Source organism: Variovorax sp. 10L426 (assembly GCF_056395305.1).
In genome coordinates this window covers 225,173-338,040 of sequence record NZ_JBFTJF010000003.1, presented here as the reverse complement: position 1 = coordinate 338,040, position 112,868 = coordinate 225,173, and the positions used below count along the sequence as shown (strand labels likewise).

General features: G+C 64.9%; 99 protein-coding genes, 6 tRNA genes and 1 riboswitch (2 of these 106 running past the window's edge). Of the genes, 36 read left to right on the top strand and 69 right to left on the bottom strand.

The window, feature by feature from the left end; genetic code table 11:
* From lpxA to rpsB, 13 genes are all read right to left on the bottom strand, one after another.
* Positions 1-350: the 5' portion of an acyl-ACP--UDP-N-acetylglucosamine O-acyltransferase gene (gene lpxA, locus AC1DHL_RS06210; protein WP_478101259.1), read on the bottom strand. 439 nt of this gene lie to the left of the window's left edge; 350 of the gene's 789 nt are visible here — the first part of the coding sequence; it begins with the start codon at positions 348-350; the stop codon falls past the left edge of the window.
* Between the two features lie 13 nt (positions 351-363).
* On the bottom strand, positions 364-807 hold the full coding sequence (gene fabZ / locus AC1DHL_RS06205; RefSeq protein ID WP_478101261.1) for a 3-hydroxyacyl-ACP dehydratase FabZ: 444 nt from the start codon (positions 805-807) through the stop codon (positions 364-366).
* The gene (gene lpxD, locus AC1DHL_RS06200; protein WP_478101262.1) at positions 804-1,790 is read right to left on the bottom strand and encodes a UDP-3-O-(3-hydroxymyristoyl)glucosamine N-acyltransferase; all 987 of its coding nucleotides are present in this window, start codon (positions 1,788-1,790) and stop codon (positions 804-806) included. Before lpxD ends, fabZ begins: the two co-directional genes overlap by 4 nt.
* 14 nt (positions 1,791-1,804) lie before the next feature.
* Positions 1,805-2,335, bottom strand: a complete 531-nt coding sequence (locus tag AC1DHL_RS06195; RefSeq protein ID WP_478101264.1) for an OmpH/Skp family outer membrane protein — start codon at positions 2,333-2,335, stop codon at positions 1,805-1,807.
* Positions 2,335-4,740, bottom strand: a complete 2,406-nt coding sequence (gene bamA / locus AC1DHL_RS06190; RefSeq protein WP_478161331.1) for an outer membrane protein assembly factor BamA — start codon at positions 4,738-4,740, stop codon at positions 2,335-2,337. The genes AC1DHL_RS06195 and bamA overlap by 1 nt, the downstream gene beginning before the upstream one ends.
* A 39-nt stretch (positions 4,741-4,779) precedes the next feature.
* On the bottom strand, positions 4,780-6,150 hold the full coding sequence (gene rseP / locus AC1DHL_RS06185; protein ID WP_478101268.1) for an RIP metalloprotease RseP: 1,371 nt from the start codon (positions 6,148-6,150) through the stop codon (positions 4,780-4,782).
* Positions 6,151-6,171: 21 nt separating this feature from the next.
* Complete coding sequence (ispC, locus tag AC1DHL_RS06180) at positions 6,172-7,350, bottom strand: 1-deoxy-D-xylulose-5-phosphate reductoisomerase (protein ID WP_478101415.1); 1,179 nt, start codon at positions 7,348-7,350, stop codon at positions 6,172-6,174.
* 5 nt (positions 7,351-7,355) lie between these two features.
* Positions 7,356-8,201 carry a phosphatidate cytidylyltransferase gene (locus tag AC1DHL_RS06175; RefSeq protein WP_478101270.1) on the bottom strand — a complete coding sequence of 282 codons (846 nt, stop codon included), beginning with the start codon at positions 8,199-8,201 and terminating at the stop codon, positions 7,356-7,358.
* A 4-nt stretch (positions 8,202-8,205) separates the two neighbouring features.
* On the bottom strand, positions 8,206-8,940 hold the full coding sequence (gene uppS, locus AC1DHL_RS06170) for a polyprenyl diphosphate synthase (protein ID WP_478101272.1): 735 nt from the start codon (positions 8,938-8,940) through the stop codon (positions 8,206-8,208).
* A gap of 1 nt (position 8,941) precedes the next feature.
* The gene (gene frr, locus AC1DHL_RS06165; RefSeq protein WP_478101274.1) at positions 8,942-9,502 is read right to left on the bottom strand and encodes a ribosome recycling factor; all 561 of its coding nucleotides are present in this window, start codon (positions 9,500-9,502) and stop codon (positions 8,942-8,944) included.
* A gap of 15 nt (positions 9,503-9,517) precedes the next feature.
* Positions 9,518-10,240, bottom strand: coding sequence for a UMP kinase (gene pyrH, locus AC1DHL_RS06160; RefSeq protein WP_435516945.1), 723 nt, complete (start codon positions 10,238-10,240; stop codon positions 9,518-9,520).
* Positions 10,241-10,330: 90 nt separating this feature from the next.
* On the bottom strand, positions 10,331-11,254 hold the full coding sequence (gene tsf / locus AC1DHL_RS06155; protein WP_478101276.1) for a translation elongation factor Ts: 924 nt from the start codon (positions 11,252-11,254) through the stop codon (positions 10,331-10,333).
* A 112-nt stretch (positions 11,255-11,366) separates the two neighbouring features.
* Positions 11,367-12,122 (bottom strand): 30S ribosomal protein S2, encoded by a 756-nt coding sequence (gene rpsB, locus AC1DHL_RS06150; RefSeq protein WP_478101278.1) that lies wholly within the window; start codon positions 12,120-12,122, stop codon positions 11,367-11,369.
* Positions 12,123-12,324: 202 nt separating this feature from the next.
* Here rpsB and AC1DHL_RS06145 point away from each other — a divergent pair, with 202 nt between their 5' ends.
* From AC1DHL_RS06145 to AC1DHL_RS06135, 3 genes are read left to right on the top strand one after another with little or no spacing between them, the layout of a single operon-like run.
* Positions 12,325-13,653, top strand: a complete 1,329-nt coding sequence (locus AC1DHL_RS06145) for an amidase (RefSeq protein ID WP_478161329.1) — start codon at positions 12,325-12,327, stop codon at positions 13,651-13,653.
* Between the two features lie 36 nt (positions 13,654-13,689).
* Positions 13,690-14,946 carry a D-amino acid dehydrogenase gene (locus AC1DHL_RS06140; protein ID WP_478161327.1) on the top strand — a complete coding sequence of 419 codons (1,257 nt, stop codon included), beginning with the start codon at positions 13,690-13,692 and terminating at the stop codon, positions 14,944-14,946.
* Between the two features lie 18 nt (positions 14,947-14,964).
* A complete protein-coding gene (locus AC1DHL_RS06135; protein WP_478161325.1) occupies positions 14,965-16,446 on the top strand; it encodes an NAD(P)H-hydrate dehydratase in 1,482 nt (493 codons plus the stop codon).
* A gap of 7 nt (positions 16,447-16,453) precedes the next feature.
* On the opposite strand, the gene AC1DHL_RS06130 is transcribed toward AC1DHL_RS06135, so the two are convergent.
* Together AC1DHL_RS06130 and rnr are read right to left on the bottom strand one after the other, a co-directional pair.
* Positions 16,454-17,215, bottom strand: coding sequence for an SDR family oxidoreductase (locus tag AC1DHL_RS06130; RefSeq protein ID WP_478161323.1), 762 nt, complete (start codon positions 17,213-17,215; stop codon positions 16,454-16,456).
* 15 nt (positions 17,216-17,230) lie between these two features.
* Complete coding sequence (gene rnr, locus AC1DHL_RS06125) at positions 17,231-19,483, bottom strand: ribonuclease R (protein WP_478161321.1); 2,253 nt, start codon at positions 19,481-19,483, stop codon at positions 17,231-17,233.
* An 81-nt stretch (positions 19,484-19,564) separates the two neighbouring features.
* Here rnr and AC1DHL_RS06120 point away from each other — a divergent pair.
* Positions 19,565-19,649, top strand: a tRNA-Leu gene (locus AC1DHL_RS06120).
* 78 nt (positions 19,650-19,727) lie between these two features.
* Here the strand turns inward: AC1DHL_RS06120 and rimO are convergent.
* From rimO to AC1DHL_RS06095, 5 genes are all read right to left on the bottom strand, one after another.
* The gene (gene rimO / locus AC1DHL_RS06115; protein ID WP_478101290.1) at positions 19,728-21,134 is read right to left on the bottom strand and encodes a 30S ribosomal protein S12 methylthiotransferase RimO; all 1,407 of its coding nucleotides are present in this window, start codon (positions 21,132-21,134) and stop codon (positions 19,728-19,730) included.
* A gap of 39 nt (positions 21,135-21,173) precedes the next feature.
* A complete protein-coding gene (gene phaR / locus AC1DHL_RS06110; protein WP_478101292.1) occupies positions 21,174-21,707 on the bottom strand; it encodes a polyhydroxyalkanoate synthesis repressor PhaR in 534 nt (177 codons plus the stop codon).
* A 111-nt stretch (positions 21,708-21,818) separates the two neighbouring features.
* The gene (locus AC1DHL_RS06105; protein WP_478101294.1) at positions 21,819-22,184 is read right to left on the bottom strand and encodes a hypothetical protein; all 366 of its coding nucleotides are present in this window, start codon (positions 22,182-22,184) and stop codon (positions 21,819-21,821) included.
* 184 nt (positions 22,185-22,368) lie between these two features.
* A tRNA-Val gene (locus AC1DHL_RS06100) sits at positions 22,369-22,445 on the bottom strand.
* Between the two features lie 48 nt (positions 22,446-22,493).
* Positions 22,494-24,635 carry a RelA/SpoT family protein gene (locus AC1DHL_RS06095; protein WP_478161430.1) on the bottom strand — a complete coding sequence of 714 codons (2,142 nt, stop codon included), beginning with the start codon at positions 24,633-24,635 and terminating at the stop codon, positions 22,494-22,496.
* 246 nt (positions 24,636-24,881) lie between these two features.
* Between AC1DHL_RS06095 and AC1DHL_RS06090 the strand changes: the two genes are divergently transcribed.
* Positions 24,882-25,652 carry a 3-hydroxybutyrate dehydrogenase gene (locus tag AC1DHL_RS06090; protein WP_478161318.1) on the top strand — a complete coding sequence of 257 codons (771 nt, stop codon included), beginning with the start codon at positions 24,882-24,884 and terminating at the stop codon, positions 25,650-25,652.
* Between the two features lie 30 nt (positions 25,653-25,682).
* Here the strand turns inward: AC1DHL_RS06090 and AC1DHL_RS06085 are convergent, their stop codons facing one another.
* Together AC1DHL_RS06085 and AC1DHL_RS06080 are read right to left on the bottom strand one after the other, a co-directional pair.
* Positions 25,683-26,393 (bottom strand): SIMPL domain-containing protein, encoded by a 711-nt coding sequence (locus AC1DHL_RS06085; protein WP_478161316.1) that lies wholly within the window; start codon positions 26,391-26,393, stop codon positions 25,683-25,685.
* A gap of 52 nt (positions 26,394-26,445) precedes the next feature.
* On the bottom strand, positions 26,446-26,784 hold the full coding sequence (locus tag AC1DHL_RS06080; protein ID WP_478161314.1) for a hypothetical protein: 339 nt from the start codon (positions 26,782-26,784) through the stop codon (positions 26,446-26,448).
* Positions 26,785-26,954: 170 nt separating this feature from the next.
* Between AC1DHL_RS06080 and ompR the strand changes: the two genes are divergently transcribed.
* Together ompR and AC1DHL_RS06070 are read left to right on the top strand one after the other, a co-directional pair.
* Complete coding sequence (gene ompR / locus AC1DHL_RS06075; RefSeq protein WP_028250078.1) at positions 26,955-27,686, top strand: osmolarity response regulator transcription factor OmpR; 732 nt, start codon at positions 26,955-26,957, stop codon at positions 27,684-27,686.
* 83 nt (positions 27,687-27,769) lie between these two features.
* Positions 27,770-29,212, top strand: a complete 1,443-nt coding sequence (locus AC1DHL_RS06070) for a sensor histidine kinase (RefSeq protein ID WP_478101421.1) — start codon at positions 27,770-27,772, stop codon at positions 29,210-29,212.
* A 4-nt stretch (positions 29,213-29,216) separates the two neighbouring features.
* On the opposite strand, the gene ispF is transcribed toward AC1DHL_RS06070, so the two are convergent.
* Positions 29,217-29,702 (bottom strand): 2-C-methyl-D-erythritol 2,4-cyclodiphosphate synthase, encoded by a 486-nt coding sequence (gene ispF, locus AC1DHL_RS06065; RefSeq protein WP_478161312.1) that lies wholly within the window; start codon positions 29,700-29,702, stop codon positions 29,217-29,219.
* Complete coding sequence (ispD, locus tag AC1DHL_RS06060; RefSeq protein ID WP_478101423.1) at positions 29,695-30,408, bottom strand: 2-C-methyl-D-erythritol 4-phosphate cytidylyltransferase; 714 nt, start codon at positions 30,406-30,408, stop codon at positions 29,695-29,697. Before ispD ends, ispF begins: the two co-directional genes overlap by 8 nt.
* A gap of 101 nt (positions 30,409-30,509) precedes the next feature.
* On the opposite strand from ispD, the gene mfd reads away from it, so the two are divergent.
* The 3 genes from mfd to AC1DHL_RS06045 are packed head-to-tail and all read left to right on the top strand — an operon-like array spanning position 30,510 to position 35,960.
* Positions 30,510-33,992, top strand: a complete 3,483-nt coding sequence (mfd, locus tag AC1DHL_RS06055) for a transcription-repair coupling factor (protein WP_478161310.1) — start codon at positions 30,510-30,512, stop codon at positions 33,990-33,992.
* A complete protein-coding gene (serB, locus tag AC1DHL_RS06050; RefSeq protein ID WP_478161308.1) occupies positions 33,989-34,699 on the top strand; it encodes a phosphoserine phosphatase SerB in 711 nt (236 codons plus the stop codon). Before mfd ends, serB begins: the two co-directional genes overlap by 4 nt.
* 4 nt (positions 34,700-34,703) lie before the next feature.
* The gene (locus AC1DHL_RS06045; protein ID WP_478161306.1) at positions 34,704-35,960 is read left to right on the top strand and encodes a cystathionine gamma-synthase family protein; all 1,257 of its coding nucleotides are present in this window, start codon (positions 34,704-34,706) and stop codon (positions 35,958-35,960) included.
* Positions 35,961-36,047: 87 nt separating this feature from the next.
* On the opposite strand, the gene AC1DHL_RS06040 is transcribed toward AC1DHL_RS06045, so the two are convergent.
* Positions 36,048-37,199, bottom strand: coding sequence for a serine hydrolase domain-containing protein (locus AC1DHL_RS06040; RefSeq protein WP_478161304.1), 1,152 nt, complete (start codon positions 37,197-37,199; stop codon positions 36,048-36,050).
* A gap of 142 nt (positions 37,200-37,341) precedes the next feature.
* Here AC1DHL_RS06040 and blaOXA point away from each other — a divergent pair, with 142 nt between their 5' ends.
* Entirely contained in the window at positions 37,342-38,127 is a 786-nt protein-coding gene (gene blaOXA / locus AC1DHL_RS06035; protein ID WP_478161428.1) for a class D beta-lactamase, read from the top strand.
* A gap of 14 nt (positions 38,128-38,141) precedes the next feature.
* On the opposite strand, the gene AC1DHL_RS06030 is transcribed toward blaOXA, so the two are convergent.
* Positions 38,142-39,329, bottom strand: a complete 1,188-nt coding sequence (locus tag AC1DHL_RS06030; RefSeq protein WP_478161302.1) for an aminotransferase-like domain-containing protein — start codon at positions 39,327-39,329, stop codon at positions 38,142-38,144.
* 66 nt (positions 39,330-39,395) lie between these two features.
* On the opposite strand from AC1DHL_RS06030, the gene nth reads away from it, so the two are divergent.
* Together nth and AC1DHL_RS06020 are read left to right on the top strand one after the other, a co-directional pair.
* Positions 39,396-40,034 (top strand): endonuclease III, encoded by a 639-nt coding sequence (gene nth / locus AC1DHL_RS06025; protein ID WP_478101310.1) that lies wholly within the window; start codon positions 39,396-39,398, stop codon positions 40,032-40,034.
* Positions 40,035-40,088: 54 nt separating this feature from the next.
* Positions 40,089-40,943, top strand: a complete 855-nt coding sequence (locus AC1DHL_RS06020; protein WP_478161300.1) for an Ivy family c-type lysozyme inhibitor — start codon at positions 40,089-40,091, stop codon at positions 40,941-40,943.
* 7 nt (positions 40,944-40,950) lie between these two features.
* On the opposite strand, the gene AC1DHL_RS06015 is transcribed toward AC1DHL_RS06020, so the two are convergent.
* The 4 genes from AC1DHL_RS06015 to AC1DHL_RS06000 are packed head-to-tail and all read right to left on the bottom strand — an operon-like array spanning position 40,951 to position 44,799.
* Positions 40,951-41,499 carry a histidine phosphatase family protein gene (locus AC1DHL_RS06015; protein ID WP_478161298.1) on the bottom strand — a complete coding sequence of 183 codons (549 nt, stop codon included), beginning with the start codon at positions 41,497-41,499 and terminating at the stop codon, positions 40,951-40,953.
* Positions 41,496-42,293 (bottom strand): adenosylcobinamide-GDP ribazoletransferase, encoded by a 798-nt coding sequence (locus AC1DHL_RS06010; protein ID WP_478161296.1) that lies wholly within the window; start codon positions 42,291-42,293, stop codon positions 41,496-41,498. Before AC1DHL_RS06010 ends, AC1DHL_RS06015 begins: the two co-directional genes overlap by 4 nt.
* Positions 42,290-43,333 (bottom strand): nicotinate-nucleotide--dimethylbenzimidazole phosphoribosyltransferase, encoded by a 1,044-nt coding sequence (gene cobT, locus AC1DHL_RS06005; RefSeq protein WP_478161295.1) that lies wholly within the window; start codon positions 43,331-43,333, stop codon positions 42,290-42,292. The genes AC1DHL_RS06010 and cobT overlap by 4 nt, the downstream gene beginning before the upstream one ends.
* On the bottom strand, positions 43,330-44,799 hold the full coding sequence (locus AC1DHL_RS06000) for a cobyric acid synthase (protein WP_478161293.1): 1,470 nt from the start codon (positions 44,797-44,799) through the stop codon (positions 43,330-43,332). Before AC1DHL_RS06000 ends, cobT begins: the two co-directional genes overlap by 4 nt.
* A gap of 129 nt (positions 44,800-44,928) precedes the next feature.
* On the opposite strand from AC1DHL_RS06000, the gene AC1DHL_RS05995 reads away from it, so the two are divergent.
* The 5 genes from AC1DHL_RS05995 to AC1DHL_RS05975 all read left to right on the top strand — a co-directional run bounded on the left by AC1DHL_RS05995 (position 44,929) and on the right by AC1DHL_RS05975 (position 49,512).
* Complete coding sequence (locus AC1DHL_RS05995) at positions 44,929-45,132, top strand: hypothetical protein (protein ID WP_478101320.1); 204 nt, start codon at positions 44,929-44,931, stop codon at positions 45,130-45,132.
* Positions 45,133-45,258: 126 nt separating this feature from the next.
* A complete protein-coding gene (locus AC1DHL_RS05990; protein WP_478161291.1) occupies positions 45,259-46,386 on the top strand; it encodes a polyamine ABC transporter substrate-binding protein in 1,128 nt (375 codons plus the stop codon).
* Between the two features lie 269 nt (positions 46,387-46,655).
* Positions 46,656-47,729, top strand: coding sequence for an ABC transporter ATP-binding protein (locus tag AC1DHL_RS05985; RefSeq protein WP_478161289.1), 1,074 nt, complete (start codon positions 46,656-46,658; stop codon positions 47,727-47,729).
* Positions 47,726-48,655 (top strand): ABC transporter permease, encoded by a 930-nt coding sequence (locus AC1DHL_RS05980; protein WP_478101323.1) that lies wholly within the window; start codon positions 47,726-47,728, stop codon positions 48,653-48,655. The genes AC1DHL_RS05985 and AC1DHL_RS05980 overlap by 4 nt, the downstream gene beginning before the upstream one ends.
* A complete protein-coding gene (locus tag AC1DHL_RS05975; protein WP_478101324.1) occupies positions 48,652-49,512 on the top strand; it encodes an ABC transporter permease subunit in 861 nt (286 codons plus the stop codon). The genes AC1DHL_RS05980 and AC1DHL_RS05975 overlap by 4 nt, the downstream gene beginning before the upstream one ends.
* Before the next feature lie 6 nt (positions 49,513-49,518).
* Here the strand turns inward: AC1DHL_RS05975 and AC1DHL_RS05970 are convergent, their stop codons facing one another.
* From AC1DHL_RS05970 to AC1DHL_RS05955, 4 genes are all read right to left on the bottom strand, one after another.
* Entirely contained in the window at positions 49,519-50,994 is a 1,476-nt protein-coding gene (locus AC1DHL_RS05970) for an efflux transporter outer membrane subunit (protein ID WP_478161287.1), read from the bottom strand.
* Between the two features lie 2 nt (positions 50,995-50,996).
* A complete protein-coding gene (locus AC1DHL_RS05965; protein WP_478161285.1) occupies positions 50,997-54,269 on the bottom strand; it encodes an efflux RND transporter permease subunit in 3,273 nt (1,090 codons plus the stop codon).
* 25 nt (positions 54,270-54,294) lie between these two features.
* Positions 54,295-55,536, bottom strand: a complete 1,242-nt coding sequence (locus AC1DHL_RS05960) for an efflux RND transporter periplasmic adaptor subunit (protein ID WP_478101329.1) — start codon at positions 55,534-55,536, stop codon at positions 54,295-54,297.
* Positions 55,537-55,777: 241 nt separating this feature from the next.
* A complete protein-coding gene (locus AC1DHL_RS05955; RefSeq protein WP_478161283.1) occupies positions 55,778-56,638 on the bottom strand; it encodes an alpha/beta hydrolase in 861 nt (286 codons plus the stop codon).
* Between the two features lie 166 nt (positions 56,639-56,804).
* Between AC1DHL_RS05955 and AC1DHL_RS05950 the strand changes: the two genes are divergently transcribed.
* On the top strand, positions 56,805-57,719 hold the full coding sequence (locus tag AC1DHL_RS05950; protein ID WP_478101333.1) for a LysR family transcriptional regulator: 915 nt from the start codon (positions 56,805-56,807) through the stop codon (positions 57,717-57,719).
* Between the two features lie 43 nt (positions 57,720-57,762).
* Here AC1DHL_RS05950 and AC1DHL_RS05945 read toward each other — a convergent pair whose 3' ends face one another.
* The 8 genes from AC1DHL_RS05945 to AC1DHL_RS05910 are packed head-to-tail and all read right to left on the bottom strand — an operon-like array spanning position 57,763 to position 65,331.
* Positions 57,763-58,752: an aminotransferase class I/II-fold pyridoxal phosphate-dependent enzyme gene (locus AC1DHL_RS05945; protein ID WP_478161281.1), complete on the bottom strand. Its 990-nt coding sequence runs from the start codon at positions 58,750-58,752 to the stop codon at positions 57,763-57,765.
* Entirely contained in the window at positions 58,749-59,711 is a 963-nt protein-coding gene (cbiB, locus tag AC1DHL_RS05940) for an adenosylcobinamide-phosphate synthase CbiB (protein ID WP_478161279.1), read from the bottom strand. The genes AC1DHL_RS05945 and cbiB overlap by 4 nt, the downstream gene beginning before the upstream one ends.
* A gap of 16 nt (positions 59,712-59,727) precedes the next feature.
* Complete coding sequence (cobO, locus tag AC1DHL_RS05935; protein WP_478101339.1) at positions 59,728-60,297, bottom strand: cob(I)yrinic acid a,c-diamide adenosyltransferase; 570 nt, start codon at positions 60,295-60,297, stop codon at positions 59,728-59,730.
* 17 nt (positions 60,298-60,314) lie between these two features.
* A complete protein-coding gene (locus AC1DHL_RS05930) occupies positions 60,315-61,103 on the bottom strand; it encodes an ABC transporter ATP-binding protein (RefSeq protein WP_478161277.1) in 789 nt (262 codons plus the stop codon).
* Positions 61,103-62,107 (bottom strand): FecCD family ABC transporter permease, encoded by a 1,005-nt coding sequence (locus AC1DHL_RS05925; RefSeq protein WP_478161275.1) that lies wholly within the window; start codon positions 62,105-62,107, stop codon positions 61,103-61,105. The genes AC1DHL_RS05930 and AC1DHL_RS05925 overlap by 1 nt, the downstream gene beginning before the upstream one ends.
* Before the next feature lie 16 nt (positions 62,108-62,123).
* Positions 62,124-62,987 (bottom strand): ABC transporter substrate-binding protein, encoded by an 864-nt coding sequence (locus tag AC1DHL_RS05920; RefSeq protein ID WP_478161273.1) that lies wholly within the window; start codon positions 62,985-62,987, stop codon positions 62,124-62,126.
* A complete protein-coding gene (gene cobU, locus AC1DHL_RS05915; RefSeq protein WP_478161271.1) occupies positions 62,984-63,553 on the bottom strand; it encodes a bifunctional adenosylcobinamide kinase/adenosylcobinamide-phosphate guanylyltransferase in 570 nt (189 codons plus the stop codon). Before cobU ends, AC1DHL_RS05920 begins: the two co-directional genes overlap by 4 nt.
* Positions 63,550-65,331, bottom strand: coding sequence for a TonB-dependent receptor domain-containing protein (locus AC1DHL_RS05910; protein WP_478161269.1), 1,782 nt, complete (start codon positions 65,329-65,331; stop codon positions 63,550-63,552). Before AC1DHL_RS05910 ends, cobU begins: the two co-directional genes overlap by 4 nt.
* A 182-nt stretch (positions 65,332-65,513) precedes the next feature.
* Positions 65,514-65,751, bottom strand: a riboswitch (cobalamin riboswitch).
* Positions 65,752-65,828: 77 nt separating this feature from the next.
* Here AC1DHL_RS05910 and AC1DHL_RS05905 point away from each other — a divergent pair.
* The 4 genes from AC1DHL_RS05905 to AC1DHL_RS05890 all read left to right on the top strand — a co-directional run bounded on the left by AC1DHL_RS05905 (position 65,829) and on the right by AC1DHL_RS05890 (position 67,618).
* Positions 65,829-66,053, top strand: coding sequence for a DUF904 domain-containing protein (locus AC1DHL_RS05905; RefSeq protein ID WP_478101347.1), 225 nt, complete (start codon positions 65,829-65,831; stop codon positions 66,051-66,053).
* Entirely contained in the window at positions 66,053-66,382 is a 330-nt protein-coding gene (locus AC1DHL_RS05900) for a cell division protein ZapA (RefSeq protein WP_478101349.1), read from the top strand. Before AC1DHL_RS05905 ends, AC1DHL_RS05900 begins: the two co-directional genes overlap by 1 nt.
* Positions 66,383-66,732: 350 nt before the next feature.
* Complete coding sequence (locus tag AC1DHL_RS05895; RefSeq protein ID WP_478101350.1) at positions 66,733-67,176, top strand: universal stress protein; 444 nt, start codon at positions 66,733-66,735, stop codon at positions 67,174-67,176.
* A gap of 16 nt (positions 67,177-67,192) precedes the next feature.
* A complete protein-coding gene (locus tag AC1DHL_RS05890; RefSeq protein WP_478161267.1) occupies positions 67,193-67,618 on the top strand; it encodes a universal stress protein in 426 nt (141 codons plus the stop codon).
* Positions 67,619-67,620: 2 nt separating this feature from the next.
* On the opposite strand, the gene AC1DHL_RS05885 is transcribed toward AC1DHL_RS05890, so the two are convergent.
* From AC1DHL_RS05885 to AC1DHL_RS05855, 7 genes are all read right to left on the bottom strand, one after another.
* Complete coding sequence (locus AC1DHL_RS05885; RefSeq protein WP_478161265.1) at positions 67,621-69,171, bottom strand: malonate--CoA ligase; 1,551 nt, start codon at positions 69,169-69,171, stop codon at positions 67,621-67,623.
* 7 nt (positions 69,172-69,178) lie between these two features.
* On the bottom strand, positions 69,179-69,964 hold the full coding sequence (locus tag AC1DHL_RS05880; RefSeq protein ID WP_478101356.1) for an enoyl-CoA hydratase/isomerase family protein: 786 nt from the start codon (positions 69,962-69,964) through the stop codon (positions 69,179-69,181).
* A gap of 39 nt (positions 69,965-70,003) precedes the next feature.
* Positions 70,004-71,434 (bottom strand): malonyl-CoA decarboxylase, encoded by a 1,431-nt coding sequence (locus AC1DHL_RS05875; protein ID WP_478161263.1) that lies wholly within the window; start codon positions 71,432-71,434, stop codon positions 70,004-70,006.
* Between the two features lie 193 nt (positions 71,435-71,627).
* Positions 71,628-72,815 carry an OmpA family protein gene (locus tag AC1DHL_RS05870; RefSeq protein ID WP_478161261.1) on the bottom strand — a complete coding sequence of 396 codons (1,188 nt, stop codon included), beginning with the start codon at positions 72,813-72,815 and terminating at the stop codon, positions 71,628-71,630.
* Entirely contained in the window at positions 72,812-74,749 is a 1,938-nt protein-coding gene (locus AC1DHL_RS05865) for a serine/threonine protein kinase (protein WP_478161260.1), read from the bottom strand. Before AC1DHL_RS05865 ends, AC1DHL_RS05870 begins: the two co-directional genes overlap by 4 nt.
* A 238-nt stretch (positions 74,750-74,987) precedes the next feature.
* Positions 74,988-75,815, bottom strand: coding sequence for a prolipoprotein diacylglyceryl transferase (gene lgt, locus AC1DHL_RS05860; RefSeq protein WP_478101364.1), 828 nt, complete (start codon positions 75,813-75,815; stop codon positions 74,988-74,990).
* A 16-nt stretch (positions 75,816-75,831) separates the two neighbouring features.
* Positions 75,832-76,776: a LysR family transcriptional regulator gene (locus tag AC1DHL_RS05855; RefSeq protein ID WP_478101366.1), complete on the bottom strand. Its 945-nt coding sequence runs from the start codon at positions 76,774-76,776 to the stop codon at positions 75,832-75,834.
* Positions 76,777-76,873: 97 nt separating this feature from the next.
* On the opposite strand from AC1DHL_RS05855, the gene ilvD reads away from it, so the two are divergent.
* On the top strand, positions 76,874-78,568 hold the full coding sequence (gene ilvD / locus AC1DHL_RS05850) for a dihydroxy-acid dehydratase (protein ID WP_478101367.1): 1,695 nt from the start codon (positions 76,874-76,876) through the stop codon (positions 78,566-78,568).
* A 139-nt stretch (positions 78,569-78,707) separates the two neighbouring features.
* On the opposite strand, the gene AC1DHL_RS05845 is transcribed toward ilvD, so the two are convergent.
* The gene (locus AC1DHL_RS05845) at positions 78,708-78,968 is read right to left on the bottom strand and encodes a TIGR04438 family Trp-rich protein (protein WP_478161426.1); all 261 of its coding nucleotides are present in this window, start codon (positions 78,966-78,968) and stop codon (positions 78,708-78,710) included.
* Between the two features lie 104 nt (positions 78,969-79,072).
* Here AC1DHL_RS05845 and AC1DHL_RS05840 point away from each other — a divergent pair, with 104 nt between their 5' ends.
* Positions 79,073-79,378 (top strand): c-type cytochrome, encoded by a 306-nt coding sequence (locus AC1DHL_RS05840; RefSeq protein ID WP_478161258.1) that lies wholly within the window; start codon positions 79,073-79,075, stop codon positions 79,376-79,378.
* Positions 79,379-79,385: 7 nt separating this feature from the next.
* Here AC1DHL_RS05840 and AC1DHL_RS05835 read toward each other — a convergent pair whose 3' ends face one another.
* On the bottom strand, positions 79,386-79,892 hold the full coding sequence (locus AC1DHL_RS05835; protein WP_478101370.1) for a LapA family protein: 507 nt from the start codon (positions 79,890-79,892) through the stop codon (positions 79,386-79,388).
* Between the two features lie 57 nt (positions 79,893-79,949).
* Positions 79,950-81,944 (bottom strand): acetate--CoA ligase, encoded by a 1,995-nt coding sequence (gene acs / locus AC1DHL_RS05830; RefSeq protein ID WP_478161256.1) that lies wholly within the window; start codon positions 81,942-81,944, stop codon positions 79,950-79,952.
* Positions 81,945-82,139: 195 nt separating this feature from the next.
* Between acs and AC1DHL_RS05825 the strand changes: the two genes are divergently transcribed.
* Positions 82,140-82,760, top strand: a complete 621-nt coding sequence (locus AC1DHL_RS05825; protein ID WP_478101373.1) for a YqhA family protein — start codon at positions 82,140-82,142, stop codon at positions 82,758-82,760.
* Positions 82,761-82,781: 21 nt separating this feature from the next.
* Here AC1DHL_RS05825 and fumC read toward each other — a convergent pair whose 3' ends face one another.
* Positions 82,782-84,179 carry a class II fumarate hydratase gene (fumC, locus tag AC1DHL_RS05820; protein WP_478101374.1) on the bottom strand — a complete coding sequence of 466 codons (1,398 nt, stop codon included), beginning with the start codon at positions 84,177-84,179 and terminating at the stop codon, positions 82,782-82,784.
* A 130-nt stretch (positions 84,180-84,309) separates the two neighbouring features.
* Between fumC and AC1DHL_RS05815 the strand changes: the two genes are divergently transcribed.
* From AC1DHL_RS05815 to AC1DHL_RS05805, 3 genes are read left to right on the top strand one after another with little or no spacing between them, the layout of a single operon-like run.
* A complete protein-coding gene (locus AC1DHL_RS05815; protein ID WP_478101376.1) occupies positions 84,310-85,860 on the top strand; it encodes a fumarate hydratase in 1,551 nt (516 codons plus the stop codon).
* On the top strand, positions 85,857-86,711 hold the full coding sequence (gene murI, locus AC1DHL_RS05810; RefSeq protein WP_478161254.1) for a glutamate racemase: 855 nt from the start codon (positions 85,857-85,859) through the stop codon (positions 86,709-86,711). The genes AC1DHL_RS05815 and murI overlap by 4 nt, the downstream gene beginning before the upstream one ends.
* 12 nt (positions 86,712-86,723) lie before the next feature.
* Positions 86,724-87,485 (top strand): PA3715 family protein, encoded by a 762-nt coding sequence (locus AC1DHL_RS05805; protein WP_478161252.1) that lies wholly within the window; start codon positions 86,724-86,726, stop codon positions 87,483-87,485.
* A 9-nt stretch (positions 87,486-87,494) separates the two neighbouring features.
* Here the strand turns inward: AC1DHL_RS05805 and AC1DHL_RS05800 are convergent, their stop codons facing one another.
* From AC1DHL_RS05800 to AC1DHL_RS05740, 13 genes are all read right to left on the bottom strand, one after another.
* The gene (locus tag AC1DHL_RS05800) at positions 87,495-88,793 is read right to left on the bottom strand and encodes an MFS transporter (RefSeq protein WP_478161250.1); all 1,299 of its coding nucleotides are present in this window, start codon (positions 88,791-88,793) and stop codon (positions 87,495-87,497) included.
* A gap of 74 nt (positions 88,794-88,867) precedes the next feature.
* Positions 88,868-89,500, bottom strand: a complete 633-nt coding sequence (locus tag AC1DHL_RS05795; protein ID WP_478101384.1) for a DUF6806 family protein — start codon at positions 89,498-89,500, stop codon at positions 88,868-88,870.
* 22 nt (positions 89,501-89,522) lie between these two features.
* Positions 89,523-89,615: transfer RNA gene (locus AC1DHL_RS05790), tRNA-Leu, on the bottom strand.
* A gap of 86 nt (positions 89,616-89,701) precedes the next feature.
* Positions 89,702-89,775: transfer RNA gene (locus tag AC1DHL_RS05785), tRNA-Cys, on the bottom strand.
* A gap of 77 nt (positions 89,776-89,852) precedes the next feature.
* Positions 89,853-89,928 (bottom strand) — tRNA-Gly (locus tag AC1DHL_RS05780).
* A 54-nt stretch (positions 89,929-89,982) separates the two neighbouring features.
* Positions 89,983-92,424, bottom strand: coding sequence for an endopeptidase La (gene lon, locus AC1DHL_RS05775; protein ID WP_478101386.1), 2,442 nt, complete (start codon positions 92,422-92,424; stop codon positions 89,983-89,985).
* A gap of 118 nt (positions 92,425-92,542) precedes the next feature.
* Entirely contained in the window at positions 92,543-93,808 is a 1,266-nt protein-coding gene (gene clpX, locus AC1DHL_RS05770) for an ATP-dependent Clp protease ATP-binding subunit ClpX (protein WP_478101388.1), read from the bottom strand.
* A 104-nt stretch (positions 93,809-93,912) separates the two neighbouring features.
* Positions 93,913-94,521, bottom strand: a complete 609-nt coding sequence (gene clpP, locus AC1DHL_RS05765; protein ID WP_478101390.1) for an ATP-dependent Clp endopeptidase proteolytic subunit ClpP — start codon at positions 94,519-94,521, stop codon at positions 93,913-93,915.
* 97 nt (positions 94,522-94,618) lie between these two features.
* Positions 94,619-95,932 carry a trigger factor gene (tig, locus tag AC1DHL_RS05760; protein ID WP_478101392.1) on the bottom strand — a complete coding sequence of 438 codons (1,314 nt, stop codon included), beginning with the start codon at positions 95,930-95,932 and terminating at the stop codon, positions 94,619-94,621.
* 33 nt (positions 95,933-95,965) lie between these two features.
* A tRNA-Leu gene (locus tag AC1DHL_RS05755) sits at positions 95,966-96,052 on the bottom strand.
* 112 nt (positions 96,053-96,164) lie between these two features.
* Positions 96,165-99,347 (bottom strand): efflux RND transporter permease subunit, encoded by a 3,183-nt coding sequence (locus tag AC1DHL_RS05750; protein WP_478101394.1) that lies wholly within the window; start codon positions 99,345-99,347, stop codon positions 96,165-96,167.
* A 10-nt stretch (positions 99,348-99,357) separates the two neighbouring features.
* Positions 99,358-100,521, bottom strand: a complete 1,164-nt coding sequence (locus tag AC1DHL_RS05745) for an efflux RND transporter periplasmic adaptor subunit (RefSeq protein WP_478161248.1) — start codon at positions 100,519-100,521, stop codon at positions 99,358-99,360.
* Positions 100,522-100,631: 110 nt separating this feature from the next.
* On the bottom strand, positions 100,632-102,476 hold the full coding sequence (locus AC1DHL_RS05740; RefSeq protein ID WP_478161424.1) for a potassium transporter Kup: 1,845 nt from the start codon (positions 102,474-102,476) through the stop codon (positions 100,632-100,634).
* A gap of 129 nt (positions 102,477-102,605) precedes the next feature.
* Between AC1DHL_RS05740 and hpnC the strand changes: the two genes are divergently transcribed.
* Genes hpnC through hpnE form a run of 3 tightly spaced genes read left to right on the top strand, consistent with a single transcriptional unit; the run spans position 102,606 to position 105,643 of the window.
* Positions 102,606-103,502 (top strand): squalene synthase HpnC, encoded by an 897-nt coding sequence (gene hpnC, locus AC1DHL_RS05735; protein ID WP_478101397.1) that lies wholly within the window; start codon positions 102,606-102,608, stop codon positions 103,500-103,502.
* A 13-nt stretch (positions 103,503-103,515) separates the two neighbouring features.
* Positions 103,516-104,355 carry a presqualene diphosphate synthase HpnD gene (hpnD, locus tag AC1DHL_RS05730; protein WP_478101398.1) on the top strand — a complete coding sequence of 280 codons (840 nt, stop codon included), beginning with the start codon at positions 103,516-103,518 and terminating at the stop codon, positions 104,353-104,355.
* A gap of 10 nt (positions 104,356-104,365) precedes the next feature.
* Positions 104,366-105,643 carry a hydroxysqualene dehydroxylase HpnE gene (hpnE, locus tag AC1DHL_RS05725; protein WP_478161422.1) on the top strand — a complete coding sequence of 426 codons (1,278 nt, stop codon included), beginning with the start codon at positions 104,366-104,368 and terminating at the stop codon, positions 105,641-105,643.
* Between the two features lie 7 nt (positions 105,644-105,650).
* Here the strand turns inward: hpnE and AC1DHL_RS05720 are convergent, their stop codons facing one another.
* Together AC1DHL_RS05720 and AC1DHL_RS05715 are read right to left on the bottom strand one after the other, a co-directional pair.
* Positions 105,651-107,150: a sigma-54 interaction domain-containing protein gene (locus AC1DHL_RS05720; RefSeq protein ID WP_478161246.1), complete on the bottom strand. Its 1,500-nt coding sequence runs from the start codon at positions 107,148-107,150 to the stop codon at positions 105,651-105,653.
* Between the two features lie 22 nt (positions 107,151-107,172).
* A complete protein-coding gene (locus AC1DHL_RS05715) occupies positions 107,173-108,555 on the bottom strand; it encodes a coiled-coil domain-containing protein (protein ID WP_478161244.1) in 1,383 nt (460 codons plus the stop codon).
* 566 nt (positions 108,556-109,121) lie between these two features.
* On the opposite strand from AC1DHL_RS05715, the gene AC1DHL_RS05710 reads away from it, so the two are divergent.
* The 4 genes from AC1DHL_RS05710 to AC1DHL_RS05695 all read left to right on the top strand — a co-directional run bounded on the left by AC1DHL_RS05710 (position 109,122) and on the right by AC1DHL_RS05695 (position 112,219).
* Positions 109,122-110,525, top strand: a complete 1,404-nt coding sequence (locus tag AC1DHL_RS05710) for a hypothetical protein (RefSeq protein WP_478161242.1) — start codon at positions 109,122-109,124, stop codon at positions 110,523-110,525.
* Between the two features lie 98 nt (positions 110,526-110,623).
* Positions 110,624-110,992 carry a hypothetical protein gene (locus tag AC1DHL_RS05705; RefSeq protein ID WP_478161240.1) on the top strand — a complete coding sequence of 123 codons (369 nt, stop codon included), beginning with the start codon at positions 110,624-110,626 and terminating at the stop codon, positions 110,990-110,992.
* Between the two features lie 10 nt (positions 110,993-111,002).
* On the top strand, positions 111,003-111,683 hold the full coding sequence (locus tag AC1DHL_RS05700) for a C39 family peptidase (RefSeq protein ID WP_478101744.1): 681 nt from the start codon (positions 111,003-111,005) through the stop codon (positions 111,681-111,683).
* Positions 111,683-112,219 (top strand): hypothetical protein, encoded by a 537-nt coding sequence (locus AC1DHL_RS05695; RefSeq protein WP_478161238.1) that lies wholly within the window; start codon positions 111,683-111,685, stop codon positions 112,217-112,219. The genes AC1DHL_RS05700 and AC1DHL_RS05695 overlap by 1 nt, the downstream gene beginning before the upstream one ends.
* 1 nt (position 112,220) lies before the next feature.
* On the opposite strand, the gene AC1DHL_RS05690 is transcribed toward AC1DHL_RS05695, so the two are convergent.
* Positions 112,221-112,868 carry the 3' portion of an HAD family hydrolase gene (locus AC1DHL_RS05690; RefSeq protein ID WP_478101741.1) on the bottom strand. It continues 84 nt past the right edge of the window, so 648 of the gene's 732 nt are visible here — the last part of the coding sequence; the start codon falls outside the window, past its right edge — the gene reads right to left on this strand; the stop codon is at positions 112,221-112,223.

Below are 112,868 nucleotides of genomic sequence, written 5' to 3'. Positions count from 1 at the left end.
ACGTACGCCATGATCCAGTTGTCATCCCCGACCCGCGTGGTGCCGACGTCCTGCGTGGTACCCAGGTTGAACGTGCAGAACTCGCGAATCGTATTGCGATCGCCGATCACCAGTTCCGTCGGCTCACCCGCATATTTCTTGTCCTGCGGCACCGCGCCGAGCGAGGCGAACTGGAAGATGCGGTTGTCGCGTCCGATAGTGGTCCGACCTTCGATCACGCAATGCGCGCCGATCGTGGTCCCGGCCCCCACCCGGACGTGCGGTCCGATCACGGCATAGGGCCCGACACTCACTGTCGGATCGAGCTCAGCCTTGGGGTCGACGATGGCCGTCGGATGAATCAGCGTCATGCCCACCGCAGGTTCAATTGATCTGGCGCATTGCGCACATCAGCGTGGCCTCGCATGCCAGTTCGGCCCCGACCAACGCACGCCCCTTGAATTTCGAGATGCCCGCCTTCATGCGCTCGATCTCGACTTCCAGCGTCAATTGATCGCCCGGCTCCACCGGCCGCTTGAAACGCGCGCCATCGATGGCCGCGAAGTAGTAGACGGTGTTGTCATCCGGAATGATGTCCAGCGAATGGAACGAGAGCAACGCGGCCGCTTGCGCCATCGCCTCGAGCATCAATACGCCGGGCATCACGGGTCGATGCGGAAAGTGGCCATTGAAGAACGGCTCGTTCATGGTCACGTTCTTGAGCGCCTTGATGTGCTTGCCCTTTTCCATTTCGAGCACGCGATCCACAAGCAGAAAGGGATAGCGGTGAGGTAACAGCTTGAGGATTTGATGGATATCGAGCGTCATGATTTCTTGTCCTGCATCGTCATTTTTTCCAGCGCCTTCAGGCGCTCGCGCAGACTGTGCAGTTGCTTGAGCGTGGCTGCATTCTTCTCCCAGGCGGCATTGTCGTCGATGGGAAACACGCCGGTGTAATGGCCGGGCTTGTGAATGGATCGCGTCACCAACGAGTTGGATGAGATGTGCACGTGATCGGCGATCGTGAGATGCCCCAGGACCCCCGCCCGGCCACCGAGCGTGCAGTACGCGCCAATGGTCGCGCTGCCGGCGACTGCGGCGCAACCGGCCATGGCCGTGTGCTTGCCCACGCGAACGTTGTGGCCGATCTGGATGAGGTTGTCGAGCTTGACGCCGTCCTCGATCACAGTATCTTCGAGGGCACCTCGATCGATGCAAGTGTTGGCGCCGATCTCCACATCGTCCCCTATGCGCACAGCACCAAGTTGCTCGATCTTGATCCAGGCACCCTCTTGCGGGGCGAGGCCGAATCCATCCGCGCCGATCACGACGCCCGGATGCAGGAGACAGCGGTCCCCGATGACGCAATCCTCACTCACCGTGACTCGGGACTTCAGGACGGTGTCCGCGCCGATGCGCGCCCCTCGCTCGATGACGCACAGCGCGCCAATGCGGGCGGTCGGGTCGATCGAAGCGTCTGGATCGATGACGGCACTCGGATGAATGCGCACCGCGTCGGGTCGTGCATGCGTTTTCTTCCAGAGCTGCGTCAGCCGGGCGAAATACAGGTATGGATCCGGCGTCGAAATGAATGCTCCGCGCTCGGCGGCGGCGTCCCGCATGGCAGGCGCCACGATCACACAGCCCGCCTTGGAGGCAGCTAGCTCCTTGCGATATTTGGGATTGCTCAGAAAGCTGATGGCGTCTGCTTGTGCCACCGAAAGCGGCGCCAGCCGCTCGATGGACAACGCCGGATCGCCCTCAAGCTCGCCCCCGAGGGCATCAACGATTGCACCTAGCCGTAGTGACACGCCGATTTGCGGCGCTACTTGCCGCCGTTCGAGGTCGACGCGTTCAGCGCCTTGATCACCTTTTCGGTGATGTCGTGCTTGGGGTTGATGTAGATCGCTTCCTGCAGGATCGCATCGTACTTTTCAGCTTCAGCCACCTGCTTGACCACGCGGTTGGCGCGCTCGTAGACCTGTTGCAGCTCTTCGTTCTTGCGAGCGTTCAGATCTTCCTGGAATTCGCGGCGACGTCGCTGGAAATCCCGGTCTTGATCGATCAGCGCACGCTGACGCGTCATGCGTTGCGTTTCGGAAAGCGTCGGAGCCTCTTTTTCGAACTTCTCGGAGGCGGCCTTGAGCGCTTCACCCTGTGCGGTCAAATCCTTCTCGCGCTTGAGAAACTCAGCCTCCAGCTTTGCCTGTGCTGCCTTGGCGGGCAAAGCCTCGCGCAAGACGCGATCAGGATTCACAAAACCGATGCGGAAGGTTTCCTGCGCGTGGGCAGGCATCCCCACCGCCATGAAGGCGGGGATCAGCAGCGCACCTGCGGCACGAAGCAATGGGGTCATTAGAAGGAAGTTCCGATCTGGAATTGCAGGCGTTGGATTCTATCCTCCGGGATACCATTCGCCGGGTCTGCCTTCTGGTAAACGACAGGAATGGCGTACGCCAGGCGAAGCGGGCCGAGCGGCGAAATCCAGCTGATCCCCAGGCCGACGGACGCACGGATCTTCGTGATGGCGTCCCACTGCGCGTTGGTGGAGAACGAGTCACGCTCTGCCCACACGTTGCCGGCATCGAAGAATCCGTAAAGACGCAGCGTCCGGTCGTTGCCAGCACCCGGGAACGGGGTGCTCAACTCGGCATTGAAGATGGCCTTCTTCGTGCCGCCCAGCGCCGCGCCCTCAGTCTGCCCAAGGATTGGCACGTCCTTCGGTCCCAGGGAGTTCTGTTCGAAGCCGCGAACCGACCCCAGGCCACCGGCATAGAAGTTCTTGAAAATCGGATAAGTATTGTCACCAAACGCCTTGCCATATCCCAACTCGCCGTTCAGCGCGAATGTGTACTGCTTGTTGAGCGGGAACCACTGCTGGTATTGGTAGCTGCCCTTGTAGTACTTCATGTCGCCACCGGAACCGACTTCGAGATTGGCCCGCTGCAGGCGGCCACGGGTCGGAACCAGCGCGCTGTCTCGATCATCACGAGCCCAGCCGACGGTCAGGGGAATACCCCAGACTGAATTGTTCTCGCAAAACAGAACAATGCCGTTCGGTCCTGTCGTACACCCGAAGTAGTCACGATACGACTGCGGGGTCAACGCAGAGATCGAACTGCCGGGGTCGAAACGGTAGCGCTCGAGACCCGCACCAAAGAAGACCGTGTCGACTTCGCTGAACGGGACACCAAAACGGATGTTGCCCCCCTCGTTCACCAGCTTGTAGTCGCCGTCGACGGTGTAGTACGGCCGGGTGGTCGTGCTGTAGAGGCTGAAGGTGCGCGAGATGCCGTCCTTTGTGAAGTAGGGATCGGTGGTGGTCAGCGAGATTGTGCGGTTGTACTTGCTCGTGTTGACCTGCACGCCCAGGTAGTTGCCAGACCCGAACACGTTTTCCTGGGAGATGCCAAAGGTCAGGGAAACCTTCTCTGCCGTGGAAAAGCCGGCACCCAACTGCAACGAGCCGGTCGGCTTTTCAGTCACGTTGATCGTCAGGTCGACCTGGTCGGGCGACCCGGGCACTTCCTGGGTGTCGACATTGACATCGGTGAAGAATCCCAGCCGGTCGACGCGATCGCGCGACAGCTTGATCTTGTCGCCGTCATACCAGGCAGCCTCGTACTGCCGGAACTCACGCCGGATGACTTCATCGCGCGTGCGGTTGTTGCCGCCAATGGAGACACGGCGCACGTACACCCGTCGACCTGGATCGGCGTTCAAGGTCAGCGCCACGCGATTGTTGACGCGGTCGATCTCAGGCTCGGCCTGAACGCGTGCAAACGCAAAGCCGAAGGAACCGAAATAGTCTGTGAACGCTTTGATCGTCTCGGTAAGCTGTTCGCCGTTGTAGGGTTCGCCGGGCCTGATCGTCACCAGCGACTTGAACTCGTCTTCACGCCCCAGGAAATTGCCGGTGAGCTTGACGCCGGAGACGACGAACTTCTCCCCTTCGGTGATGTTGACGGTCACGGCCAGGTCCTGGCGGTCCGGCGAGATGGCGACCTGCGTCGAGTCGATGTGGAACTCAAGGTAGCCGCGCGACAGGTAGTAAGAGCGCAGCGTCTCAAGGTCGGCATTGAGCTTGGCGCGCGAGTACTGGTTGGATTTGGTGTACCAGCTCAACCAGCCGCCGCTGTCCTGATCGAAGAGACTGAGCAGTGTGGATTCACTGAAATCCTTGTTGCCAACGATGTGCACTTCGCGAATACGCGCAGGCTCGCCTTCGGTCACGGTAAAGGTGAGATTGACCCGGTTGCGCTCAATCGGAGTGACCGTGGTCACAACCTGCGCGTTGTAAAGGCTCCGGCTCACGTATTGGCGCTTTAGTTCCTGCTCCGCGCGGTCAGCCAGTGCCTTGTCGAAGGGGCGCCCATCGGCGAGACCCACCTCACGCAGCGACTTCAGAAGCGCCGCCTTGTCGAATTCCTTCGTCCCGACAAAATCGACCTCGGCGATGGTCGGCCGCTCTTCGACGACCACAACAAGCACATTGCCGTTGACGTCGATTCGTACATCCTTGAACAACCCAAGATCAAACAATGCGCGGATCGCTGCCGATCCACGTTCGTCGTTGTACGTGTCGCCTACGCGAAAAGGCAGCGAGGCGAAAATCGTACCCGGCTCCACGCGCTGGAGTCCTTCGACGCGAATGTCGCGAACCGTGAAAGGTTCGACCGCCCAGGCCGCCGTAGCGGCAATCGCGCTGGCCACCACTGCGGCGACGCTGCGCAGGCGAAAGCGACTGAATGTTTTGTTCATCTGTGAAATTGCGCCAGCGCGGAACGGGCCGGCAGATAGTTAACCAAAGAGCCGCGTGACGTCGTTGAAGAGTGCAATGGACATCATGACGAGCAACAACGCAACACCGCCGCGTTGAAGCCTTTCCATCCAAGCATCCGAGACACTCCTGCCGGTCAGGCCCTCCCAAAGATAATACATCAGGTGCCCTCCATCGAGGACCGGCAGCGGCATGAGATTCAGCACACCCAGACTGACGCTGATCAGCGCCAGGAACACCAGGTACTGGGTGAAGCCGAGGCTCGCAGACTTCCCTGCATAGTCGGCGATCGTCAGTGGCCCGCTCAGGTTCCTGAGTGACGCTTCCCCGATGACCATCTTGGCCATCATGCGCACGGTGAGCGCAGACACCTCCCACGTGCGGACAAGACCATGCCAGAGCCCGTCTACCGCGCCTTGCCGCACAAGAACCATCTCTGGCGGAGTCCCCACGTAAGCGCCGATACGACCGACCTTGATGGCCCCTTCTTCACGCACCTCGGGCACGACGTCGATCTTGAGCACCTGATCGCCGCGTTCAACTTGCCAAGGTTGGACCCGGGGCTGGCCGCCATCGACCGAAGCGCGGATCACCTCGCGCAATTGCTGACCGTCAACGATCGGCGTGCCGCCCACCGTACGCACCACATCGCCGGAACGCAGCCCAGCATGCTCCGCTGCACTTCCCGGCATCACCTCGCCGATCTCAGGCCGCGTCAATGGAGCGACGACGCCGATCTTTCGGAACATCTGCGCATCGGCATCCTTGGCTTCGATGCGACTCAGCGGCAATACGAGTTCGCGAGACGGGCGCCCGCCCTCACCCGCGATTTCGAGGGTGAGGTCGCGCCCGTCGAGCGCGCCGCGCGTCATGCGCCACCGCAAGTCCTCGAAGGACTGCACCGGCTCCAGTGCGCCGTCAAACCCTGCCCGCGTGACGTGCTCGCCGCCACGCAGCCCCGCGGCTTCCGCCAGAGATGCGGCCACGGGGTGCGCAAGCTTCGCTGCCGGCTCCTGCACGCCGATCCAACTGACGAGCGTGTAGAGCAGTACCGCCAGAAGCAGATTTGCGATGGGACCTGCCGCGACGATGGCGGCGCGCGACCGCAAGGGCTGCGTATTGAACGCGCGATGCCGCTCCTCAGGGAGCACCGGGCCCTCGCGCTCATCGAGCATCTTCACGTACCCGCCGATCGGGAACATACCGATCACGAATTCAGTGGATTGCCCTGGATGCTGACGCTTCGGCTGCCAGCGATAGAGCGGCGCGCCGAAACCGACTGAGAAGCGCAGCACCTTCACGCCGCACGCTACCGCTACGCGGTAATGACCATACTCGTGGACTGCAATCAGCAAGCCGAGCGCGACAATGAAGGCAACGACTGTGAGCATGGAGTATCCGAAAGTTGGTGGTCAGACAGCGAAGCGCAATGCGGCTGCGTTGGCTGCGGCACGGGCGCTGGCGTCCAGGGCGAGCAAGTCCCCGAGTGATTGCGGCTTGGAGGGGCGCACTGCCTCCAAAGTTTCCATGTTCACCGCATGAATTCGGTCGAAGCGAAGTCGGCGATCCAGGAAGGCCTCGACGGCTACTTCGTTGGCAGCGTTCAGAATCGCCGTCGTACCGGGCGCGGCGCGCAGTGCGTGCCAAGCCAACTCGAGACCGGGGAATAGCGCCGAATCTGGCGGGTCGAAGGTCAACGCCGCCATCTGGCGGAAATCGAGTCTGCTGGCACCGCTCTCGATGCGTTCGGGCCACGCGAGACCCACGGCGATGGGGACCCGCATATCCGGCGTGCCGAGTTGCGCAATCACCGATGAGTCGGTGAACTGAACCATCGAATGCACCACGCTCTGCGGATGAATCACGACCTCTATCTGCTCCGGTCGCACGCCGAACAGGTGGCGGGCCTCGATCACTTCGAGAGCCTTGTTCATCATCGTCGCGGAGTCCACCGAGATCTTTCGGCCCATGACCCAGTTGGGATGGGCGCAGGCCTCCTCCGGGGTCACGCTGATCAGCGACGCTGGCTCGCGGGTGCGGAACGGCCCTCCGGATGCGGTCAGGATGATCTTGTCGATCCGCCGGGCCCACGTCGCCGGATCCTCCGGAAGTGATTGGAAAATTGCCGAGTGTTCGCTGTCAATCGGCAAAAGCGTCGCCCCACCCTGTCGCACGGCGCTCATGAAGAGTTCGCCGCCGACGACCAGCGCTTCCTTGTTGGCAAGCAAGAGACGTTTGCCCGCTCGGGCCGCGGCCAGACAGGGTCCCAGCCCTGCAGCGCCGACGATGGCAGCCATGACGGCATCGGTCTCCTCATGGGACGCGATGGTTTCGATGGCGTCTCTGCCTTTCAATACTCGCGTCGGCAATCCGTTCTGCTTCAGCTTGTCGGCGAGAAGATCCGCGTGCGGCGCACTGGCCATGGCGGCGAATTTCGGTGAGAAGCGCGCACATTGAGCAAGCATCTCATCGACCTTCGTTGCCGCCGACAAGGCAAAGACTTCAAAACGGTCGGGATGTCGAGCGATCACGTCGAGCGTGCTCACACCGACTGATCCCGTCGAGCCGAGCACAGTGACGCGCTGTCTGATTGTGTTCACAGGAAGGCCAACATCATTGCAATAGGCAGCGTCGGAAGCAACGCATCGACCCGATCAAGCACGCCGCCGTGACCCGGCAGCAAGGCACTGCTGTCCTTGGCGCCCGCACTACGCTTGATCAACGATTCGACCAGGTCGCCCACCACGCTCATCGCCGCGAGGAATATTACGCCGATCAGCAATAGCCACCACCCACGTTCCGCCAGTCGCGTGTAGAGGCTGCCGACACTGGCCTGCAACGCGGCATCGCACCACGTCCAGGCGAACGCCAGAATTACCACGCCGGCCATGCCGCCCCACACGCCCTCCCAGCTCTTGCCGGGGCTGATGGTGGGCGCAAGCTTGTTACGCGTGAATTTGAGGCCGAACGCCCGGCCCGCGAAATACGCGAACACGTCGGCGACCCATACCAGCACCAGGATGGACAGGAGGAAGTTGATTCCGATCATGCGTGCCTGCACTGCAGCGAGCCAAGCAACCCACAGTGCCAGCAATCCCCCGACCAGGCGCAAGCCCTTGGGAACACGTGGCCAGCCCGGCACCGCGACGCGGAGCAGCGCAGCGCCACCGAGCACCCATGAAGCACTGGCCACGATCCAGACAAGGAGCAGCGGTGCGCCGAGTAATCCCAGCCACCATGACAGCGCACAAAGCAAGACGATCTCAGCTCCAAGAAACAACGAGACCCGCTGGCCGTAGCCATTGAGACGACCCCACTCCCAGCCAGCGGCGCCGATCAACGCAAGCATCACGCAACCGAAGGGAACGTACGACGGATAGAAAAGCGCGGGAAGCAGGATCGCCAACAAGACGACCGCTGTAATGATGCGTTGTTTGAGCATGCGCTCAGGCTGCTTGCTGATCGGGCTGCGCAGGAGACCGAACTTGCGCCGAAGTCTGTCCATATCGGCGCTCGCGAAGCTGGTAGGCATCGATCGCCTCGTCCAGCGCTGCTTCGTCGAAGTCAGGCCACAGGCGATCGCTGAAGAACAGTTCGGCGTAGGCGCTCTGCCAGAGGAGGAAATTCGATAGACGTTGCTCGCCACCGGTACGGATGAACAAATCGGGGTCCGGAACGTGCGACAGAGCCATCGCGGCATCGAGGTTGGTCTCGGTCAAGGCCTCGCCTCGAGCGACCAGTTGCGCTGCGGCTCGCGCGATGTCCCACCGGCCGCCGTAGTTGAAACACACGTTCAGGACGAGCCGCGAATTGTGCGCCGTGGCAGACTCGGCCTGGATCAGACCGGCGGTAATTTTCTCGGAGAGACCACCGCGCTCACCGACGAAATGCAAACGAACTCCATCCTGGCTCAGCTTGGGTACTTCGCGGCCAAGTGCGCCGACCATCAAGTCCATCAAACCGGACACTTCTTCAACAGGCCGGTTCCAGTTTTCGGACGAGAACGCGAAGACCGTCAGGACAGCAACGCCGCGCGCCACACAGGCCTTCACGCATCGCCGCAAGGACTCGACGCCCTGCTTGTGCCCGGCAACTCTCGGCAGGAAGCGGCGCGTCGCCCAGCGTCCATTCCCGTCCATGACGATGGCAATGTGGTGAGGAATGGCGCGTGGGGTCTTCATCTCAGACTGCCATGATCTCGGCTTCCTTCGCGACCACGAGACGATCGATCTCGGCGATATGGCGATCGGTCACTTTCTGGATCTCGACCTCTGCGCGCTTCTGGTCGTCTTCGGATGCCAGTTTGTCCTTGACCAGCTTCTTGATCGCGTCATTGGCATCGCGGCGCAGATTTCGCGTCGCGATCTTCGCGCTTTCGCCTTCGTTGCGGACGAGCTTGGTCATTTCCTTGCGCCGCTCCTCGCTCATGGGAGGCATCGGAATGCGGATCAAGTCACCCATCGAAGCCGGATTGAGGCCCAGATCGCTTTCGCGAATTGCCTTCTCGATCTTGGCGCCCATGCCCTTTTCCCAAGGTTGGACGCTGATGGTCCGCGAATCAAGCAGCGCGACATTCGCCACCTGCGACAGCGGTACCGACGAGCCGTAGTACTCGACGTGGATGGAGTCCAGAAGTGCTGGATTGGCGCGGCCCGTGCGAATCTTGGTGAGGTTGCTCTGGAACGCCGCGAGCGATTGGTTCATCTTGGCGTCGGTTGCGTTTCGGATGTCTGCAATGGTCATAGATACTTTCTCCACTCAGGCATGCACCAGCGTGCCTTCGTCCTCGCCCATGACGACCCGCTTCAGCGCGCCGTTCTTGAAGATCGAGAACACCTTGATCGGCAGATTCTGGTCGCGGCACAGCGCGAAGGCCGTGGCGTCCATGATGCCGAGATTTTGGGCGATGGCTTCGTCGAAGCTCAACCTGGCATAGCGGGTCGCACTCAGGTCCTTCTTGGGGTCTGCGGTGTAGACGCCGTCAACCTTCGTAGCCTTGAGCACCAACTCGGCGCCGATCTCGGCACCGCGCAATGCGGCGGCGGTATCCGTCGTGAAGAACGGGTTGCCGGTACCGGCGGCGAAGATCACCACCTTGCCTTCCTCCAGATATTGGAGGGCCTTGGGGCGGACGTAGGGCTCGACGACCTGTTCGATCGCAATCGCGGACATGACGCGCGCAATCAAGCCTTGTTTGTTCATGGCATCGGCCAGGGCGAGAGCGTTCATGACGGTCGCCAGCATGCCCATGTAGTCGGCAGTGGCACGATCCATCCCGACGGAACCGCCGGCAACACCCCGAAAAATGTTCCCGCCGCCGATCACGACGGCGACTTCGACGCCCATGTTCACAACTTCCGCCACCTCGCCAACCATGCGGACGATCGTCGCGCGATTGATGCCGAAAGCGTCGTCGCCCATCAATGCCTCTCCCGACAGCTTCAACAAGATTCGCTTGTGGGCTGGGCGGGCTTCAGGCATGGATGGTTCCTTTGAGAGTTGGCGGGTGCGAGTGTATGACGTGATAGCGGGGAGGCAACGGTGCGATGCGCACCATTGCCTGGTAGCGACTTAGGTCGCAGCCTTGGCCGCTGCGACCTGGGCAGCCACTTCGGCCGCGAAGTCGTCAACCTTCTTCTCGATGCCTTCGCCCACGACGTACAGCGTGAAGGCCTTGATCGAAGTGCCGGCCGCCTTGAGCATCTGCTCCACGGTCTGCTTGTCGTTCTTCACGAAGGCCTGGTTGTGCAGCGAAACTTCCTTGAGGTACTTCTGCACACCACCCTCGATGCGCTTGGCAACGATGTCAGCCGGCTGGGGTTGCTTGCCGGCGGCCTCGGCTGCCTTGCGGTCTTCTTCGGCCTTGCCGGCAGCGACAGCACGCTCTTTTTCGATCAGCTCGGCCGGAACGTCCGCTGCCGAGATTGCTACCGGCTTCATGGCCGCGACATGCATCGCCACGTCCTTGGCGGCCGCGTCATCGCCTTCGAACTCGACCATGACGCCGATTCGCGTGCCATGCAGGTACGAGGCCAGCTTGCCGTTGCCGGCGAAACGCTTGAAACGACGGAAGCTCATGTTCTCGCCAATCTTGCCCACCAGACCCTTGCGCACGTCTTCGAGGGTGGGGCCGAAACCGTCCTGCTCGTACGGCAGAGCACCGAGGGCAGCCAGATCAGCCGGGTTGTGCTTTGCGACGAGCATCGCCGCTGCATTGGCCATCGCAAGGAAGCTGTCGTTCTTGGTGACGAAATCGGTTTCGCAGTTGATTTCGATCATCGCGCCGGCCTCGCCTTCGACAAAAGCAGTGACCACGCCTTCAGCGGTAATTCGACCCGACGCCTTGCCGGCCTTGTTGCCCAGCTTGATGCGAAGAAGCTCTTCGGCCTTTTCCATGTTGCCGTCGGCCTCGGTCAAGGCCTTCTTGCATTCCATCATCGGTGCGTCAGTCTTTGCGCGCAGTTCGCCGACCATGCTTGCGGTGATTGTTGCCATGTGTACTCTCCGTTCGGTTTGTCAATTGCGGTCGCCCATACCGGGCACCACGAAAATCAGATTAAAAAAAAGGGGCTTTAAGGCCCCTTCTTCAGGCTCGAACGAGCGTCAATCAGGCGGAAGCGCCCTCTTCGACCTCGACGAACTCATCGGCATTGCCCTCGGACACCGCCTTGACAACATCGCTGACGGCGCTTGCGCGACCTTCGATGATCGCGTCCGCAATACCGCGGGCATACAACGTGACAGCCTTCGACGAGTCGTCGTTGCCAGGAATCACGTAGTCAATGCCTTCGGGCGAATGGTTGGAATCGACCACACCGATCAGGGGGATGCCCAGCTTCTTGGCCTCGGCAACTGCGATCTTGTGGAAGCCCACGTCGATCACGAAGATGGCGTCGGGCAATGCAGTCATGTCCTGGATGCCGCCGATGTCCTTTTCGAGCTTTTCGATTTCGCGCGTGAAGGTGAGTTGTTCCTTCTTGCTCAGGCTTTCGAGGCCGGCTTCGAGTTGGGCCTTCATGTCCTTGAGACGCTTGATCGACGTCTTGACGGTCTTGAAGTTGGTCAGCATGCCGCCGAGCCAACGGGTGTCGACGAAGGGCACGCCGGCGCGGCGCGCCTCGGCGGCCACGATCTCGCGAGCCTGGCGCTTGGTACCCACCATCAGGATGGTGCCGCGGTTGGCAGTGAGCTGCTTGGCGTACTTCATCGCGTCCTGGAACATCGGAAGCGACTTTTCCAGGTTAATGATGTGAATCTTGTTGCGATGGCCGAAGATGTACGGGGCCATCTTGGGGTTCCAGAAGCGCGTTTGGTGACCGAAATGGACACCGGCTTCCAGCATTTCGCGCATGGTGATCGACATAGGAATAACTCCAAAGGTTGGGTCTAAAATCCAGCCCGTTTTGTGCGTCTTCTTCCGATGAAATTCGAAGACTCACAACACCTTGAGTGGGCTGGTTTGCGGATGTGCTTCGCCCTGGAAAAACACCCGGGAAAGTGAGTAAAAGTACCCGGAGCGAAACCCAACGAGTATAGCACCGCCCCATTTGGCCTCCCAATCCACCATGCGCCCTGACCTGCACGCTACCCGCATCGCCCTGATGACGGGCACCTCTGACGTGTGCACCGAAATGGAGCATTCCGTCGCCGTCGCGGAATCGCCCGCCTGCAATGACACTTTTACGCGCACGCTTTTTGACGAAGCACGCCGTGAAGCGGTCGCGGCCGCCATGCAAAAGCCGATGTCCGGCCTCGCTTTTTCGGTCAAGGACCTGTTCGACATTGCCGGCCAGCCAACGCCGGCCGGATCCGTCGTACTTGCCCATGCGCCTTCGGCCAAGGCTGATGCGGTTGCCGTTGCCCGGCTCCGCGCCGCGGGAGGCGTGTTGTTAGCCCGGACAAACATGACCGAGTTCGCCTTTTCGGGTGTGGGCATCAATCCGCACCATGGAACGCCGGCGAACCCAAGCGATCCCGCGACACCGCGAATTCCCGGAGGCTCGTCCTCTGGTGCGGCGGTCTCGGTCGCGACTGGCGCCGTCTTCGTGGGACTCGGCTCCGATACCGGTGGCTCGATCCGGATCCCGGCGGCGCTGAATGGCATCGTCGGCTTCAAGAACACGGCGCGGCTCGTCCCGACCGACGGCGCACTTCCGTTGTCGACGACGCTTGACACCGTTTGCGCCCTGACCCGATCGGTCCGCGATGCGATCACGGTCCACCAGATCCTGGCGGCCCGCCGGGTGACGGCCGGCAATGCGCCATTGGCGAACTACCGGTTCGCCGTGGCCCAGGATCTGTTCCTGGACGAACTCGACCCCGTCGTGGCCGGCGCCTTCGAGCGAACGCTCAGGACGCTGCGAGGCGCCGGCGCGCGCATCGAAGAGATCAGCCTGCCCGCACTGGCGGACCTTCCTGCAATCAACGCCACCGGCGGCTTTTCTGCCGCCGAGTCCTATGCCTGGCATCGCCTGCTGTTGGAACGCAGTGGTGCAGGCTATGACCCCCGCGTGGCGCAGCGCATTCTGAAGGGCGCGACGATGAAGGCCCACGAGTACATCGAACTCGGCAACGCCCGCCGAGCCTGGATCTCCCGCATGGAGCAGGCACTCGCACCATTCGACGCGGTTTTGTCACCCACGGTGCCGATCGTCGCGCCGACCATTGCCAGCGTTGCTCCCGGGGAAGAGCGCGACGCCGCCTTCTTCAAGACCAATGCGCTGCTGCTGCGCAATCCCTCGGTCGTCAACATGCTCGACGGCTGCGCGATCTCCATTCCCTGCCATGTCGCGGGCGAGTTGCCCGTCGGACTCATGCTCTGGCACGCCGCCCTGCGCGACGATGCGGTGCTGGCCGCAGCGCTGCAGGCCGAGCGCGCGCTCGAGGGACGATAGTCCTTCCCAACGAATCAAATCACCACAAAGTAACGAATGAAAGTAGCGATCGTGGGAGCCGGCATCATCGGCGTCACCACTGCATGGGAGTTGGCCTGCGACGGCCATGAAGTCGTCGTCTTCGAGCGTCGCGGCGCTGCGGCCGAGGAATCCAGTTTTGCCAACGCCGGTGTTGTCGCGCCAGGTTACGTGACCCCATGGGCCGGCCCGGGAATGCGTGGAAAGGTCCTCCGCTCGCTCCTGTCGACGCACGGCGCCATCAAGTTGCGCTGGCCCTTGTCCGCACGCGACGTGCGCTGGATGGGCCATTGGCAGCGCGCCTGCAAACTCGAAACCTACCTGGCCAACCGCGCACGCATGCAGCGCCTCGCGTTCTACAGTCGCGCCCGCCTGCACGCGATCACGGAGGCATGCGAGTTGGAGTATGAGCGCAGCGACGGCTATCTGGTGCTCTTGCGCTCCAAGCGCGAGAAGAAGCTGGTGCAAGCAGGTCTCGATGTCCTGCGCGCAGCGGGAACAACGTTTCGCGAGGTTGACGCCGACGAAGCACGAAAGATCGAACCCGCGCTCAGCAGCGATACGGCGCTCGCCGGCGCCATCCACCTGCCCGACGACGAGGTGGCCAATTGCAGGCAGTTCGCACTGCTGCTCAAGTGGGAAGCCGAGGCGCTGGGGGTGCAGTTCCATTTCAATTGCGATCTGGCACCCATGAAGCGTTCGGCTCCAACCGAACTGTCACTGGCGAGCGGCTCCGAGGGCCATCGCTTCGACGCGATAGTGGTATGCGCAGGAGTCGCCTCGGCAGACCTCCTGAGGCCGCTGGGACTGCGCGTTCCGCTGGCGCCGGTCTACGGCCACTCCATCAGTGCCAGCATCCGAGAACCGCTCAATGCCCCACGCAGCGCCGTGATGGACGAGCGCTACAAGGTCGCGATTTCCAGACTGGGGCTGCGCGTGCGCGTGGCGGGAAGCGCCGAGTTGGGCGGCTCGCTCGGAACGCTCAATCCCGCGTCGCTGCAGACGCTCTACAAAGTTCTGCAGGACTGGTTCCCAGGCGCGGTGACGCTCCGCTCAGGCGTCCAGCAATGGAAGGGTGCGCGGCCGATGCTGCCGGACGGACCTCCCATCATCGGCCCGAGCGGCGTGCCCGGCGTTTGGCTCAACCTGGGACATGGATCGAGCGGCTGGGCGCTCTCCTGCGGTAGCGCGCGCGTGCTGGCGGATCTCATGTCCGGCCGCGATGCCGGTATCGACCTCGAGGGGCTGGGCATCGAACGCTTGCTGCAACACTGACGCTCGGAGCGTCGACTCATGTATCGCATCACCTCCGCCACCGCTGCCGACCTCTTCGATATCTCGACGATTAGGCGGATCGAGCAGGCCGCCGCGGCCACGTTGCCGCCTCATGCATTGATGAGACGCGCAGGCCTCGCAGTGGCGCAGTTGGCGATGGCCATCGCGCCCCACGCGCGCGTCATCTGGATCGCTTGCGGCCCCGGCAACAACGGCGGCGACGGCTTCGAGGCGGCGTCCCAGTTGCAAAGGCGCGGCTTCACTGCGGTTGTCACGCGAATCGGCGACGACAGCCACCTGCCCGCGGATGCACAAGCCTCGCTTCAGCGCGCGCACGAGGCCGGCGTTGAGTTTGCCGAGATTCCCCCCTCGAACTACGACCTCGCCATTGACGCATTGCTGGGCATCGGCGCCGCGCGGCCGCCCGATGGATTGATGCTGGATTGGCTCCGGCGCATGAGCGGCGGTCACGCGCCGGTGCTCAGTGTGGACACGCCTTCCGGGCTGGATGCCGATACCGGAACCCTGTCGGCGAATTTCCTGACTTCTCCCGCGTTGGGCGCTACGGCCCCCCACCGCGCGTGCCTGAGCCTCCTCACGCTCAAGCCCGGTCTTTTCACCGCGCAAGGCCGCGATGCGACTGGCGAAGTGTGGCTTGACGACCTCGGCGTGTCCGCAGGCTCCGAACGGCCGACGGCCAGGTTGCCCGGCGTCCCGGCCGAGTCACCGCGCTGGCAGTCCTCGCACAAGGGAAGCTACGGCGACGTCGCAGTGATCGGCGGCGCGCCCGGCATGGCGGGAGCTGCCCTTCTCGCAGCGTCCGCCGCACTTGCCGCTGGCGCGGGGCGCGTGTTCATCGCTCCGCTGGACGCCGGCACCGTTCCGCTGGATGTTCTTCGACCGGAGCTGATGTTCCGCCGCCCGGACACTCTGGATCTCGCAGGCATGACCGTCGTCTGCGGATGCGGTGGCGGGACGGCCGTGGGAGACGTGTTGCAGCGCGTTCTGGAAACCGCCGCGGCATTGGTCCTCGACGCGGATGCACTCAATGTCATCGCGGGCGACAACGCATTGCAGGGTTTTCTGACCGTACGCACACAGTCCGAACGGCCAACCATCCTCACCCCGCACCCGCTCGAAGCGGCTCGTCTGTTGGGTGTGGCCACGGGTGACGTCCAGAGCGACCGCATCGCTGCCGCCAACCAGCTTGCCGCGCGCTTCGGGGCCACTGTCGTACTCAAGGGCTCGGGCACTGTGATCGCCGCCCCCAAAGAAGTGCCGGTGATCAATCCAAGCGGCAACGCACGATTGGCTACCGCCGGGACTGGCGACGTCCTCGCCGGGATGACCGGCGCGGCGCTGGCAGACGGCCGGCCCGCCATGGCCGCCGCCTGCGAAGCCGTCTGGCGTCACGGCGATCTGGCCGATCGCTGGCCTGCCGATATTCCGCTGACAGCGGGTGCGCTTGCCTGCGGCAGCCCTCCCGCCACGCCTCGCTGAACGCGCGTCAGCCGCGGCCGACGAAGGGCATCTTGGTCGCCATCACCGTGTGGAAAAGCACGTTCGCCTCCAGCGGCAGGTTGGCCATGTAGAGCACCGACGACCCGACGATGGACACATCCATCACCGCCTCGATCGCGATCTCGCCGTTGGCTTGAGGAACGCCCTTCGCCATGCGGGCAGCGAGTTCGGTCAGCGCATTGCCGACGTCGATCTGACCCACCGCAATGTCGTACTTGCGACCGTCCAGCGACGCCGTTTTCGTCAACCCTTCGACCGCGTGCTTGGTGGCGGTATAGGCGATCGAGTTCGGCCTGGGCGTGGTCGCGGAGATCGACCCGTTGTTGATGATGCGTCCACCCTGCGGCGTCTGCGACCTCATCGTGCGAAATGCCTGCTGAATGCAATAGAACATGCCGCTCAAATTGATATCGACCACGCCTCGCCATTGCTCAGGCGTCCAGTCCTCGAACGGTCCCGGCGGATTGCCCACGCCCGCATTGTTGAAGAGCAGGTCCACACGACCGAATTGCTTCACCGCCGCAGCGAACAACGCCTGCACCGATTCGGAGTTGGCAACGTCGGTCGGCACAGCAAAAGCCCGTGCGCCAGCGCCAGATTCCTGCACCACCTTCTCCAGGGGCTCAATGCGGCGACCGGCCAGCACGACGCTCCAACCGTCCCCCAGCAATGCCAGCGCAGCAGAGCGGCCGATGCCCGTGCCGGCCCCGGTGACGATTGCGATGCGGCTCTTTTTCTCAACGCTCATTCATTTCTCCTTGGATCAGCGGCGCGGCTTGCGCCCTTTCATCTTGTTCGCCGCCTTCTTGACTGCTGTCTTGAAGGCTTGCATCGCCGATTGTGACCCTCGGCCGGATGACCGATCGTCGCGCTCCGCAACGGCTTCAGGCTTCTTGCGCGCGCTGCGCTTGGCTGACGCCTTGACTGGCACGCCGCTCGGCGCGACGCCCTTGTCCTTCATGGCGCGGGCACTCAGTTCCTCGCCCTCCCGCACCAGCCTGAAGTCGATCTTGCGACCATCCAGGTCCACGCGGCTGACTTGCACCCGGACGCGCGTACCAATGGCATATCGAATGCCCGTACGTTCGCCGCGCAGTTCCTGTCGCTGCTCATCGAACTTGAAGTATTCGCCGCCGAGTTCGGTGATGTGCACCAGGCCCTCGACGTACATCGCATCGAGCGTGACGAAGATGCCGAACGTGGTGGCCGCCGTCACGACGCCGCCGTATTCCTCGCCGAGATGTTCGCGCATGTACTTGCACTTCAGCCACGCCTCGACGTCACGGCTGGCCTCGTCGGCACGGCGCTCGTTGGCGCTGCAATGCAGGCCGGCGGCTTCCCAGGCCTGCACTTCCTTGCTCGGCGCCACGGTGGCCTTCTGCGGCTTGGCCGTGGGCGACTTCACGCGCGAAGCCAACCGCTTGGCGAGCTTGGCATGCGCCTCGCCGGGCGTCGGCAACATCGGCAGCTGGTACTTGGTCTTCCCGAGGATCGCCTTGATGACGCGATGCACGAGCAAGTCGGGATAGCGCCGGATCGGACTCGTGAAGTGCGTGTAGGCCTCATAGGCCAGTCCGAAGTGCCCGCTGTTGATCGGCGTGTAGATCGCCTGTTGCATCGAGCGCAGCAGCATGGTGTGGATCTGCTGCGCGTCGGGGCGCTCTTTTGTCGCGTCGGCGATGGCCTGGAACTCGCCCGGCTTCGGATCGTCGGTGATCGAAAGACCGACGCCCATGGCCTTGAGATAGCCGCGCAGGATCTCCTTCTTCTCGGGCGTCGGGCCTTCGTGCACGCGATACAGGCCCGGGTGCTTGCCCTCGGCGATGAAGTCTGCGCTGCAGACGTTGGCCGCAAGCATCGCCTCTTCGATCAAGCGGTGCGCTTCATTGCGCGTGCGGGGCACGATCTTCTCGATGCGGCCGGCCTCGTCGCAAATGATCTGCGTCTCGGTCGTCTCGAAATCGACTGCACCGCGCTTCGAACGCTGCTTGAGCAGCGCGCGGTAAACGTCGTGCAGGTTCAGCAGATCCTTGACGCGCTCCTTGCGCTTCTGCGCTTCCGGTCCGCGCGTGTTGCCGAGGATGGCGGCCACTTCGGTGTACGTGAATCGGGCATGGCTGAACATGACGGCGGGATAGAACTGATAAGCGTAGATCTCGCCATCTGCCGCGACCAACATGTCGCAGACCATGCACAGTCGCTCGACCTCTGGGTTCAGCGAGCACAAGCCGTTGGACAGCTTTTCCGGCAGCATCGGAATCACGCGACGCGGAAAGTACACGCTCGTCGCCCGGTCGTAGGCATCGATATCGATGGCCGAGCCCGTCTGCACATAGGCACTCACGTCCGCGATCGCAACCAGCAGACGCCAGCCCTTGCCTCGGCCCACCTTGGCCGGCTCGCAGTACACCGCATCGTCGAAATCGCGCGCGTCTTCGCCATCGATGGTGACCAAGGGAATGTCGGTCAGGTCGATGCGCCCCTTCTTGTCGGCGGGGCGAACCTTGTCGGGCAACGCTTTCGCTTCTGCAAGACAGGCCTCGGAGAACTCGTGAGGCACGCCGTACTTGCGCACCGCGATCTCGATCTCCATGCCTGGGTCGTCGATCTCGCCGAGCACTTCCTTCACCCGGCCCACCGGTTGTCCGAAGAGCGCCGGCGGTTCGGTCAACTGAACGACGACGACCTGGCCGACCTTCGCTGTGCCCGTCGCGCCCTTGGGAATCAGGACGTCCTGTCCGTAGCGCTTGTCTTCCGGCGCTACGAGCCAGACTCCGCCCTCATGGAGCAGACGGCCGATGATGGGCTGTTCGGAGCGCTCGACGATCTCGACCACGCGCCCCTCGGGCCGACCGCGTCGATCCTGCCGCACGACGCGTGCCTTGACGCGGTCCTTGTGCAGCACGGCGCGCATCTCGTTCGGGGGCAAATAGATGTCGGCTTCACCGTCGTCGCGCTGCACGAACCCGTGCCCATCGCGATGTCCTTGGACCGTTCCTTCAACTTCATCCAGCAAGCCGCTGGGATGGCCAATATTTTTGATATGATCTCCTTCTTTCCTGAAATTCAAAACATAACTGCTTCGGCAGGTATGTGGGCCCAGATGGCGGAATTGGTAGACGCACTAGTTTCAGGTACTAGCGAGTAACATCGTGGAGGTTCGAGTCCTCTTCTGGGCACCAAGTTTAAGTACACCCTTTCCGGGTTTTTCGATTCAAGCCACCGGTCTCCGGTGGCTTTTTCGTTGGGGCTGCCCAACATCAGATGGGCAGCGCAATCAGGTCGTGTCCCTCAGCGCCGACGATGCGCGCGCGAGTGAATTCACCGACCTTCAGTGTCTTGCTGATTTTTTCCGGTGGCAGCAGTCGCACGATGCCATCGATCTCCGGCGCGTCCGCATAGCTTCGGCCGACGCCGCCCTTGCGCCCCATGCCCGGCGCGGAATCCACCAGCACCTGCATCGTCGCGCCGATGCGCTTGCGCAGCTTCGCAATCGAAACCGCCTCTGCGACTTCCATGAAGCGCGCGCGTCGTGTTTCGCGCTCTGCCTCGGGCAGCATGCCCGGAATATCGTTCGCAGCGGCGCCCGCCACCGGGCTGTAGGCAAAGCAACCGGCGCGGTCGATCTCGGCCTCGCGGATGAAGTCGAGCAAGTGCTCGAACTCTTCCTCTGTCTCGCCAGGAAAGCCGGCGATGAAGGTGCTGCGAATCACGAGTTCGGGGCACACCTCACGCCAACGCGCGATGCGCTCCAGATTCTTTTCACCGCTTGCGGGCCTCTTCATCCGGCGCAGTACGTCCGGATGACTGTGCTGCAAGGGCACGTCGAGGTACGGCAGCACCTGGCCACTCGCCATCAACGGAATGATCTCGTCGACACTGGGATACGGATACACGTAGTGCAAGCGCACCCAAGCACCGTAGGGTGCAGCGATTTCGCCGAGCGTGCGCACGAGTTCGAGCATTCGCGTCTTGACCGGCTTTCCGTCCCAGAAGCCCGTCCGGTACTTCACGTCCACGCCGTAGGCTGACGTGTCCTGGCTGATCACGAGCAGTTCCTTGACCCCGCCCTCGAACAAGGCCTTGGCTTCCGACAAAACATCGCCAACAGGCCGCGACACGAGATCGCCGCGCATCGACGGAATGATGCAGAAGGTGCAGCGGTGGTTGCATCCTTCGCTGATCTTCAGGTAGGCGTAGTGCCGCGGCGTGAGCTTCAGGCCTGCAATTCCGAAGGCTTGCGGCACCAGGTCAATGAACGGATCGTGTGGCTTGGGCAGGTTCGCGTGCACCGCATCCATCACTTCCTGGGTCGCATGGGGGCCGGTCACTGCCAGCACGCTCGGGTGCATCTGACGCACCAGATTGCCGCCCTCCTCGCCCGTCTTCGCGCCGAGACACCCGGTGACGATCACGCGGCCGTTTCCGGCCAAGGCTTCACCGATGGTGTCGAGACTCTCCTTGACGGCATCGTCAATGAAGCCGCAGGTGTTGACGATCACCAGGTCGGCGCCTTCGAACGTCTTCGAGGTCTGGTAGCCCTCGGCGCTCAACTGCGTGAGGATCAGCTCGGAATCAGTCAGGGCCTTGGGGCAGCCCAGGCTGACAAAACCGACTTTGGGGGTGGCCGGCGCGGCAATTCGTTCGGGGGAGGCAACTTCACTCATATGCCCCTATTGTCCCAGCTATCGGCCGGCCTGCCTCGTTCAGGGGCGCTTGATGCCAAAGGCGCCCAAAACCTGTTCAGTGTTCTTCTGCATCTGCTCCTGCATCTGCAGGAAGACATGCTTGGACTGTTCGACGTAATTGCCCATCAATCCCTGAAGCACCGGGGACTGCAGGGTCATGAACCTGGACCACATCTCCGGCGTCAGGCCTTCGGATTTTTCGGCGAGTTGTGCCTGCACCTCGGCCATTGCCTGGATATTTTTTTCGAGATACGGCCCCATGTAGCTTTGCATCGCCTGGCCATAGAACCGGATGATGCTGGCCAGAACCTGCTCCGTGAACATCGGCGCACCGCCGGCCTCTTCCTCGAGGATGACCTGCAGGAGGATGCTGCGCGTGAGGTCGTCACCGGTCTTGGCATCCCGCACCACGAAAGACGCCTGGTTCATGACGAGCTGCTTCACCTCGGCGAGGGTGATGTAGCTGGAGGTTTCCGTGTCGTAGAGCCTTCGGTTCGGATACTTCTTGATCACCCGCTGGACCGGCTTCACACCGGACTTCTTGCTCTGCACTAGGGACTCCTTCGGTTTCGCGATATTGGCGCGCGAACAATTCTAGGGAGCGCCCATATTGCACCGCGCCAAGGTTTACCCTGACCGGAGGAGAAGGCGAAGGCGAAGACTTCAGTCCAGCGAGGTCGCGTACTCGGCGCCGCAGGCCTTGCACGTTCCGGTCTCGGGGCGCGCGTCGGTTGCTTCGCGGTATTGCAGAGGGCTCTTGATGCCGTTGAAAACCCAGCAACGAGGACAGTGCTCCTGGCCCGCCACCGGCAGATAGCCGCGGGCGCGCTGCTCGGCGCGCTCACGCGTGACGGGAGATCCCTGCCGGACGGTTCGCGCGACATCTTCCGCCGCCATGGTTCCCGCGCGACCGTTGGCACGGTCGTTGAGGCCGTAGACCACGCGCGCGAATTCGAGCGGCGCCTGGCGCACCAGCGCCGCGATGCGGAGTTCTTCCAGCGATGGATCGATCTCGGCGGCAGTATTCATCGGTTCCTGGACCAGGTGCTTTGATGTGAATGCGGTCAAGGTACCACAACTGAGGCGGCAGCCGCCAGTCGCCCGAAGGCCATAGAACTATGGCTGAGCTATGCCGAAGATCCGAGGGAGGAGGAGAAGGAGGTTTTGATCAGCTGTGCATCTGGTGGTTAATCAGATGCTGTGACCAAAAAATTGGTAGGCGCGATTGGACTCGAACCAACGACCCCCACCATGTCAAGGTGGTGCTCTAACCAGCTGAGCTACGCGCCTAGGTTGTATTCGAGAGGCCGAATTGTAGCAGGCTCCGAAAGCACTTTTTCAGCGACGTCGCGCAGAACGCACACCGGTCACCGCGGACACCACGCCTAACACCTGTGTGAGTCGCGCAGCGTCTGCAATTTCGATGGTGAAAGTCATCCACGCAGTGCCCTTGACCGATTGCGTCTGCACGCCGATGACGTTCATCTTCTCGCGCGCGAAGACATCCGAGATATCCCGCAGAAGACCTTGCCTGTCCGCCGCTTCGACAGCGACGTCCACTGCGTAGACCGAGCCCGCCTCGCTCTTCTGCGCACCCCACTCGACGTCAATCACGCGTTCGGCGTTCTGGCTGGCCATCGTCCGGAAGTTGCTGCAGGTCGCGCGATGGATGCTCACGCCGTGGCCCTTCGTCACGAAGCCGCGAATCGCGTCGGGCGGCGCAGGCTTGCAGCACTTGGCGAGCTGCGTCATCAATGACGACACACCCACCACCAGCACACCACCGCGACCAGCCTGCTCGCTGCCGCGCGCCTTCTTGATGATGACGCCGTCGTCCGGTCCGGGCGCGGGCTCTGGCGGACGCAACAGTACCTCGATGTTCCGCAGCGAGAACTCGTCCTTGCCCACCACTTCGAAGAGGTTGTCCGCGGACTTGAAGCCCAACTGCGACGCAAGGTCGTCGAGCTTCAGCGCAGTCTTCCCTTCTCGTTGAAGAAGTCGCTCGACCGCTTCTCGGCCACGCGCCACGGTTTCGTGGGTGATCTGTGCGTTGAACCAGGCCCTGACCTTGGCACGCGCGCGATGGCTCGCCAGGTAGCCGAGCTCCGCGTTCAGCCAATCGCGCGAGGGACCGCCTTCCTTGGCGGCAATGATCTCGACGGTCTGCCCGTTCTGGAGCGGCGTGTTGAGCGGCACCATCGCGCCGTCGACACGCGCGCCGCGACAGCGATGCCCGAGGCTGGTATGGACCGTGTAGGCAAAGTCGACGGCGGTCGCGCCCTGGGGCAATTCGACGATCGCGGCATCGGGCGTCAGCACGTAGATGCGATCGTCGAAAAGGCCCTGCCCTTGCTGACCGCCGGACAGGTCCCGTTCCCACGCGAGCAGTTGCCTGAGCACCGCGATCTTCGCGTCGTATTCGCCGCTCGCCCAAACGCCCGCATAGCCCTTCTGCCCCGCTTCCTTGTAGGCCCAATGCGCAGCCACGCCGTGCTCGGCGTGATCGTGCATCTCCTCGGTCCGGATCTGGATCTCGATCGGCTTGCCCGCATGCCCATCGACCACTTCGCGCACCACCGTGTGCAGCGACTGGTAGCCGTTCGGTTTCGGGCGCGCGATGTAGTCGTCGAACTCCTCGTCGATCGGCTGGAAATGCGAGTGCACCCAGGCGAGCGCCGCATAGCAATCCTTGACGTCGGCGACGACCACGCGCAGCGCCATGATGTCGAAGACCTGCGCGAAGTCGAGCGACTTGCCGCGCATCTTCTTGACGATGCTGTAGATGTTCTTTGGCCGCCCCTGCACCTTGGCCTTGACGCCCTCGGCGGCCAGATCGCGTTCGAGGCGCGCCCTCAATTGCTCGACATAGCCTTCGCGCTCGACGCGCTTCTCATCGAGTAGGCGTGCGATGAGCTTGTAGGTCTCCGGCTCGAGGAAACGGAACGAAAGGTCCTCGATCTCCCACTTGACCTGCCAGATGCCCAGGCGGTTGGCCAGAGGCGCGAACACCTGGAGCGACTCGCGAGCGACGTTCTCCGGCGGCGGCCGCTTGCTGGCCGCTGCATAGCGCAAGGTCTGCAGTCGCGAGGCCAAGCGAAGCATCACCACACGCAGATCACGCGAGAACGCGAGCAGCATCTTGCGCACGTTCTCGGTCTGCGCGCCGACGCCATCCGCCAAGTGAGCACTGGCGGTGGCCGAACGCGCCTGCTTCTGCACATGCACGAGCTTGGTGGTCTCGACGGCCAACGCTGCGAAGTTGTCGCCGAACACCTTGGCGATCACTTCCCGCGGACGGTTCAGGTGCTGGCACGAGTAGACCAGGTAGCTGGCGGCCTGCATGGCTTCAGAGCCACCCATCGACGCGACGATGCCTGCAACGGCATCGGCGTGCGACAGCGTGTTCTCGCCGGTGTCCAGCGTTTCGTCGGCTATCAAGGGTTCGGCGAACGCCCGCGCTCGCGCGAGCATGTTCTCCATCACCGGCGTGCGCTCAGCAGTCGCTGCCGACAGCGGGTAGTCGACCACCAGCGATTCCGAAGCAGGCGGGACGTGCAGATTGGACTGTTCGCGCTTCACTATGCTGAATGCCGAAGTAGCGAACGCGGGGCCTGCCGGCAAGCCTCACGGACGACGTGACGAAGGGCGAGCACGGTCATGGAAGAAGCGAATTCGCGGTGAAGATAATGGTCTCGTTGCATCCTAATTCATTCGGAGATCGTCATCATGCTCAAAGGCAAAACCGCGCTTGTCACGGGGTCCACCAGTGGCATCGGCCTTGCTATTGCAAAGGCCCTTGCGCAACAAGGCGCGAACATCGTGCTCAATGGTTTCGGCGACGCGGAAGGCCCGCGCGCTGAGATCGCGGCTTTCGACGTCAAGGTCGAATACCACGGCGCCGACATGAGCAAGCCGGCAGAAATCGAGGACATGATGAAGTTCGCAGCCACCCACTTCGGCCGCGTCGATGTACTGGTCAACAACGCCGGCATCCAGCATGTAGCCAAGGTCGAAGACTTCCCGCCGGAACGTTGGGACGCAATCATCGCCATCAACCTTTCGAGCGCCTTTCACACGACGCGACTGGCAGTTCCGGCGATGCGCAAGGCCAACTGGGGCCGCATTATCAACGTCGCTTCAGCACATGGCCTCGTCGCGTCGGCGCAGAAGTCCGCCTACGTTGCAGCCAAGCACGGCATCGTCGGGTTCACCAAATCGGTGGCGCTCGAAACCGCCACGACCGGCGTCACCTGCAACGCGATCTGCCCGGGTTGGGTGCTGACGCCGCTGGTGCAAAAGCAGATCGATGATCGCTCCGCACGCGAAGGCATCTCGGTCGCACAGGCGCAAAACGATCTGCTCGGCGAAAAGCAGCCTTCGCTGCAGTTCACCACCGTCGATCAGTTGGGTGGACTCGCCGTGTTCCTGTGCTCGCCGGCGGCCGACCAGGTACGGGGCGTGGCCTGGCAGGTCGACGGCGGCTGGACCGCGCAATAAGCGCAGTGACCTCTGCGCCCACCGGGGCGCTTATTTCAGCTGCACCGAGCCCGAGACGTTGACGACGACGCTCGTCATGCCCGCTTCGATCGGCACCGGTGCGTCTGCGGTCGCCATCTTCGCCGAGGCCTCCATCGCCATCATGCGCGGGCGGATCGGCCCGCCCATGTGCGCATTGACCGACACCTCCCGCAGCGTGTAGCCGGTGAAGCCGAAGCGCTTGGCAAGTTCGTCGGCGCGCTTCTTGAAGTTGTCGATCGCCAGCGCCTGCGCTTCAGTCTCGGATTTGGCCTGCTGCTCACGGCTCAGGCTGAAGCCGACATTACTGACGGTCAGGGTCGAGATCTTGGCCGCCGTCTGCGCGATGCGCGGGAAATCCCTGCCTTCGAGCACCAGTTCGGCCGTGCCTTGCCAACCCGTCAGCTTGCCGTCACGGCTGCGCCGAGGAAAGAGGCTGAAGTTGCCGGTGTGGACATCGAGCTGGCCGGACTGTGCGTTCTTTCGCGCCTCTGTCAGCGCAGCATCCAGCGCTGTCTTGAGCTGCGTCTGCACGCTCGCCGCATCGGTGCCGTCGCGCGTCGTGGAAAGCGTCATGCTCAGTTGATCCTGCTGCACCTCGACCGTCGACATGGCCGAGAGCTGCAGAACATTCTGCGGTGACGGGAGTGTGACGGTCTGCGACCATGCCGCCGTGGCGCTCACCAAGACGGCACAGGCCGCGAACCATTTGGCTTTGTTCAATTCAGGAATCCCTCAGGTCAGGTAGTTGACAATGCGCCCGCGGGAGCGCCGCTCAGCGATGCGGCCGCCCCGGCGAGTCCAGCATCGCGCCCTTGGTAGCGGGTGCGGGGACGATACGCTCAGCCGGCTGGGATTCTGCCGACTTGGCGATCTCCTGCCGCGGTGCCCATTGCTGGCGCACCTGCTGCCTCAGTTCGGCCAACTCTGCCGCCGTCAACCGGCGTCCGCCAGCCACTTCGTTGCGCTTGACATCGGAACCTGTGGTTGGCCGTTGCCCGTCGACCGAATCGACCCGCCGGTCGTTGATCTTCAGGAAGTTGAAGCTCCCCGCCCAACCTGTCAGGCAGAAAATCGTGAGCAGGAAAGGCAACGCGAATTTGTTGGGTTTCATAACGATTGCAGGACATCCAACCCGACTTTGCCATCGCTGCGCAATGCGGGAACGTCCCGAAGGCTAGTGGCCGCAAGTTTTGTAACTTAGTGTCAAACCTTTGGATAAACCACTCAACGACTTCGCAACACCCTCAAAATTGGTGCTGTTACAAATTTGGCGTTGTAAAAATGAATCAAGCTCCAGCTCGCACAGACAAGATCGTGATCGTTGACGACGATGCACGCATCCGGGACCTGCTCCGCCGCTACCTCACCCAGGAGGGTTTCGAGGTGATCGTGGCGGAAGACGGCAAAGCGCTCAATCGCATCCTGCTTCGCGACACGGTCGACCTGATCGTGCTCGACCTGATGATGCCGGGCGAGGACGGCCTGTCGGTCTGCCGCCGCCTGAGGGCGGCCAACGACCGCACGCCCATCATCATGCTCACCGCCAAGGGCGAGGACGTGGACCGCATCGTCGGCCTCGAAGTCGGCGCTGACGACTACCTGGGCAAGCCCTTCAATCCGCGCGAACTGCTGGCCCGGGTGCACGCAGTGCTGCGCCGCCGTCCGCCGCTGGAAGCTCCGGGCGCCCCGTCGACGGACAACGAGACGGTCAATTTCGGTCCCTTCAGCTTCGACCTCGGCTCGCGCACGCTCAAGAAGGACGGCGAAGAGCTGTCCCTGACCACCGGCGAGTTCGCGATGCTGAAGGCGCTGGTGCGCCATCCCAGGCAGCCGCTGTCGCGAGAGAAGCTGGCTCAGCTGGCGCGCGGCCGCGAGTTCGAGCCTTTCGACCGCAGCCTGGACGTCCAGATCTCGCGCCTGCGCAAGCTGGTCGAATCCGATGCCGCGGCGCCGCGCTACATCCAGACCGTCTGGGGTGTCGGCTACGTGTTCGTGCCGGACGGCACGACCTGAAAGCGCTGAGACCCGTGGCCGCCACGATCGGCCCCCAGACCACCCAGCCGAGCCCGCTCGCCGAGGACAGCTCCCAGGGCACCCTGCCGAGCCCGCTGGATGCCCTCGGCCATCGCAGGCGCCGGACCCGGCTGCAGCTCGGCCTGAGTCTTTTCTGGCGGACCTTCTTCCTGCTCGTGCTGCTGCTGGTCGGCTGCACGGTCGCGTGGCTGCAGACTTTCCGCGCGCTCGAATATGAGCCGCGCGCCATCCAGACCGCGCACCAGATCGCCTCGCTCGTGAACCTCACCCGGGCAGCACTGGTGTATTCGGATGCGATCACCCGCGTCTCGCTGATCAAGACGCTGGCCGACCAGGAAGGCGTGCGCATCCTGCCGCGCGAGCCGGGCGACCGCTTCCTGCCCTACACCAGCGGCGCGCTGGACCAGCGCGTCACCGAGGAACTGATTGCCCGCCTCGGTGAAGGCACGACCGTGGCGAGCCGCGTCAATGATGAGCCGGGCCTCTGGATCGGCTTCACCATCGAGAGCGACACCTACTGGCTGCTGGTCGACCCGACCCGCTTCAGCAGGCTCGACCGGCGCACCTGGATGATCTGGCTGGCGACCACCATGGCGCTGTCGTTGGCGGGCGCGGCGCTCATCACCCGGCTGATCAACCGGCCGCTCAAGCAGTTGTCGCAGGCGACGATGCAGGTGCGCGAAGGAGAATACGAGGCGCACCGGCTCGACGAACGCGCCCGCACCAACGAAATCCGGGCGGTGAACGTCGGCTTCAACCGCATGGCCGACCAACTCGCCAAGATCGAGCAGGACCGCGCCGTGATGCTCGCCGGCATCTCGCACGACCTGCGCACACCACTGGCGCGGCTGCGGCTCGAAACCGAAATGAGCGTCGCCGACGAAGACGCGCGCGACCACATGGCCGCCGACATCGCGCAGCTCGACGCGATCATCGACAAGTTCCTCGACTACGCTCGACCCGACCATGTCGACTTCAAGCCGGTGCTGCTGCGCGACGTGATCGATGCCTGCACCTATGCCGTTCAGGATCACGAGGACATCAAGATCACCGTCGACGTGCCGACCGACCTGCGGGTCATGGCCGACGAGGTCGAGTTGCAGCGCGTGATTTCCAACCTCGTCGAGAACGCGCGCCGCTACGGCAAGACGCCCTCGACCGGCGTTGCCGACATCACGATCCAGGCGCAGGCCCACAACGACGCGGTGCTGATCAAGGTCCGCGACCACGGCGCGGGCGTCGCCCCGGCCCTGCTCTCCCAGTTGAGCAAGCCCTTCTTCCGCGGCGACGTGGCACGAACCTCGGCGGCGGGTGCCGGCCTGGGGCTCTCGATCGTCACCAAGAACATCGAGCGCATGGGCGGGACCTTTGCGCTCACCAGCACCCCGGGACGCGGGCTGGCGGCACACATCCGCATGCCGCGCGCCGCGTCGACCAGGCCCGATCCCTCCAAGGACAAAGACAAGGAGCGGGAAAAGGAGAGGGAAAAGGAAAAAGAGAAGTAGCCGCTCAGCGGTGAATCAGCGCGACGGCACGCGCTTCCATCGCGCGGCCCTCGCCCACCGGACCGAGTTGCTCGGCCGTCTTGGCCTTCACGTTGACTTGGCCGACTTCGATTTCGAGCGCGGCCGCGATGCGCTCGCACATTGCCGGAATGTGAGGCGCGAGTTTGGGCGCCTGGGCGATCACGGTGCTGTCGACGTTGCCGATCTGCCAACCCGCCGCACGCACCCGCCGAGCCGCCTCGGCCAAGAGCACGGTGGAATCCGCGCCACGAAACTGCGGATCGGTGTCGGGAAAATGCCGCCCGATGTCGCCGAGGCCCGCCGCGCCGAGCAAGGCATCGGTGATCGCGTGCAGCAGCACGTCGGCGTCGGAATGGCCGAGCAGCCCCGTGACATGCGGCACCTCGACGCCACCGAGCACCAGCTTGCGGCCCGCCACCAGTTGGTGAACATCCCAGCCCTCGCCAATGCGGAAGTTGAAATCAGTCATGGTGCATCCGTCGGCTGCGCAGAATCGCTTCCGCCAGGGCGAAATCCTCCGGGAAAGTGAGCTTGAAGTTCTGGCCGCTTCCCGGCACGAGCAGCGGCGCCAGGCCGACTGCCTCGATGGCGCTGGCTTCGTCGGTCACCGAATCGCCGGCGCGCTCCAGCGCGTCGAGCAGCATACCGATCCGAAACATCTGCGGCGTCTGGGCCAGCCACTTGTCGGCGCGGGTCGGCGTGCTGGCGACCCGCCCGTCGGGCGACGCGACCTTGAGCGTGTCGGCCAGACGATGCGCCAGCAGGCCGCCGACGGCGTCGTGCTCGCAGGCAGCGATCAGGGCTTCGATCTGGGTCGGCGTCACGAGGCAACGCGCCGCGTCATGCACCAGAACCCAGTCGTGCGGGCCCGCACCGGCCTGACGTAGCGCCCGAAGACCGTTGCGCACCGTGGCCGCGCGGGTCGCACCGCCGACGCGCAACAGATGCTCGCCCGCCGCCGGGAAGCGCGGCAGCACGATCCCCACGTCGGGGTCGTCCGGCGCAACCGCCAGGGCAATGCCCTCGAACAGCCCCTTGAGCGAACGGAAGACTTCCAACGTGTGCTCGACCATCGGGCGGCCTGCGATCCGGTGGTACTGCTTGGGTCCCTGTCCGCCTGCGCGGACGCCGGAGCCGGCGCAAGGAATCAGAACAAAAAATCTGGAAGCGGACATCGGTGCAACAGCGGCCTGCGACAAAGGGGCAGCCATTCTAGAATCGGCCTTCACACCCCTCGCCGGCCGGCGCGGGGTGTTCTGCATTTCCCAGGCATTTCATGGACCTCCCTCAACTCACGGCCGGCAAGCGTTTCACGCTGCCGCGCCCACCGCTGTCGGCCGATGCTCTGCTGCTGGCGCAATTGGCCGAGCGCGAAAAGTCGGCTGGGCGCGCCACCGCCGTGTTCACCGCGGATGCGTCCGATGCGCAACGGCTGATCGACGAAATCGCCTTTTTTGCGCCTGAGTTGCGCTGCGCGCTCTTTCCGGACTGGGAGACGCTTCCTTACGACAGTTTCTCCCCGCATCAGGACCTGATCAGCGAGCGCCTCGCCACCCTCTGGCGAATCAGCCAGAAGGAGGCCGATGTGGTGCTCGTCCCGGCGACCACGGCCCTCTACCGCCTGGCACCGCCCGCCTTCCTCGCCGGCTACACCTTCCACTTCAAGAGCGGCCAGAAGCTCCAGGAATCGAAACTCAAGGCTCAGCTCACGCTCGCGGGTTACAGCCATGTCACGCAAGTCGTGAGCCCCGGCGAGTACGCCGTGCGCGGCGGGCTGATCGACCTGTTTCCGATGGGCTCCCAAGTGCCCTTCCGCGTCGACCTGTTCGACGACGAGATCGACTCGATCCGCACCTTCGATCCGGACACGCAGCGCAGCCTCTATCCGGTGCCCGAGGTCCGCCTGCTGCCGGGCCGCGAGTTCCCGATGGACGACGATGCGCGAGTGCGCTTCCGCAGTCGGTGGCGCGAACTCCTCGAAGGCGATCCCACGCGCAGCCGCATCTACAAGGACATGGGCAATGGCGTCGCTACGGCGGGCATCGAGTACTACCTGCCGCTCTTCTTCGAAGAGACCGCGACCGTGTTCGACTACCTCGGCGCCGAAGCCACGGTCGTTCTGCACGGGGACCTCGAACCGGCTTTCCAGCATTTCTGGCAGGACACCGGCGAACGCTATCGCCTGGTGCGCGGCGACCCCGAGCGGCCTGCATTGCCGCCCGAAGCGCTTTTCCTGAACGCCGAGCAGTTCTATCAGCGCGCGAAGCCATATGCGCAACTCGCCATTCGCGGCGACCTGACAGCCGACGCGCCCTACGCCGAGTTCGACGTGCTTGCGCCCTTTGCCGTGGTCCGCGGCGCGGACGACCCGCTGGTCAAGGTCAAGGAGCACATCCGCGCGACGCCGCACCGGGTGCTCTTCATCGCCGAAAGCGACGGACGGCGCGAAAGCCTGCTGGACTTCCTGCGCGCCAGCGGCGTCGGCCCGCCGGCCTTCGATTCGCTCGCCGAGTTCGAGGCTTCGCCGGACGAGAAGATCGGCATCGCCACCGCCGCGTTGGTCGCAGGCTTCGCTTGGCGCGAACAGGGGATCGACTTCGTCACCGAAACCGAGCTCTTCGCCGCAGCGCCCACGACACGCCGCCGCAACCGCAAGCAGGAGCAGGTCAGCGACGTCGAAGCGCTGATCAAGGACCTGAGCGAACTGGCGATCGGCGATCCGGTCGTGCACTCGGCCCACGGCATCGGACGCTATCGCGGCCTGATCAATATGGATCTCGGCCAAGGCATCGGCCCTGACGGCAAACCCTTGATGCAAGAGATGCTGCATCTGGAATACGCCGACAAGGCCACGCTCTACGTGCCGGTCTCGCAGTTGCATCTGATCAGCCGGTACACCGGCGTCAGCGCCGATGAAGCGCCGCTGCACAAGCTCGGCTCCGGCCAGTGGGAAAAGGCCAAGCGCAAGGCGGCCGAGCAGGTGCGCGATTCCGCCGCGGAACTGCTGAACATCTACGCGCGTCGCGCAGCCCGCGAAGGCCACGCCTTCCGCTTCTCGGCCGCCGACTACGAGGTGTTCGCCAATGACTTCGGATTCGACGAGACAGCCGACCAGAAGGGCGCGATCCACGCAGTCATCCAGGACATGATCTCGCCGCAGCCGATGGACCGCCTGGTCTGCGGCGACGTCGGCTTCGGCAAGACCGAAGTGGCGCTGCGCGCCGCATTCATCGCGGTGACCGGCGGCAAGCAGGTCGCCTTCCTCGCACCCACCACGCTGCTGGCCGAACAGCACTATCAGACCTTGATGGACCGCTTCGGGAAGTGGCCGGTCAAGGTCGCCGAGATGAGCCGCTTCCGCTCGACCAAGGAGATCACAGCCGCCGCCAAGGGCCTCGCCGACGGCAGCGTGGACATCGTGGTCGGCACGCACAAGCTTCTTTCGCAGTCGGTCAAGTTCAAGAACCTGGGCCTGCTGATCATCGACGAGGAGCACCGCTTCGGCGTGCGTCACAAGGAGGCGATGAAGGCGCTTCGCGCCGAAGTCGACGTGCTGACGCTCACCGCCACGCCGATCCCGCGCACGCTGGGCATGGCGCTCGAAGGGCTGCGCGACCTGAGCGTGATCGCCACCGCGCCGCAGCGGCGCCTCGCGATCAAGACCTTCGTGCGCAACGAAGGCACCGGCGTCATCCGCGAGGCCGTGCTGCGCGAGCTCAAGCGCGGCGGGCAGGTCTACTTCCTGCACAACGAGGTCGAAACCATCGAGAACCGGCGCCAGAAGCTCCAGGAGATCCTGCCCGAGGCGCGCATCGCCGTGGCCCACGGCCAGATGCCCGAACGCGAGCTGGAGCGGGTGATGCGCGACTTCGTGGCCCAGCGCCACAACCTGCTGCTGTGCTCGACCATCATCGAGACCGGCATCGATGTGCCGAGCGCCAACACCATCGTGATGAGCCGCGCCGACAAGTTCGGCCTGGCGCAACTACACCAGTTGCGCGGTCGCGTCGGCCGCAGCCACCACCAGGCTTATGCCTACCTGATGGTGCCGGACATCGACGGCCTGACCAAGCAGGCGGCGCAACGGCTCGACGCCATCCAGCAGATGGAAGAACTGGGCTCCGGCTTCTATCTCGCGATGCACGACTTGGAGATTCGCGGCGCCGGCGAGGTGCTGGGCGAGAACCAGAGCGGCAACATGATGGAAATCGGCTTCCAGCTCTACAACGAGATGCTGGCCGAGGCCGTTCGCTCGCTCAAGGCAGGCAAGGAGCCGGATCTGCTGTCGCCGCTCAGCGTGACGACCGAGATCAACTTGCACGCCCCTGCCCTGCTGCCCGACGACTACTGCGGCGACGTGCATCTGCGCCTGTCGTTCTACAAGAAGCTGGCGACGGCGAAGACGCCCGACCAGATCGACACGCTGCTCGAAGAAATCGTCGACCGCTTCGGCAAGCTGCCGCCGCAGGCGCAGACTCTGATCGACGTGCACCGCCTGCGCGTTCTCGCGCGCCCCTACGGCGTGACCAAGGTCGATGCCGCGCCGGGCGTCATCCACATCACGTTCAAGAAGGACCCGCCGGTCGATTCGATGAACATCATCAACCTGATCCAGAAGAACAAGCACATCAAGCTCGCTGGCAACGAAAAGCTGCGCATCGAGCGCGAGCTGAAAGAGCCCAAGGACCGCGCACAAATGGTGCGCGACGTGCTTCGCAGCCTGGGCCAACCCAAAGTACAGGAAGCCGCACCGGCATGACCGCAAAAGAAATATCGCCCGGCCTCGTCGTCCAGCGCTTCACGCCACCGCTGGCGCTCGCCGATTTCAAGCTGATCGCGTTCGACATGGACTCGACGCTGATCAACATCGAATGCATCGATGAAATCGCCGATGCGGTGGGCAAGAAGGCCGAGGTGGCCGCGATCACCGAGGCCACGATGCGTGGCGAGATCAAGGACTTCAAGGAAAGCCTGCGCCGACGCGTCGCGCTGCTGAAGGGCGTGCCGGTCGATGCGCTTCAGAAAGTCTATGACGAGCGGCTGCGCCTCAATCCCGGTGCGGAGAAACTCGTGGCGGCCTGCAAGGCGGCCGGCATGAGGGTGCTGCTGGTCTCGGGCGGCTTCACCTATTTCGCCAATCGGGTGAAGGATCGCCTGGGCATCGATTTCGCGCGCTCGAACCTGCTCGACGAAGCCGACGGCCGGCTCACCGGCCAAGTCGTGCAACAGTCGTGGGGCGACATCTGCGACGGTGCCGAGAAGCGCCGGACCTTGCTGGAAGTGGCATCGCTGCTCGGCATCTCGCCGGGCGAGACCATCGCGGTCGGCGACGGCGCAAACGACCTGCCGATGATGGGCGAAGCCGGATTGTCCGTGGCCTATCACGCCAAGCCGAAGGTGCGCGAACAGGCGATGGTTGCCATCAACAAGGGCGGCCTCGACCGCCTGCTTGAAATCCTGAGGTGACACCATGAGCGAAGCCAGCGACGACAGGCGCACGCCTACCGCATCCGACATCGTGCATGCCGACCGGCGCTTCGGCACCGAACACGGCAGCATTCACAAGCCGATCCATACCGCGGTGCAGTTCAACTTCGACCGCGTGGAAGACCTCATCGGCGTCTTCCAGGGCACCCTCAAGGGAGCCTACAGCTATGCGCGGCAAGGCACGCCGACCACCGCCGCGCTCGAAGCCAAGATCAGCCTGCTGGAACAGGGCATCGGCACCGTCTGCTTCTCGACCGGCATGGCCGCGCTCAGCGCAATCTTCCTCACGCTGCTGCGCGCCGGCGATCACATGGTGTCGAGCCACTTCGTCTTCGGCAACACCAACAGCCTCTTCGGCACGCTGAATGACCTGGACGTCGGTGTCACCAAGGTCGATGCGGGCTCCGTGGACAACGTACGCGCGGCGCTACGGCCGGAAACGCGCCTGGTCTTCGTGGAGACTGTCGCCAACCCCGGCACACAGATTCCGGACCTCGAAGCGATCGGCGCGCTGTGCCGCGAGCGCGGCCTGCTCTACGTCGTGGACAACACGATCACCTCGCCCGCCCTCTTCCTGCCGAAAACGGTCGGCGCGGGGCTGGTCATCAATTCGCTGACCAAGACCATCGGCGGGCATGGCGCGGCGCTGGGCGGCGCGGTCACGGATACCGGTCTTTTCGACTGGGCGGCGTATCCCAACATCTCTGCGAGTTATCGAAACCTCGACGCACGGCAGCAGGGTTTGCAGCAGATCCGCAAGAAGGGGCTGCGGGACATGGGTGCATCCCTGTCGCCCGAGCAGGCCCACCGCATCAGCCTCGGCGCCGAAACGCTCGCACTGCGTGTGGCGCAGACCAGCGCCACGGCGTTGACGCTCGCGCGCTTCCTTCAAGCTCACCCCGCCGTCGGTGCGGTCCACTATCCGATGCTGGAGAGCCATCCGAAGCACGCGCTGGCGCAGCGGCATTTCAAGGCGGGCTCGTGGCTGCTTGCGTTCGAACTGCGCGAGGGCATCGACATGCTCGCTGCGCTCAATCGCCTGCGGCTGCCGATCAAGGCCACGGGACTGGGCGACAACCGGACGCTCGTGATTCCGGTTGCGCCAACGATCTACTGGGAGGCAGGCCCGAAGGTGCGCGCCGAGATGGGCATTGCCGACGGGCTCGTCCGTGTCTCGGTCGGCCTGGAGCCTGCGGACGAGTTGATCGCGGATTTCGATCAAGCCCTGCGTTCCGAATAGACAGTGAGACCTGTCCCGCGAGGCACGAGAATCGCGGGCATGACAAGCCTGCCTGACAGTATCTCGGTGTGGGACCTGCTCTTCCGGTCAAGCCGCAGGCACGGCCGCACCCACCTGTTGGTACACCGCCGTCTCGAAGCCCATAAGTGTCTCGATCACGGGCATGTCGAAGAATGGCAGCACCTGCGTCATCAGGACGCCGCCAATGCCCTTCGAACGGTCGATCCAGTAGTAGGAATTGAAAACACCCGCCCAGTCGCCGGTCCCGTTGCTGCGCATGCCGGGCAAATCGGCCAGCGTGAGATGAAAGCCCAGCCCCCAGGACTGCGGAACCGGAAGTGAAGGAACATCGTTCGACAGATCCGGCATCGCCGACTTCAAAAGCTCCGGCACCTTGATCTGGCCAAGGTGGTCTTGCAGTGCCATCTGCACCGTAGCGGGCTTGAGGATTCCGGCGCCGTCGTTCAGCCAGGCCTGCACGAAGCGGCCGTAGTCCTGCACCGTTCCGTAGGAGCCGTGACCGGCGGCGTCCCACTCCGAACTGGGCGGCAAGTCGTACGGCGATGGCGCGAGTGTGCCGTCGGCTTGGCGTTGCTTCACGGGCAGCAGCCGTTCGCGCTGCTCGGCGCTGGGCGTGAAGGTCGAGTCCTTCATTCCCAGCGGCCCATAGACGAATTGCTGCAGGTAGCTGCCGAGGCTCTGCCCCGATAGCTTCTCGACGATGAGCCCGAGCCAGTCGGTGTTGACGCCGTATTCCCACGCGGTGCCCGGATCGTTGACCATCGGCACCGACAGGCTGCGCTTCAAGCCCGACAGGGCGTGGGGCTCCCCCGTCACGGTGTGGTACTTGAGCAGCTTTTCGTTGAGGAAGAAGTACCCCAGGCCGGCCGAGTGCGTCATGAGCTGCCGCACCGTGGCCTTGCTGGCAGGCGGTCGAAGGCGCGGCTTGTCGCCGTCGAAGCCGTCCAGGACGGACAGCTTCCCGAACTCCGGCAGGATGGATTCCACGGTGGCATCGAGGCTCAGCCGTCCCTGCTCCATGAGTTGCAGCGCCGCGGTCGTGGCCACGGCCTTGGTCATCGATGCATTGCGGAACACCGTTCGTTCGCTCGCCTCGCCGGCCGCATGGTGAAACAACTGACCGTTGCGGTCGACCACCACGGCCGCAATGCCGTGCACAGCGCCCTTCGATACAACTCCGTCCAGTAACGCCGAGATAGCCGAACCGTCGAATGCCATGATCGTCTCCGTTGTGAGTGGGTGAATCTGTGCGCGGGACATTCTGCGCCGAAAGCAAATTGGGCCTTCGCGAGCGAGGATTTTTCATCCTTCATGCATGCGGACCTTCTTTAGACTTTCGGCCATGAATCGCCGAAACATCATCATCCTCGCCGCCCTTGCCGCAGGGTTTGCTCCAGTCGCGCTGGCCGTCCCGCAGTTCCAGGAAAAGGCCGAGTGGTCCCACGTCTTCACGGAAGCGGATGCACAAGGCAGCATCGTCGTGCTCGACGCCCGAGGCAAGTCTGAAAACGCCTATGTGTACAACTCGGCGCGTGCCGAGCGACGCTACTCGCCAGCTTCGACCTTCAAGATTCCGCACAGCCTCTTCGCGCTCGACGCCGGCGTGCTGCGCGATGAATTCCAGGTCATCCCTTGGGACGGCGTGAAGCGGTCCCAGCCGGCCTGGAACCAGGACCAGGATCTGCGTTCCGCCATGAGGAACTCCACCGTCTGGGTGTATGAGCGCTTCGCCAAGCAACTCGGCGATGCGCGCGAGACCGCCTACATGCGCAAGATTGGCTATGGCAATGCGGTCGCCACGGGCGAAAAGCCGTTTTGGGTCGAGGGCGACCTCGCCATCTCGGCCTTCGAGCAGATTGCATTCCTGCAGCGGCTTTACCGCAACCAACTGCCCTTCAAGGTCGAACACCAGAGGCTGGTGAAGGACGTGATGATCAATGAAGCGGGTCCGGACTGGATACTGCGCGCAAAGACGGGGTGGAGCGGAACCATCGGCTGGTGGGTCGGTTGGGTCGAGTGGCCCACCGGCCCCGTCTTCTTCGCCTTGAACATCGACACTCCGAACAGGCTCGGCGACCTTGCAAAGCGGCAGGGCATCACGCGGAGCGTTCTGCGCTCCATCGACGCCCTACCCAAGATGCAGTAACAGATGCAGTCGCTTCAGAGCGCCGACCCGAGCCGGGCAATCCCTTCCTGGATCTTCTCGACGTTGGCGGTCGCGAAGCTCAGGCGCAGCGTCGCGACGTCGGGCTTCTCGGCGAAGAACGGCGCACCCGGCACGAAGGCCACGAGCTTTTCGATGGCGCGCTTGGCGAACACGTTGGCGTCGGAGATCTTGCCATTGGCACCGGTCAGGCGAGTCCAGAAGAAGAGACCGCCACCAGGCTGCGTGAAGGTGATCGCATCGCCGAGTTCCTTCTGCAATGCCGCACCCATCGCCTGTGCACGCTCCCCGTAGACCTTGCGCACGTTGGCCAGCGTCGCCGGCATGCGGCCGCTCTTCAGGTACTGTGCCGCCGTGGCTTGCGCGAATGTGCTGGTGTGCGCATCGCTGAATTGCTTGCACATCGTTGCCTTCGCCAGCAGTTCGGGCGCGCCGATCATCCAGCCGATGCGCAGGCCCGGGCTCAGCACCTTGCTGAGGCTGCCGCAATGCACGACCAGCTCACGGCTGCCGGGGACATCCTTGGTCAACGACATGATCGACGGCGGCGGCGCCTTGTCGAAGTAGAGATCGCCATAGGGGTCGTCCTCGACGATCAGCGTCTGGTACTTCACCGCCATCTCCAGCACCTTCTTGCGCCGCTCCAGGCTCAGCATGGCGCCGCTCGGATTGCCGAAGGTCGGAATGAGATAGACGAATTTCGGCTTGTGCTCGGCGATCAGCTTTTCGAGCTCGTCGGTGCGCACGCCGTTGGCGTCGATCGGCGCGCTGATCAGCTGCGCGCCATAGAGACGGAAGCACTGGATGGTCGCCAGGAAAGTCGGGCCTTCGACGATCACCTTGTCGCCGGGAGAAATGAGCGTCTTGCCCAGCAGGTCGAGCGCCTGCTGGCTGCCGGTGGTCACGATGAGGCCGCTCGGGTCGACTTCGACGCCCTTGGTCTTCATGAATGCGCTGAGCTGGGTGCGGAGCGGCTCATAGCCTTCGGTCGCGCCGTATTGCAGGGCGCCGCCGGGTTCTTCCGCCAGGGCCTTCGAGCTGGCTTCCCTCAACCCTTCGACATCGAACATCGCGCTGTCCGGAAAGCCGCCCGCAAAGCTGATGATGCCGGGCGTCCCCAGCAGCTTGAAGAGTTCGCGGATGGCCGAGGTTTCAACATTGTCGAGGCGGGAAGCAAATTGCATGAGAGGGCCTTCAGTCGGAGAGTTGCAGCCGTCCATTGTCGCAGGCAGCCTAAACTCGCCGCCACGATGAAAAAAGCCGAGATCGAACCTTTCTTCGCGACACTCCAGGCCGCCAACCCCACGCCCGAAACCGAACTCGAATACAGCACGCCCTTCGAGCTCCTCGCGGCCGTGCTGCTGTCGGCGCAAGCGACCGACGTGGGGGTGAACAAGGCGACGCGCAAGCTGTACCCGGTCGCCAACACGCCACAGGCCATCCTCGACCTCGGCATCGAAGGGCTGGAGAGCTACATCAAGACCATCGGCCTCTACCGCAGCAAGGCGAAGCACCTGATCGAAGCCTGCCGAATGCTGATCGAGCGGCATGGCGGCGAAGTCCCGAAGACGCGAGCCGAACTCGAAGCGCTGCCGGGCGTCGGCCGCAAGACGGCCAACGTGGTGCTCAACGTCGCCTTCGGCGAACCCACCATGGCCGTCGACACGCACATCTTCCGCGTCAGCAACCGCACGGGGCTGGCGCCGGGCAAGACGCCGCTGGAGGTCGAACTCAAGCTGGAGAAGCGCGTACCTGCCGAATACCGGCTGCACGCCCACCATTGGCTGATCCTGCATGGCCGCTATGTCTGCGTCGCGCGCAAGCCCATGTGCTGGAAGTGCGCCGTGGCGCCCTATTGCGACTACAAGCCCAAGACGCCGGCGCCCTGAGGGTGCTGATCGCCGCTTGCGGTTCCGCACGGCAGCCGCGATGATGCCGCTGCCATGCACATCGCGACACGGCTCCTGCTGCTCTGCGTCCTCGCCGCGCCGGCATCGGGATGGTCGCGGGAGCGGCTCGACGCCGACACGATGGTCCGCTACGGCGGCACCTATTCCGTCGCGTGCGGCAATCCGTCGATGGCCAGGCTGCGCGTGCTGCCCGATGCGCTGCTGGTCGAACTCGGCAACCAGCGCATGACGGGGCTCGATCCGCAAGCGGTCTACAGCTACTTCGGCCAGTCGCCCCCCAAGGCATTCCAGGTCGCACTGCTGAGCCAGGTGCGCGGGATGTCCGAGCTGATCTTCATCGTGAATCGCGACCGCGTCGGCAACTATGTCGAGATCGACGGCTCGCAGAACGTGCGTGCGGCGCTGGGGCCGTCGCTCACGGGGCGAAGGTACCGCCAGTGCGAGGGCGCGGCGATCGCCGCTGCCGGGGGTGCGCCTCAGCCGGGCGTGGTTCGTCCGGCAGCACCGCCCCCACCTTCTCCAGCATCACCTCCACCGTCGGCCGCGGGCAGCGTCAATGCCGCGGTCCTGATTGCCGATCCGCGCTTCGGCAAGACCTGGCGCTCCATGCTCGGCGGGGCACGCGAACCCTGGCTCGCCGAAATGGACGGCCCCGCGCCCGAACCGCGCTGGGTCACCATCGGCGGTAACCGCTACGTGCTGAATGCCTTCTGCAAGGCGCACGACTGCTACGACAACAACGTCGTGCAGCTCTACAGCCCCGGCGAGCCACGCATCTATGCCTTCATCCACCGCGTGAACCGCGACACCCTGCTGGGCGATCCGCCGCCCGCCATGGCCGCCGAATTGCGCCGCCTGTGGCAAGGTGAATTCCGGAAGTCCCGCTGACAGAGCGTCAGAACTCGATGCTGACGCACTCGCCGAACGCGATCGGCCGGGCGGGCCACTGGTCGGAGCGCTCGACGCAACGCATGCCGTCGCTCAGCAACCATGCGGCACGAATCACGCCGGCGTGCGTGACCCAGACGGCATCGCGTCCCCCTGCGCGCCAGGCATCGAAGGCCTCCCCCACGCGCTGCATGAACTGGCGCGTGCTTTCGCCGCTTCCGCCTGCGCGCGTGTCCGCAAAGTCGCGGGTCCAGGTTTCGAACTCGTCAGCGTCGATGGCCGACCAGAGTTGCTCCTCCCAATCGCCGAGGTCCATCTCGGCAAGGCGGGGATCGTGAATCATGCGCAGGTCGGGCCGCAGCGCGACGATGGCTCGAGCGAGTTCGGCGCAACGCGACAGCGGCGAGCAGGTCAGCGCCACGCCGGTGGGCAATTGCGGCGCGACGCGCTCGGCTGCGGCGCGCGTCACCTCGGGCAAAACCGGAACGTCGGTGCGCCCGTAACACAGGCCATCGGCGGCGGTGGTTCGCGCGTGACGCACAAGCAGGAGCTTCATACCCGCCAGGCGAGCGTCAGATAGATTGCCAGTTCGCACACCTGCTGCGTGGCGCCCAGTCCATCGCCGGTGAAGCCCTGAAGTCTGCGTTGCAGCAGCCACGCCATGTACAGCGCAGCCAACGTGCAGAGAAGAATCGGCGCCAGGCCTCGTATCCATCCGAGCGCCGTCAGCAACCACGCAACCGCCGGCAGCGCCCACGCCACACCCGCCAGCAACGCGCCGCCGCCGATCGCGTCGGCCAGCGGCTTGGACTTGCTCGCCGCGTTCTCGTCGCCCACGTAGGGCAGCCAGCGGATCAGGAACAGCGGCGCAAGACGCGACAGCACATGAGAGCAGACAAGGGCCAGGACCACGGTAAGCATCCCCTGCCCTGCCAGCGTTGCCAGCAACGCGATCTTCATGCCGAGCGCGAGCACCAGTGCGATGGCGCCGAAGGCACCGATGCGCGAATCCTTCATGATTTCCAGCGCCCGGGCACGATCGGCCGAACCGCCCAGGCCGTCCGCGACATCGGCCAGTCCGTCTTCATGGAACGCCCCGGTCATCCACACCGTCGCCGCCGTGGAAAGCACCGCGGCGACCAGCGCGCCGGCCAAGCCCGGAAGCCCGATCTGTGCGACACAGAACACGCCCGCGCCAACCGCGCCGACGAGCCAGCCGACTCCGGGGAAGTGCGCGGCGCTGGCCCGCAACATCGCCGGGCTGAAACCCACCCATCCCGCCAACTGGCCCGTCACCGGGACGCGCGTGAAAAACTGCAGCGCCAACAGGAAGTGGCGCACGCCGTTCATGGCTCGTCCCGCCGCGAAACGCCCGCGGATTCAAAACTGGCCATCTCGCGCAGGATGCGGCAGGCGGATTCAAGCAAGGGCCACGCGAGGGCCGCGCCGGAGCCCTCGCCCAGCCGCAGGTCCAGTTCCAGCAAAGGCTGCAGCCCGAGGAAATGCAACAGCAGACGGTGGCCAGGTTCGGCCGATTCATGCGCGGCCACGCAGCGTTGCACGACGTTCGGGCGCAGCGCCTGGGCCACCAGCACCGCCGCGCTGGCGATGAACCCGTCGAGCACGATCACCCGTCGCTCATGCGCCGCCTGCAACACCGCGCCCACCAGCGTGGCGATCTCGAAGCCGCCGAAAGCCGCCAGTGCGGCGAGCGGATCGGTGGCGTCGGCATGCAGTTCGAGCACGCCGCGCAGCACCTGGCGCTTGTGGGCACGTCCGGCAGCGTCCAGTCCGGTGCCGGCGCCGGTGCAGGCATCGATGTCCTGGTCCGACAGGCGGGCCAGCAGCATCGCGGCAGCGGACGAGTTGCCGATGCCCATTTCGCCCAGCAGCACCGCATTGCCGGGGAGCTCGTGCATGAGGGCCATGCCGTTGGCAATGGCCTCCTCGCACTGCGCCACAGTCATCGCAGGCCCCACGGACGCATCCGCGGTGCCTGCGGCGATCTTGCGGATGAGCAGGCCATCGCGCGGCGCGAAATCGTGGCGCACGCCGCAGTCCACCACCGTCAGCGCCAGCCCGTGCTGCCGCGCGAGCACGCTCACGGCCGCGCCGCCGGCCAGGAAGTTCTCGACCATCTGCCAGGTCACATCGCTGGGATAGGCCGAAACGCCGCGCGCAGCCAAGCCGTGATCGCCGGCGCAGACCAGCATCTGCGGCGCATCGAGCACTGGGTCCGTGGTGCCGAGGATGGACCCCAGGCGCGCGGCCAGCGCCTCCAGCCTCCCCAGCGCGCCGACGGGCTTGGTCTTGCTGTCGAGCAGGTGTTGCAGGCGCGCGGCGAGCACGGTGTCGGCGATGTCGTCGACCGAGGGAAGTTGTAGCGTCATTCGATGAGGGAGCGGAGCACGCCCGGTTGAAAGTGGGAATCGATGTGGTCGGCGAGGCCGTCGAACACCGTGTCGAGGGTGCGCGCGGCGACGCCGAAGAGGGCCTGCAGCACGGCGGGATCCTCGAACAAGCCATGCAGATAGAGGCCCAGCACATTGCCGCCTGCATTCTGCCAAGCCAGTTCGTCAGGCATCACCGCAGTGGCGCGATCGCCAGCCGCGGCCATGGCGACATGCTCGGCCGTCTGCCCATGATGGATTTCGTAGCCGCGCACGGTGATCCCCGACAGCGCGGCCCAATCGCCCGACACCGTGGCGAATGTGGCTTCGCGATGGCGGACGGTCTTGTCGGCGGCGAACAACGTGACCACCGGCAGCAGCCCGAGACCGGGCCCGTTGCCGTCGACGCCATGCGGATCGATGAGCGCCTCGCCCAGCATCTGCAGCCCGCCGCACACGCCGAGCACGGCGCCGCCGCGCGCCGCGTGTGCAGTCACGGCGCGGTCCAGGCCCTGCTCGCGCATCCACGCAAGGTCGCCACTGGTGTTCTTCGAGCCGGGCAGGATGATCCAGTCCGCGCCGGCCACGTCGGCCGGACTGCGCGCCCACCGCAACCGCACACCGGCGATGTTCTTGAGGGGCTGGAATTCGTCGAGGTTGCTGATGCGCGGGTAGGCCACCACGGCGACGGTGCGGGTGACCTCGCCGCTGGCGACGCTGCGGTCGTCGAAGACGCCATCCTCTTCCGGCAATCCGTGCTGCCACCACATGGGCAGCGTCGCAACGGTCGCCACGCCGGTCAGCGCTTGCAACTGCTGCGGCGCCGGGGCGAGCAGCGAGGCGTCGCCTCGGAACTTGTTGAGCACGAAGCCGGCCAGCAATTCGCGATCGGCCGGCGGCATCAGCGCCCAGGTGCCGTAGAGATGCGCAAAAGCACCGCCGCGATCGATATCGGTCACGAGCAGGCAGCGCGCATCGGCATGCCGGGCGACGCGCAGGTTGACGATGTCGCTTGCCATCAAGTTGATCTCGGCCGGCGAGCCGGCGCCTTCGATGACCACGACGTCGTTGTCGACGCGAAGCGCGTCGAGCGCCCCGGCAATCTGCGGCCAGACGCGCTCGCTGCGGCCGCGCCAGGGCAGCGCCGTGAGCTCGCGGTTGACCTGCCCGAGCAGCACGACCTGGCTGTGCGTGTCGCGTTCGGGCTTGAGCAGCAACGGGTTCATGCGCACGTCGGGCTCGGCGCGGGCGGCAAGCGCCTGGAAGTACTGGGCACTGCCGATCTCACCGCCCAGCACGACGCGCGCGTTGTTGCTCATGTTCTGGGCCTTGAACGGCGCGACCTTGAGGCCCTGCCGCTCATACCAGCGACACAGCGCAGTCGCGATCCAGCTCTTGCCTGCGCCGCTGGTGGTGCCGAGCACCATCACGCAGCGGGCTCGGCCATCTACCACATTGGGAATCATGGGGCTGATTGTCCTTTACGTGAACTCCATCACGCTTCCGGAATCGCCATCAGATGAATACCAAAATATGCATTCGATTCGCCGGTAGCTTCAGGTCTGCATCAACAACAAGGAAGGGAGCCACGGCGAATGCCCGCACTACGCGATATCGCGCTCACGGTCGAGGAGCGCGAACCGAATCAATTCTTCTGGGTTCTTCTGGAAGCCCTGAGCAGCGACGCGACGGACGCGATTCACTACCAGCGCCTGCAGACCACCTTGACACCGCAGCCGGACTATTCCAGCGCGCTCGTGATGGGTGCCAACGCGCTGCGCAAGCTCATCGCCGCATAGGGCGCGAACTGGACGATCGGTCGACGGCGGCGTTCGGTGGCGCGCTACCATCTCCGCCGCGCCGGAACTTGGCGCCGGCCCCGGACTCTTTCGAGGCCCGATGTCGATTTGACGAGGATTTGAACGATGACGCTTTGCCCGTCCCGCCGGTCGCCGCTCCTCCACGCATTGCTGGCTTTCGCCACCTTGCTTTCGGCCGCCACAGCGCGGGCCGACGAGGAGAAGGTCCTCAACGTCTACAACTGGGGCGACTACATCGCTGACGACACCGTCGCGAACTTCGAGAAAGAGACGGGCATCAAGGTCCGCTACGACCTCTTCGACAGCAACGAGGCCCTCCACGCCAAGCTCGTCGCCGGCATGTCCGGCTACGACATCGTCGTTCCCGGCTCGCACTTTGCGAAGATGCAAATCCAGGCCGGACTGCTGCAGAAGCTGGACAAGTCGAAGATTCCCAACCTTGCCAATCTCGATCCGGCCATCCAGGCGCAACTCGCCAAGATGGACCCCGGCAACGAACACCTGGTCGACTGGCTCTGGGGCTACACCACCGTGGGCATCAACGCCGACAAGGTCCGCAAGGCGCTCGGCACCACGCCCATGCCCGAGAACGCCTGGGACCTCGTCTTCAAGCCCGAGTACATGGCGAAGCTGAAGGACTGCGGCGTCTCCTTCCTCGACACCCCTTCGGAGGTCCTCCCGATTGCGCTCAAGTACCTCGGCAAGGACCCGCGCAGCAAGAACCCTGACGACTACAAGGCCGCCGGCGAGATGCTGAAGGCCGTGCGGCCCTACGTGACGCGCTTCTCCGGCTCCGGCTCCGACTACATCGACCAGATGGCCAAGGGGCAGTTGTGCGCGGTGATCGGATGGTCCGGCGACATCATGATTGCCAAGGACAAGTCGGCCAAGGCCAGGAATCCACAGAACCTCGAGGTGGAGTTGCCCAAGATGGGCGGCCTGCTCTTCTTCGACACGATGGCGATACCCAAGGACGCCAAGCACCCAGAGAACGCCTACAAGTGGATCAACTACATCCTGCGGCCCGAGGTGCACGCCTCGCTGACGAACAAGGTGTTCTACGCCAACCCGAACAAGGCCGCCATGAAGTTCGTCAACCCGGCACTCGCCAAGGACAAGGCGGTATTCCCTGACGAGGCGGCCCTGTCGACCATGATCGCGCCGGACACACCCGACCAGGCCACGCTCAGGCTCATCACACGCACCTTCACGAATTTCAAAGCAAAAAGATGAAAGCCACCCCCGTTGCTTGCTCACTTCGTGTAGCCGCCTCCCCCCTCAAGGGGGCAACACCAGCGGCCTGGCAAAGCCAGTTCCGCGGTGTTTCACCAACAGGCCTGGCTGCGCCGCCCAGGGGAACCCAGCGCTGTGGTTGCTTGTCGGCTGCGCGCAGCGCGTCTGTTCGTGGGCTGCGGCGGAACCGGCTTTGCCGGGCCGCAGCGCGGCGCCCCCGGTAGGGGGTGGGCGGCTACACGCAGTGAGCCAACCTGGGGGCGAGCAACATGCTTCACATCGAATCGGTCACGAAGGATTTCGGCGAATACCGCGCCGTCGACCAGGTCAGCCTGGACATTGCGCGCGGCGAGATCTTCGCGCTGCTCGGTTCGTCCGGCTGCGGCAAGAGCACGCTGCTGCGGGTGCTGGCGGGCTTCGAGGCGCCGACGTCCGGCCGTGTCGTGCTCGACGGTGTCGACCTCGCCGGCCGGCCGCCCTACGAGCGGCCGATCAACATGATGTTCCAGTCGTATGCGCTGTTTCCGCACCTGACGGTCTGGGACAACGTCGCATTCGGTCTGCGGCGCGACAAGCGGCCGAAGGACGAAGTCGCATCGCGCGTGGAAGACATGCTGCGCCTGGTGCAGCTCACCCAGTTTGCCAAGCGCAAGCCGCACCAGCTCTCCGGCGGGCAGCAGCAGCGGGTGGCGCTTGCGCGAAGTCTCGCCAAGCGCCCGCAACTCCTGCTGCTCGACGAGCCCCTCGGCGCGCTGGACCGCAAGCTGCGCGAGGCGACGCAGATCGAACTCGTCAACATCATCCGGCAGGTCGGCGTGACCTGCGTGATGGTGACCCACGACCAGGAAGAAGCGATGACCATGGCCTCACGCATGGCCGTGATGAGCGAAGGCCGCTTCGTCCAGGTGGGCAGCCCGGCCGACATCTACGAGACGCCGACGACGCGCTTCGTCGCGGATTTCGTCGGCAACGTCAACCTCATGGAGGGCACCATCGTGGCGAGCGAGGCCGACCACGTGGAGGTCCGTTGCCCGGACGTCCTGCACCGCGTCGGCCACGGCATCACGGGCCATGAGGGCCAGTCCGTCACGGTCGCCATTCGCCCCGAGAAGATCCGCCTGAGCCTCGACAAGCCCGAAGGCGATTGCAATCAGGTGCGCGGCGTGATCACCGCCCATTCGTACTTCGGCGACTACACCATGTACCACCTGGGGCTGCCGAGCGGAGTGAGCATCAAGGCCCAGGTCGAGAACCGCATGCGCCATCACGACGGCACGCCGGCGCAAGGTGACGTCGTCTGGGCCCACTGGCTGCCGACCTCGCAGGTCGTGCTGACGCAGTGACGGCATCCCCTCGCCGCTGGCTCGGCGCCTTCAAGGCGCGCTCGCTCGTGATCGGCACGCCCTACGTGTGGTTGCTCGTCTTCTTCCTGCTGCCCTTCCTCATCGTCCTGCGCATCAGCTTCGCGGAAATGGATGGCGCGCGGATCAGCGACCTGTTCACCTTTGCCGACCAGTCGCTGGTCATGAAGCTCAACCTTCAAAGCTACGCGACCATCCTCCAGGATGAGATCTACCTGTCGACCTACGCCCATTCGCTGCTGTATGCCGGTGTCACGACGCTGATCTGCCTGCTGATCGGCTACCCCTTTGCCTACTTCATGGCGCGCGCCTCGGCTGCGGCGCAGCCGCTCTTGCTGATGGGCGTGATGCTGCCCTTCTGGACCAGCTTCCTGCTTCGCGTGTACGCGTGGAAAGGGCTGCTCGATGCGCAGACCGGGTGGGTCGGGCGCTTGCTGAGTGCCGTGCACGCCGACCATCTGCTGCTGCCGCTGGGCTTCATCTCGGCGCCGGGGCAGTTCATGTACACGCCCTTCTCGCTCGTGCTCGGGATGGTCTACACCTACCTGCCCTTCATGGTGCTGCCCCTGTACGGCACGCTGTCCAAGCTGGACCTGCAACTGCTCGAAGCCGCGCAGGACCTCGGCGCGACGCCGTGGCAGGCGTTCTGGCGCATCACGGTGCCCATGTCCAGGGCCGGCATCGTCGCGGGCGCGATGCTGGTGTTCATCCCTTGCGTGGGCGAGTACGTCATCCCCGAACTGCTGGGCGGCCCCGAGACCCTCATGATCGGCCGCGTGCTGTGGGACGAGTTCTTCTCGAACAATGACTGGCCGATGGCCTCCGGTGTCGCCGTGACGATGATGTTGCTGATCATTGTTCCGCTGGCCATCTTCAGCAACAACCAGGCGAAGGCGGCCCGCCGATGATCACCACGCGCGCCGGACGCTGGACCAGCCGTCTGTGGCTGGCCTTCGGCTTCGGCTTTCTCTATCTGCCCATCGTCGCGCTGGTCGTCTTCAGCTTCACCGACTCGCCGGTGCCCAACGTGTGGGCCGGCTTCAGCCTGCGCTGGTATCACAAGCTCGTGGGGGACGAGGCCATCCGCGACGGGTTGTACCTCTCGCTGCGCATCGCCGCCGCGACCGCCAGCGGCGCCATCGTGCTGGGGATGCTGGCAGCCTTCACGCTCGATCGATTTCCGCGCTTCAGGGGCCGCACGCTGTTCTCCGGCATGGTGAGCGCGCCGCTCGTGATGCCCGAGGTGATCGTCGGCTTGTCGTTGCTGCTGATGCTGGTGTCGGTGCAGCGCGTGTTCGGTTTTCCGGAGCGCGGCATCGTGACGATCTGGCTCGGGCACCTGCTGGTGGGCATCGCCTATGCCACGGTGGTCATCGGCGCCCGGCTGCGCGACCTCAATCCACAGTACGAGGAAGCGGCGCAGGACCTGGGTGCGCGGCCGATGCAGGTCTTCTTTCTCGTGACGCTGCCAATGATTGCCCAATCGCTGGCAGCGGCATGGCTGCTGACGTTCACGCTGTCGCTGGACGACGTGGTGATGTCGGCCTTTCTGTCGGGACCTGGATCGACGACGCTGCCGCTGGTGATCTTCTCGCGCGCCCGGCTGGGGCTGGACCCGACCGTGAACGCGCTGGCGACGATCGTGGTCGCGGTCGTCGGTTGCTTCGTCGTGGCGTCGAGCTACCTGATCGCGTCGCGGGAACGCCGGCTCTACAGGGAGCAACAGGCCGCGCTCAGGAACGGGGCTCCTGCCGAGCAGCCTTGAGCAGTCTCAACGCGCGGCAACCTGCGCCTTCGAATCCGTCGCGGCCACCTGTGTATCCCAACTGCCGCCCAGCGCGCGGATCAGGCTCACCGTCGACTGGTATTGCGCCGACCGCACCTGCAGTGCCTGCCGGCGGTTCGCCAGTTCCTGGCGACGGGCGTCGAGCAAGTCCAACTGGCTCACCAACCCATTGCGATAGCGCGAATCGGACAGCGTTGTCGCCCGGGTCGCCGAGGTCACGGCCTTGGCCTGCACTTCGGACTGCTGCGCCAGGATGCGCAGCGAGGAGAGCTGGTCTTCCACTTCCTTGAAGGCCTCCAGCACCTGCGCCCTGTAGTTGACGAGCGCGCCATCGAGCTGCGCGGATGCGTTTTGCAGACCGGCCTCGCGTCGCCCGCCATCGAAGATCGGCAACGCGAGCAGCGCACCGATGCCCCAGGACTTGGCCGACCAATTGAAGAGATCACCGAAGTTGGAGGACGCATAGCCGCCGCCAGCGGTCAGCGCGATGTCCGGGAACCACGCCGCCTGCGCGACACCGACGCGCGCCTGCGCCGCCAATACCGACTTCTGCGCCGCGGAGATGTCCGGCCGGCGCGTCAGCACCGTCGCGGGCACGCCGGGCGGGATCGTCGGCAACGCGGTCGACCAGTCTTCCGTGGTCACACCGAATTCGGAAGCGTTGTCACCGGCCAGCACGGCCAGCGCATGTTCGAGTTCCGCACGGCGCCGATCGAGCGTGAGGCCGTCGGATTCGGTGGAAGCGACCTCGGTCTCGACGCGTGCCACGTCGAGCTCGGCGACGTCCCCTGCCCGCTGGCGCCGCTGGATGAGCGTCAGCGTTTCGCGGTAAGCCTCGACCGTGTCGCGGACCAACTCACGTTCCGCGTCGACGGAGCGCAGCAACAGGTAGGTTTGCGCCGTTTCGGCCTCGACCAGCAGCCGCGTGCTCTGTAGGAGGCCTTCGCGCGAATCCGCGTCCAGCCGCGCCGCATCGCTGGCACGCGCGAGCTTGCCGAAGAGATCGACCTCGTAGGACAGATCGACGCCCGCCGTGACCAGCGACGAAGGCCTCTGGGTCAAGTTGCGGTCTAGGCCGGCGCTGCGAACGCCGCCTGCAAGGGCACGAAGCTGCGGCGATCGGTCTGCGTCAGTGCTGCGCGCCAGGGCGCGCGCTTCGGCCAGGCGCGCCGCCGCCGCCTGGATGTTGGTGTTGCGCGCGTCAGCGCTTTCGATCAGCTTGTCGAGCACAGGATCGTTGAAGGCGCGCCACCATTCGCCGCGCGGTTGCGCCTCTGCCGGCTGGGCCCGCGTCCAGGTGCCCTCGCCGGGCGCGATGGTCAGTTCCTTGAACTGTGCGGGCGGGGTGAAGGACGGCGGCTCCGACGGCGCGGTGGCACAACCGGCGAGCACCAGTGCGGCCAGCAACGGCAGCAGCGCGGCGCGCCATGGACGGCCTTTGGCTTGTGTTTCGGTTTTCATGTTCAGCTTTCCAGTGACTTGAGCGGCGCGGCGGGCGATGGCCGCAGCGGACCACCCCCGACCGGGCCGGAATGGGCGCCCGCCACGGGTTGATCGCCGGAGACGAAGGCGTCGACGTGCGGCACCTCGCCATGCAGCTTGAGCGGACGGTTGCCCGTCATGCGGCGCAGCAGCACGTAGAACACCGGCGTCAGGAACAGGCCGAAGGCCGTCACCCCGATCATTCCGGAGAACACCGCGATACCCATCGCCTTGCGCATCTCGGCACCCGCACCGGTCGACAGCACAAGCGGCAGAACGCCCATGATGAAGGCCATCGAAGTCATCAGGATCGGGCGCAGCCGCAACCGGGCCGCCTCGACCGCCGCCTGTATCGGCGTGCGCCCCGCAAACTCCAGCTCGCGTGCGAACTCGACAATCAAAATCGCGTTCTTCGCCGACAAGCCGACCAGCACCATCAACCCGATCTGGGTAAAGACGTTGTTGTCGCCCTTCGATAGCCAAACACCTGTCATCGCCGCCAGCAAGCCCATCGGCACGATCAGGATGATCGCCACCGGCAGCGTCAGGCTCTCGTACTGGGCCGCGAGCACCAGGAACACCAGCAGGATCGCGAGCGGGAACACCCACAGCGCCGAATTGCCGGCCAGGATCTCCTGATAGGTGAGCTCCGTCCATTCGAAGCTGATGCCCTTCGGCAACGTCTCCGCCGCGATGCGCTCGATGGCTTCCTGCGCCTGGCCCGACGAGAAGCCGGGCGCCGGTCCGCCATTGATGTCGGCGGAAAGGAAGCCGTTGTAGCGCATGGCGCGTTCCGGCCCGTAGGTCGGCTGGATGTTCATCAGCGCCGACAGGGGCACCATCTCGCCGCTCGCCGAGCGCACCTTGAGCAGGCCCACATCCTCGGCCCGCGCGCGGTACGGCGCATCGGCTTGCACGCGCACGCTGTACGTGCGGCCGAAGCGGTTGAAGTCGTTCGCGTAGAGGCTCCCGAGGTAGATCTGCATGGTGTCGAACACGTCCGTCACCGACACGCCGAGCTGGCGTGCCTTGGTGCGGTCGATGTCGGCGTAGAGCTGCGGCACGTTGACCTGCCAGCTCGTGAACATGCCCGCGAGTTCCGGTGTCTGGCGGGCCTTGGCCATGAAGGCCTTGACCGCGCCATCCATGGCTGCGTAGCCCAGCGAACCCCGGTCTTCCAGCTGCAGCTTGAATCCGCCCGTCGTGCCCAGTCCCTGTACCGGCGGCGGCGGGAAGATCGCGATGTACGCGTCCTGGATCTGGCTGAACTGCGCGTTGAGCTGACCCGCGATCGCACCCGCGCTGAGGTTCGCAGCCTTGCGCTCGTCGAAGTCCTTCAGGCTCACGAAGACGATCCCGGAGTTCGAGCTGTTCGTGAAGCCGTTGATCGACAGCCCCGGGAAGGTGATTGCGTGCTCGACGCCCGGTTGCTTCATCACGATCTCGTTCATGCGGCGCGTGACTTCTTCGGTGCGGTCGAGCGTGGCACCGTCAGGCAACTGCGCGAAGCCGATCAGGTATTGCTTGTCCTGCGCCGGCACGAAGCCGCCGGGCACGGCCTTGAAGAGTCCGAAGGTCAGGCCCGCGAGCGCCAGATAGATCACCATCAGGATCGCCTTGTGCGAGATGGCACCCTTCACGCCGCTGCTGTAGCCCTCGGCACCGCGGTGGAACACGCGGTTGAAGCCACGGAAGAAGCGACCGAACACGCGGTCCATGCCACGCGTCAGCGCATCCTTGGGCGCATCATGGCCCCGCAGCAACAGCGCCGCGAGCGCGGGCGACAGCGTCAGAGAATTGATCGCAGAGATCACGGTCGAGATCGCGATCGTCAGCGCGAACTGGCGAAAGAACTGCCCCGTCAGGCCACTGATGAAAGCCAGCGGCACGAAGACGGCCACCAGCACCAGTGCGATCGCGATGATCGGCCCCGACACCTCGCGCATCGCGCGGTAGGTGGCCTGGCGTGGACTGAGCCCGGCCTCGATGTTGCGCTCGACGTTCTCGACCACCACGATCGCGTCGTCCACCACGATCCCGATCGCGAGCACGAGCCCGAACAGGCTCAGCGCGTTGATCGAGAACCCGAAGAGGTGCATCACCGCGAAGGTGCCGATCACCGAGATCGGCACCGCGAGCAGTGGAATGATCGAGGCGCGCCAGGTCTGCAGGAACAGGATCACGACCAGCACCACGAGCGCGATGGCCTCCAGCAGCGTGTGCACCACCGATTCGATCGACGCGCGCACGAACTGCGTCGGGTCGTAGACGATGCTGTAGTCCACGCCGTCGGGCATGTTCTTCTTCAACTCGGCCATGGTGGCGCGCACATCGTTGGAGATCTGGATCGCGTTCGAACCCGGCGCCGCGAAGATCGGCACCGCCACCGCGTCCTTGTTGTCGAGCAGCGAACGCAGCGCGTAGCTCGACGCGCCGAGTTCGAGTCGCGCCACGTCCCGCAGCCGCGTCACGGCACCGTCGGCGCTGGTCTTGACGATGATGTCGCCGAACTCTTCCTCGGTCTGCAGGCGGCCCTGCGCGTTGATGGAAATCTGCATGTCCACGCCCGGCAAGCCCGGCGATGCACCCACCACGCCGGCCGCGGCCTGCACGTTCTGTTCGCGGATCGCGCGCACCACGTCGCTGGCCGAGAGGCCGCGCTGCGCGACCTTCTGCGGATCGAGCCAGACGCGCATCGAGTAGTCACCCGAGCCGAACAACTGCACGTCGCCCACGCCCTGCACACGCGCCAGCCGATCCTTGACGTTGAGCACCGCGTAGTTGCGCAGGTAGGTCATGTCATAGCGGCCGTTGGGCGACAACAGGTGGACCACCATCGTGAGATCGGGCGAACTCTTGATGGTCGTGATGCCAAGCCGGCGCACTTCTTCCGGCAGCCTCGGCTCGGCCTGCGAGACGCGGTTCTGCACGAGCTGCTGCGCCTTGTCCGGATCGGTGCCGAGCTTGAAGGTCACGGTCAGCGTGAGCAGGCCATCGGTGGTCGCCTGGCTGCTCATGTAGAGCATGCCCTCGACCCCGTTGATGTTTTCCTCCAGCGGCGTGGCCACCGTCTCGGCGATCACCTTCGGGTTCGCGCCGGGATAGTTGGCCCGCACCACGATCGACGGCGGGACCACCTCGGGATACTCGGAGATCGGCAGTCCGCGCAGCGCGATCAGCCCCGCGATCAGCATCAGGAGCGAGAGCACGCCGGCAAAGATCGGCCGGTCGATGAAGAACTTGGAAAGATTCATGGTGATTCCCCCGTCATGGCCGGGATCAGGATTTCGCGTCCGCGACGCGCTGCGTCTGCGGGGCTACTTCGGACTTGGCGTCCATGGTCACGGTCTGCGGCGCCACGAGCGCGCCGGGGCGGATGTGCTGCAGGCCGTTGACCACGATGCGCTCGCCCGGCTTGAGCCCCTTGGTCACGACGCGCAGGCCGTTGACCGGCGCACCGAGCGCGACTTCGCGGTACTCGGCCTTGTTGTCCTCACCGACGACCATCACGAACTTCTTGTTCTGGTCGGTGCCGACCGCGCGCTCGTTCACCAGCAGGGCCATGTCGCTGTGCGCCTGACCCATGCGGATGCGGGCGAACTGGCCGGGGATCAGCGCGCCATCCTTGTTGTCGAAGGCCGCGCGCACGCGCACGGTGCCGCTCTTGGCGTCGACCTGGTTGTCGATCAGCTGCAAGCGACCTTCATAGGGCGTGCCGTCCGTGCCGGCGGTGCCCATCTGCACCGGGATACCTTCGATGCTTGAACGAGCACTGGAGCCTCCCGGCAAATCCTTGAGCGCGCGCACGACGATCTGCTCGTCGGCATCGAAGCTCGCATAGATCGGGCTGACGGAGACCAGCGTCGTGAGCACCGGTGCGCCGGGGCCGGCCGCAACCAGGTTGCCCACCGTCACTTCGAGCTTGCCGATGCGCCCCGCAACCGGTGCGCGCACCTGCGTGTACCCGAGGTTGAGACGGGCGCTCTGCAACGACGCTTGCGCGGCGCGCAGGCTGGCCTCGGCCTCGCGGCCGGCATTGACGCGTTCGTCCAACTCGCGCTGGGCGATGGCCTGCTCGGCCCAGAGGCGGCGCGCACGGTCCTGCTCGCTGCGGGTGAAAGCCACCCGCGCCTGGGCCGACGCGACTTGTGCTTCCGCACGATCGACCTCGGCGGCGTACGGCGCCGGGTCAATCGTGATCAGCAATTCGCCTTGCTTGACCAACGCGCCCTCGCGGAAATGCACGGCTTGCACGGCACCGGCAACGCGGGACCGCACGTCGACCCGCTCGACGGCTTCGAGCCTGCCCGAGAACTCGTCCCAGGTGTTGACGTCGGTCGCCGCCACCAGGGCCACCGACACCGGCACGGCCTGCGGCGCCGACGCGGCCGGGCTGTTGGCCTCGGCGTTGAGACTGTGGAAGCCGAGGGCCGCCGAGGCGATGGCAATGATCGCAGTGACGCCAGTCACCGCCGGCCAGAGGCCGCGCCGGGCCAGGGAAGAAAACTTGGGGTTCGACATGATTCGTCCTTTTGGTGACTTCTGGGATGCAAGACGCCCTCCCGCGCGGGTAGCGCAGAACAGCGGGAAAACTGAAATCGATGTGGGAGCCCGGCACCAAATGCCGAGAACGCGTTGCGCGGACGAAAGCGCTACCTGTGCGACGGTCGTGTCATCGCACGGATCGAGGTGCAGTCACCTCAGCTTTCGGGGTCGATCCCGCGCAACGGGATCTCGGCGCACGTGTGCCGTGCGTCGCCGCTCAATGAGGCGGCGGTACCGCGCTGAAAAACTCGCGGAAATGCTTCTGCACGACCGCCTCACAGGCCGCGCAGCCGGAATCGTCGGGTTTGTAGAGCGCTTCGGGCCAGTTCGAGGCACCCGGCAGCACATTGGCGCTGACCGCGATGCCTGCGTCGCCCAGACGCTGCGCAAAAGCCAGCGCCTCGTCACGCATCGGGTCGTCCTTGCCGACCAGCACCAGCGTCCGGGCCACCTGGGCCAGCCTGAGCGACCCGCCGGGCACCGCATAGGGATGCGTGGCATTGACAGGCCGGCTCAAGTATTCCTGCCAGCCGGACGCCCATCGGCAATGCACCGCATCGCCCTTGGCCTCCCGCAGCGATGCCGTGCCCGTGCACGGGTCCAGCATCGGCGACAGGAGAATCTGGCCAGCCAGCGGCGGATGGGCTCGGTCGCGCGCCATCAGCGCCACCGCGGCGGCCAAGTTACCGCCGGCTTCTTCGCCCGCAAGGAACACTTCGGCCCCCTTCCCGCCCAGCTTGACGCGCTGCTTGTACAGCCATTCGAGCGACGCGAACCCGACCTCGATCGGTTCCGGGAACGGCGCCTTGGGTGCCAGCGGATAGTCCAGCGATACCACTACCGCACCGGCGCCGGCCAGCAGCCGCGCCACGTTTCGGCCGTTGTCGAGACTGCCGCAAACAAAGGTGCCGCCATGGAAATGCAGCACCAGCGGCACCGTGGCGCCCCGGGCGCGCTCGCCGTACACGCGAGCCCGCACCGGTTCACGGCCCGGCAGTTCGATGCGGATGTCTGTTTCGGCACCCCGCACGGCGGCCGCGGGGCCTTCGGCTAATGACGGGGATGAAGGGGTTGACATGGACGGCCTCGATGGATGGACGATAGATGGAATATAAGTCGCTACCCCGTTGCTGCAACAAGACACCAGCCCCCACTCTGTTTCCAATCAACTAACAATCAGCCCAAACAGCCGTGTGAGAATCCCGCTCCCCCGGCCCCAGGCCACCCCCCCAGGAGCAGCATAGATGGATCAGATCCAGGCCATGCGGATCTTTGTCCGCGTCGTCGAGGCAGGCACTTTCACCCGCGCCGCGGATTCGCTCGGCCTGCCCAAGGGCACGGTCACCAAGCAGATCCAGGCGCTGGAATCGCGCCTGCACGTGAAACTGCTCAATCGCACGACGCGGCGCGTCACCGTCACAGCCGACGGCGCGGCGTATTTCGAGCGCACTGCCCGCCTTTTGAACGACTTCGACGAAATCGAAGCCAGCATGACCAACGCCCAGTCCAACCCGACGGGGCGCCTGCGAATCGACGTCGGCTCGTCGATGGCCCGGCTGGTGATCCTGCCGTCGCTTGCGACCTTCTGCGACCGCTATCCGGACATCCAGGTCGACGTGGGGGTCAGCGACCGGACGGTCGACCTCATCACCGACAACGTCGACTGCGTGATCCGCGGCGGCGACCTGACCGACCAGTCGCTGGTGGCGCGGCGCATCGGCAACCTGCCGTGGATGACGGTGGCCTCGCCCGCCTATATCAAGCGCTATGGGGTGCCGCAGCATCCTTCGGACATCGAAAAGCGACACCTCGTGGTGAGCTTCTTTTCGGGCAGCACGCGGCGCGTGTATCCGCACGAGTTCCACCGGGGCGAGGAGCAACTGGAAATCGCCGGGCCCTACCGTGTCTCGGTCAACGACAGCAACGCTCACATGACGGCAGTGCTGGGGGGCTTCGGCCTCTCGCAGGTCATTACCTATATGGCGGAGCCTTACATCGCCAGCGGCGAGCTGATCCAGATCCTGCCGGACTGGACACGCCCGCCCCTGCCCGTGCACGTGGTGTATCCGCCCAACCGCCACCTGAGCGCCAAGGTTCGGGCCTTCGTGGATTGGGCGGCGGAGCTTTTCGCGAAGCATCCGCAATTGCAGCGGATCTGAAGGGGCGCCTCGCCGAACGCATCGCGGGCGGCCGCGTAGGGCATCAACACCAGGCGCGCCGCAGCGCTTCCTGGCTGGCTGGGGACAGGACGCCGAGCCGCACGTGGCCTGGCAAGCCGAACGAAGCGGTGTCGCGGAGCTTGATTCCGGCCGCTCTGAGAGCTTTCGCCCGTTCCTCCGAATACGGCACATCGGGCCGCGCGCAGAAGTAGTTGGCAACGCTGGGCAGGCAACTCCACCCCAATGACTCGCACAGCGCCAGCTGCGCCGTCTTCCACTTCCGAAGCGTGGTCCGGCTTTCGCGGAGCCAATGCTGCACCGCGTCAGTGGTCCAGCTTTCGAGAAGGGCCACGCCGTGCGCGCCCAACGGCCAGGAGGGTGCAAGCCGGGTCAGGCCTGCCATCAGTTCGTCCGCGCCGAGGGGAGCAATCGCGTAGGCCGCACGCACGCCGGTCATGCCGAGCGCCTTGTTGGGAGTCCAAAGCCGCCAGACCGCCTCCAACACCTCGTTGGGCAACGACAGCGCACCTTCCAGCCGCAGCGGCTCGTAGGCGAGATCGAGCACGCAGACTGCCTTGGGACGCGACGATGTGGTCAGTACATCCAGGTTGCCACACGGTTCGCCCAGCGGGCTCGAAGGGTCGCAATACCAGACCAGATCCGCGCCACCGTCCGCGACTCTTTCGAGCCCCCATGCACTCGCGGCACGGAGGTAGTCGCCATAGCAATGCATCGGCACTCGCACGCGCAGGCCGCCGTTTCGCGCCACCGCCGCCGTGATGCGGCCGATGAACTCGCTCGCGCTCGCCGCGATCACGATCCGTCGGGCTTCGACGCCATGAAAGCGCGCCAATCGTTCGCGCAGCGCCGTATAGAGTGGGTCCGGGTATCGGCTGGCGTCCGTCTGTTGCACTGCCCGCAATGCATCGGCACACGGTCCGCACGCATTGCTGTTGGTGGAAAAGTCATGCGCCGCCGCGCCGAGGGCGTCAGGACCGCCGTGCACGGGATCGACAGTTTCCACAATCGTCATCCCGACATCCATGTCGCCTTGCCCCAAATGCCGACCGTGGCGCAGACGGTGGCCAAAACGACGGTGCGGGAAGCCCATGCCACCGCACGCAGCGTGTCACCGGCGGATGCCTCGCGCCCCATCGCATTGAGCGCATAGACATCTGGTTTCGCAAGCCGAACACCCAGACGCAGCGCCATCGCCGCCATGGGCCATCCGCTGTTCGGCGATGGCGTTCTGCCGGCTTCTCGTCGGCATGTCGCGAGCCCGATTCGCGGTCCGGCAAACGTCCCGAACACCAACAACAGGGCGGTGAGCCGGGCGGGAATCCACGACAGGACATCATCCGCGCGCGCCGCCCACTTGCCGGCCCCTTCCCACTGACGACCGCCGCGTTCGCCGCGATAGCCCCACATGGCGTCGGCCGTGTTGGCAAAGCGGTAGACAGCTGCACCGGGCAGCCCGAGCAGCACGAACCAGAACAGCGGCGCAACCAGGGAATCATTGAGGTTTTCCGCGAGCGACTCGATGGCGCTTTCTCGAACTTGGACGACGCCCAAAGTATTCACATCGCGGCTCACCAGCCTTGCAAGCTGCGTGCGTCCGGCGTCGAGCGAGGTGCCGAGCGCGGCCTCGACCGCCAGCACTTCGTCACGGAGCATGCGCCACGCGAGCAAGGGTTTGAGAGCGAGCCCGATCAGCAATGGCGCAGCCCAGGCCGGCAGTCGGTTCGCAACCGATGTCACCCCGCAAGCCACCACCAGAACCAGCGCCGCACCCACGCACCAGCCAATCGCGCCTCCGGCAAAGCCCGTGAGCTTGCGCACCGGCGCACCGGTGGCCGGCGCGATGCGTTTTCCGACCCAGTCCAGATAGCGGCCCATCCACACGACCGGATGCCAGCGTGCGGGCGGCTCGCCGAGCCACCGATCGATGGCGAGCGCAAGCCAGAGAGCTGCCATCGAAGTCAAGGCGGCCATCACGCGCCTTCGGCCTCTAGTCCTCGATGCCTCGCTGGGCAGGAATGCCGGCCTTGAACGCATGCTTGACCATCTGCATGTCGGTCACGGTGTCGGCCAGTTCGATGATCTCCGGCGGACAGCGGCGGCCCGTCAGCACAACGTGCACTTCCTTCGGCCGCGCGCGCAGCGTTTCGACCACGCCATCCAGCGCCAGCCAGCCGTAGATCAGCGGATAGGTGATCTCGTCGAGCACCACGAGAAAGTAGTCGCCCGACAGGATCGCCGCCTTCGCCTTCTCCCATCCATCGCGCGCCAGTTGGGCGGAATGCTCCAGGTCCTGGCTCTTCCAGCTGAAACCGTCACCCAGTCCTTCGATCGGGATGCCGATCTGCTCGAACATCCGGTGCTCGCCAAAACGCGCGCTGGGCACCTTCATGAACTGAAAGATCTTCACTGCCTTGCCGCGGCCATGCGCGCGGAGCGCCAGGCCGAAGGCGGCGGTGCTCTTGCCCTTGCCGTCGCCCGTGTTGACGATCACCAAGCCGCGACGCTCGCCCTCGGGCTTTTCATAGGGCTTCTCGCTAGGGGGTGTTTCGATCTGCATGAGTCCTCGATAGATTTCTAGTGGGGCACGGCGATCCAGTGGCCGGCCACGCGATGAACGACGACACGTTGGTCGAACACGGCTTCCAGCGCATTGTGCGTGGCCGCGTCGGCACAGCCGCCGTGATGGATCACCCGCCCTTGCGCCATCAGCACCATGTCGTCGGCGGCGAGCGCGACGCTGAGTTCGTGCAGCACGCTGATCACCGTCCGGCCACTGGCAACGAGATGGCGCACAGTCTGCATCCAGTCGCCCTGGTGCGGCGGATCGAGATTGGCGAGTGGCTCGTCCATCAGCAGTACATCGGCCTCGACGGCCAGTGCGCGCGCCAGCAGCACCCGCTGACGTTCGCCGCCCGACAACTGGCCCAACGGCCGTTCGCGCCAGTCCCAGGCCTGGGTGCTGCGCAGCGCGTGCTCGACCGCGGCGTGATCCGCTTCGCTCGGCGTCGCGAGCCATCGCTGGTGCGGCAAACGGCCCAGCATGGCGACGTCGTACACCATGAGATCGTCCGCGCTGCCCTCGCCCGCCCCGCCCTGGCCGAGCCACGACATTCGCCGGGCCCGCGCGCGTCCGGCGACAGCGGAAAGCGGCTGCCCGAGCAATCGGACCTCGCCGTCGCAAGGCAGGAGGCCCGCCAGCGCCTTGAGCAAGGTGGACTTTCCCGCTCCATTGGGGCCGACGATGCTCGTCCATCGACCTTGGGCCAACGCGAGATCGATGTCGTGCAGCACCTCCGTGCCGCCCAGCGCGGCACTCAGGCGCCGACTCTCCAGCGCCGGTTCGCGAATGACGACCGGCGCCATCACAGGCCTCCCCGCGCGCGGCGTCGATGCATGAGCCAGAGCAGATAGCTCCCGCCGAGCACCGCGGTCAGCACACCGACCGGCAGTTCCTGCGGCGCGATCAGCCACCGCGCGAGCAGATCGGCCGCCATCAGCAGCAGTCCGCCCATCGCGCTCGACAGCAGGATCAACCGCGCATGCGTGGTCTTGACCGCGGAACGCACCAGATGCGGCGCGGCCAGCCCGACGAAGGCGATCAACCCCGTCTGCGCGACGGCAGCCCCGGTTGCCAAGGCCAGCACCGCAACCAGCGCGGCGCGCATCGCACCCAAGGGCAGCCCGAGACTGCTCGCAGTGGATTCGCCGAGCGCCAGCCCGTCGAGCACCGGCGCCAGCGCCCACCCGAGCAGAAGACAGACGACCCCCAGGCCTGCCATCACCGCGCAGGCGCTCCAGCCAACCAGGCCGGTGCTGCCGAGCATGAAACCCTGGATCGCCTGCAGGATGTCGGCCGACGCGATGGTGATGAGGTCCTTCACCGCACCGAGCACAACGCCGACGATCACGCCCGCGAGCAGGAGCCGAAGCGTTTGCTGCACACCGCGCGCCAGCAACAGCGTGAACATCACCGCCACCACGGCGCCGATAAAGGCCGCGCCCGTCATGCCGAGACGCACCACCCAGTGCGTGCTGGCCGGTGAAGTCCCGAACACCCATAGCGCCAGCGCCACGCCGAGCGACGCACCCGATGAGCTGCCCAGCAGATACGGATCGGCCAGCGGATTGCGAAACAGCCCTTGAGCCACCGCACCTGCAAACCCCAGCAGCGCGCCCGCCAGCCAGGCGCCGAGCGTCCGGGGAAGCCGGATGTCCCGGACGATCTGCAGCGCGACCGGGTCATCCCAGGCTTTGAAGACGCTATCGAACCCTGTACTGCCAACGCCGGCACCCAGGACCAGCACGATGGCGCCGAGCACCAACAGCGCAACGCCGAGCGCGAGTGCGCGCCGATGCTGGCTTTTCATTCGCGCTCCACTCGCATCACGCCGCTTTCGCCAGCAGGCATTGCGCCATCAGCCTTGCCGCCTCGCCCATGCGCGGACCGGGCCGAACCAGCACGTCGGATTCGTCTGGGGTAAAGCGGCAGATGCGACCGTCGCGCACGGCCTTGATATGACCCCATCCCGGCCGCTGCTCCATGCCCTGCCCACTGCGCTCGCCGACCATGATCAGGTCGGGATCGGCGCGCACCACGAACTCCGGGTTCAGCTTGGGGAAAGGACCGAGCGATGCCGGCACGATGTTCTTGACGCCGAGCCGCGCGAGCGTCTCGCCGATAAACGAGGACTCGCCAGCCGCATAAGGCCCGTTGTTGACCTCGAAGTACACGCGCGTGCGCTTCACGCTCTCGGGAAGAGACTGCGCCGCCGCCGAAACGCTGGCGTCGATGGCGCGCCAGACGCGTTGCGCGTCGCTTGTGCCCAGCATCCGGTCGAGCGTATCGAGCACACGCCGGACATCGGCGTGGTTCCTGGGTTCGAGCACCACCACCTTGACGCCGAGGGTTTCGAGGCGCTCCGTGACGCGCGAAGACTTCGCGAGCAGCACCACGTCAGGCTTCAGCGCGACGATGGCTTCGACGTTCGGATCGATCCCTCCGCCGACCTGCGGCAGCGCGCGCACTGGCGCAGGCCAGTTCGAATAGCGGTCCACGCCGACCAGCCGGTCGCATGCACCCAGCGTGCAGACGGATTCGGTCAGCGAAGGCAGCAGCGTCACGATACGCTGCGGTGGCCTTGGAAGATCCACGCTGACGCCGCGTTCGTCCGTCACGACGATCGCCTGCGCAGCCATCGCGAGCACAGCGAGCACGGCGCCGAGCGACAGTCTCATGAAGCGATTCATGCGGGCTCCTTCAAGGTCAGCGGCAGCCCGGCCGCCATGAGCGTGACGCGATCGCACGCCGCCGCGACCTCCTGGTTGAGACGGCCCAGCGCGTCGACAAAGGCACGCACCTCGCGTCCGAGCGGAATGACGCCGAGACCGATTTCATTGCTGACCAGTATCAGCGGGCCGCTGGCGGCGCCGATCTCTTGCACGAGCGCTTTCGTGGCCTGCTCCGCCGCCGTCGAATCGTCAACCACACCATCGACCGGCATCAGCAGGTTCGTCAGCCAGAGCGTGAGGCAATCGACCAGGACCAGCGTCTGCGGCGTGGCGTGCGTCCGGATCGCTTGCGCGAGCGCGAACGGCTCCTCGACGGTGATCATCGCCGGCACACGCTCCGCACGATCGCTGCGATGGCGGGCGATGCGTGCGCGCATTTCGTCGTCGCGCGCAAGAGCGGTCGCGATGAGGACCGCACGATGCGCAGTCGAACGAGAGAGCCACGTCGCGGCGAGTTGTTCACCGCGGCGCGATTTGCCGCTTCGCTGGCCACCCAGGATCAGTTCGCGGCAGGCCGTCGTCACTTCGGTTGCCACCGCACAGTGAGGAAGAAGCCGCGGCCGGGCTGGTTGTAGCCGTAGGCCGTCTCGTAGGTCGTGTCACCCACGTTCACGATGCGCCCCTGCACCGACCAGTTCTTCGAGACCCGGTATTCGGCATAGAGGTCGACCGTGGTGTAGGCGTCGAGCACGAGCTTGTTGCCCACGTCGTCGTAGCGCTGGCCCACGTAGAGCGCCGAGCCGCCAAGCTTCCAGGGGCCGACCGAATAGTCGACGCCGAGCGTCGCCTGTTCCTTCGCGCGACGCGGCAGTTGTTTGCCTGTGACCTCGTTTTGCGGGTCGAGAGAGTCGTAGCTCGCATGCAGTCCCAGATCGCCGAACTGGCCATCGTAGCTCAGCGTCGCGCCCTGGATGCGTGCACGCGGAATGTTCTGGGGCAGCGTGGTGTTGGTGATGAAGCCCTCGATCTCGTTGTCGTAGCCAACCAGCTTCACGGTATGGGCGCCCTGGGTCCAGGTGATCCCGAGATCGGTGTTCTTGCCCTCCTCCGGCTGCAGGTTGGGATTGCCGAAGTTGGGGAAGTACAGCTGATTGAACGAGGGCGCGACAAAGCTGGTGCCGTGCGAGACATTGACGCGCCAGTTCTCCGTGATCCGGTAGCCGTAGCCGGCAAACCAGGTGTCATGGTCGCCGAACTGCGAATTGCTGTCGTGCCGTCCATTGACCTGCCAGCTGTTCGGACCCGCGTTGCCGTTGAGGCCGACGAACACGGAATCGATATTGCGATCGGTCACGGTGTAGGGCGTGTCACTGTCCACCTTCTGTTCGAGGCGCTCCAAGCCCGCGAGCACCGTGCCGATCGGCGTGACGATGTCGTTCTGCCACAGGTACTGGTTCTGCGTCGTCTCGAACAGGCCAGGGACGTTGCCCGGCGCGGCCACGATGGCGTGGGTGTCGTCGTCGCTGCGGGCGTAACGCAGTTGCGTGGTCCAGTTCGACGTCACCGCGCCGCGCAAGCCCGCGTAGGCGTTTTGCGTGCGCAAGACCCCGCGTGTATCACGGCCGGGGCCGTCGTCGTAGTGATTCAGGCCGTCGGAATACAGCAGGCCGGCATCGAGCTTCCAATCCGGATTGAACTGGTAGCCGAACGATGCGTTGGCCGCGCTCTGGCTGAACGGATCGCGGTCGGGATTGAAGTTGCCGAACTGCACCTTGCTGTTGGTGGCCGAAATGCTGTCGACCAGTGTGCGCTGAACGTCGAGCGCATAGGTCGCGGCCCCCGAGGCGCCGCTGAAGCCGCCGGTGATCTGCTTGTAGCTGTCCGAGCCGATCGTCGACGACACGCGCGGGACGAACACGTCCTCGCCGGGGCTGGCCTTGCGCGTGAAGATCTGCACCACGCCGCCGACGCCGTCGCTGCCGTAGAGCGCCGAGACCGGCCCCTTCACCACTTCGATGTGGTCGATCATCTCGACGGGAATGTTGTCCCAGACCGGCGTGCCGAGCGTTGCGGAGCCGTAGCGCACGCCATCGATCAGGAGGATGGTGTGGCGTGTCTCGGCGCCCCGGATGAACACGCCGCTCTGCTTGCCGGGACCGCTGCCGTTGGACGAGACCTGGACACCCGGGACCCGCGCAAGGATTTCGGTCAACGTGCGGTTCGACTGTTCCTCGATCTGCGCGCGGTCGATGACGACGGTGTCCGACACCAGGTCATTGATGCGGGTCGGCGTGCGCGTCGCGGTCACGACGGTTTCGGGGAGCGCGGGCTCGACGCTCTGGGCCATCGCGATCGAGCTCATCCCTGTCAGGGCGGCGACCGCGAGGGACGCCGAATGCAGGCGCGCGAACGGCCACGGGCGAGCCCACCTGTGGCTGGGTGCGGAGAAAACGCAGATATTCATGGAGACAACACAAGAACAAAGTCCCTTGCCGGCTTCCCCGCCGGCGCCTGGACGTCATGGCTGCCGGCATGGGGGGACATGCGGCAGCCGCCTCGTTGGCCGGTATCCGGGCTGGCAGCGCGGCCCTCGTCGCCTTCCCAGATGCCTGTTTCAGGGCATCCAGTGGCTGATTGACGAGGGTGGCGCCCGATGGGCGCCGTCTGCTTGACCGTTGCGGGGGCAGCGCAGGTTGGCTCCGCCCCGGGGGCTTCGACTCCTGCTTCCCGTTGAACTGCGGCGCGTGAACCACGCCGCGAGCACCAACGCGCGGAATTGTAGGGTCTTCGGGCCAAAGAATTGCCCTGCGCGTTCACCCGATGAAAACCTTGAGTCGCCGGAATCTACAATCGCCCCCCATGCCCGCACCGAGCCGTATTGACCAAATCGCCGAGCGCGTCGAACGCCTGCTCGTGCGCCACGAAGAAGTACAGCGCACCAACGCCTTGCTTCAGGACCAGGTGGACGCGCTCGCGCGCGAACGCGATGCGCTCAAGTCGCGGCTCGCCGCGGCGCGCACGCGGCTCGATGCGCTGCTCGAACAGCTACCGGCCGATCCCACCCAAGACGCAAGCTCCCGTTGATGAAACAAATCGAAGTCCAGATCATGGGCCAGAGCTATTTGCTCGGCTGCCCCGAAGGCGGCGAAGCCCAGTTGCGCGAAGCGGTCGAACGCGTCGATGCCGCAATGTGCAAGATCCGCGACGCAGGCAAGGTCAAGGCACGCGACCGCATCGCGGTGCTGGCGTCGCTGAACCTGGCATTCGACCTCGTGCAGCGCGAGGCCCAACCGGCCGCAGCGCCCGCGCAGGCGCCGGCAGCAGCCACTGACAACCCCGCGGATGACGCGCGCGCCGCGCAATTGATCCAGCGCCTGGATCAGGCCCTCGCCGGCGACGGACATTTACTTTAGCCAGCACGCTCGACGGGCGTAAAATGCACCTCGTCTGCGGTGCGTGTCGGGCTCTATATGTCCTTGTTCCAATGCTCTTACGAGCAGGGCTTGGTATATCGCTTGGCAGGTGTGATCATCTCGCGTCAGATGAACCCGAAGCCTTGCTGCCCTCGCCCACCTGAACCCCGGTTCAGGATGCGAGTCCGGCCTCACTCGCAGACACCTCATCCACAAGCCACGGCACCACATTGGGGCCGTGGCTTTTTTTCTGGCCTGCATCGCCAAGTGCCCGAAGATTGATGCCGAGCAACCTGCCGTTCTGTGCCTGCCTTATAAAGACGGCACATCCATTCTCAGGAGAAGAACCCATGTTTCAGCGCATCCTGGTCGCCACGGACGGCTCCTCGCTCTCGAAGAAGGCAGTGACGAGCGCCATTGCGCTTGCATCGCAGAACGGTGCGGAGTTGGTCGCGCTCACCGTCGTGCCCCGCTACCCCAAGAACTACTTCGACGGTGCGGCGGTCTTTTCGCCGGAGGACATTGCGCGCATCGAAAAACAATGGGCCGAATCGGCACAGGCCACCCTCGATGCAGTCGGAACCAAGGCCAAGGCGGCCGGCGTGAAGGTCAAGACGGCCCTGATCAGCTCGGACCTCGTGGGCGAGGCGATCATCAACGCCGCGAAGAAGCACAAGAGCGAGATGATCGTGATGGCCTCGCATGGCCGCAAGGGCCTGAAGCGCCTGCTGCTAGGCAGCGAAACCCAGCACGTGCTCACGCATTCGGAACTGCCGGTGCTGGTCCTGCGTTGACATCGAAAGGAACGTCATGAAGATCCTGATCGCCGTGGACGGCAGCTCGCACACCAGGAAGGCCATCGACTACCTGGCCAAGCATCGTGCCATGTTCATCGAAGGCAACGAACTCGTGATGGTGCACGTCTGCATTGGCGTGCCCGGGCACGTGGCGCGCCATCTCAGCAAGGGCGTGATCTCTGACTACTACGCCGAAGAAACCGCGAAAGTGATCGACCCTCTCAAGGCGCAGCTCGCGGACCACAACATCACGGCCTACACGATCGACCAGCGCCACGGGCACGCCGCTGAAGAAATCATCAAGGCCGCCGGCGTCTCCGGCGCCGAACTGATCGTGATGGGAACGCACGGCCACGGCATCCTGGGCCGCGCGCTCATGGGTTCAGTGGCAACCAAGGTCGTGGCTGAGACGGATATCTCGGTCTTGCTGGTGCAGTAAGTTCAGCCGAACAGTTTCTTGTGCTGTTCGCGCAGCAGCGCCTTCTGCACCTTGCCCATGGCGTTGCGAGGCAGCTCGTTCACGACAAAGCAGCTCTTGGGAATCTTGAAGTTCGCCAGCTTCGCCTTGAGTTCGGCGATGATGGCTTCGCCGTCGAGCACGGCGCCCGGTCTCGCAATCACGATGGCAACGCCGACCTCGCCAAAGTCCGAATGCGGCACGCCGACGATGGCGCTTTCGGCGACGCCCGCCATTTCGTTGATGTAACCCTCGATCTCCGCCGGATAGACGTTGTAGCCGCCGCTGATGATCAGGTCCTTGCTGCGTCCGACGATGGTGACGTAGCCCAAGCCGTCGATCTTGCCGACATCGCCGGTCTTGAAGTAGCCATCGGCGGTGAACTCCTCCTTGGTCTTCTTCGGCATGCGCCAGTAGCCGGAGAACACGTTGGGGCCGTCCACTTCGATGTTGCCGATCTCGTCGGTCGGACATGGCTCGCCACGATCGTCGCGCACCCGCAGCCGCACGCCGGGCAGCGGAAAGCCCACGGTCCCCCCGCGGCGCGCGCCCTGCACGGCACTGTAGGGATTGGAGGTGAGCATGATCGTCTCGCTCATGCCGTAGCGCTCGAGGATGGTGTGATCCGTTCGGTCGCGCCATTGGATGAAGGTCTCGATCAGCAACGGCGCCGATCCGGAAATGAAAAGGCGCATGTTGCTGCATGCGTCGCGAGTCAGTCCCGGTTCGGCCAGCATGCGAACGTAGAGCGTCGGCACGCCCATGAAGACAGTGGCTTCGGGCAGGCGCGCCACCACGCGCCGCGGGTCGAAGCGGTTGAACCAGATCATCTGGCTGCCACTGATCAGCGCGCCATGGATGGCAACGAACAACCCGTGCACATGAAAGATCGGCAGCGCGTGGATGAGCACGTCGCCGCCCTGCCTGGAGCTTCGCCAGCCCCAGTAGTCCTTGAGCACCTGCGCGTTCGACAGCAGGTTGCCGTGCGAAAGCATCGCGCCCTTGCTCCGGCCGGTGGTGCCGCTGGTGTAGATGATGGCGGCCAGGTCGTCGGCGTTCTTGCGCGCAACGGCATGCTGGTCGCTGCACTGCGCCGCGACTTCGAGCAGGGTGCCGGTTCGATCGTCATTCAGCGTGAAGATGTGGCGCGTGCCCGCAGCCGTGGCGATGGGCACGACCCATGACGCGTTGGCACTGCTGCAGATGACCACCGCCGGCTCCGCGTTGCCCATGAAGTATTCGATTTCCGCGGCGCGATAGGCCGTGTTGAGCGGCAGGAAGACATAGCCCGCGCGCAACGTCGCCAGATAGAGCAGCATGGCCTCGACGGACTTTTCCACCTGCACGGCGATGCGGGCGCCCTCTTCGAGCTTCAGCGCATGAAGGAGGTTCGCGATCATCGCGCTCGCCCGGTCCAGGTCGCGCCATGAATAGAAAAGCCCGTCGTCGGTTTCGACCGCGATCTTGTCGAGGTCTGTGGGAAAAGCCGCGCGCAATGCAGCGAAGAGATTGGCGTTTGTCGTTGGTTCGGTCATGGCGAATTCAGAAGGCGGGGGTGCGTTTGGCGAGGAAGGCGTCAATGCCTTCACGATGTTCGTCGGAGTCGGCGTAGTCATAAGCGACAGCCACCAACGGCGCCATCGGGTCTTCCCCGGCAGGACCGACGGACTGCCGAAGCGCGGACAAGGTCCGTTTGTTGAGGCGGGCGGCCTCGGGCGCCAGTGCCGCGACGCGTTGCGCATGCGCGAGCGCTTCGGACGCCAGTTCGGCATCCGGCACCACGCGCAGAAGGAATCCCGCGTCGTACAGGCGGTTCGCCCCGTGCACGCTCGCGGCCAGCAGCATGTCGCGCGCGAGCACTTCGCCGATCGCACCGCTGACCAGCGCAGCTTCGCGCGGCGCCATCGGAAAACCCAGCTTCGCGATCGGCGCGCCGAACTTTGCGGAGGCGCCGGCCAGGCGGATGTCGCAACAGCTCGCGATTTCCAGGCCTGCACCCATGCACGCGCCCTCGATCTGCGCGATCAGCGGCACTTCGCAGGCAAGCATGGCGGCCAACGCAGCCCAGACTTCGTTCTCGTGGAATTCGCGCAGGCTGGCTTCGTCGAAGCGGAAGGACGGGTATTCGGAAATGTCGCCGCCCGCACAGAAGGCCCCGCCCTCCCCGCGCACGATGACGCAGCGCAACGATGCATCTCGCCCCAATCCGTCGAATACGGCTCGCAATTCGCGCCACATCGCTCGCGACATCGCGTTCAAGCGGGCGGTGTTCGTCAATGTGACGAACGCAACCGGACCCTCGCCGCGCAGCGTGATCGAACTTGTCATTCCAGTTTGTCTCCTCGTCCTACGCGGACTGCGATGGGCTCAGCTATTCAGAAAGAGATCGTCGACGTCGCCCGATACTGCCACCTTGCCCTGCGCCAGCAAGGCACGGTGCTTGTCGAGCCGCTTGAGATCGTAGAGGTAGTTGACCATGAGTCCGTAGGATTGCTTCAACCCCTTGGGCGACGGGTCGCCGGCCCAGTGCAGCCGCTCCACGCGCGCACCGTTGCCGAGATGGAAACGGGCGACCGGATCGACCGGCTTGCCGTCCGCGGTGGCCCGCCCGAGATACTCTGCCGCCGATTGCAGCAGCAGTTGCCGCACCGGCGACCTCGCATCGAGCGCGTTGGCATCGTCGGCGGCCGCCAGAAATCGTTCCGCCGTGGGCGGCAGCGAGCCGACGACGCGGCCGAGTTCGGTGGACCGCTTTTCGTCGAGGCGTCCGACCATGCCCGCCGCGTTCTTGCCGAGCCAGGCCCGAAAGCCGGGGATCGGCGAGAGCGTCGCGAAGGTCTTCAGGCGCGGAAGCTCTTCCTGCAGGGTCTCGACCACGCGCTTGATCAATGAATCGCCGAAGCTCACACCGCGCAGCCCGGTCTGCGTATTGCTGATCGAATAGAAGATCGCGGTCGTGGCCTTGTCGGGCTTGACCAGCGCGGCCGCTTCGTCGAGCAGCGGCACGATGCCCTCGCTGATGTGATCCACCAGCGCCACCTCGACGAAGATCAGCGGCGTGTTGGGAAGGCGCGGATGAAAGAAGCCGTAGCAGCGTCGGTCGCTGTCGAGCCGGTTCTTGACGTCGGCCCAGCTCTTGATGTCGTGCACCGCCTCGTACTGGATCAGCTTTTCGATCAGCGAAGCCGGTGAATCCCAGCTGATGCGCCGCAGGTCCAGGAATGCGACGTCGAACCAGGTCGAGAACAGGTTCTCGAGCTCGGCGTCGAGCGGGAGCAGCCGACGGTCGCCTTTCAGGTGCGGGAGCAATTGGGCGCGCATGTCGACCAGGAAGCGCATGCCGTCGGGATCGATCGCGAAGCGCTGGAGCAGGCGTGCGCGCGGCGAGACCAGCGCCCGGCGCAGATCGATCTCGGCCTGGCCCTCGTCGGGCGTGCCGACCGCAGCCTCGTGCAGGTCGCGCGCGCTGCTGAGCCTTTGCACATCGGGCGCGAAGCGCTCGCTCATCAGCAGCCAGATGTCGCGCCGCTCGTCGAGTTCGCGGCCGGCATACCACTGCACGACGGCGTGGGCGCGGCGCCCCGCTTCGACGTCGCTGATGCTCGGGTCGACCACCGCCTGCAGTTCGACCAGCGCGCGCCGCAGCGCCCGGGGCGCGAGGGCTTCGCCCGGTCGGCGCAAGGTCGCCTCCAGGCGTTCGGAGAGGGGCCGGGACCCCAAGGCGGACTTTCCGATTTCGGCAATGTTGGCCGGTCGCAAGCGCGAAACGTTGCGCGTGATCCAGTCGCTGGCATTCATGAGATGGGCTTGGCCTTTTGGTTGGACCGCAATGGCCCGAAAAGGCCTCGTGCTGGGGACGAGGCGCGTGAACCGGGCAGGCGGCAATCCAGAACTATTTCGGGAAACTACCCGCAATTATGGAAGCCGAAGTACCCGCGCGCATGACGCGCCTGTCGACGGTGCGGCGCCGCCTGCGTGCGCCCCCGCCGGATCAACTGCAGTTCACGATCTTGAATTCGACACGGCGGTCCAGCGCGTCGACTGCGTCGTCGGTGCCGCTTCCGATGATGTTTTCGCGGAAACCCTTGCCGCTGGGCGTGGTGCGGTCGCCGAGCGCCGTGGATTCGCTGACCAATCGCTGCTGGATGTAGCGCGCGCGCTGCATGGACAGCGTATCGTTGTAGGCCACCGACCCGGTGTGGCTGGTGTGGCCGACGATGTCCATGCAGACTTTCGCATCGGCGCTCGCCTTGGCGATTTCATGCAACCACATGGGATAGGGACCGCTGATCTTGGTCTCCGACCAGAACACCGTGCTGTTCGGATTGAACAGGAACTTGACCCCGAGTTGCTGGTTCGCGATGCCGTAGGCAACCAGCTTGCCGAAGGCTTCCTGCGCTTCCGTGGTCCGGCCGAGTTTCGCCGCACTCAGGTAGATCCCGTTGAGCACTCGCAGTTGATCGCCGATCGGCGTGCCGTTGGCGGCGTTGTATTGCGAAAACGCATCCTGGTAGCGCTCGGCGTTGTAGGCGCCGGTGGCACCCGTAATGACCGGCGCGACCGCGATGCGCTCGAAATAGTATGCGTCGGCATGCTGGCCGGGCGGCGTGGCAGTCGTGCGGATGTAGCCCTCGATGACCCGGTCCTTGGTGGGCATCGGCGTGTCCCTGTAGTAGGGCAACGGCGTGTGGTCCAGGCCTTCGTCTCGCGTCACGGAGGAGGATTGGGCAACCACGTTGCCGCTGGAAAGCTCGGTCAGCGCCAGGTTGATCTGCATCGGGCCGCGTGGCTTGTCGACTGCAAGCCGGGTCATCGTGCCCGTCAGCAGGTAGCGGGCCTTGCCCAGATTCGCGCTCTGGAAGGACAGGATCTCCAGCGAATCGAACTTCGAAGTCATCCGCTCGGTGACGCGGTCCTGGAGCATCTGCGTCGCCACGGTTTGCTGTGCGCTGCCGGCGTCGATCATCGGGTCGACCATCACGCCGCGCTTGCCGCTCATCGAGGCTGCAAAGCCCTGCGTCTGCTTGACCAGGCCATCCGTGGCCATGGCGACGGCCTCGTCGAAGGGTAGTTCGATCTTGGATGAAGTTGCCTGTGGCGTGGCGCAGCCCGCCGCCAGAAGAGCGGCAGCCGACAGGCACAGGGCTTGCGCGCAGCGCATCAAGGTCGTGGTCATCATTCACACCCCTTTCTCAATAGGGCGGCCTCGCCTGGCGTCAGCGGTCCGAGCGAGGCTCGCTGAAGGAGGTCCGTGCAATTGGACGAATGGCCTTGCGCGCTCTCGGACGGCGGCGACACCGGCTGCACCGCGATGGCGGGCAGCGCGGGCTCGGGCTCGGGTTCGGGACTGCGCGGTTCACGTCGGCTCACCTTCTGGGTTTCGGTACGCGCATGCACTGTGGTTTTCCGCGCCGGCGCAGCAGGCACCGGTGCTGCCGTGGGCTCGACGGTTGCTGTTGAAGCGCGGCTCGCCGGTGGCGGCTCGGACGGCTTCGCAGCTTCGGCGGATGGCGGCGATACGACGAGAACGGGTGCCGGCTGTGGGGGTGGTGGTTCGGGCGCCACGACCACCGGTGCCGGCGGTGCGACCTTTGCCACGGGCGGTGCGACCGGCGTCACGGCCGCCACGGGTGGTGCAGATGCAACAGGTGCCACAGGCAACGCAGGCGCAGCCGGCTTCGGTGGCGCCAAGACACCCTTCGGGGGCTGCGCAGGCATCGTCGCGACCGGGGTCGGCGTGGACGATTGGGGTATCGGGTGACGGTTTCCGAGGCGGTAGTAGGCGACCGCCGCAGCACCCAGCACCAGGAGCGCAGCCGCCAGCGCGTAGATCTTCAACCGGCTGCCGTGTCGTTGCCCCGGACTCGGCGCCTCGCGCAACGGCGGCCAATTGGAAACCGGTGCTCGGTTCCACCGCTTGATCGGTCCCGCCCAATGCAGCGCCGCACTGAGCGCCGGCACTGCTGGCGCGGGCGCAGGCTTTGGCTCTTCGGGTTCTCGCACCAGATCGAGGGGCAGCGAAAGCTCCTCCTCCAGGATTTCGTCAGCGACCGCGGGATGCCCCGTGGCGACCTGGCCACCGGGCGACTGCGTGGCGGACAGCGCATCGCCCAGCCGCACCGCGCGCGCGAGTTCCAGATCCTGCAACTGCTCGCCGCAACTCAGCATCGTCCAGAACTCGGCCGCGCTCTGCGGCCGGTTCCGCGGATGCAACGACAGCGCAGCATCCACCGCCGCCAGGAACGGCTCGCCGTAGCGGCCCCGCGCGACTTCCGACAGCGGCTTCAACTGGTCGTTCATCAGGCGCTCGATCGACGGCGTCGGCGGGTGGCCGGTGATGGCCGCATAAACGACGCCGGCCACCGCGTAGATGTCCGTCCAGGCGCCCTGCTTCATCGAAGCCACTTCGCCGTACTGCTCGATGGGCGCGAAGCCGGGCTTGAACACCACGGTCGGTGACGAGGTCATGCCGTCGATCACGCGCCGCGCGGCGCCAAAGTCGAGCAACACCGGGCCGCCGTCTGTAAGGAGGATGTTGTCGGGCGAGACATCGCGGTGGAAGCAGCTTGCCGCGTGCATGGTGCCGAGCGCGTCCAGCAAGGGACGCAGCCAGCCGCAGAGTTCCGCTTCGTCGGGCGGACGGCCGAGATTCTGGAGCGCGCGCGCGAGCGTGGGGCCTTCGTAGTACGGCATCGCCATGTAGGCGGTGCCGTTGCCCTCCCAGAAGTGCAGCACCCTGACCAGCGAGGGGTGATCGAAGCGAGCGAGGATCCGCGCCTCATTCAGGAAGCTGCGCATGCCGATGCGGAAACCTTCCCTGTGGCGCTGCGACTTGACGACGACCGCCGCCGAAACGCTGGCGCGCGAGGCGAGGATGGCCGGGAGGTATTCCTTGATGGCGACGTGCTGTTCGAGCGCGTGGTCCCAGGCCAGGTAGACGATGCCGAAGCCGCCCTCGCCGATGGGCCCGACGATCTCGTAGTCGAGCAAGCGCAGGCCTTCGGGCAGGGTGTGCGCGGTCGTTCTGTCGGCGTCGCTCCACTCCAGCGCCGATGCCTCTTGCGCATCGCGGCCGGTGATCTGGCCAGGCACGGTATAGAGATCGAGTGCCATCGCCGGGCTCTGCTTTCAGGGCATGGCGGCAGATCGCCTGCCCATTTCCCAGGTCGTGCCCCGCACGATGCAAACCAGCATTGACATGACGTCAGTTCCCCTGTCGTGAGCACCCACTCTACTGCGCACCGGACAGCGGCACATTCACCAGAAGCACTAGCCGAACGGACGCTCCACAGCCCCCGGGTCCAGAGGACTGACCATACGCTGTATGGGTCGGGAGCGGCCGCTAATCCCCTTATGCCGTCGCGGTCGCGGCGCGGCGTTGCGCAGGGGCGCTGAGATAAAGCCAGACGCCGAAGACGATCATCGGCACGCACAGCCACTGTCCCATGCTCATGTTGAGCGCGAGCAGGCCCAGGAAGTCGTCGGGTTCCCGGAAGTATTCCGCCAGGAACCGCATCACCCCATAGCCGATCAGGAACACCGCCGATACGCGGCGCTCGCGTCGTTCCTTGCGCGCATAGAGCCAAAGCAACGCGAAGAGGAGCAGGCCTTCGAGCAGGAACTGATACACCTGTGAAGGATGGCGCGGAAGCATCGAGCCGCTCTGGGGAAACACCATGCCCCACGGAAGATCGGGGCTGGAAAAGCGCCCCCAGAGCTCGCCGTTGATGAAATTGCCGACCCGCCCGGCCGCCAGCCCGGTGGGCACGCAGGGCGCGACGAAGTCCATGACCTGCCAGAACGGCCGTGCGCGCGAATGCGAGAACCACACCATCGAGCCAATCACCCCGAGCAGGCCGCCATGAAAGCTCATGCCGCCTTGCCAGACGAAGAAGATCTCCAGCGGATGGGTGAGGTAGAAGCCCGGCTTGTAGAAAAAGCAGTAGCCCAGACGGCCACCGACGATCACGCCCATCACCCCGAGAAAGAGGATGTCTTCCAGATCCTTGCGCGTCCAGGCGCCCGGCCCGGTGATGGAACGATAGGGCTCGTGCCGCAGACGGCGCGTACCGAGAAAATAGAACAGTGCGAAAGCGGCCAGGTAGGTCAGGCCATACCAGTGAATGGCGACCGGCCCGAGTTGAAGGGCGACCGGATTGATATGCGGATACATGAGCATGGACGGGATTCTCGCCTCAATGCGATGACACGCTTTGCGCCCGGACGAAGCCGACAAAGCGCTCAAGGGCCGGGTTGTCCGTGTCGGCAGGCCAGACCAGACTGGTTTCGCAGCTCGGAAGCGGCGCGGCGCTTCGGCGGCGGCCGGCCGGCTCGAACTCGCCCGCGGTGCGATACACCACGCCCGTACGCCGGAACTGCATGACGCTCCTGGGCACCCAGGCGACGCCCAGGCCGCCCCAGACGAGGTTCACGATGGTCTGCATCTGGATCGCTTCCTGTGCGATCCGCGGCACGCGCCCGGCCGCATGGTAAAGCGCGAAGATCGCATCATGCAGCGACGGCACGATGCGGCGCGGGAAGATCACCACGGGCTCGGCCAGCGCGGCCGCCAACGACAGCTTCTCGACCTTCGCCAGCGCATGCCCGGCGGGCAAGGCGAGGACCAGCGGTTCCTCCGAGACCGTGAGCCGCTCCAGGCCGGGCGGCGCGAAGCCGGGTGAATGCAGCATGAGCCCGGCGTCGATCTCGCCCCGGGAAAAGCCCTCGAGTTGCACGTCGCCGGTCGCCTCGACCAGTTCCAACGCGACCTGGGGGCACAGCAAGCGGAATTCCCTCACCCACAGCGGCAGCCGCTCGAACCCGATGGTCGACACGAAGGCCAGCCGCACGCGCCCCACCTCCCCCGCGGCGGCCGCGCGGGCGCGTGCCGGCAAGGACTGCGCCCGCGCCAGCAGGTCCCGAACGTCGGGCAGCAAAGCCTCGCCGGCCGGCGTGAGCGCCACGCGGCGCCGTGTGCGGTCGAAGAGCACCACGCCCAGCGTCTTCTCGAGCTGCGCGATCGCCTGCGTCACCGGCGGCTGCGTCATGTGCAGGCGCACGGCGGCGCGTCCGAAGTGCAATTCCTCGGCCACCGCGAGGAACTGCCGCCATACGCGCAGGTCGATGGATCCGTCATTCATATGCGGAGCATATCAATCCGACACACAAATCGGATTGGAACCAATCAATCATTCGTCCGATACTTGGCGTCCCCGATTCCCGATCACGAGACACACGATGGACACCAAACCGATCCAGATCAACCGCCGCAGCGCCAACATCGTCGAAGGCAAGAGCCGCGCGCCCAACCGGTCGATGTTCTATGCCATGGGCTACGAAGAAGGCGACTTCAAGAAGCCGATGGTCGGCGTCGCCAACGGCCACAGCACCATCACGCCCTGCAACTCGGGCCTGCAGAAGCTTGCCGACGCGGCCATCGCCGGCATCGAGGAAGCCGGCGGCAATGCACAGGTGTTCGGCACGCCCACCATCTCCGACGGCATGGCGATGGGCACCGAAGGCATGAAGTACTCGCTGGTAAGCCGCGAAGTCATCTCCGACTGCATCGAGACCTGCGTCGGCGGCCAGTGGATGGACGGCGTGCTCGTGGTCGGCGGCTGCGACAAGAACATGCCCGGCGGCATGATGGGCATGCTGCGCGCCAATGTGCCGGCGATCTACGTCTACGGCGGCACCATCCTGCCCGGCAGGTACAAGGGCCAGGACCTGAACATCGTCAGCGTGTTCGAGGCGGTCGGCCAGAACGCCGCAGGGAACATGAGCGACGAGGACCTCCGGGAAATCGAGATGCGCGCCATCCCCGGCACCGGCTCGTGCGGCGGTATGTATACCGCCAACACCATGTCGAGCGCCTTCGAGGCACTGGGCATGTCGCTGGCCTACTCGTCGACCATGGCCAACCCGCACGACGAAAAGCAGAATTCGGCCAAGGAATCGGCCAAGGTGCTCATCGAGGCGATCAAGAAAGACCTCAAGCCGCGCGACATCGTGACCAAGAAGGCCATCGAGAACGCGGTGGCCGTCATCATGGCCACCGGCGGCTCGACCAATGCGGTGCTGCACTTCCTGGCCATTGCGCACGCCGCGGAAGTGGACTGGTCAATCGACGACTTCGAGCGCATGCGCAAAAAGGTGCCGGTGATCTGCGACCTGAAGCCCAGCGGCAAGTACCTCGCGGTCGACCTGCACCAGGCGGGTGGCATTCCGCAGGTCATGAAGGTGCTCCTGAACGCCGGCCTGCTGCACGGCGACTGCATCACCATCACCGGCCAGACCATCGCCGAAGTCCTGAAGGACGTGCCGGACCAGCCGCGCGCCGACCAGGACGTGATTCGCCCCATCAACAATCCGATGTATGCCGAAGGTCATCTGGCCATCCTGAAGGGCAACCTTTCGCCCGAAGGTGCTGTTGCCAAGATCACCGGCCTGAAGAACCCGGTCATCACTGGACCGGCGCGTGTGTTCGACGACGAACAATCCGCGCTGCAGGCCATCCTCGACGGCAAGATCAAGGCAGGCGACGTGATGGTCCTGCGCTACCTCGGCCCGAAGGGCGGCCCCGGCATGCCGGAGATGCTGGCCCCCACAGGCGCACTGATCGGCGCGGGCCTCGGCGAAAGCGTGGGTCTCATCACCGACGGACGTTTCTCCGGCGGCACCTGGGGCATGGTGGTCGGCCACGTGGCGCCCGAAGCGGCGGCCGGCGGCACCATCGCGTTCGTCAACGAAGGCGATTCGATCACCATCGACGCGCACCAGCTCAAGCTCGAACTCAACGTCCCCGACGCCGAAATCGCCAAGCGCCGCGCGGCCTGGAAGGCCCCTGCCCCACGCTACACGCGCGGCGTCCAGGCCAAGTTCGCGTTCAACGCCTCCAGCGCCAGCTCAGGCGCCGTCCTCGACAAGTTCTAGCCCGCCCCCAGGTTGCCCGCACTTCGTGTCGGGCGCCCACCCCCTGCCGGGGGCAACACCAGCGGCCCGGCGGAGCCGGTTCCGCGGTGTTTCACCAACGGGCCGGGCTGCGCCGGCCGGGTGGCTGTGCCTGTGTTGTTCAGCGGCCGCCGCGACGACGGTTCGAGCGGCTGCTCAGCAGGCCTAGGTTGCTGCGTTGGCGGTCGATGCGCTCTTGCTTGCGGGCGTTTTCCTTTTCGATCACCTTGCGCTTGGTGTAGCCCGACGCATCGGCCCACGCCCACCACGCGACAGCGAGCGCGAACGGGATCAAGACGATCCACCAGCTCAATGTGGCGACAAAGCCGACCTCGAGCAATTTGAGCGCTACACCGAGCAGGCCCAGCATCAGAAACCACATCGCGAACTCCTCCGTCGTTCTCATGGCGCGTCGAACAAGAGCGTCCACCGCTCTCCCTACAATCGCGCTGGATCGACTTTAACGCACCCACGCGATTGAACTTCATGAAAAAAGTGCTCCTTGTCACGGTGCTCGGCCTCGGCTGTGCGGCACCCGCCCTGGCCGATCTGGCGCTGGCCACATCGAAGAACTGCATGAGCTGCCACGCCGTCGATCGCAAGGTGTTGGGGCCGTCCTTCCAGGACGTCGCCGTCAAGTACAAGGACAACAAGGGCGCGGTCGACCTGCTCGCCACCAAGATCATGAAGGGCGGCTCTGGCGTCTGGGGCCCGGTCCCCATGCCCGCCAACAATCAGGTCAACGAGGCCGACGCGAAGAAGCTGGCAGCCTGGATCCTGACGACGAAGTAGCCGCCGATCAGACGGCCGGCGGCATGCCCGCTGCGGAAGCCGCCGACCGGCGATCGAAGCGATCTTCCAACTGGCCGATGTGGGCCGCGAGCGTGTTGTCCGTCTGATCGGACCGCAGCTTGATGGCCGTCTCGAGTTGCTCCACCCGCGCGAGCAATGCGGCATGCCGTTCGGCATTGCGCGTCATGTGGGCGTTCTCCTGGGCTTCGAGGAAGTTCCGCAGCTCCGTGAAGCGCGAGGCCTCCGCCTTGTCCGCGAGATCGCGCTGGGTTTGCATTTCCTTCGTATGCCGGCGCGTCTCGATCAGGATCGAGCTTTGCAGGTAGACGACATAGACCGCGAAGAAGACGCCCAGCAATGCCGTCAGCCCCAGCATGATCAGCCCGAAGGGCGCCGTGACCTGCATGAAGCCGATCGACATCGTGGTCGGGGCGATGATGAGGCCCCAGTTCAACGCAGCCAGTGCCGCAATCAGCAGCACGACCACCAGCAATACACCTGTTCTGACTCCCATGACCTGCTCCCGTTGTGATGGATTGGAGAGGTCGTTTGTACCCCATGCGGGGTGGACTCAATAGGCCTGCCCCAACTGCTCCAGGATGGCGGGGTTCTCCAGCGTGGATGTGTCCTGCGTGATCGCCTCGCCCTTGGCGATGCTGCGCAACAGCCGCCGCATGATCTTGCCGCTGCGCGTCTTCGGGAGGTTCTCGCCGAAGCGGATGTCCTTGGGCTTGGCGATCGGCCCGATCTCCTTCGCCACCCAGTTGCGCAGGTCCGCGGCGATCTGCTTGGCCTCCTCCCCGCTGGGACGGCCACGCTTGAGCACGACAAAGGCGCAGACGGCCTCGCCCGTCAGATCGTCGGGCCGGCCAACCACGGCCGCTTCCGCCACCAGATCGGTCTTGGCCACGAGCGCGGATTCGATCTCCATCGTGCCGAGCCGATGGCCCGACACGTTGAGCACGTCATCGATGCGTCCGGTGATGCGGAAGTAGGCCCGGTCGGGACTGCGCACTGCGCCGTCGCCGGCCAGGTAGATCGTGCCGCCCATTTCTTCGGGGAAGTAGCTCTTCTTGAAGCGCTCGGGATCGTTCCAGATCGTGCGAATCATCGAAGGCCATGGCCGCTTGATGACCAGCATGCCGCCGCCGCCATTCGGAATGTCCTTGCCGGTTTCATCGACGATCGCCGCCATGATGCCCGGCAACGGCAGCGTGCACGAACCCGGCACCAAGGGCGTGGCGCCCGGCAACGGCGTGATGACGTGGCCGCCCGTTTCGGTTTGCCAGAAGGTGTCGACGACGGGGCACTTCTCGCCGCCGACATTGCGGAAGTACCACATCCAGGCTTCCGGATTGATGGGCTCGCCCACGGTGCCGAGGATGCGCAGGGAGGAAAGGTCCCAGTTCTTCGGGTGCACCTTCTCGTCGCTGTCCGCGGCCTTGATGAGCGAGCGGATCGCTGTCGGCGCGGTGTAGAAGATCGACACCTTGTGCTTCTCGATCATCTGCCAGAAGCGGCCCGCGTGCGGAAAGGTCGGGATGCCTTCGAACACCACCTGCGTGGCGCCCGCCGCGAGAGGGCCATAGGCGACGTAGGTGTGGCCGGTGATCCAGCCGATGTCGGCGGTGCACCAGAAGATGTCCTCCGGGCGGATGTCGAAGGTCCAGTCCATCGTGAGCTTGGCCCACAGCAGATAGCCGCCGGTCGCGTGCTGCACGCCCTTGGGCTTGCCTGTCGAGCCGGATGTGTAGAGGATGAACAGCGGATGCTCGGCACCGACCGGAACCGGCGGGCAGTCGGTGCTCTGGCCCTTGAGCGCCTCGTCGAAAGTCTGGTCGCGCCCCGCCACCATGTTGCAGGCCGTCGCCGTGCGCTGGAACACCAGCACCGTCTTGATCGACTCGCAACCGCCAAGCGCAATGCCGTCGTCCACGATGGCCTTCAGCGGGAGTTCCTTGCCGCCGCGCAACTGGAAGTTCGCGGTGATGACCGCCACCGCACCGGCGTCGATGATCCGCTCCTGCAGTGCCTTGGCCGAGAAGCCGCCGAAGACAACGCTGTGAGTGGCACCGATGCGGGCGCAGGCCTGCATCGCGACCACGCCTTCGATGGTCATCGGCATGTAGATGATGACGCGGTCGCCCTTCTTGATGCCCTGCGACTTCAGCGCGTTGGCAAACTGCGAAACGCGCGCCAGCAGTTCCTTGTAGGTGACCTTGGTGACCGCGCCGTCGTCGGCTTCGAAGACGATGGCGGTCTTGTTCTCGACCGGTGTGCCGATGTGCTTGTCGAGGCAGTTGGCCGAGGCGTTGAGTTCGCCGTCGTCGAACCACTTATAGAAGGGCACGTTGGATTCGTCGAGCGTGCGCGTGAAAGGCTTGGTCCACACCACATTGGCGCGGGCCTGGCGCGCCCAGAAACCCTCGAAGTCGTCCGCGGCTTCCTTGCACAGCGCCTCGTACGCGGCCATGCTGGCGATGCGCGCGCCCTTGCTGGCGCGGGCATCCGGCGGAAACACCCGGTTTTCGACCAGGACGGATTCGATCGTGGAAGTGCTGCTCATTCCTTTGTCTCCTTTACCAACTGCGGTCAAACTTCGATCAGGTGCGATGCAGGTTTGAAATGTCAGCGCCCGCACTTACGGACGACTGACGCCAGATGCCACATGGTAGCGAGGGGATCGTCACACTGCCGACGACCTCACCCCCCTAGAATCCCGCGTTTTGCAGTCGTTCACGAAGTTATCCGACCGTCTTCGATGTCAAACCCCGATCAATTTCCCCCGACAGCCGGCAAGGCTTCGCCGCTTCGCCCGCTGCCCAACATGATCTTCGCGAGCCGGTGGCTGCAGCTGCCGCTCTACCTGGGGCTGATCGTCGCCCAGGCCATGTATGTGGTGCACTTCCTGGTCGAGCTCACACACCTCGTGCAGGCCGGCTTCGGCAGCACGGACGCGCTCCAGGCGCTGGTCAACGGTATCGGCTACAAGAGCAGTGCGCCGGTCACCTCGCTCAACGAGACCGTCATCATGCTGGTCGTGCTGGCGTTGATCGACGTCGTGATGATCTCGAACCTGCTGATCATGGTCATCGTCGGCGGCTACGAGACCTTCGTGAGCCGCATGAACCTCGAAGGCCACCGCGACCAGCCTGAATGGCTGAGCCATGTCAATGCATCGGTGCTCAAGGTGAAGCTGGCAACCGCCATCATCGGCATCAGCTCGATCCACCTGTTGAAGACCTTCATCAACGCGGACAACTACACGGACCGGGTGCTGATCGCGCAAACGGCGATCCACATTACCTTCCTGCTTTCCGCAATGGCGGTCGCGGTGACCGACCGGCTGATGCTGCCGGCGCCAGCGAACGACGATCACTGACGCCGCCGCCCGCCGCGGGAGCTACCTTCCGGTCATCTGCTCAGGCACCACCCACTGGTCGAATTGTTCCGCTGTCAGGTGCCCCGAGGCGATCGCCGCCTCGCGCAGGCTGGAGCCTTCCTTGTGCGCCTTCTTGGCGATGAATGCGGCCTTGTCGTAGCCGATGTGCGTGTTGAGCGCAGTCACCAACATCAATGAACGTTGAACCAGCTCGGTGATGCGCTCGCGATTCGGCTCGATGCCTGCGGCGCAGTGGTCGTTGAAACTCACCATCCCATCGGCCAGCAGGCGCACGCTCTGGAGAAAGTTGTGCGCAACCATCGGACGGAAGACGTTGAGTTCGAAATTACCCGACGCGCCGCCGATGTTGATGGCGACGTCGTTCCCGAACACCTGCGCGGCGAGCATCGTGACAGCCTCGCTCTGCGTGGGATTGACCTTGCCCGGCATGATGGACGAACCGGGTTCGTTCTCGGGAATGCTCAACTCGCCGATACCGCTGCGCGGGCCGCTCGCGAGCCAGCGCACATCGTTGGCGATCTTGTTCATGCTGGCAGCCAGCGTTTTCAGCGCACCGTGCGCATGCACCAGCGCATCCACCGAAGCCATGGCTTCGAACTTGTTCGGAGCGGTCACGAAAGGCAGCCCGGTGAGCTTTGCCAGTTCGGCCGCGACCTGCTCGGCGTAGCCCTTGGGTGCATTGAGTCCGGTGCCCACCGCCGTTCCGCCCAACGCGAGTTCACACAGGTGCGGCAGCGTGGCACGTACGTGCGCCTCGCCGTGGGCAAGTTGCGCGGCGTAGCCCGAGAACTCCTGGCCAAGGGTGAGCGGCGTCGCGTCCTGGAGGTGGGTGCGCCCGATCTTCACGATGTCCGCGAAGTCCTTCGACTTCTTGTCGAGCGTCGCACGCAGCTTCGCAATCGCCGGCAACAGCTTGTGGGTGATCGCCTCGACGGCCGCCACATGCATGGCCGTCGGAAACACGTCGTTGGACGACTGGCTGCGGTTCACATCGTCGTTGGGGTGCACGAGCCGCCCTTCTCCGCGCTCGCCGCCCAGCAGTTCGCTTGCGCGGTTCGCCAGCACCTCGTTCACGTTCATGTTGGTTTGCGTGCCCGAGCCGGTCTGCCAGACGACCAGCGGAAATTCGCCGGGATGCTTGCCGCCGATGACCTCGTCGGCCGCCGCGACGATGGCCTTGGTCTTCTTCTCGTCCTGCAGTCCGAGTGCGTGGTTCACAACGGCCGAGGAGCGCTTGACTTGTGCGAGGGCTCGAATGATTTCGCGCGGCTGATGTTCGCCGGAAATGTCGAAGTTCTGCAGCGAGCGCTGGGTCTGCGCGCCCCACAGCTTGTCAGCCGGCACCTCGATCGGGCCGAAGGTGTCGCGTTCGATGCGGGTCTTGGCGGATGTCGTCATGTGAAAGGCCCCTTGGGTCGGAGTCGAAAAGGCCATCGTACAAGGCCATCGGGAACCCGTACCTGCAAGCCATGGCCACGGCGCGGATAATTGCCGGGTTTGTCTGCCACCCCACCCCCACGAAATCGCCATGACCATCATTCAGCAAGCCGACCTGATCGAGTCGGTTTCCGCAGCGCTCCAGTACATCAGCTACTACCACCCGACTGACTACATCGCCCACCTCGCCAAGGCCTACGAGCGGGAGCAAAGCCCCGCGGCCAAGGATGCGATGGCGCAGATCCTGACCAACAGCAAGATGAGCGCCACGGGCCATCGCCCGATCTGCCAGGACACGGGCATCGTCAACGTGTTCCTCAAGGTCGGCATGGACGTCCGCTGGGGCGGCTTCACCGGCAGCCTCGAAGACGCCGTCAATGAAGGTGTGCGCCAGGGCTACAACCATCCCGACAACATGCTGCGCGCCTCGGTCGTGGCGGATCCGCAGTTCGACCGCAAGAACACCAAGGACAACACGCCGGCGGTGATCTTCACCGAGATCGTTCCCGGCGACACGGTTGAAGTCACCGTCGCAGCCAAGGGCGGCGGCAGCGAGAACAAAAGCAAGCTCGTGATGCTGAACCCCGGCGACAGCGTCGTCGACTGGGTGCTCAAGACCGTGCCGACGATGGGCGCCGGCTGGTGCCCGCCCGGCATGCTGGGCATCGGCATCGGCGGCACCGCCGAAAAGGCCGCGCTGATGGCCAAGGAAAGCCTGATGGACGACCTCGACATGCACGAGCTGCAAGCCAAGAAGGCTTCCGGCGCCGAGCTGACAAAGGTCGAAGCGCTGCGCATCGAGCTCTACGAGAAGGTCAACGCGCTCGGCATCGGCGCGCAGGGCCTGGGCGGCCTCTCCACCGTGCTCGACATCAAGATCAAGATGTACCCGACGCACGCCGCAAGCAAGCCTGTGGCGATGATCCCGAACTGCGCCGCGACCCGCCACGCGCATTTCGTGCTCGACGGCTCGGGGCCTGTCTACCTCGAAGCACCGTCGCTCGACCTCTGGCCGAAGATCGACTGGGCGCCCGACTACAACAAGAGCAAGCGCGTCGATCTCGACAAGCTCACCCCGGCCGAAGTCGCAAGTTGGAAGCCCGGCGACACCCTGCTGCTCAACGGCAAGATGCTGACCGGCCGCGATGCCGCGCACAAGCGCATTTCGGACATGCTCGCCAAGGGCGAGAAGCTCCCGGTGGACTTCACCAACCGCGTGATCTACTACGTCGGCCCGGTCGATCCCGTCAGGGACGAGGCCGTCGGCCCCGCCGGCCCGACCACCGCCACGCGCATGGACGGCTTCACTGAAATGATGCTGGCCAAGACCGGCCTGATCGCCATGATCGGCAAGGCCGAGCGTGGCCCGGTCGCCATCGAGGCCATCAAGAAGCACAAGAGCGCCTACCTGATGGCGGTCGGCGGTGCCGCGTACCTCGTGAGCAAGGCCATCAAGACCGCCAAGGTCGTCGGCTTCGCCGACCTCGGCATGGAAGCGATCTACGAATTCGACGTTGTCGACATGCCGGTGACGGTGGCAGTCGATGCCGGCGGCACCAGCGCCCACATCACTGGGCCGGCCGAGTGGCAAAAGCGCATCGCCAGCGGCGAATTCAAGACGATCACGCTGGAACCGGCTTGAACGCAGCGACGGTCGATGTTGGCGCTGGCGCCGATCGGCCGATCGGTGTGTTCGACAGCGGTGTCGGCGGACTGAGCGTTCTCAATGCGCTCCGCGACGAGTTGCCGAATGAGCGATTCGTCTACTTCGCGGATACCGCCCACGCGCCGTACGGCGAGCGCGGCGACGCCTTCGTCGGCGACCGAACCCGCACGGTCGCGCGCTACCTGCTGGACCAGCATCGGATCAAGGCGCTCGTCGTCGCCTGCAACACGGCGACGGCCGCCGCAATCCACCATTTGCGCGCCGAGCATTCAACGCTGCCGGTCGTCGGCGTCGAACCGGCCCTCAAGCCCGCGGTGGCGCTGAGCAAGACGAGGCATATCGCCGTCATTGCGACGCGCGTGACACTGGAAAGCCGAAAGTTCGAGGCGCTGCGCACCTCTTTCGATGCGCAGGCGACATTCAGCATCGTTCCATGCGACGGCCTCGCAGGCGCCATCGAACGCGCCGACGCCACTCGCATCATCGCTCTGTGCGAGAAATACCTCGGCGCCGCGGGCAGTTTTGGCGGGCAGCCCGAGGAGATCGATACGCTGGTTCTCGGCTGCACGCACTACCCGTTCATCACCGACACCTTACGGCGCTTTACGGGCGATGCGGTGAGCTTCATCGATACCGGCGCGCCGGTGGCGCAGCAGACGCGCCGGCTGCTGGAACGGTCCGGCCAGCTCACCGAACAAGGGACCGGTACGGTCACGTTGCTCAGCAGCGCGGCCCCCGAATCGCTCGATGCAGCGGCAGCGCGCTGGCTGACACACCCTGCCGGGCGAGCGAGCCTCGCCCGGACTCACGACGCGGCAACGGCCTGAGCCAGTTCACGCATGCGCCGCGCATTCATCATTGCCGGGCTCCTCGGATTCTTTTGCATCGCCGGGCATGCCGCTTGCGATACCGGCCTCGCGGAGCGCATGCATGCCAAGCTGCATCCGAAGCGCGTCCTTGACCACGAACGCGCCGTGTGCGAGCCGTGGAGGGGCTTGCCGGGCCGCTATATCGTCGTACTGCCCATGCCGCGACCGGGCTCGGCGCCCGACGTCACACAGTTCGACCTCGACGTGCTGGTCGTCCAGCAAGCCGACAACGGCAACACCGAGCGCGCAAAGATTGTCAGCCGGCTCCTCGACGAGGCCGCGTTGACCGAGGACGCCGTGCGTATCGCCGAGATCCGCGTCGACACCGCTCGCTATGCGCTGGCGCCCGACGCGCGCGCATTCGGCTTGAGGGTGCTCCGCCAGGGGTCTTCGCGGGCGAACCCCTACGCCAGCGAGGTGCTGTCGCTGTACCTGCCGCAGGGCGCAAAACTCACCAAGGTGCTCGATGGGCTCGAAATGACCCTTGACCGCGGCGAGTGGGACACCAACTGCACAGGCAGCTTCGAGACGGTCCGCGGCACCCTCTCGGTCATGCACAGCGCGAGCAACGGGAACGCCGATCTCATGCTGCGCCAGGCACGCTCCGAAAGCCAGTCGCTTCTCCAGGGCGAGGAATGCGTGAGCCAACAGCTTCCGACGAAGTTCAAGTCGACGCTGTTGCGCTATGACGGCACGGTTTATCGCGCATCGAAACGGACGACGTCGGACTGACGCCTGAATTCAAGCGCGCAAGGCTGCCTCGCGGCCACGCCGCATGTCGATCGGCAAAAGCATCACGAGGCCGGCAACGAACAACACCGTCGTCGCGAGAATCGCGATCCGCTGGTTGCCGCCGGTCATCCAGGTGATGGCGCCGTAGCTCAACGGCCCGACGATGCTGGCCAGGCGCGTCGCGAATGTCCACAGGCCGAAGAATTCGGCGAGTTGGCGCGGCGGCGCAAGCACGCCCGTCATCGCCCGGCCGGCTGACTGGCTCGATCCCATCGCAAGACCCGCGATCGAGGCGGCCAACCAGAAACCACCCTTGGTCGTCACCGAGGCGGCGATCAGGCACACCGCGATCCAGGCGACGAGCGTTCCCGCCAGCGAACGCTTGTGGCCCAGGCGATCCTGCCAGTAGCCGAACACGAATGCGCCGAGCGCCGCCGCAATGTTGAGCACGAAGATCAGCACCATGGTTTCGCTGGGGACGAAACCGATCACTTGCTCGGCATAGATGGCCGCCAGCGTGATCGCGACGGCCACGCCGCCTTGATAGGAAACCGTGCAGGCGAGAAGCCACATGAAGTCTCGGTACGCGCGGGCCTCACGAAACGTGCTCCGCAACTGCTGCCACGCGTTCTGCGCAGCCTGGCCGGACTGAGGGAGCGCGCGCTCTGGCAGCAAGACGAAGGTGGCGCACGCTGCAACGCCGTAGAGCGCCGCGGTAATGAGCATCGTGACGGGCACGAAATGCGCGGCGGGCAAACCCCTGGCTTGCGCCCAGAGTACATAAGCCAGGCACAAACCCAGCGCCAGCATCCCACCCAGATAGCCGAAAGCCCATCCCCAGCCGCTGACCTTGCCCATGCCTTCGGCGGTCGCGAGCTCAGGCAGGAACGCGCCAGTGAGCGATTCGCCGTACGAGTAGAACGTGTTGGAGATGATCACCAGCGCCATAGCCAGTACCACCCCCTGCAAGCCGACAACACGCGGGGTCAAGGCCAGTGCCGCAGTGCCGATCACGCAGCCCACGGTGGAGAACACCAGCACGCGCTTCTTGGCCGCCTGCAGGTCAGCCCAGGCACCGATGGCCGGCATGGTCACCATCACGATCGCGTAGGAGATGCTTAGCGCTACCGTCCACGCAAACGCGCCCCAGGCGGCGCCCTGAGTGATGCCACCGACGAAGTAGGCGGCGAACACCGCGGTGATGACAACGGTCGTGTAGCCCGAATTCGCGAAGTCGTACATGGCCCAGCCGAACACTTCGCGCTTGCGCACGCCGGGCTGGAGGGCGGACTGGGGGAATAGGGCCAAGCGACGTCTCCGTTGTAAAGATCGCCGCCGAGCATAGCGGAGCGGCCTGACCGCTCCATGTCGCAGACGCTTGCCTAGTGCAGGTGACGCGGGCGACGGCCGCCACCATGACCGCCGCTACCGGCCCCACCGGTGCCGCCGCGCGGGCGTTTTCCGATTTCGAGCGAGTTCACCAGCGCGTCGAAACGATCGCCGAAGAGCTTGTCGATCTCGGCCACCACGCCGCCGAGTTCGGCACCGTCGAAGTGACGTTCCATCAGGTTCACGACGTCTTCCACGAGCAGGTCGCGTTGGACCTGCATGATCGCGGCGGGATTGGGGCCGACGAACAGCATCAGGAAGTCGTCGCGCGACTCCTGTTCGGGGTCGCCTTCCTCCTCGTCGAAGTCGGTGTCGTAGAAGGTGACTTCGAGCGCCGCGCCCTGCTCCGCGAGCTCATTGAGAGCCATGCACATCTCGTCGAGCGCCTGGCGGAAATCCTCGTCGCCGGCGACGGTCCAGCAGATCTGGAGCATGTGCTCTTTCTGCTCGAAGCGGATACCCGGCTCTTCTTCGTAGACGCTGGTCGCGCCATCGGCCAGCGAGCGCGCACCGGCATATTTCCAAAGCGGCTTCAGCGCTTCCTGGATCTGCTCGAAACTCACATCCGAACGCAGCGGCACATCGCCATGCACATGGATTTCGAACGGAGCGTTATAGCGAGGCATGTCTTGCTCCCTTGTAGTGTGGTGGTGCCCGGAACCGGGGTCGAACCGGTACGCCCCTTATGCAGGAAGCGGCGGATTTTAAGTCCGATGTGTCTACCAATTTCACCATCCGGGCTTCCGGTCGGACGTCGACGATACCCCAAATGAAAACAGTCCCGACAACGTTGATTGGCGGGACTGTGGTTTCGGCATTGGATTCGGTGGAGGCGCGACCCGGAGTCGAACCGGGCTAGACGGATTTGCAATCCGTTGCATAACCGCTTTGCTATCGCGCCACTCTCGTTGCCGAGATTTCGAAGTCGTAGAAATCAGCGAAAAAAAGGGAAGCCTGCGCTTCCCTTTTTTCAAAACTTGGAGCGGGAAAAGAGTCTCGAACTCTCGACCTCAACCTTGGCAAGGTTGCGCTCTACCAACTGAGCTATTCCCGCGTTTCGAGCCTCGAATTATAGAGCATTTTTTCGAGGTCTCGCAACTCGCACGCATCAGTGTTTGATCGAACCTTCAGCTGGTCGCGCAGCGCGTTGCTTGGCAAGTTCGGCCACTGCAGCCGCAGAGGCCGCGACCTCTTCGTCGGACAGCGGCGTCGGCGTCTTCTCGAGCGCAATTTCCAGCACCTTGTCGATCCACTTCACCGGCACGATCTCGAGGCCGTTCTTCACGTTCTCGGGAATGTCCTGCAGATCCTTCGCGTTTTCTTCGGGGATCAACACGGTCTTGATGCCACCACGCAAAGCGGCGAGCAACTTCTCCTTCAGTCCGCCAATCGCCGTGACTTCACCGCGCAAGGTGATCTCGCCGGTCATCGCGACATCAGCGCGAACCGGAATGCCGGTGAGCGCCGACACGAAAGCCGTCGTCATCGCAGCGCCCGCGCTCGGGCCGTCCTTGGGTGTAGCACCGTCGGGCACGTGGATGTGAATGTCGCGCTTTTCGAACACCTCGTCCTTGATGCCGAGTCGACCGGCCCTGCTGCGCACCACGGTGCGTGCGGCTTCGACCGATTCCTTCATGACATCGCCGAGCGAACCGGTGCGGCTGATGACGCCCTTGCCAGGCATCGTGACGGCTTCGATGGTGAGCAGGTCACCGCCGACTTCGGTCCATGCCAACCCGACCACCTGTCCCACCTGGTTTTGCTTCTCGGCCAGGCCGAAGGTGTACTTGCGCACACCCAGAAAGTCGTTGAGGTTCTCGCCGTTGACGACAACCTGCGGCACCATCTTCTTGAGCAGCAGGCCCTTGACCACCTTGCGGCAGATCTTCGAGAGCTCGCGCTCGAGCGAACGCACGCCCGCTTCACGCGTGTAGTAGCGCACGATGTCGCGCACTGCCTCTTCGGCAATGAGGAGTTCCTCTTCCTGCACGCCGTTGTTCTTCATCTGCTTGGGCAGCAGATACTTCAGCGCGATGTGTGTCTTCTCGTCTTCGGTGTAGCCCGCGAGGCGAATGACTTCCATCCGGTCCAGCAGCGCCGGCGGGATGTTCATCGAGTTCGACGTCGCGACGAACATCACGTCGCTCAGGTCGAAGTCGACTTCGACATAGTGATCGCCGAAGGTGTGGTTCTGCTCCGGGTCGAGCACTTCAAGCAGCGCGCTCGACGGGTCGCCACGGAAGTCCGTGCCCAGCTTGTCGATCTCGTCGAGCAGGAACAGCGGATTGCGCGTGCCGACCTTGTTCAGGCTTTGCAGCACCTTGCCCGGCAGTGCGCCGATGTAGGTGCGACGGTGGCCGCGAATCTCGGCTTCGTCACGCATGCCGCCCAGCGCCATGCGCGTGTACTTGCGGCCAGTCGCCTTGGCGATCGACTGCCCGAGCGAGGTCTTGCCCACGCCCGGTGGCCCGACGAGGCACAGGATCGGCGCCTTGACCTTGTCGACGCGTTGTTGCACCGCGAGATATTCAAGAATGCGGTCCTTGACCTTCTCGAGTCCGTAGTGGTCCTCGTTGAGGACTTCCTCGGCATGCGCGAGGTCGTGCTTGATCTTGGTCTTCTTGCTCCAGGGCAGGCCGACCAACACGTCGATGTAGTTGCGCACCACCGTCGCCTCGGCCGACATCGGCGACATCAGCTTGAGCTTCTTGAGTTCGCTCTCCGCCTTCTTGAGCGCTTCCTTGGGCATCTTGGCGAGCTTGATCTTCTTCTCGATCTCCTCGATGTCCGCGCCCTCTTCGCCTTCGCCAAGCTCCTTCTGGATCGCCTTGACCTGCTCGTTCAGGTAGAAGTCGCGCTGGTTCTTTTCCATCTGGCGCTTCACGCGCCCGCGGATCTTCTTGTCGACGTTGAGGATGTCGACCTCACGCTCCAGTTGGCCAAAGAGGTTTTCCAGGCGCGCCTTGATGTCGTCGAGGTCCAGCACGGCCTGCTTGTTGTCGAGCTTCAAGGGCAAGTGGGCCGCGATGGTGTCCGCGAGGCGGCCCGGATCGTCGATGCTCGAGATCGACGTGAGGATCTCCGGCGGGATCTTCTTGTTGAGCTTCACGTACTGGTCGAACTGCTGCATCACAGCGCGGCGAAGCGCTTCGACTTCGGTGCCCTTCTGAGGCGCGATGTCACCCAGTTCGACCGGCGTCACGTTGGCAGAGAAATGCGTTTCGCTGTCGTCGATGCGGTTGACGCGTGCACGCTGCTGGCCCTCGACCAGCACCTTCACGGTACCGTCGGGCAGCTTCAGCATCTGCAGGATGGTCGAGACGCAACCGACCTCGAACATGTCTTCGACCGAAGGCTCGTCCTTGGCTGCAGCTTTCTGTGCCACCAACATGATGCGGCGCTCCGCTTCCATGGCGAGTTCCAGCGCCTTGATGCTCTTGGGACGACCCACGAACAGCGGGATGACCATGTGAGGGAACACGACCACATCGCGCAGCGGAAGCAACGGCAGATCGAGTTCGGTAGCAGGCAGGGGGGTATGACCGGACATGGGAATCCTTTACTTGATCATGGAAAGATGGTCGGCCGCGCGCGCTTTTCAAGCCCGCGGGCGCAGTATTCGTCGAAGACGCCGGACGCCTGTCTCGCAGCGGCCGGCCGGGCGGTCATCAAGCCTTCTTCGCGGCTTCGCGATAGACGAGCAGCGGCGGCTTGTTCTCGTCGATCGTGGATTCTTCGACCACCACCTTGTCGACGTTGGTCGCATTCGGCAGTTCGAACATGGTGTCGATCAGGGACTGTTCCAGGATCGAACGCAGCCCCCGCGCGCCTGTCTTGCGTGCGAGCGCCTTGCGCGCAATCGCCTTGAGCGCCGCAGGACGGATTTCGAGGTCTACGCCTTCCATTTGCAGCAGCTTGGTGAACTGCTTGACGACGGCGTTCTTGGGCTCGGTGAGGATCTGGACCAGCGCGTCCTCGCTAAGCTCGGCCAGCGATGCCACGACGGGCATGCGCCCCACGAGTTCGGGGATGAGGCCGAACTTGATCAGGTCTTCGGGTTCGACTTCGCGGAACACCTCGGTCAGACTGCGCTGCTTCTTGCTCTTGACCGACGCGCCGAAGCCGATGCCTGAGGCTTCCGTGCGGTTTTCGATCACCTTTTCGAGCCCCGCGAACGCGCCGCCGCAGATGAACAGGATGTTGGTCGTATCGATCTGCAGGAAGTCCTGGTTGGGATGCTTCCGGCCGCCCTGAGGCGGCACGCTGGCCATCGTGCCTTCGATCAGCTTCAGCAGGGCTTGCTGCACGCCCTCGCCCGAGACATCGCGTGTGATCGAGGGGTTGTCCGACTTGCGCGAGATCTTGTCGATTTCGTCGATGTAGACGATGCCGCGCTGCGCGCGCTCGACCTCGTAGTTGCAGCTTTGCAGCAGCTTCTGGATGATGTTCTCGACGTCCTCGCCGACGTAGCCGGCTTCGGTCAGGGTCGTCGCATCCGCCATGACGAAGGGGACATCGAGCATGCGGGCGAGCGTTTGCGCCAGCAGCGTCTTGCCCGATCCGGTCGGGCCGATCAGCAGGATGTTGCTCTTGCTGAGTTCGACGTCATCGCCCTTGGACTTTTCCTTGTGCCGCAGACGCTTGTAGTGGTTGTAGACGGCGACCGACAGCATCCGCTTGGCCGGTTCCTGGCCGATCACGTAGTTGTCGAGGTTGGCCTTGATCTCGAGCGGCGTGGGCAGGTCGTTGCGCGCTTCGCGCGATTCCTCGCCGGCCGGGAGCTCGTCACGAATGATCTCGTTGCAAAGATCGATGCATTCGTCGCAAATAAAGACCGAAGGCCCCGCGATCAGCTTTTTGACCTCGTGCTGACTCTTCCCGCAGAACGAGCAGTAAAGCGTTTTTTCGCTGGAGGAGCCTTTTTTTTCGGCCATGGACAAATGCCTCGTAACTGGGGTTTAACAATGATAGCGAAACAAAAACGGCGTTCCCCGTGTGGGAAAACGCCGTTGTTGCTCGGGCGCCTCAGCGGCGGCGATCAGCTGCGCTTGGCGATCACTTGGTCGATCAGGCCGTATTCCTTGGATTCGTCGGCGGTCAGGAAGTAGTCGCGCTCGGTATCGCGGGCGATTTTCTCGAACGACTGGCCGGTCCTGTCCGCCAGGATGCGGTTCATCTGCTCGCGGGTCTTCAGGATGTCGCGTGCGTGGATCTCGATGTCCGTGGCCTGGCCGCGGGCGCCGCCCAGCACCTGGTGGATCATGATCTTCGAGTTCGGCAGCGAGAACCGCTTGCCCTTTTCCCCTGCCGCCAGCAGGAAGGCGCCCATGCTGGCTGCGAAGCCGATGCACAGCGTGGACACATCAGGCTTGATGAACTGCATGGTGTCGTAGATCGCCATGCCCGCGCTCACGCTACCGCCGGGGGAGTTGATGTAGAACGAGATGTCCTTGTCCGGGTTTTCGCTCTCGAGGAACAGCAACTGCGCCACCACGAGATTGGCGGTCTGGTCGTTGACTTCGCCGACCAGGAAGATCACGCGCTCCTTGAGCAGGCGCGAATAGATGTCGTACGAACGCTCGCCACGGCCTGACTGCTCGATGACCATCGGAACCAAGCCGAGGCCTTGAATATCTTGTGCGCTCATGTTTTGCTCTCCAGAGGGGGTTGTACTGTACCCAAACGAAATGGGGCTCGTGCCACAAAGCACAAGCCCCATGGATTGCAGCCTGTGCCGGCCGTGATCAGCCCTGTTGGGCCATCAGTTCGTCGAAGGACACGGACTTGTCGTTGACCTTGACCTTGCCGAGCACGAAATCCGTCACATTGTTCTCGATCACGACGGCTTCGACCTCGGCCAGACGGCGGTTGTCGCTGAAATACCAACGCACCACGTCGGCCGGCTTCTCGTAGCTGGCCGCCAGTTCGTCGATGTGGGCCTTGATCTGCTCGGGCTTGGCTTGCAGATTGTTGGCGCGCACCAGTTCGGCCACGACGAGGCCCAGGCGCACGCGGCGCTCGGCTTGCGGGCGGAACACGTCGTCGGGGATCGGCGCCTTGTCGGCATCCTTGATGCCGCGCTGCTTGAGTTCGGCGCGGGCGCCTTCGATCATGCGGTCGACTTCGGCCTGGACGCTCGACTTGGGCAGGTCGAGTTCGGCATTGGCGACGAGCGCGTCCATGACAGCGGTCTTGTTGCGCGCCAGGAGGCGGAACTTGACTTCACGCTCCAGGTTTTTCTTGATGTCGGCGCGCAGGCCTTCGACCGTGGCGTCGGCGATGCCGAGCGACTTGGCAAGTTGCTCGTTGACTTCAGGGAGGTTCGAAGCCTCGATCTTCTTCACGGTGACCATGAAGTCGGCTTGCTTGCCGGCCACGTCCTTGCCGTGATAGTCGGCGGGGAACGAGAGCGGGAAGGTGCGGCTGTCGCCTGCCTTCAGGCCGCGGACGGCGTCTTCGAATTCCTTCAGCATCTGGCCTTCGCCGACGATGAACTGGAAGTCGTCGGCCTTGCCGCCCTGGAAGGGCTCGCCGTCGATCTTGCCTTCGAAGTCGACGGTGACGCGGTCGTTGTCCTGCACGGCTGCGTCCTGGGCACGCTGGGCGAAGGTACGACGCTGCTTGCGCAGGATGTCGAGCGTCTTGTCGATGGCGTCGTCGCCGACTTCGGCGCTGAGCTTTTCGACTTCGGCGGCGGACAGGTCGTTGATCTTGACGTCCGGAAAGACTTCGAAGATCGCGTCGAAGGCGAGCTGGCCTTCGGGCGAACCTTCTTTTTCGGTGATGCGGGGCTGGCCGGCCACACGCAGCTTGGCCTCGTTCGCGGCCTGCGAGAAGGCCTCGCCGACCTTGTCGTTCATGACCTCATAGTGAACCGAGTAGCCGTAGCGCTGGGCCACGACGTTCATCGGCACCTTGCCGGGCCGGAAGCCGTCCATCTTGACGGTGCGGGCCAGCTTCTTGAGGCGCGAATCGACCTCGGACTGGATGGTGCCGACGGGCAAGGTCAGCGTGATCTTGCGTTCGAGCTTGTCGAGGGTTTCAACATTCACGGTCATTTTCTGTCTTCCTGGTGAGGGGTCGCCTTGGGCTGGTGCGCGGGGCCGGACTCGAACCGGCACGCCATTGCTGGCGTCAGGACCTAAACCTGGTGCGTCTACCAATTTCGCCACCCGCGCGGTCCGAAGTTCAACGAAAAACGGGCGGTCCTCCATGCAGACCACCCGCTCGAAATCGGTCAACCACGTATTTTATGCTGGAACGAAAGCCTCTCCAGCGAGTTGCCCTCCATCACGCGGAACGCATTTCGATCCCCGTCGTCGCTGGCGTGGTCTTGCTCTCCGCCGGCTCGCGTTTGACCCGGAACCAGGCCGCGTACATGGCCGGCAGCGCCAGCAGCGTCAGGACCGTGGCCACGATCAGCCCACCCATGATCGCCACGGCCATCGGCCCCCAGAAAACGCTGCGCGACAACGGGATCATCGCCAGCACGGCCGCCGCCGCGGTCAGCACGATCGGCCGCAGCCGGCGCACCGCCGACTCGACAATGGCATCCCAAGCCGGCACCCCGGCCGCTCGGTCATGCTCGATCTGGTCGACCAGGATCACCGCATTGCGCTGGATCATGCCCATGAGTGCAATCACGCCCAGGAGCGCCACGAAGCCGAAGGGCCGGTTCAGCGCCAGCAGCGCGCCCGCCACCCCGACGATACCGAGCGGGCCGGTGATGAAGACGAGCACCGACCGGCTGAAACTGTGCAGTTGCAGCATCAGCAAGGTAAACACCAGGAACAGCATGATCGGCACGCCGGTGACGATGGATGCCGAACCCTTGCTGCTTTCTTCCACTGCGCCAGCCACTTCAATGCGATAGGCACCCCGCCCGGCCGCGTGCCACCTGGCTTCGAGTTCGCGCAGCTTGGGAAGAAGCTGGTCGGTGACGGTCGCGCCCTGAAGCCCTTCGACGATATCGCCCTGGACGGTGATCGCGTAGTCGCGGTTCTCGCGCCACATCACGCCCGGCTCCCAGGTAAAGACCGGCTTGGCGATCTGCATCAGCGGAATCGAACGGCCCGAACTCGTGGGCAGATAGGCATTTCCGAGGTCCGAAATGGCCTCGCGCTCGTCCGGCGACTGGCGCAGCACGATATCGATCAGCAGGTCGTTTTCGCGGTATTGACCAACGGTGGTGCCGCTGAACATGGTCCGCGAAGCTTGCGCGATCGCCTGGCTGGTCACGCCGAGCGCACGCGCCTTGTCCTGGTCGACTTCAAGGCGGATCACCTTGACCGATTCATTCCAGTTGTCGTTGACGCCGCGCATGTTGGGGTTCTCGCGCATCACGGCCTTGACCTCGTCGGCGCGCGCGCGCAATTCCGCCGGGTCGGTGCCGATCACGCGAAACTGCACGGGATACGGCACCGGCGGCCCATTGGGCAGCAGCTTGACGCGGCCGCGCGCCTCGGGAAACTCCTGCGCCAGGAGCGCGGGCAACTTCAGCCGCAGGCTCTCGCGATAGTGAAGATCCTTCGCCAGAAGAATCATCTGCGACACGTTGGTCTGCGGAAACACCTGGTCGAGCGGCAGATAGAAACGCGGCACGCCGGATCCGATCCAACTCGTGACCGTCGTGACGCCCTCTTCCTGGCGCAGCCGTTCCTCGACGCGCTTGGCGACCTCTTCGTTGGCAGCGAAAGACGTGCCTTCCGGAAACCACAGCTCGACCAGGATCTCCGGGCGGCTCGAATCGGGGAAGAACTGCTGTTGCACCTTGCCCATGCCGACGATGCCGAGAGCGAACATCAGCAAGGTGGCGCCGATGGTGATCCAGCGATGCGCCACGCACCAGTCCACCGTGCGGCGGAAGGTGTTGTAGAACGGCGTGTCGAACAATTCGTGCGGCGGCGCGTCCGGGTCGTGCGGCTTGACCTTGAGCAGCAGCGTGCCGAGGTAAGGCACGAAATACACCGACACGAACCAGCTCAGCACCAGCGCGATCACCGTGACCGCGAAGATCGCGAAGGTGTATTCGCCCGTGACAGACTTCGCGATGCCGATAGGCAGGAAGCCGGCGGCCGTGATCAGCGTACCGGTGAGCATCGGCTTGGCCGTGACGTCGTAGGCGAAAGTCGCGGCGCGGACCTTGTCGTAGCCCTCTTCCATCTTCCGCACCATCATCTCGACCGCGATGATCGCGTCGTCGACCAGCAGGCCCAGCGCGATGATCAGCGAGCCCAGCGATATCTTGTGCAGCCCGATGCCGAAGTAGTTCATCGCAAGGAAGGTCACCGCCAGCACGAGCGGAATGGTGATCGCCACGACAAGGCCCGGGCGGATGTCGACGTACCAGCCGAAGCGCCCACCCTTGTGCAGCCCGAGCGACACGAAGCTCACCGCCAGCACGATCGCCACCGCCTCGATCAGCACGCTCACGAATTCGTTGACCGATTTGGCAACCGCGACCGGCTGGTCCTGCACCTGCACGAGCTGGACGCCGAGCGGCAGTTGCTTGTCGATTTCCGCCGTGGCGGCATGCAGCGCCTTGCCGAGCGCGATGATGTCGCCGCCCTTGGCCATCGAAACGCCCAGCGCGATCACTTCCTTGCCCTGGTGGCGCACCTTGACGGCCGGCGGATCGACGTAGCCGCGATGAATCTCGGCGATGTCGCCCAGGCGCATCTGGTTGCCGGAGCTTCCGCGTATCGGCATCGCGCGCAATTGGTCCACGCTCGTGAACTGGCCTCCCACGCGGACCTGCACCACATCCTGCGGTGCCTGGATGGTTCCTGCGCTCTCGATCACGTTCTGTGATCCGAGCTGCCCCAGCACCGTGCTGAAATCGAGACCAAGCTGTGCCAAGCGCTTCTGCGAGACCTCGATGTAAACCTTTTCGTCCTGGATGCCGAACTGGTCGACCTTGGCCACGTCCTTCACGCGCAGCAGACGCTGGCGCACGTCGTCGGCGAAGGTCTTGAGCTCGGCATAGTTGAAGCCGTCGCTCTCCAGCGCGTAGATCACGCCATACACATCGCCGAAGTCATCGTTGAAAAAGGGGCCCTGCACGCCTGCAGGCAAGGTGGCGCGCATATCGCTGATCTTCTTGCGCACCGTGTACCAGACGTTGGCCACCTCGCCGGGCTTGGACGAGTCCTTGATCTGAAAAATGATCTGCGACTCGCCGGGCTTCGAGTAGCTGCGGATCTTGTCGGCGTAGGGTGCCTCTTGCAGCGTTCGCTCGAGCTTGTCGGTCACCTGCTCCGCGACTTGCTGCGCCGTGGCACCGGGCCAGTAGGTGCGGACCACCATCGCGCGGAAAGTGAACGGCGGGTCCTCGTCCTGGCCGAGTTGGAAGTACGACGCGAAGCCCAGCAGCATCAGCACGAACATCAGGTAGCGCGTGAGTGCCGCATGGTCGAGCGCCCATTTCGAGAGGTTGAAGCCGGCCTTGCCGGTGTCGGCGGTCTGTGACGTCATGCAGGCGTCCTCAGCGCGTGGCCACGGGAGCTACGGGCGTGGGCATCGCGGCGGCCTCATGAATCGGGCCGGCGGGCGCAGCCGCCCGGTCGCGGTAGATGGTGACCTTCTGTCCCGGCGACAACACGTGCACGCCCGCGGCCACGACCAATTCGCCGGGCGAGAGACCCTTGCCGATCACGGCGTCGTTGCCGTCAGCCGTCATGACCTCGACGGGCTGTGAGCGCACCGTCATGCTGGACTTGTCGAGCACCCAGACGGCCGTGCCCTTGCCCTCCTGGCGCAAGGCGCTGGTCGGCACCTTCAACACCGGCGTGCCACTGTGCGACAGCGCCTTCGGCCGTGCATAGACCGTGGCGCCCAGCGCGGGTGCCGTCAACGGATCGATCGTCGCCTTGACGGTATAGGTGCGCGTGACTGCGTCGGCACTGGCCGCGACTTCGCGCACCTTGCCTTCGAATTCGCTTCCGTTGGCCCATCCGCGGATCGCGACCGGTGAGTCGGGCTTGACCTGCCCCGCGCGATCCTCGGGCACCGCGAACACCACGTCGCGCGCGCCGTCCTGCGCGATGCGGACGACCGGCGTACCGGCGGCAACCACCTGCCCCGGTTCGGCTTCGATGGCGGTGATGATGCCCGGCACGTCGGCCACCAGCGTCGTGTAGTTGGCCTGGTTGCCCTGTGCGGTGAGCTGCGCCTGCGCCTGTTCGAGTTGGGCTTGCGCAGCCTTGAATGTGGTTTCGCGGCGCTCCAGATCTGCGCCGCTGATGAAGTTCTGGTCGCGCAGCGAGCGATAGCGCTTGAGGTCCGCCGCAGCCAGATCGCGATTGGTCAGCGCCGCGGCATGCTGCGCGCGTGCACCTTCGGCTGCCAGCCGGAAGTCTTGCGGGTCGAGTTGGGCGAGCACCTGTCCCGCCTGAATATGCTGGCCGAGTTCAGCTTGGCGGCGCGTGATCTTGCCGGCCACCCGGAAGCCGAGCCGCGATTCGACCCTCGCCCGCACCTCGCCCGAGAACTCGGGCTCGGTGTCATAGGGGCTGACGCCGACGGCGATGACCTTGACCGAACGAACGGGCTCTTCAGCCGCCGGCGGACGGGAACATCCTGCGAGAACGAAAACGGCAAGGAGGACCCCGGCGCATGGACGAGAAAGGAATACGGACGAGGCGGTCATGAAGCACCCTTGAAAAAACCAGCGGGGTCATTAATGACCAGCCGGTTAGTAATCTAGGGTAAACGCCAATCGCTGTCAACGGAAACACCGGCGCATCGGGGGCACGAGACCTAGGTGCGCTGTCCCATTTCCACAAGCCGGTTCTCGGGCAGCACGAAGTAGTCGGAGGCTCGCCCCGCATTGCGCTGCAACCAGCCGAACAGTGCCCTGCGCAACGGGTTCATGTTCGGAAGATGCTCGTCGCCGACAGAGGCGCGCGAAACGAAATACGACGTGGTCATCGAGTCGCAAGCCAGGCCCTTCTGGTAGGCCAGGATGCGGATGAATTCAGGCACGTCGGGGCGCTCCATGAAGCCGTGCCGCGCGGTGGCGACCCAGAAGCCTTCGCCGAGGGTTTCGGCTTCGATCCGAATTCGCGCATCGACGCGCGGCGTGTCGCACGAGATCACCCTGAGCACGATGACCTTCGTGTGAAGGACCTGGTTGTGCTTGAGGTTGAGGAGCAGCGCATGCGGCACGGATTCGGCGTCGGGGTTGAGGAACACCGCCGTCCCCCTCACCCTGTAAGGCATGCCGGCCGCGAGCGAATCCACGAAAGGCACCAGCGGCAGACGCTCTGCTTCCGCGGCTTGCAAGCCGAGGCGGCGGCCCTTGGCCCAAGTCGTGAAGACGATCATCACAAGAACCGCCACCGCGAGCGTGAGCCAACCGCCTTCGAGGATCTTCAGGCTGTTGGCGACGACGAACATCACGTCGACCGAGGCGAAGATCAATACGCCGATCACGACCGCCGCGCGATTCCACCGCCAGAGCTTGAATGCAACGATGCCGGCCAGCAGCGTGGTGGTGACCATCGTGATCGACACGGCAATGCCATAGGCCGCCGACAGCGCGCTCGAACTCCGGAAACCCAGCACCAGCAGCAGCACGCCGACCATCAGTAACCAATTGACGGTCGGCAGATAGATCTGCCCGATGGCTTCGCCGGATGTCTGCACGACCCGCATGCGCGGCAGGTAGGCCATGCGGATGGCCTGCGCAGTGAGCGAGAACGCGCCCGAGATGACGGCCTGCGATGCGATCACCGTGGCCATCGCGGCGAGGATGACCATCGGCAGCACCGCCCAGGACGGAAAGAGCCTGAAGAAGGGGTTGTCGATCGCGGCCGGATTCGAGAGCACCAATGCGCCCTGGCCGAAATAATTCAGCACCAGCCCCGGCAAGGCAATGAAGATCCATGCGAGGCGAATCGGCTTCGCGCCGAAATGACCCATGTCAGCGTAGAGTGCCTCGCCGCCCGTGAAGGCAAGGAACACGGCGCCCAGCACGGCGAGCGACTGCGCGCGATGCGTGATCAGGAAGCCGACCGCGTGGCGAGGGTCCAGCGCCGCCAGCACCTGCGGCTGCTTGAGCACCTGCAGCAGACCTCCCACGGCGATCACGAGAAACCACAACAGCATGATCGGCCCGAACACGCGGCCCACGACCCCGGTACCGTGGCGCTGCACCGCGAAGAGGCCGATCAGGATCGCAACGGTAATCGGGATCACGAACGGTTGGAGCTTCGGCGCCTCCACCTCCAGGCCCTCGACCGCGGAAAGAACCGAAATCGCCGGCGTGATGAGACTGTCGCCGTAGAACATCGCCGCCCCGACGAGCCCCAGCACAGCAATCAGGGAGGAAACCCAGGCGCGCGTGGGCGTGCCGGTCACCGCGTTGCGCGCCAGCGCCTGCAACGCCAGGATGCCGCCCTCACCGTCGTGGTCGGCGCGCAGCACGAACACGACGTACTTCAGCGTCACCACGAACATCAGCCCCCAGAAAATCAGCGACAACAGTCCCAGCACCGATTCGGGCGTGAAGGGAATGCCGTGTTCGGGATTCAGCGTCTCCTTGAAGGCGTAGAGCGGCGACGTGCCGATGTCGCCGAAAACCACGCCCAGCGCCGCAATCATCAGGACCGGTCCGGCTTTGGGATGGGATCCAGGGTCCGTGAGACCGAGGTTCTGCGACGTTGTATTCATGATGTCTGAAAGGCCTCCACTGCGCGGATCGTACCCTCGCCGTGACGCACAATCCGCGGCGTGTCATCCATCCCCCCTCCCCCTCTCGCAGCCTCGCCGACGCACTACGAGAACTTCCCGGTCGCCTCCTGGCTGTGCCCGCCGCGACTGCGGCCGCCGATTGCGGCCATCTACGCATTCGCGCGCACAGCCGACGACATTGCCGACGAAGGCGACGCCGGCTCCGCGCAGCGCCTCGACGATCTCCGCGCCTTTCGCGCCGACCTGGCCGCCGTGGCGCGAGCCGCGGCCCCGTCAGGCCGTTGGCCTGAAGTCTTCGTTCCGCTCGCGGATGCCATGCGCGAGTTTTCGCTGCCCGAGAGTCTGCTCGCCGACCTTCTCTCCGCCTTCATGCAGGACATCGAGAAGACCCGGGACGGCGCGGGTTACGCCGACCGCGCCGAGTTGCTGGACTACTGCCGCCGCTCGGCCGATCCTGTCGGTCGGCTGCTGCTTCATTTGTATGGCGTCGACGACCCGCCTGCGCTCGCGCAAAGCGACGCGATCTGCAGTGCGCTGCAACTGATCAATTTCTGGCAGGACCTGAGCGTCGACCTGCCGCGCTCCCGCTACTACCTGCCGCGAGACGCCATCGCCGCGCACGGCCTGGATCCGCAGGCCTTCAACACGTTCCGACCGCTGGCACCCGCCTCCCCTCCGTCGAAGGCGATCGCGCTCGTCGCGGACCAGGTCGCATGGGCGCGCGAACTCATGCGCGAAGGTGCGCCGCTGGTCCATCGCCTGCCGGGTCGTGCCGGGTGGGAGTTGCGCTTCGTGGTGCAAGGCGGCAGCCGCATCCTCGACAAGATCGAGGCGCTGGGCTGCGACACTTTTTCGCGCCGGCCCACCCTCGGCAAGGCCGATGCGCCGCTGCTCGCGTGGCGGGCCCTGCGGATGCGGAGACAATCGCCCGCATGAAGAGGCCCGCACGATGACCCCCGAGCAGTACGTCCAGGACAAGGCCGCTGCCTCGGGCAGCAGTTTTTATTACGCCTTCCTGTTCCTCCCGAAACCGCGCCGCGCCGCGATCACCGCGTTCTATGCGTTTTGCAGGGAAGTCGACGACGTGGTCGACGAAGTCAGCGACCCCGGCGTTGCCGCCACCAAGCTCGCCTGGTGGCGCACCGAGGTCGCCCAGTCCTACGCAGGCCAGCCGCACCATCCGGTGATGCAGGCCCTGATGCCGCACGCGGCCGAATACGGCATCGAGGAACGCCAGTTGCATGAAGTGATCGAGGGCTGCCAGATGGACCTCGACCAGACGCGCTATCTCGACTTCGCGGCGCTGCGGCGCTATTGCCACCTGGTGGCCGGCGTGGTGGGCGAAGGCGCAGCGCGCATCTTCGGCCAGACCGATCCGCAGACCACGGCCTACGCCCACAAGCTCGGCCTCGCGCTTCAGTTGACGAACATCATCCGCGACGTCGGCGAGGACGCGCTGCGGGGGCGCATCTACCTGCCGGTCAATGAACTGCAGCAGTTCGACGTGAAGGCGCACGAAATCCTCAACCGCGTCCATTCCGATCGCTTCATCGCACTGATGAAGTTCCAGGCCGATCGCGCGCAGGCGGCCTACGATGAAGCGCTGGCCCTCCTCCCGTCGGCGGATCGGCGCATGCAGAAGCCGGGGCTGATGATGGCCAGCATCTACCGCACGCTGCTTTCGGAGATCGAGCGCGACAACTTCCAGGTGCTGAATCAGCGTGTGAGCCTGACGCCGGTACGCAAGCTCTGGCTCGCATGGCGCGTGCAGGCACTCGGGAAGCTCTGACTTGAGCCGTGTGGCGATCATCGGGGGCGGCTGGGCCGGATTGGCCTGCGCGGTCAAGGCAGTGCGCGGGGGACATTCGGTCAGCGTCTTCGAAGCCGCGAGAAACTGGGGCGGCCGAGCGCGCGCGCTGCCGGCGACACTCCCGAACGGCGAGCGCGTGACGCTCGACAACGGCCAGCACATCCTGATCGCCGCCTACACTGATTCGCTGGCCCTGATGGCGCGCGTCGGTGTCGATGCCGATGTCGCCTTCCAGCGCTTGCCGCTGAATCTGCGCTTTCCCGACGGCACCGGTCTCTCGCTGCCGCAACTGCCCGCGTGGCTCGACCGGGCAACGCGGCGCATCGCGCCCCTGGATGTGGTGGCAGGCGTTGTCAGTGCGCGCGGCTGGTCGTGGGAGGACAAGCTTTCGCTGCTGAAGACCGCCATGCGCTGGCAACGGCAAGGATTCGTCTGCCCGGAAGAGGAAACGGTGGCCGGCCTGTGTTCCACGCTCACGCCCCGCGTGCGCGCCGAACTCACCGAGCCGCTGTGCGTCTCCGCGCTCAACACGCCTGCCGATCAAGCCAGCGGCAAGGTCTTCCTGCATGTGCTCGCGCAGGCGCTGTTCCGGACGCCTGGCGGCTCGCAGTTTCTGTTGCCGCGTGTCGACCTCGGCGCACTTTTTCCGGATGCAGCCGACCGCTGGCTGCGGCAGCAAGGCGCGCGGACCGAACTCGGACGCCGCGTGCGCGCCATCACACCGGACGGCGCGGGCTGGCGCGTCGACGACGAACCGTTCGACCGCGTGGTGCTGGCCTGCGCGCCGTGGGAAGCCGCGCGCCTCGCCGCTGACCTCGCACCGGCTTGGTCTGCCATGGCCGACGCGCTGACGCACGAAGCCATCACCACGGTCTATCTCCATGGCGACACGGCAGCGCTGCCCGCGCCCTTCGTCACGTTGCGCAGCACGCCCGAGGCGCCTGCGCAGTTCGCCTTCGACCGCGGCCGGCTCGGTGGTCCGCGCGGCCTGCTCGCCTTCGTGATCAGCGCAAGCACCGACGATCGCGAGGCGCTCCAGCGCCTGGTTCAAGCGCAGGCCCGCGAGCAATTGGGTCAGGACGGGCTGCAACCGATCCTGACCGTGATCGAACGGCGCGCGACCTTCGCATGCACGCCCGGGCTGGTTCGCCCCCCGATGCACGTCGCGCCGGGTCTTGTTGCCTGCGGCGACTACGTGGAGGGCGACTACCCCGGGACGCTCGAAGGCGCGGTGCGCAGCGCCATCGCCGCGGCTGCAACGCTCTGACGCGGACTCAGGCCCGGCCGACCGGCTTGCCGGCGCTGTCCCAGTCGGCGAGGAATCCGGTGGCCGGTGCGTTGGTCAGGATGGCGTCGATCGGTCGTGCTGCTCCGGCCGGCGCCGGCCGCAACGGCGGCGTCGTCGACCACGGCGGCGTCACGTGCGGACGGGGTTCCGCGTCGAGCGCAATGCTGTGTTTGTCCATCAGACGGTACAAGGTCATGCGCGAGACACCGAGCTCGCGGGCCGCATGCGTGACGTTGCGACCGACGCGCGTCAGCGTGAGCACGATCACGTCGCGCTCAGCCGCCGTGCGCGCGGCATCCAGTCCCATGCCGACCTGGTTGTCGGCCGGCATCAGGCCGAGATCGTTCGGCCCGATCAGGCGCCGGTCGGTCATGACCACCGCGCGCTGCACGCGATTGAAGAGCTCGCGCACATTGCCCGGCCAGGCGTGCGCCAGCATGGCGGCGACCGCCTGCCGGCTGAACCCCTTCACGCGCGCCCGGCTCTTGGCGGCGCAGCGCTGGAAGAAATACTCCGCGAGGATCGGCACATCTTCCATGCGCCGCCGCAGCGGGGCGACTTCGATCGACAGCACGTTCAACCGATAGAACAAATCGTCGCGAAACTGCCCCACGGCCACCGCCTCGGCCAGGTCCACGTGCGATGCCGCCACCACCCGCACGTCGACATGCAGGTTGCGCACTGCACCGACGCGGCTGATGGTCTTCTCCTGCAGGAAGCGCAGCAGGTTCGTCTGCAATTCGAGCGGAAGATCGCCGATCTCGTCGAGGAAGATCGTGCCGCCGTTGGCCGCCTCGATCAGCCCTCGACGCTCCGACGAAGCGCCCGTGAATGCGCCGCGCTCATGCCCGAACAGTTCGGACTGGATCAGCGACGGCGAGATCGCACCGCAATTGACGGCAACGAAGGGGCCGGCCGAGCGTTGCGAGCATTGGTGAATCGCGCGCGCCGCCAGCTCCTTGCCGCTGCCGCTTTCGCCGCCGATCAGCACCGGCGCATCGGTCGCCGCGACCTTGCGGATCTGCTGGCGCAGCCGCGTGATCGCAGGGCCCTGCCCCACCATGCCAAGGGCGTCGATGGCGTGGCTGTGCGCCGCGTTGTGCCGAAGTCGCAGCATCGCGCGCTGGCTGGCATGTTCGAGCGTTCGCTCCAGGTCCTGAAGATCGACCGGCGTCACCTGGTGATCGAAGAAGCAGCCGAGTACCAGCTCGCGGAAACCGGTCGACTCCAGCGCATGCGCATCGCACACGCTCACCCATTCGGAGCCCGCCGAGCTATTGACGCAGGCTTCCACCGCCGCTTCGGGCACGTTCAGCGACGGCCCGACGATCAGCATGCCGACCTTGAAATGCCGATGCGCCTGCACGCGGCCCGCCGCCACCAGATCGCCGACCTGCGTCACGTCCCAGCCTCGGGCGATCAGCGGGTCCAACACTTCGGCCGCACTGCCGCCCAGCGTCACGCAAAGGATGCTTCCGGGCTGCATGGCGAAGGACCACCAGGGCCTGCTAGAACGACATCGGCAGCCTGACGGTCAGCTGGAGGTCGGGGGTGTCACGCGTCAGGCCGGCACCCACGCTCACGTTGAGAACGGTCTTGTCGTTGTAGCGGTACGAATAGCCCAGCAGCAGCGATGCCAGCTGTGTGCGTACCGAACCGAGGACGGTCTGGCCGTTCTGCTTGGTGGGGGCGACGGAATAAAGTTCCATGCCGAGACTGAAGGACGAGCGCTCGTTGAGCGCCATGCCCATGCCGAAGTTCATGCCGAACACGCCACCTGCCTGCACATCGCCGAGAAACTCGGTCTGGCCGTTCAGCACCGTGCGGCTGACGTTGTTACGGGCGAAGTTGTAGGTATAGCTGAGGCCACCGAAGAAGACCGCTGGATCGGAGGGCAGCAGGAAGTTGATGCTCGGCTGCAACGAATAGAAGCCGGAGCCTGTCGGGAGTTCGAGCGGCAGCCCGGTGCCCGTGGTGTTGCCGATGCAGCGCGTCACGCAGTCGGTCGGCACCTCGAAGGGGTCCTTGCCGTTTCGACCCTTGAAGCGCAGCGAGCCGACGACATAGGGCTTGTTGTTGTCCCGGCCGTCGGCGATCTGATAGCGGACCGCGGCCTCGATGTCGCCCATGCCGTTGCCGTGCGTGTCGAAGACGTTGTCGAAGGCCGAGCCGGTGAAGATCTCGCGGCTGATGGTGTTGTTCGATCGGGCGAGGTACGGAATCTTCAGTTCCAGTTCCATGCGGTTGGTCACGCCAAAGCGACCCGTGGCTGCGGCGATGAATGTGTTGTTCTTGTATTGGCGCACATCGACCAGGCCGATCAGGATCGCGGGGATCACCGTATAGCCCACCAACGCAACCTGATTGCTCGACGAATAGCCGTATTGCAATGAGGGCTCGAAGACGAACGTGCCCTTGGGTGTGAGGATGCTTGGCTCCGGGAAGATCTGCGCCACCGGCGGTGCCTGGGCTTCCTCGCTCGGCGCGACGCCCACGCGCACGGGTCTGGTGGAGGTGTCCTCAGTGGTCTCGCTGGGTATGGCGCTCCCCACGACCTCCGGCTTCGAGCCCGGGGCCGGCAGCCGACGCGCCTCCTGGGTGTTCTGGTTGACCGCCTGCCCCTGGGCCGTGACGCGTTCCGAGAGTTCCTTGTAGCGGGTCTCCTGCTCGGCCGCCTGCTGCCGGAGCTCGTCGATCTGGCGACCTTGCTCCGCCAGCTGACGTTGAAGGGCTTCGAGGCGCCGCGCGGCCGACGGCCCCTGGCCCTGCTTGGCGTTGCGGGTGGACGGTGTCCCCTGGCCCTGCGCCTGCGTTTGCGCGATCGCACTTGACCATGCCATCGATGAACAGGCAATCAGCACGAGCGCCCTGTTCGGACGAATTGTCTCCATCGTTGCCCCCTCGTTGTGTTCTTCGTGCGAGGTTCCCGCGGGCAGCGTATACGTTTTGTTAAGGTCGTGCAAAGCCGTAAGTTGCAAACAAAAGTAAGCGGTCGCGATCAACCTGCGATGTGTCTCAGCGGTGTTGCAGTTCGGGCACGAATGCGCTGGCGCAAGCCGCCGACAACACGACACGGCGCCCTCACGCGCACCTCTTGCGGCGCGCCGCAGACACCGCTGCCGAACCGGGTGGTGGTGTCCCACGGTTGAGACACAACACGATGGATCGCGCCGTGTCGCGCATGCAAGGCATACACTGGCGTTGCGCCCGAAAAGCAACGGTTTGCCATCGATTTACCGTCAAGCAGATGTGACAGAAGGAGCGCAAAAAGCGGTCTTTCGGGCCGCTGAAATTCTCGGCGCGCAAGTCACCGAATCGTCACGCAAGGCCTTCCTCCAATGAGGAATCGTTCTCACGAAACAAGCCGTAATTTGCTGGCATCGAAGTTGCACCGCGGCCTTCGATTTGCGGCGACGCACGTCAATACCAAGCTTGTTCAACTTTTTTTGGAGGGTTCATGAAAAAGACACTTGTGGCTTCGGCCATTGCGCTTGCCTTCGGGTTCAGCGGGGCAGTGTTCGCCGATCAAACGGCAGGACCGTCGGGGCGTGGAGACGACACCAATAGCAATACGGACAGCAGCACCCATTCACTCTCGTTCACCGACAGCAGCACGCATTCGCGTACGGACAGCAGCACGCATACGCGCAGCAACACGGGTGACGCTACGGCTGACGCGCGCTCCGCCGCGCTGAACAACGGGTCGACAGGCACGTTCGACAACGCTTTCAACTTCACCAGGACCACCGCAACGGCGACCAGCAATCTCGACGGAACTGTGTCGCACAACCGCATCAACAACATCGGAAACGTTGCCTACAACATGGGTTCCGCAGCGGGCGGAAAGGGCTACGGCGGAACCGGCGGCACGGGCAGGGGCGGCACGGCCACCGGCACAGGCCAAGGCGGCAACGGTGCCGTCGGCAATGGTGCCGTCGGTGCGGCTGGCGGACGGGCCTCCAACGGCAACGTCACCAATGGCAGCGCCACCAATGGCGGTTCCGAAGCGGGTGACGGCGGCAACGGCCTCGGCGGCATCGCCGTTGGTCTGACCGGCAGCGGACGCGCCTCATCCAGTGGCGGCGACGGCGGACGCGGCGGCTCGAGCGGCGACAGCGGCCGTGGCGGAAGCAGCGGCAGCCTCTCCGCTGCGCTCGGCGGCAGGAGTGGCGGTGGCGGCGGTGGCGGAAGCTCCGGCAGCACCTCGGCAGGCTCGGGCGGCAATGGCGGCCGAGGCGGCGGAGGCGGTGACGGCGGCTTGGCCGGCGCAGCAGGCGGCGCGGGCGGCAACGGCGCAGCCGGCGGCGCAGGCGGCGCAGGCGGTGCCAGCGGCACGGCAGGCGCAGGCGGCGCGAGCGGTGCAGGCGGAGCCGGCACATCGACCAGCACGGCAGGCGCGGGCGGCGCGAGCGGCGCCACGGGCGCCGGTGGAGCGGGCGGTTCGGGCGGCGGCGGCGGAGCGGCCACCAGCACGGCGACCGGCACCCAGACCGGCGGCGCGGGCACGGGCGGCGCAGGCGGCTCGAGCACGAACGGCAGCGCCACCAACGGCAGCGCCAGCAATGGCAGCAACACTGCAGGCGCCGGCGGCGCAGGCGGTAGCGGCACCGGCGGCGCGGGCGGCGCGGGCGCAGGCGGAACCAACACGGGCAACGGCGGAACCGGTGGCGTCGGCAACGGCGGCACGGGCGGCGCAGGTGGCACGGTGACGGTCGATGCAGGCACGTTCAACATGTCCAACACCATGACGAGCGTCGGTCAAACGGCAGCCGGCATCATGGTCGCGAACCAGAACAGTGGCCTGTCCTCGCTGGTCCAGCAAAGCGTGAACGTCCAGGCGAACCTGAGCGTGGGTCGCTGATCGATAGCGATGTCCGATGAGCGCCGCGCAGCCTGACCCGTTCAGGCTGCACGGCGCGAGTCGGCTCTCGCCCTATAAGCTGGCCAAGGGGAGACGCCATGAAATTCCTTACCCTCTACGGGTCCGTTTGCGCGGCCCTGGGGATCCTGCTGCCGATGGCGGCCGCGGCGCAAGGCGCGTTGCCAATCGGTGATGATTCGGCCAAGGTCGATCGCGTCGCCTTCGTCGCGACGCCGGTCGACTCTTCGACACTGGCAGGCTATCGGGGCGGCACCGATCTGGTCCGCAACGACATGACGCTGAATGGCACCACGGCCGACAACTCGGCGCGGAATGTCAATACAGGCGACAACACCATCAGTTCGGGCTCGTTCGCGAACATGAGCGGCTTGCCGGTCGTGATCCAGAACAGTGGCGCGAATGTACTGATACAGAACGCGGTGATCCTTCATTTGCAGATGAACTGAGGAGAGCGCCATGCGCCGCATGCTGCTTTCCGTCGCACTGCTCGCTGCAGCCACCGCAGCGCCCGCCCAGCGGGCCTACTTGTCCTTGGGGATGGGCGACGTGAACATGCCCATCACAAGCCTGAAGCAGGCGAAGACGGGGCGCACGCTCATCCAGAAGTACGACTTCAGTTGCGGGTCGGCCGCCGTCGCCACCCTGCTCACGCACCACTACAACTATCCGGTCACCGAAGAGGACGTGTTCAAGGAGATGTACGAGAACGGCGACCAGGCCAAGATCCACAAGGAGGGCTTCTCGCTGCTGGACATGAAGCGCTACCTGGATGCGCATGGCTTCGATGCCGACGGCTTCGAACAGCCGCTCGACAGACTCAACCAGGCGCGCGTTCCGGCGATCGTCCTGATCAACACGAACGGCTACCAGCACTTCGTCGTGGTCAAGGGCCTGCAGGACGATCGCGTGCTGATTGGCGATCCAGCCCAGGGCACGCGGGCGGTTTCGCGCAAATCCTTCGAGGAGAGCTGGAAGAACGGGTTGCTCTTCGTCATCCACAACCGCATGGACCAGGCGCGGTTCAACCTGGCTGCCGACTGGCGCGTTGCACCGCACGCGCCCATCGGGACACAAGGCATCAGCCGCGACAGCCTGTTTCAGGTCACGGTCCCGAAGCTGGGACCCGGGGAATTCTGATGCACGCCGCCCGCCTCCCTTTCGTGCGCGCTGGATTGCGGGTCTGCCTGTGCCTGCTTGTGGGCAGCGTCCTTTCGCCAGCGCTGGCGGCCGGACCCGATTCCGAAGAACCAAGCGCTGGCGTGTGGATGACCGTGAGCGACCAGACGCTGGACCACATGCGCGGCGGCTTCGACCCTGGCAACGGCCTGCTGGTGAGCTTCGGAATCACGCGGGCGACCTACATCAACGGCAGCCTCGTGACACAGACGACGCTCGACTTCAGCCATATCAACGACCTCACGCCGGTGCAGGCTGCGCAGCTCAACAAGCAGATGGCGAGCCTGAACCTGGTGCAGAACGGCCCGGGTAACACCGTTCAGGCGCAACAGGGCGGCGTGAACTTCGGCACCATCATTCAGAACACGCTGGACAACCAGCACATCGTGAACCAGACCATCATCAATGCGAGCAGCAATTCAGCCGGGATGATCAAGAGCCTGAACACCCTGTCGACATTGCAGGACAGCCTGCTGAGTTCCGTCGGCACGCGCTGATTCAGTTGTCGCCCGACATCAACGCCACGCAGAGCGCGTGCAGGTTCGGCACGATGAGTTGCGGCCGCGCGTCGTGTTCCCAGGGCCGCTCGTCGCGCACGAGCCACGCTGCCTGCATGCCCGCGCCGAGCGCGCCGACGACGTCCAGCGCCGCGTCGTCACCGACATGCAGCACATCCTTGGGCAACAGCCCGACCGAAGCGGCCGCCGCCCTGAAGATCGGCGCATGCGGCTTCCCGCTGCCGAATTCGCGTGCGTTGAACGCGGAGCGGAACCAGCGCCCGACGCCCGTGCGATGCACATCGGCATTGCCGTTGGAAATCGCCACCAGCGGATAGCGCTCGCTGAGCCACTTGAGCGCGGGCAAGACGTCGTCATAGAGCTGAACGCGCTGGCGCTCGGCAAAGAAGACTTCGAAGGCGGGCTCGGCGAGGGCCGGGTCTTCGCCCGCGCGGCGCAATGCGGTGCGAATCGACTCGCGGCGCATGGCGCTCAGGTCGTGTGCGAGATCGGAACGCTCTTTCTCCGTGGCCTCGCGCAGTTGGCGCAAGACGCCCGGCGTGACGAGCAGGTTCGCGGTCTTCGGTGCCTCGCGCAGCAGCCACTCGTGCAGGACGCGCTCGGCGCGTTCGATGGTGGGCCATATCGG

What these genes read in the sequence shown, in the direction of transcription:
- fabZ (WP_478101261.1), bottom strand. Translation starts at nt 807, where the DNA reads ATGACGCTCGATATCCATCAAATCCTCAAGCTGTTACCTCACCGCTAT.
- AC1DHL_RS06195 (WP_478101264.1), bottom strand. Translation starts at nt 2,335, where the DNA reads ATGACCCCATTGCTTCGTGCCGCAGGTGCGCTGCTGATCCCCGCCTTC.
- bamA (WP_478161331.1), bottom strand. Translation starts at nt 4,740, where the DNA reads ATGAACAAAACATTCAGTCGCTTTCGCCTGCGCAGCGTCGCCGCAGTG.
- rseP (WP_478101268.1), bottom strand. Translation starts at nt 6,150, where the DNA reads ATGCTCACAGTCGTTGCCTTCATTGTCGCGCTCGGCTTGCTGATTGCA.
- AC1DHL_RS06175 (WP_478101270.1), bottom strand. Translation starts at nt 8,201, where the DNA reads ATGCTCAAACAACGCATCATTACAGCGGTCGTCTTGTTGGCGATCCTG.
- uppS (WP_478101272.1), bottom strand. Translation starts at nt 8,940, where the DNA reads ATGAAGACCCCACGCGCCATTCCTCACCACATTGCCATCGTCATGGAC.
- frr (WP_478101274.1), bottom strand. Translation starts at nt 9,502, where the DNA reads ATGACCATTGCAGACATCCGAAACGCAACCGACGCCAAGATGAACCAA.
- pyrH (WP_435516945.1), bottom strand. Translation starts at nt 10,240, where the DNA reads ATGCCTGAAGCCCGCCCAGCCCACAAGCGAATCTTGTTGAAGCTGTCG.
- tsf (WP_478101276.1), bottom strand. Translation starts at nt 11,254, where the DNA reads ATGGCAACAATCACCGCAAGCATGGTCGGCGAACTGCGCGCAAAGACT.
- rpsB (WP_478101278.1), bottom strand. Translation starts at nt 12,122, where the DNA reads ATGTCGATCACCATGCGCGAAATGCTGGAAGCCGGTGTCCATTTCGGT.
- AC1DHL_RS06145 (WP_478161329.1), top strand. Translation starts at nt 12,325, where the DNA reads ATGCGCCCTGACCTGCACGCTACCCGCATCGCCCTGATGACGGGCACC.
- AC1DHL_RS06140 (WP_478161327.1), top strand. Translation starts at nt 13,690, where the DNA reads ATGAAAGTAGCGATCGTGGGAGCCGGCATCATCGGCGTCACCACTGCA.
- AC1DHL_RS06135 (WP_478161325.1), top strand. Translation starts at nt 14,965, where the DNA reads ATGTATCGCATCACCTCCGCCACCGCTGCCGACCTCTTCGATATCTCG.
- AC1DHL_RS06130 (WP_478161323.1), bottom strand. Translation starts at nt 17,215, where the DNA reads ATGAGCGTTGAGAAAAAGAGCCGCATCGCAATCGTCACCGGGGCCGGC.
- rimO (WP_478101290.1), bottom strand. Translation starts at nt 21,134, where the DNA reads ATGAGTGAAGTTGCCTCCCCCGAACGAATTGCCGCGCCGGCCACCCCC.
- AC1DHL_RS06105 (WP_478101294.1), bottom strand. Translation starts at nt 22,184, where the DNA reads ATGAATACTGCCGCCGAGATCGATCCATCGCTGGAAGAACTCCGCATC.
- AC1DHL_RS06095 (WP_478161430.1), bottom strand. Translation starts at nt 24,635, where the DNA reads ATGGAGAACATGCTCGCGCGAGCGCGGGCGTTCGCCGAACCCTTGATA.
- AC1DHL_RS06090 (WP_478161318.1), top strand. Translation starts at nt 24,882, where the DNA reads ATGCTCAAAGGCAAAACCGCGCTTGTCACGGGGTCCACCAGTGGCATC.
- AC1DHL_RS06080 (WP_478161314.1), bottom strand. Translation starts at nt 26,784, where the DNA reads ATGAAACCCAACAAATTCGCGTTGCCTTTCCTGCTCACGATTTTCTGC.
- ompR (WP_028250078.1), top strand. Translation starts at nt 26,955, where the DNA reads ATGAATCAAGCTCCAGCTCGCACAGACAAGATCGTGATCGTTGACGAC.
- ispF (WP_478161312.1), bottom strand. Translation starts at nt 29,702, where the DNA reads ATGACTGATTTCAACTTCCGCATTGGCGAGGGCTGGGATGTTCACCAA.
- ispD (WP_478101423.1), bottom strand. Translation starts at nt 30,408, where the DNA reads ATGTCCGCTTCCAGATTTTTTGTTCTGATTCCTTGCGCCGGCTCCGGC.
- mfd (WP_478161310.1), top strand. Translation starts at nt 30,510, where the DNA reads ATGGACCTCCCTCAACTCACGGCCGGCAAGCGTTTCACGCTGCCGCGC.
- serB (WP_478161308.1), top strand. Translation starts at nt 33,989, where the DNA reads ATGACCGCAAAAGAAATATCGCCCGGCCTCGTCGTCCAGCGCTTCACG.
- AC1DHL_RS06045 (WP_478161306.1), top strand. Translation starts at nt 34,704, where the DNA reads ATGAGCGAAGCCAGCGACGACAGGCGCACGCCTACCGCATCCGACATC.
- AC1DHL_RS06040 (WP_478161304.1), bottom strand. Translation starts at nt 37,199, where the DNA reads ATGGCATTCGACGGTTCGGCTATCTCGGCGTTACTGGACGGAGTTGTA.
- AC1DHL_RS06030 (WP_478161302.1), bottom strand. Translation starts at nt 39,329, where the DNA reads ATGCAATTTGCTTCCCGCCTCGACAATGTTGAAACCTCGGCCATCCGC.
- nth (WP_478101310.1), top strand. Translation starts at nt 39,396, where the DNA reads ATGAAAAAAGCCGAGATCGAACCTTTCTTCGCGACACTCCAGGCCGCC.
- AC1DHL_RS06020 (WP_478161300.1), top strand. Translation starts at nt 40,089, where the DNA reads ATGCACATCGCGACACGGCTCCTGCTGCTCTGCGTCCTCGCCGCGCCG.
- AC1DHL_RS06015 (WP_478161298.1), bottom strand. Translation starts at nt 41,499, where the DNA reads ATGAAGCTCCTGCTTGTGCGTCACGCGCGAACCACCGCCGCCGATGGC.
- AC1DHL_RS06010 (WP_478161296.1), bottom strand. Translation starts at nt 42,293, where the DNA reads ATGAACGGCGTGCGCCACTTCCTGTTGGCGCTGCAGTTTTTCACGCGC.
- cobT (WP_478161295.1), bottom strand. Translation starts at nt 43,333, where the DNA reads ATGACGCTACAACTTCCCTCGGTCGACGACATCGCCGACACCGTGCTC.
- AC1DHL_RS06000 (WP_478161293.1), bottom strand. Translation starts at nt 44,799, where the DNA reads ATGATTCCCAATGTGGTAGATGGCCGAGCCCGCTGCGTGATGGTGCTC.
- AC1DHL_RS05995 (WP_478101320.1), top strand. Translation starts at nt 44,929, where the DNA reads ATGCCCGCACTACGCGATATCGCGCTCACGGTCGAGGAGCGCGAACCG.
- AC1DHL_RS05990 (WP_478161291.1), top strand. Translation starts at nt 45,259, where the DNA reads ATGACGCTTTGCCCGTCCCGCCGGTCGCCGCTCCTCCACGCATTGCTG.
- AC1DHL_RS05985 (WP_478161289.1), top strand. Translation starts at nt 46,656, where the DNA reads ATGCTTCACATCGAATCGGTCACGAAGGATTTCGGCGAATACCGCGCC.
- AC1DHL_RS05975 (WP_478101324.1), top strand. Translation starts at nt 48,652, where the DNA reads ATGATCACCACGCGCGCCGGACGCTGGACCAGCCGTCTGTGGCTGGCC.
- AC1DHL_RS05970 (WP_478161287.1), bottom strand. Translation starts at nt 50,994, where the DNA reads ATGAAAACCGAAACACAAGCCAAAGGCCGTCCATGGCGCGCCGCGCTG.
- AC1DHL_RS05965 (WP_478161285.1), bottom strand. Translation starts at nt 54,269, where the DNA reads ATGAATCTTTCCAAGTTCTTCATCGACCGGCCGATCTTTGCCGGCGTG.
- AC1DHL_RS05960 (WP_478101329.1), bottom strand. Translation starts at nt 55,536, where the DNA reads ATGTCGAACCCCAAGTTTTCTTCCCTGGCCCGGCGCGGCCTCTGGCCG.
- AC1DHL_RS05955 (WP_478161283.1), bottom strand. Translation starts at nt 56,638, where the DNA reads ATGTCAACCCCTTCATCCCCGTCATTAGCCGAAGGCCCCGCGGCCGCC.
- AC1DHL_RS05950 (WP_478101333.1), top strand. Translation starts at nt 56,805, where the DNA reads ATGGATCAGATCCAGGCCATGCGGATCTTTGTCCGCGTCGTCGAGGCA.
- AC1DHL_RS05945 (WP_478161281.1), bottom strand. Translation starts at nt 58,752, where the DNA reads ATGACGATTGTGGAAACTGTCGATCCCGTGCACGGCGGTCCTGACGCC.
- cbiB (WP_478161279.1), bottom strand. Translation starts at nt 59,711, where the DNA reads ATGGCCGCCTTGACTTCGATGGCAGCTCTCTGGCTTGCGCTCGCCATC.
- cobO (WP_478101339.1), bottom strand. Translation starts at nt 60,297, where the DNA reads ATGCAGATCGAAACACCCCCTAGCGAGAAGCCCTATGAAAAGCCCGAG.
- AC1DHL_RS05930 (WP_478161277.1), bottom strand. Translation starts at nt 61,103, where the DNA reads ATGGCGCCGGTCGTCATTCGCGAACCGGCGCTGGAGAGTCGGCGCCTG.
- AC1DHL_RS05925 (WP_478161275.1), bottom strand. Translation starts at nt 62,107, where the DNA reads ATGAAAAGCCAGCATCGGCGCGCACTCGCGCTCGGCGTTGCGCTGTTG.
- AC1DHL_RS05920 (WP_478161273.1), bottom strand. Translation starts at nt 62,987, where the DNA reads ATGAATCGCTTCATGAGACTGTCGCTCGGCGCCGTGCTCGCTGTGCTC.
- AC1DHL_RS05910 (WP_478161269.1), bottom strand. Translation starts at nt 65,331, where the DNA reads ATGAGCTCGATCGCGATGGCCCAGAGCGTCGAGCCCGCGCTCCCCGAA.
- AC1DHL_RS05905 (WP_478101347.1), top strand. Translation starts at nt 65,829, where the DNA reads ATGCCCGCACCGAGCCGTATTGACCAAATCGCCGAGCGCGTCGAACGC.
- AC1DHL_RS05900 (WP_478101349.1), top strand. Translation starts at nt 66,053, where the DNA reads ATGAAACAAATCGAAGTCCAGATCATGGGCCAGAGCTATTTGCTCGGC.
- AC1DHL_RS05895 (WP_478101350.1), top strand. Translation starts at nt 66,733, where the DNA reads ATGTTTCAGCGCATCCTGGTCGCCACGGACGGCTCCTCGCTCTCGAAG.
- AC1DHL_RS05890 (WP_478161267.1), top strand. Translation starts at nt 67,193, where the DNA reads ATGAAGATCCTGATCGCCGTGGACGGCAGCTCGCACACCAGGAAGGCC.
- AC1DHL_RS05885 (WP_478161265.1), bottom strand. Translation starts at nt 69,171, where the DNA reads ATGACCGAACCAACGACAAACGCCAATCTCTTCGCTGCATTGCGCGCG.
- AC1DHL_RS05880 (WP_478101356.1), bottom strand. Translation starts at nt 69,964, where the DNA reads ATGACAAGTTCGATCACGCTGCGCGGCGAGGGTCCGGTTGCGTTCGTC.
- AC1DHL_RS05875 (WP_478161263.1), bottom strand. Translation starts at nt 71,434, where the DNA reads ATGAATGCCAGCGACTGGATCACGCGCAACGTTTCGCGCTTGCGACCG.
- AC1DHL_RS05870 (WP_478161261.1), bottom strand. Translation starts at nt 72,815, where the DNA reads ATGATGACCACGACCTTGATGCGCTGCGCGCAAGCCCTGTGCCTGTCG.
- AC1DHL_RS05865 (WP_478161260.1), bottom strand. Translation starts at nt 74,749, where the DNA reads ATGGCACTCGATCTCTATACCGTGCCTGGCCAGATCACCGGCCGCGAT.
- lgt (WP_478101364.1), bottom strand. Translation starts at nt 75,815, where the DNA reads ATGCTCATGTATCCGCATATCAATCCGGTCGCCCTTCAACTCGGGCCG.
- AC1DHL_RS05855 (WP_478101366.1), bottom strand. Translation starts at nt 76,776, where the DNA reads ATGAATGACGGATCCATCGACCTGCGCGTATGGCGGCAGTTCCTCGCG.
- ilvD (WP_478101367.1), top strand. Translation starts at nt 76,874, where the DNA reads ATGGACACCAAACCGATCCAGATCAACCGCCGCAGCGCCAACATCGTC.
- AC1DHL_RS05845 (WP_478161426.1), bottom strand. Translation starts at nt 78,968, where the DNA reads ATGTGGTTTCTGATGCTGGGCCTGCTCGGTGTAGCGCTCAAATTGCTC.
- AC1DHL_RS05840 (WP_478161258.1), top strand. Translation starts at nt 79,073, where the DNA reads ATGAAAAAAGTGCTCCTTGTCACGGTGCTCGGCCTCGGCTGTGCGGCA.
- AC1DHL_RS05835 (WP_478101370.1), bottom strand. Translation starts at nt 79,892, where the DNA reads ATGGGAGTCAGAACAGGTGTATTGCTGGTGGTCGTGCTGCTGATTGCG.
- acs (WP_478161256.1), bottom strand. Translation starts at nt 81,944, where the DNA reads ATGAGCAGCACTTCCACGATCGAATCCGTCCTGGTCGAAAACCGGGTG.
- AC1DHL_RS05825 (WP_478101373.1), top strand. Translation starts at nt 82,140, where the DNA reads ATGTCAAACCCCGATCAATTTCCCCCGACAGCCGGCAAGGCTTCGCCG.
- fumC (WP_478101374.1), bottom strand. Translation starts at nt 84,179, where the DNA reads ATGACGACATCCGCCAAGACCCGCATCGAACGCGACACCTTCGGCCCG.
- AC1DHL_RS05815 (WP_478101376.1), top strand. Translation starts at nt 84,310, where the DNA reads ATGACCATCATTCAGCAAGCCGACCTGATCGAGTCGGTTTCCGCAGCG.
- AC1DHL_RS05805 (WP_478161252.1), top strand. Translation starts at nt 86,724, where the DNA reads ATGCGCCGCGCATTCATCATTGCCGGGCTCCTCGGATTCTTTTGCATC.
- AC1DHL_RS05795 (WP_478101384.1), bottom strand. Translation starts at nt 89,500, where the DNA reads ATGCCTCGCTATAACGCTCCGTTCGAAATCCATGTGCATGGCGATGTG.
- lon (WP_478101386.1), bottom strand. Translation starts at nt 92,424, where the DNA reads ATGTCCGGTCATACCCCCCTGCCTGCTACCGAACTCGATCTGCCGTTG.
- clpX (WP_478101388.1), bottom strand. Translation starts at nt 93,808, where the DNA reads ATGGCCGAAAAAAAAGGCTCCTCCAGCGAAAAAACGCTTTACTGCTCG.
- clpP (WP_478101390.1), bottom strand. Translation starts at nt 94,521, where the DNA reads ATGAGCGCACAAGATATTCAAGGCCTCGGCTTGGTTCCGATGGTCATC.
- tig (WP_478101392.1), bottom strand. Translation starts at nt 95,932, where the DNA reads ATGACCGTGAATGTTGAAACCCTCGACAAGCTCGAACGCAAGATCACG.
- AC1DHL_RS05750 (WP_478101394.1), bottom strand. Translation starts at nt 99,347, where the DNA reads ATGACGTCACAGACCGCCGACACCGGCAAGGCCGGCTTCAACCTCTCG.
- AC1DHL_RS05745 (WP_478161248.1), bottom strand. Translation starts at nt 100,521, where the DNA reads ATGACCGCCTCGTCCGTATTCCTTTCTCGTCCATGCGCCGGGGTCCTC.
- AC1DHL_RS05740 (WP_478161424.1), bottom strand. Translation starts at nt 102,476, where the DNA reads ATGATTGCGGCGCTGGGCGTGGTTTTCGGCGACATCGGCACGTCGCCG.
- hpnD (WP_478101398.1), top strand. Translation starts at nt 103,516, where the DNA reads ATGACCCCCGAGCAGTACGTCCAGGACAAGGCCGCTGCCTCGGGCAGC.
- AC1DHL_RS05720 (WP_478161246.1), bottom strand. Translation starts at nt 107,150, where the DNA reads ATGCAGCCCGGAAGCATCCTTTGCGTGACGCTGGGCGGCAGTGCGGCC.
- AC1DHL_RS05715 (WP_478161244.1), bottom strand. Translation starts at nt 108,555, where the DNA reads ATGGAGACAATTCGTCCGAACAGGGCGCTCGTGCTGATTGCCTGTTCA.
- AC1DHL_RS05710 (WP_478161242.1), top strand. Translation starts at nt 109,122, where the DNA reads ATGAAAAAGACACTTGTGGCTTCGGCCATTGCGCTTGCCTTCGGGTTC.
- AC1DHL_RS05705 (WP_478161240.1), top strand. Translation starts at nt 110,624, where the DNA reads ATGAAATTCCTTACCCTCTACGGGTCCGTTTGCGCGGCCCTGGGGATC.
- AC1DHL_RS05700 (WP_478101744.1), top strand. Translation starts at nt 111,003, where the DNA reads ATGCGCCGCATGCTGCTTTCCGTCGCACTGCTCGCTGCAGCCACCGCA.
- AC1DHL_RS05695 (WP_478161238.1), top strand. Translation starts at nt 111,683, where the DNA reads ATGCACGCCGCCCGCCTCCCTTTCGTGCGCGCTGGATTGCGGGTCTGC.